This window comes from uncultured Parabacteroides sp. (genome assembly GCF_905196875.1).
In the GTDB taxonomy this organism is placed as follows: Bacteria; Bacteroidota; Bacteroidia; order Bacteroidales; family Tannerellaceae; genus Parabacteroides.
On the sequence record NZ_CAJJWO010000015.1, the window covers coordinates 1 to 85667 of the forward strand.

Here is an 85667-nt window from a genome sequence, read left to right on the forward strand (position 1 = left end):
ACTATTTTTGCACTGTGTTTTTCTCAGTCAGATTTATTCCGCTTAGTTCGTGTAGAACTATGGTTATTATCGTTTACTGTTATTTCTTCCTTTTTATTTTAATACTCCGTTGCAACTTTTAATCCGCTGAAATCATCATATAGGTATACATAAATAAAATACTGATATGAAAAGATGGATAATGTTTGTTATGGTTCTCTGGGTTGCCGCTCAGGTAAATGCGCAAGAGTTCTCCTTTATACCTAAAGCCGGACTTAATCTGGCCAATCTGAATCCTTATGGAGCTGATATGCGGCTGGGATTGAATATTGGTGTTGCCGGTGAGTATCGTTTTTCGTCGCGGTTCGCCTTTGAACCGGGATTGTATTATTCTATGCAGGGTTACCAGTATGACGATAAAGGCGTGACCTCAAAACTGAAATGCGATTATCTGAATATTCCGGTGTATGCTAAAGCTTATCTGTTTAAAGGTTTTAATGTATTTGCCGGGCCACAAGTGGGATTCAACGTAAGAGCAAATGTGAAAGACATGGTTGTTTCCGATATGCCGGGTTATCGGAAACGGATAACTGGTAGTATAAGGGAGAATGTGAATAAAGTCGATTTCTCGCTGGGAGTAGGAGCCGGTTATCTGTTGGATTGTGGCCTGATGATTTCTGCCAATTATAATATCGGTCTGACAAATATATTTAAAGATGCCGGAGGTTTGAGCGATTCGATGTACGATAATACATCCAACAACGGCGTGATACAAGTTTGTGTCGGTTGGCGTTTTGGAATGAAATAGGAACTTTATCCTTTTGTAACAACGCTGCAATCCTGCGACTTTACCTTTGTGACCAAAATCAAGAATGAAAAGAGTTATGAGAAAGTTATTTAATGTTCAGGTTATTATGATGCTGTTGTTTGCGCTGGGTATTTCAGTGACTGCTTCGGCTAAAGGAAGTAAAAAGGAAGAAAGCAGCGACTATCATGCAAAGCAGATCCTTATTGTCGGCTTGCATGATAATGTGAAATCCAATTATTTCTATAACGGAATGATTGCTGAAGAAACCGGTATGCAGGCAGATCATATAGACCGGGAATATAATAGTATTATTGCTGAGAATATCGCAGCCGCGGTGAAGGATGGTGATTGCCGGTTTATCCCGGCAACGGAAAACCTGGTGAACGGACAGGTATTGAACGAGATCAAGGTGAACGGTGAAAGCGAAGACAGTTATTCCGATCTCTCGTCTGTCCCGACCGAAGAGTTACAGAAGGTATTGAACAATGCCGGAGCCGATTATCTGTTGGTCTTGAACCAACATTACCTGAAATGGCAGGAACAACCGCTTCGTACCTTGTTCCATATAGTAAGCTATACCTTATTCGATAAAGACAAGAAGGAAATATACCGTGGAAATAATTACTTCACCTGCATGAACCTGGAGAATCCGGACAAGGTGCGTAAGATCAGCCGCAAAAGTACGTCGAAGATAGCCTCTTCGATAATCAAGACCCTGGAAAACTGAAACTCCTCTTTATAGACATACGCTTGATGAAGCCCGGCGGAAGCTTATTGCTCGTCGGGTTTTTTGTTGCAGAAAAGTAAGCGGAATGTTAATGAATATACATTCTGTTGTCATATGGCTGCAATACCGCGGCTCTACTTTTGCGGCATCAAACTATATGGAAACAAATTAAAAGAACAATTACTTATGAAGCTATTTACTAAGTTAGTTGCATTACTGGTATTATTTTGTTGTTTCTCCGGTGCAGTGAATGCACAAGGGAGCACCCAGGCCATTATTACCGGAACGGTAGTCGATGAGTTTGGCGAAACAATTATCGGTGCTACCATTCAGGTGAAAAATGAGTCGACCGGCTTTTTCACCGGTTCTATGACAAATGAGAAAGGAGAATATATCATCAAGCAGTTGCCGCTCGGATCACCTTATACGGTGACTGCCTCTTTTATCGGTTATGGCGAACAGAAGAAAACAGGTTATTCGCTGAACCAGGGCGACATGCTTCGCGTGGACTTTAAGATGCAGGAGGCATCGGTCGAGATCGAAGCGGTCGAAGTGGTGGCCAACTCATTAAAGAATACGGTACCGAAGATCGGTGCAGCTACTTCCGTTACGGCAAAAGATATTGCCAAGCTGCCGGTGAACGGGCGTAACTTTACCTCGTTGGTAGACCTTTCTCCGCTGAGTACGGGGAGTAGTCTCTCCGGCCAGTTAGCTTCTTCCACTAACTTCACGATCGACGGTATGTCGGCAAAGAATCCGACTTCGGGCGGAACGACGAACCGTAACGGCGGACCTTATGCCATTTCGATGGAAGCAGTCCGTGAGTTTGAAGTTGTAACCAATCAATATGATGTAACTTACGGACGCAGTGGAGGTGGCGCCGTCAGTACAGTGACCAAATCGGGAACGAACACCCTGACCGGAAGTGCCTTTGTGTACGGGCGTGCCGACTGGCTTTCAAGTCCTTATGATATCCGTGGTAATGACCGCGATGCCAGCTTCTCTACCTATCAGTATGGTGCTACGTTGGGCGGTCCGATCATTAAGAACCGCGCACATTTCTTCCTGGCCTGGGATCATCAGGCCGATTCCCGCCCGTTGCAGATTGCAGATATCAAAAGTGCAGCCGATGAAAAGCGTTACAATGTGACGCAATCGACGCTGGATCAGTACCTGGAAATCTCCCGTAATAAATATGGAGTAGCCAACTCGCCCCAATTCGGCTCTTTCGATAAGAAACAGGCTACCGATGCCGTATTTGCCCGTATCGACTGGCAGCTGAATGCGACCAACTTACTGACCATCCGTGACAATTATGTGAACGACCGTAACAAACAGGCATTGGGCGATAACAGTTCCATCAACCTGTATGAAGTATATGGTGATGTACATTCTATTGATAACAGTATTCTGGCTACTTTGCGTTCCGTACTGGGGCCACGTATCACCAACGAGTTGAAGTTACAGCATCTATATACATCGGAAGAGAGTACACCGAATAAGCAATTGCCTTCCGCAAATATCCCCCGTGCCATCGTGGAGCGGGTACAGTCGACGGTAGACAACAAGGATGTTTATACGACTATCCAGCTGGGTGGACAGCGTTATTCACCGGAGAACTTCTATAATAATGTATTGCACCTGGTAGATAACTTATACTATACCACCAATAAGATCAACTTCACATTCGGTGCCGATCTGATGTACACCAATATGGACTCCCGCTATGGCAGTGAAGCAAACGGTCGTTTTTACTTCACCGGAATGGATAATTTCAATGACCTGAAACCTTATCGTTATGTACGTGAGGTATATCTCGAGCCGGACCAGCGTGTAAAACAGAATATCCTGAATGCCGGAGTGTACGGCCAGTTACAGACGAAGCTCTTCCCCGGATTTGAAATGACGGCAGGACTTCGTATCGATAACGCCAATTACTTCAATAAAGGAAATTTTAACCAGACCGTATATGATGAATTGGGTCTGCGTACGGACAATGGCCTGACTACTTTCCAGGTTCAGCCCCGTCTGCAATTCACCTGGGATGTAAACGAAAAGCATACCGATATTATCCGCCTCGGTGGTGGTATCTTTGCCTCGGATATCAATAACTATGCGATGATCAATAATATGGTATTCGATGGAACCAAAGTGCTGTCGGTCGATCTGACCGGTGATCTGGTTCCGACTCCCGATTTCGAGTCTTACCGCAAAGATCCGTCTACGGCTCCCGGTGCCGACCTGTTTAATAATCCGAATATACCCAAGTTGGCCACTATCAATATGAACGGGGCTGATGCCAAAGTTCCGGTTGTCTATAAAGCAAACTTTTCTTACACCCACTTCTTTACGGATCGTCTGAAAATGGGAGTAAGCGGCTTTATGACTCTGGGACGTAATAATTATATGTACGTAGACCGGAATATGGCAGACGAACCGTTCTTCCGTTTGGCTGCCGAAGGAAACCGCGGCGTATATGTTCCTGCCGAAAGTATCAACCCGACAAACGGTTCGGCCGACTGGACACAGGGACGTAAGACGGATAAGATAGGCCGTCTACTTGAACTGAACAGTGAAGGAAAGGTGAACCAGTTCGCATTCGTTGTCGACGGAACATGGCGTTATCTGAATGACGGGGAAATCGCTTTCAGTTATACATGGAATGATACAAGAGACAATACTTCATATAATGGTAACGTAGCTAACTCGGCAACCCTCTCTAAGATGGTTGTCGACGATCCCCGCGACCTGAGCAGAATGAGTTATTCCGATAATCAGTTCCGTCATAAAGTTGTATTTTATGGTACGGCACCTACTTTCTGGGGAGTAAGTGTAGGTCTGCGTTTCTCTGGATTGGGAGGAACACGTTATTCACTGGCAGTGAACGGAAATGTGAATGGCGACTTTGTCTCTTCCAACGACCTGGCTTACATCTATGACCCGAACGATCCGGCTACTCCTCAGTATCTGCGTGAAGGTATCCAGTCTATACTCGATAACCCCGATGTGGAAGAAAGCACTAAGAAGTATATCCGTAAAAGTTTCGGTAAAGTAGCTGAACGCAACGGTGGCGTAAACGGCTTCTACGGAACGTTCGACCTGCGTATTGCAAAGAAATTCAAGATTTATAAGACACAAAATATCGAATTGTCTGTCGATATCTTTAACGTAGCCAACCTGTTCAGTAAGAACTGGGGTTCCGGGCATAACCTGGGTAAACAAAATATTTATTCGATCAAAAGCTTTGATTCCGAACAAAAGCAGTATGTTTACAATGTTAATGCAAATACCGGTGTTTCTAATCTGAATGGTAATCCTTATCAGGTACAGATTGGTCTTCGTTACGGATTCTAATACATAAAAGATAAAACAATGAAGAAAAGATTAATCTTATCCATGCTGCTTACCGCTTTCCTTTGCGGAAGCAGCGCTTTTTCCCAGACAAAAGTAATTGCCCATCGCGGCTATTGGGACTGTGAAGGTTCTGCGCAAAACTCTATCACGGCATTGAATAAGGCACACGAAGTAGGTGCTTATGGGTCGGAGTTCGATGTTTCGATCACAGCAGACGGCATACCTGTTGTCAATCACGACGACAGCATCCAGGGATTCTGCATCGAAACCTCTCTGTATGAAGAGATCAAAGACCTGAAACTGAAAAACGGGGAAACACTTCCTACTCTGGAAGACTATCTGATACAAGGCAAACAGAACAAAGGTACGCAACTGATCCTTGAAATAAAACCTCACAAAAGAGTGGTCAATGAAGACCGGGCGGTAACGGCTATTCTAGCCCTGGTACAGAAGTATCAATTGGAAGACCAGGTGGAATATATATCTTTCAGCATGAATATCTGTAAGGAGTTGATCCGTCGTGCTCCGGCTGCACAGGTGGCTTACCTGCGCGGTGAGGTTTCACCGGCCGATCTTAAAGTCCTGGGCTTTACCGGACTGGATTATCATTATAAGGTATTTGAGAAAAATCCGACCTGGATTCAGGAAGCCAAAGATGCCGGGCTGACCGTCAATGTCTGGACCGTGGATGATCCGACAGTGATGCAGTCGCTGGTGGAACAGAATGTGGATTTTATCACTACCGACAAGCCTGAAGAGCTGAAGGAGATAATCAGGAAAAACTAAAATAGGGTAACAGATTCTTACTGCAACAGGCTAGTTAGTTAATAACTAGCCTGTTTCTTGTTTTGTACATATTCAATGCTAAAAGCCTCTATTCTTATCTGCCAAAATGGTGGCTTGCTTTTATACGGAAAGGAACAGATGCAGGAAGTAGATATTCTTCTTAAGATATTTCAGTGCATCATTGATATGACGTTCTACAGTTTTCGGTGTGATATTTAACTTTTCGGCAATCTCTTTGTAGCTTAGATGTTCGTACCGGCTCATGCAGAATATCTCTTTTTGCCGGGGAGTCAGTTCGTTTACCAGCCGGTCGATATATACTTTCAAATCTTTGGCATGCAACTCTTCTTCTATATCATAGGCTTTGTCGTAGGCTGCCAGGATCGAGATTTGGTAAAATGACTCGTTGAAATTTTTCCGGTTGTTATCGAATACCAGGTTGCGGGTAATGATAAATAATAAACCTTCCAGATTCTCGTTTTCATTTACGTAGCTGCGTATGTCCCACAACTTAATAAAGACCTCCTGCACTACTTCTTCTGCAGAAGAATTATTTGTAAAATAAAGACTGCAGAATTTATACACTTTATTGCAATACCTATGGTACAAGGAGGTAAATGCCTCTTCGTCCCCATTTTTTAGTGCAATTATCAGTGCTTTATCTTCCAATATATCTTCGTTTAGTACATGTTGATTGCAAATATATAAAAGAATTAACAATAATCAAGTATCGTCTTTTAAACGAATGCTCTGGAAAGAATATGAAAAAAAACGAATTCTTCTGGGGGATAGGGAAAGAATCGGAGTATTTATAATGTAGAATCGCTTAAAAAGAGAATTACGAATGATGAATGAAGAGGAAATATTAAAGAATGTTCTGTCCGGGCGCATGACCAGGGAGGAGAGAAAGAACGTTTCCGAACAAGATATAGTGATACGCCATCTTAAAAGCCAATGGGACGATAGCAGAAATGATTCAGTCCTTGATCCGAAGGCTAAAGACCGGGTACTAGACCGTATCACGAAAAAGATACACGGACATAAATCGTTTACCGAACGTTGGGGACGATATGGTATTGCCGCTTCACTGGCATTACTTTTTTCCGTGGGTTACTGGTTGGCCGGACCGGATGAACCTGATTCGCAGATCGTGTATGTGGTGAATGCCGGACGTCAGTCAATGGAGTCGTTTTATTTGCCCGACGGTAGTCATGTTTCATTGAATGCCGGGAGTAAGTTGACTTATCCGGAGCATTTTTCAGGGAAGAACAGAGAAATATATCTTTCGGGGCAGGCCTTCTTTAAAGTACATCACGACACGGAGCATCCTTTTATTGTGAAAACGAAAAGTATGGATATAAAAGCACTGGGAACTTCTTTTGAAGTCTTCAGTGTCGACTCGACTTCTTATACTGAAATGATCCTTTCGGGTGGAGCCGTGGAAGTAAGCACCAAGAGAACCGAAGGAGAAGGGGATGTCTTTCTGGTCTTCCCGGACGAGAAGCTAGCTTACGAACTGAATGGAAAAGCAGAGATCGAGAAAGTAAATGCCAGCCAGTATTCAGCCTGGTACCGTGGGGGAAAGCCCAGCTTTAAAAATGAAAAGCTGGCGATGGTTCTTCCCCGTCTGGAAAGTTGGTACGGCATCCATATCGAATGTCCGGATGAACTGGCTGACAAGTATAGTTTTACCTTCTCCATACATAATGAATCAATCGAACTTTTATTAAATATTATATCCAACAGTTCTCCGGTATCTTACCACAGGCGAGGGGATGGATTTGTATTATATGAAAAAGAGAAAAAAGATAATGTTAAACTTAAATCGAATAGAAAATGAAAAAGAGATAGACGTAATCATGGATGTCGGAAATAGACTCCGGTAAAGAGAAAAAGGAAAAACACATTAAAATATATCTGAATATTAATATGAATAAACGAGTAGTTTTGTTGAGAGATGTGTTCTGTAAACCATTCAAAAAGCAGATCACACAATTATTTCTGATAGGTGCGATAGGGCTGATCCCTGTCTCGGCTTTCGGCCAGGCTTATCAGGTTACCATGAAAAAGAGTAATGCGCCTTTGTCGTCTGTTATCGCAGAACTGGAAAAAGGTAGCGGTTATACCTTTTTTTATAATGACGATCAGATCAACCTGAACAAGAAGATCTCTATCGATGTGACGGACGCTTCTTTAGAGACGGTATTGAATCAGTTGTTTAAGAATACGGATTATTCTTACCGGATTGTAAATAACCAGATTGTGATCTCAAAAACATCAGAGTCTTCAAGGAATACAATGGCCGGGAATACTTCACGGCAACAGAAAAGTGTAACCGTTAAAGGTATTGTAAAAGATACTCATGGAGAACCGGTGATAGGTGCCAGCGTGGTAGAGGCCGGAACAACAAACGGTACGGTTACCGACTTTAACGGTAATTTTGTCCTGACAATGTCAGGAAGAGATAAGCACGTGCTTATCTCTTATATAGGGTATGCGACGAAGAAAATAACCTTGAAAGAAGGACAGAATTCCCTGAATGTGATACTAGAAGAAGACTCCGAACTTCTGGATGAAGTAGTGGTGGTCGGTTATGGTACCCAGAAGAAGGTAAACCTGACAGGGGCGGTTGCTGCTATCAGTTCAGAAGATATCAAAGATCGCGTACAGACAAATGTACTGGCAGCTGTTCAGGGTACTGTGCCCGGTGTAACTGTTATATCCCGTCCTGGGCAAACTCCTTCCATTAACTTCCGTGGACGCGGAAACCTGGGAACATCTTCTCCTTTATATGTGATCGACGGGGCTATTGCTGATGCCGATCTGTTTTCTAATCTCGATCCGAACAGTATCGAATCGATCTCTTTCCTGAAAGATGCCGCTTCTTCTGCTATCTATGGTTCACGTGCCGCTTATGGTGTCGTATTGGTAACGACCAAGACAGGTAAGAAAGAGAAAATGAATGTTTCTTATAGTGGTTATGTGGGATTGAAGATGCCGACTTATCTGCCGGATGTGCTCGACTCATGGGATTATGCTGAGTTGCTGAACGAAGCTTTCTATAACCGTGATGCGGCAAACGGTAAAAATGCTGCTTATTCGAACGATGAGATCGCTTGGTTCAAGGATGGTTCAAGACCAGATTACTACCCGAATACGAAATGGGCAGACCTGGTACTGGACAATCCGGTGGTGACAACGCAACATTCGTTAAACTTTAGCGGGGGGAGCGACAAGGTTCGTTTCTTCTCCGGCCTGGGTTATCTGTATGACGATAAATTCATGCCCGGACAGAGCTCTCAACGCTATAACCTGGATGCCAATGTAGCTGCCGATGTAACGAAATGGCTGACATTGAAGACCGGTGTGAAGTTTATCCGCAGCACGAATAAAACAGAGCATGGTGTCGCTTCTATCGGTAATTTCCTGATGGTCCCTTCTACGATGGTTGCACAACAGTCCAACGGGGAATGGGGATCTATTGCCGGCGGTAAGGCTGCAACGCAATCGTTTATGAATGGTAACCCGCTGCGTGCCTTGAGTAAGAACAACTGGTCGAACGGTAAAACCGACAACACGATGATTGACCTCGGTTTTGACCTGAAGCCGATCGAAGGGCTGGTTATTTCCGGACAGGGTGCATTCAAAAGCTGGGAGTCGAAATCGAAGAATTATACAGCTTTACAGGAAAATGTGAAGAACTTTGAGACCGGTGCCGAAATCCCGGGAACCGGAGTATATACAAATGAAATGAATATGCTCTGGCAGAGTGAGAACCGCCAGATGTATACGTTGACTGCCCGTTACGATTGGACGAACAAAGTGCATAGTATCGGAGTTTTGGCCGGTACTTCTTACGAACATTATAATTACGAACGCCTTTATTCAAAATATAAGAACTTTGTAACAGACGACCTGAAAGATATCACAACAGGTTCGGAAGTCAGTAAAGATCAGCCGGATGTAAATTCTTACGGCGATCCGTTACGCGAATATAAGATCCTTTCTTATTTCGGACGTTTGAATTATAGCTTTAATGACCGCTATTTGTTTGAAGCGAATCTGCGTGCGGATGCTTCTTCCCGTTTCTATAAAAATAATCGTTGGGGTATCTTTCCTTCATTCTCTGCGGGATGGCGTATCAATCAGGAAAGTTTCATGAGCGATGTGAAATGGGTCGATAATTTGAAGGTACGTGCATCGTGGGGTACATTGGGTAATATTAATAATGTGGGAAACTACGATTATTTCCAGCTGTATAACAATGGTGCGGATTATAACTTTGATAACGAAGCTATAAAAGGTGTATTGGAATCGAAACCGGCAAATGAAAAGCTGGGTTGGGAAACAGTTGCACTGACCGATATCGGAGTAGACTTTGATATATTCAATGGTTTATTCAGTGTAACAGCCGATTATTACATCAAAAATACCAGCGATATCCTTTTGAGCTATAACGTTCCTCTGGAAACTGGTATTGCATCTAATCCGTCGCAGAATATCGCCAAGGTACGCAACCGTGGTTTTGAACTGGCTTTGACTCATCGTAAAACAGTAGGAGAGTTCTCTTATCAGGTAAGTGCAAATATTGCTACTAATAATAATGAGATTATGGATATGGGTGAATCGGACGATATTATTAGTAATGGTGGCGATAAGATCCGTTATATCCTGCGTAAAGGTGAGTCGATCGGTTCATTCTATGGTTTGAAAACAGATGGACTGTATACTCAGGAAGAAATCGATGCCGGACATTATTATACGTACGGACGTACTCCGAGAGCCGGTGATATCAAATACGTTCCGCAACGTGAAGGCCTCGAATGGGGGAGCGCAATCAATGGTGAAGACCGTACGATCATAGGAAAAGACGTTCCCGATTTTACTTATGGGATCAATCTGAACCTGCAATATAAGAACTTCGAATTTTCTTTATTCGGACAGGGTGTTTCCGGTACCCAGGCTGCTTTCGAGTCTGAACAGGTTTCTGCCTTTATGCTGAACTCTAATCCGCGTAAATTCCACCTGGGAAGATGGACACAGGAAAATCCGAATCCTCATGCTGTCTATCCGCGTATCTATGGAGGTCATAGCCTGGATGATTATAATCAATACTTCTCAGACTATCAGCTGTTTGATGCGGACTATTTCCGTATTAAGACAATTTCACTGGGATACCGTGTTCCTTCTAACTTAGTTTCGAAATGGGGAATGTCTTCTTTGAAATTCTTCCTGACCGGTGAGAACTTATTCACACTGCGTGCGGATCATACGATGAAAGACTTTGACCCGGAAGCTTCTTCCGGTCGCGGTATCGGTTCACTGGGGACCAAATCGGTTGCATTTGGTGTGAATGTGTCCTTCTAATTGATTTAATAACATTTAATTAAGTAAGAGTAATGGTAAATCTAAATATAAAGAAATGGACAGTTCTCGGTTTATTGACTGTCTCTTTTACAGCCTGTGATCTGGATGTGGTACCTCCTTCAGATATCTCAGTAGAAAGTTTCTGGAATACAGAGAAAGATGCATGGTACGGATTGAATGCCTGTTATGCACAAACGCCTGGCTTCGATATCTGGGACGAGATGTGTACGGATAATGCTCATAGCCATAAACCCTGGGAAGGGCCGTATGAATCCATCCAGCAAAGTGAACTGAGTACGGCGGAAGATCGTGGATATAATTTCGGAACCATTCGTATCGTGAATAACTTTTTGGAAAAAGTGGGTACCTGTGATATGGATGAAACGCTGAAAGAAAGAATGAAAGCGGAAGCTCGTTTTATCCGTGCCCAGAGTTATCTGGACCTGACAACCAAATTTGGTAAAGTTCCATTGGTGACTACGGTTATGGAATATGATGCACCGAACGTACCCCGTGATCCGGTCGATAAAGTACAGGCTTTCATTCTGGATGAATTGGCTGAGATTGCTACTGTTTTGCCGGACAAATACAATGGCGGTTATCTGCAGGAAACCGGGCGTATCACTCGTGCCGCAGCTTTGGCTATGCGTGCCCGTGCTGCATTGTATTTCGGTAATTATATGGAGGCTGAAGCGTCTGCCAAGACTGTGATAAGTGAAGGACATCACTCTTTGTTCCGCGTAACAGCATTGAACGATGCGCAAAAGAAAGAAGCTGACGAACTGGTACAGTTTATTGATTTTGAAAGCAAGGGTATCGATAAGGATAAATTTGCAAAAGGTTTGTTTAGCTATGAAACATTATGGCAGGGCAGCAATGCATCACCTTCGAATCCCGAGTATATCCTGACCCGCGAGTACATGGCTGATGATAATAACTACGACTGGGCCCGTTATACTTATATCCGTCCGAGTCAGATGGGATCGGGTTATTCGTCTTACGAACCGATGCAGGACTTGGTGGATGCTTATTGGGACATCGACGGTAAAACAGTACGTCCTTTGATATCGGTGGATACCCGTAAAAAGAATTTCGAAGAGATTACGGCTGAAGTAGCAGATCTGGATCAGGCTAGCTATATAAAGAGAGTTCCTGAAATGGATTTGAAGAAATATGCTTATATGGACGAATTCCGTAACCGCGACAGCCGCTTGTATGCCTCTATCCTGTTCCCGTTCAAGGGATGGCATGAGACAGACTTTGCCGGAGGTACATTTTATTATCGTTGGAAACCGGAAGTGGCCGGTCTGGATGGTAACGAGTCGTGGACAGGTTACAGCTATCGTAAGATGGTTGCATTAACTCCTTATTCGGATTGGACCAGTGCCGATGACTATCCAGTGATTCGTTATGCAGAGGTATTGCTGACTTTTGCTGAAGCACATGTAATGAATGTGGGTTGGGACAATGATGTTCAGATTGCTTTGAATGATCTGCGTGATCGTTGCGGTATGCCGTCAGTGCCGACTTCAATGCCATCGAAAGAGGCTGCTCTGGATTTTGTACGCAACGAACGCCGTATAGAGTTGGCCGGTGAGGGACATCGTTTCGATGATATCCGTCGTTACGGTTCTACCTATTGCCAGAAAATAATGAATACTACAACCTATGCTCCGAATGGATATAAGGTAATCGAAAAGAAATGGAATGATCGCATCCTTTTGATGCCTATACCTCAAAATGCAATGGACTTGAATCCGCTTCTGAAAAACGATCAGAATCCAGGGTATTAATATTATAGATTTAAAGTACAATGAAAAAGACTCTTTTTTTTATGTTAGTGTTGGCCCTTATTACCGGGTGTACCTGTAATAAACCAGCCGTAAACGAGCAGGTAAAAATGATTTCCATGCCGGTTCCGGAGCGTCCGGCCGGTCAGACAGATGTATTGGAACTGGCTACCGATCCTATCCCGACCGTGCGTATTGCATTTATCGGTTTAGGAATGCGTGGAAGCGGTGCGGTTTACCGCTACACTTTCCTGAACGGAGTGGAAGTGAAAGCTCTTTGTGACCTGAATGCCGACTATGTGAAAAGTGCACAGGAAACCTTGGCCAGCAAACATCTTCCGGCAGCTGATGAGTATACCGGACAAGAGGATTGGAAAAAGATTTGCGAACGGGATGATATCGACCTTGTCTATATCTGTACAGACTGGTTGAACCATACACCGATGGCGGTCTATGCAATGGAACATGGGAAACATGTAGCGGTGGAAGTTCCGGCGGCTATGTCGATCGATGAATGCTGGCAGTTGGTGAATACGGCGGAAAAGACTCGCCGCCACTGTATGATGCTGGAGAACTGTTGTTACGATTTCTTTGAAATGGCAACATTGAATATGGCCCAGCAGGGAGTATTCGGTGAAGTTATTCATGGGGAAGGTGCATATATTCACGACTTGCGTTCTCTTAATTTCTATCCGAGTGAGAAAGGTGGTTATCAGGGTATGTGGCGTTTGAAATATAATGAAGAACATACCGGTAACCCATATCCTACTCATGGTTTAGGCCCGATCTGCCAGATATTGAATATTCACCGGGGAGATAAGATGAATTACCTGGTGTCCATGTCGACGAAAGAAGTCGGGATGACTGAATATGCAAAAAATACTTTTGGAAAAGACTCCGAGGAGGCGAAGCAGACATATAAACTGGGTGATATGAATACAACCCTGATCCAGACGGAGAAAGGGAAAACGATTCTGATCCAGCATGATGTAACCAGTCCGCGTCCGTACGACCGTAAACATGTGGTAAGCGGAACCAAAGGTTTTGCTCAGAAATATCCGGTGGAAGGAATAGCGTTGGAACCGAATGCGCATGAGTTTTTGAACAAAATGCAAATGGATTCTATTATGGCTTTGTATGAACATCCTATAACCAAAGAGGTGGGTGAGAAAGCCAGAAAAGTAGGTGGTCATGGAGGTATGGACTTTATTATGGACTACCGTCTTGTTTACTGCCTGCAAAAAGGTTTGCCTTTAGATCAGGATGTGTATGACGCTGCCGAATGGTCTTGCCTGACTGAATTGACGGAGATATCCGTGAATAACGGAGGGGCACCTGTTGAAGTACCCGACTTTACCCGTGGCGCATGGAATAAGTTGAAGGGATTGCAGTTCGCAAAATAATACCAGAGGAAAAAGTAGTAAATAGGCTGTCTGAATTTGTATTCAGGTAGCCTATTTTGTGAATGGCAGTGAAACAGGTAATTACTGAAAGGTTAAAATTTGGATTTGGTAATGATTATCCTCAACTTTGATAATAGAACTGCCCGGATGGTTAAAAAAGGATAAAGGTAGAGTTGTGATTAAATTCTTATTTATATCTTTGTTGCATTCCCCTGATAAATAGGTTTTGACTGTTTCCGGATAGATTGTTTATCCGGTTGATTATGTGAAGAATAAGATTAAGAATTTATATAGAACTTTATTTTAGTATTACTTAATTTAGAATTTATGAGTAAAACAATTACCTCGTTAATTGCCGGGCTTTTGCTATCGGCTAGTGTCTCATCCCCTATGTATGCTTACTATAATGAAGGCGGACATAATATTACATTCCGTCCCACGGATGTGATGAGCAGTGATGAGATTGACAACAGTGTTAACCATTTTGAGAAAGACAAGTGGTACCAATTAGTGAATGAAGACGGCCAATTACTGGTGCAGTATCGTCATCTGTATGATAGTGATATGAGTAATGGATTGACTCTTAAGCTGGTCGATCCGGGTACTGCTCCGATCAACTATTCTTTATGGTCTATCAAGGCTTCCGATGACGGACACAGCGGTAAGAACTTCGTATTTGTTAACAAGGAAACAAATATGGAGTTGGAGTATGGTCATGTGAAGGCTTATACTCAGGAGAAAATGAATGAGACTTCGTATCCGGTCATCTCTTTTCTGGGTGGTTGTATACAAAACTGGAACTGGTATACTACAGACCGACAGGTTAGTAATTTCGACTATGCTCCTTTATATTCTTATTTCAGTAATCAGGACTCGGTTGTCGTGCTGAGAAATTCAGACTCGAATCCTTATGGAGGTGATGAAATCCTGGCCTGGAAATATTCAAAAACAGAGGCCGGCGATGATATGATAGATATTATCGATGATATTGTTAAGGTGAAGCCTGTTTTGGCCGGTTCTATAACATTGGATGCCAACGCCATTAACCAAATGGTGGATTTTCAGTATGCGAATATCTGGGGAGGAATGCCGGCTGATAAGAATGTGCAATTTGACGCAACAGTTACTCCAACAAAAGATAGCCCGTTGTTAACCAATCAATTTGTTGCGCTGGATAATGATTATTCTTATTTCCCGGAAATAAACAATGCTGATGAGTTGATGGGACTTGAATATGGGGATGCCTGGCAGTATGTGAGATTGCAGGTACCGGGAGAAAGAGATGAATATGGCGACTATGACACATATACTACCTTGTATGTGGGAACTGAATTTTATGAAAACAGCAGTAAAGATCTGAAGCTGGAACTAATGGAAGGCGACCTGGATGCAAGCAATATGCCTGTTGATATTCCAACTTTGACGGAAAAAGCATGGATTGCCCGTTCATTATTCAAATTCACTTACTATCCTTCACAGGACAGTCTGGTGATCGAGCCGATGAATGCTTCCTATAAAAATGCTGCTTCCGGTAAATGGTCGAATGCCAATTATGCATTCAACTCAACAAACAACGATATGGCGGCTATATGGAATGCCGATGGATCGAGTGCTCCGGAGCATAATGATGAATATGGTCCTGTTGTGATTCGTCTGGCTTATCTTACTGAAAATACCTCTGTGATCACTGCAAAAAATGCAGAGGTGGATGGCGGTTATGAACTGCCGGGCTCTTTACAGACCCGTTTCTTCTTCAAGAATCGTAACTTCGATTATCTGACACGTACTACACTGTCCGAAGGACTTTACTTTATTAAGAGTACCGACAACGGTAAAAATGTAGTGGCAAATTTAGCGGGACGTATGATGTTCGACGCGCCGGAAGATGATCAGAACTATGACGATATGCCGGGTACAATGTGGGTCGTTAAGCAAACAGGTTGTGGAGACAGAGCTACTGTTGCCGTTTATAACCGTGAATATGCATTCAATTATTATTGGTTTAACGAAGAAGATATGTATGAGGATCATTGGCAATTATGTGAAGAAGCTACACCTGTCTTCGAAGGTCAGTTATATAAAGATAAAGACGGTAATATATTCTTTATCGATGAAAGCTATGAAGGATTTGAAAATAAGTATTGTTATTATGGTTGTAACTGGCAATTGAGCAACTTACATACTTATAACTTTATTCCGGTTACTGACAACGAAGCATTGACCAGTAAATATCATGGATATAAACACCTTGATCCGGAGTCGTTGCTTTATACGAAGTATCGTTTGAACTATAACCTGTTTGCAAACGGTAACCTTTACCTGAATGTCGTAGACAATACCTTTATGCCGGTAGAAAGTCAGTCTACCACTTACGAACTGGAAATTGCTCCGGAAGACTTTAAAGCAACCGACTTTGAATATGGTTATGGTGTCGGTATTGCCGGTATGCCGCAATTGTCACGTACGGCTTATGTATTGAAAGTTAGCGATAAAAACCTTATAGACAACGATAAGATGTATATCGCTCTAGTGGAAGAATTCGGTAAAACAGCTTACTATCAGCCGATGAGCCGCGACGATATCGAAGCGGGTAAAGGCAAGTTGGGTGTATTCTACCTGAAAGCCGACCAGCGTAAGGATGATGAAAAATGCTATATCCTGATCGATATCTTCAATAATAAGGTGAATGATTGTAACGAGTGTCCGGATCCTGGTCCTGTTCCTACAGCTCTTCGTAATACTCCGGCTCCAGGTCCGGGTGACGATTGTGACGAGTGTGATGATTGCTACCAGTATCTCCCGAGATACTCTTATGCATTCAACGGCTGGAGACAGGCGCATTGTATAGACGGTATCGGTAAATTGAGTATTACTAAACTGGATAAAGAGGCTGAAGACCGTTCATCCGCCTTTGCTGTTGTCACCGACAACCGTCCGTTGTATATGGATCTGGGTGAAGAAGGTAAGCATATCAATATCTATCGTGCAAGAGGTGCAGGACAGGAATTTCTGTTTGAAGACTCTAACAATCAGATCATGGCTCCGCAGGTCGTAAAAGACTTCGGTTACTTGGGTATGACAGCTGAAAAGATCCAGCCGATCGGTAAGGATAGTAAAACTGCTATCTATGCAGACTATGTAACGAAATCTACTGACCGTATGCCTCAGTACCTGTTTGTTCTTCGTCCGGATTCCGTAAAAGACGGCAAATGGTGTGACGCTCACGGTTACAACCCGAATTGCGAGCACGAAGTGGATTACAACGGTTACCTGGCCGGTAGCTTCCTGATCAACCTGACAGACTCTGTTCAGGGTAGCACGAACATGTTGAACAATCCTGACGTTTACAAATGGCAGTCTTACACTCGCCTTGGTTTCGTAGAAGGTGTTCACCAGGTAGATGCAACAGGCGAATACCTGTATATCCTGAAGAACGGTAAGAAATTGGCAGACCTGAGAACTAAAGACGGCGTTCTTGATCCTCGCGACCTGTACAACGAAGCTATCTTCGAAAAGAAACCGGTAGACGGCTTGCATAAGAACTATGCATTCTCTTTGCGTTTCACAGACGACGATCATAAGGACTTCTTACTGGAATCCAACAAGGAAGGTGTATCGAGCATTGCTTCGTTCAAGGGGGCATGGGTGAAAATCCATAATGGTGTACCTGTGTTGGCTGAATACGAAGTGGATAACGGTAACCATGTGGACGATAAGGATAAGATGAAGGAACTGATCAACCAGTCTCAGATCTTCAATCTGGAAGATACCGACGATTATGCAACTTCTAACGATGAGATCTCAACATCAAGTATTAGTATAGTTGCCGGTAACGGTTCAATCATCGTTCGTAATGCCTCTGGTAAAGTTATAGCTGTTACCAATGTATTAGGCCAGCCACTTGTAAACCAGACTATCACATCCGACAATGCAACAATTCCTGTACCTCAGGGTGTCGTGATCGTCAGTGTGGAAGGAGAAAAAGCAGTTAAGGCGATCGTGAAGTAATTGTAAATACGAGTTACTAAATATCCGGGCGGTGTGTCTGTTATGCATGAATGCATGAGACACACCGCCTTTTTTGTTACCCTGTCTTTCCTGTTTATCAGCGAATTCTTATCTTCGTGCAAAATTTCAAACAAAAACTTATAATAATGAAAAGAACACTGTTGAGTCTTGCTACTGCCGCTCTGTTGCTGACTTGTGTATCCTGCGCAAACAAATCGGGCGTTACAGAGAACGTAGAGGTTGCTCTGATCCCTGTGCCACAGGAAATGACTGTCGGTTCAGACTGTTTTACCCTGACACGTAACGCCGCAATCACCCTGGATCAATCGAATGAAGAACTGAAAGGCATCGCCGCGTATCTGAATGAGAAGATCGCGCCTGCTACCGGTTTCACGCTCCCTGTGGAGAAACACGGAAAGATCGAGTTTAAACTGGTGGATGATGCCGCCCTGGGAGAGGAAGGTTATCACCTGAAAGTGAAACAAGGTGATATTCTGCTTACGGCGAATAAGCCTGCCGGGATCTTCTACGGCGTACAAACCTTGTTGCAGATGCTTCCGGCCGAGATCAAAAGCGGTACTGCACAGCCCAAAGATAAGAAATGGACAATCCCCTGTACCGAGATTACCGATAAACCCCAGTTCCCCTGGCGTGGGCTGATGCTTGACGTAAGCCGCCACTGGTTTACGAAAGAGGAAGTAATGAAGTACATCGACGAGTTGGCCGAATATAAAATGAATGTTTTCCACTGGCACCTGACCGACGACCAGGGCTGGCGTCTGGAAATTAAATCACTGCCCCGCCTGACGGAGGTAGGCGCCTGGCGTGCAGACCGTGTGGGCGACTGGTGGGGACGCGAGCGTCAGCAACCGGGTGAGGCAAGTACCTATGGCGGTTTCTATACCCAGGAAGAGGTGAAAGAGGTGTTGGCTTATGCCGCTAAACGCTTTGTACGTGTCATCCCTGAAATTGATGTACCCGGTCATGGAGTAGCCGCCCTGGTTTCTTACCCCGAACTGGCTTGTATGAAAGCCCCCGACGCACTCAATGTAGGTAATAAATTCTATGGAGAAGATGAGAACACGCTTTGCATCGGCAAGGAGTCTACGTTCGAATTTATGGACAAGGTGTTGACGGAAGTAGCCGCCCTTTTCCCGGACGAATATATTCATATCGGCGGTGACGAATGCTTCAAAGGCTTCTGGCATAAATGCCCCCGTTGCCAGGCACGCATGAAAGCGGAGAACCTGAAGAACGAAGAAGAATTGCAGAGTTACTTTATCCACCGGATGGGCGACCTGCTGAAATCGAAAGGTAAAAAGCTAGTCGGCTGGGACGAAATACTGGAAGGTGGTCTGGCACCCGATGCCAACGTGATGAGCTGGCGGGGTATGGAAGGCGGTATCAAAGCGGCTAAGGCCGGCCATCACGTTATTATGACACCTACGGAGCATTGCTATATCGACCTATACCAGGGCGAAAGTTCTGTCGAGCCGGCTACCTATTCCATCTGCCGGTTGACGGATTCATATAGCTTTAATCCGGTTCCGGAAGGCGTCCCGACTGAAATGGTGCTGGGAGGACAAGGTAATCTCTGGGCAGAAGCTGTTCCTACTTTCCGTCATGCCGAGTACATGACCTGGCCGCGCGGTTGGGCGTTGGCCGAAGTGTTGTGGAGTGGCCCTGCTAAAACGGATTGGGAAAAGTTCTGGCCCCGTGTCGATCGCCATTTCGTGCGTGCCGATCAGGCCGGTATCAATTATGCCCGCAGCATGTATAATGCGATCGTTACCCCGTATTTACAGGACGGTGTCTTGCGGGTGGAGTTGGGTAGTGAAATTGCCGGTACAGATATTTATTATACATTCGATAATACAGACCCGGATTGCTTTACCCCGAAGAATAGCGAACCGTTGAGTATACCGAAAACAGCCAGTCGCCTGCGTGTTATTACTTATCGCGACGGTAAGCCGGTCGGTAAACTGATATCCCTTACTATAAAAGAACTGGAGAAACGTGCCGAGAAGGACAAACGTACCGGACACGGTAACCTGACTGTTGACTGATAGGATTTAACCAGGTTGTTCGTAACATTTTTGTAACAACTTGGTTTTATCATTGTAACAAGACTGAAATATGTGTGAAATAGAAAAGCGCTTTCTTTGCTGCCGGAAACAGTGATGTAACATATTTTTCACCGCAACCAACAAAGTTAGGAATGAAAGTAATCAAATTTATGGCGCTTACCCTGTTGGCGCTGCTTCCCTTTCTCGCGGAAGCTCAGAACACGGAACAGTTAGATGCCCGCATCGATTCGCTTGCGGAAGAGACAGCAACGCTGGATAAGATAGTGAAGGGACTAAGTAAATTTAAAGTCTCCGCCTATATCCAGGGACAATATCAGTATGGACAGGAAGATGCTACCCTGAAGGTCGGCGATAAGAACGAACATGAAGATAAAGGCTTCAACCGTATCGGTATTCGTCGCGGTCGTCTGAAGTTCGAATACAACGACGGTATCGGTACCGGAGCCGTGCAGATCGAAGCCAACGACAAAGGTGTCAGCTTCCGCGACCTGTATATCGGTATCAAAGATCCCTGGACGAAACGCAGTCAGTTGATGGCCGGAGTCTTCAACCGTCCTTTCGGACATGAGATCGGCTACTCGACCAGTGGTTTGGAGTCGCCTGAACGTGCCACGATCATCCAGTACTTTTTTCCCGACGAACGCGATCTGGGAGCGATGCTGACCCTTCGTGCCAAGAAGGAAAGTCCGTTGGGCTTCCTCCGTCTGGATGCCGGATTGTTTGCCGGTAACAGTATCAACCGCGAAACTGATAGCCGTAAGGATTTTATCGGACGTCTGGGGGCCGATAAGGAGATCGGTAACTGGGGAAAATGGGGTGCCGGCGTATCCTATTATAATGGTGGTGTTTACAACCCGACAACAACAGCATACGAAATGGACGGCAAACGCTTCATCGAAGTGGACAAAGGTAAAACCGGTACTTACATGAAACGTGAATATATCGGTCTGGACGCCCAGTTCAGTTTCCTGAGTTCCTGGGGAACGACTACTCTGCGTGCCGAAGGCCTTTTGGGTACACAGCCCGGTATTGCTTCCAGTAGTAGAAGTCCGAACAGCGGAACACGTCCGGAAGACTTGCCCGAAAACTCTTTGTTCAAACGTCCTTTTATAGGCTATTTCTTCTATCTGGTACAGGATATCGGAACCTCTCCCTTCTCTGCCGTATTCAAATATGATGTGTACGACCCGAATACAAAGCTGAAAGGAAATGAGATCGGTGTGGAGAACACATTTACTTCCAAAACGGATTTAGCCCAGAGCACTTTCGGTATCGGTGGCCTCTACCGCTTCAACAAACATATCCGTGTACAGGCCTACTACGAATTCAACTTCAATGAAAAGAGCAACTTCGTAAAAGGTTACGAAAAAGACCGCAAAGACAATGTGCTGACGGTACGTTTGCAGTATAAGTTCTGACCGGATTACCTGAAAAGGATACATAGACTTTCAAAATAGGGTGCATGCTTTCTCCGGAGAGCATGCACTCTTTCATTATAAGGCATATACCCTTTTATCTTCACATAAATGTAATACCTGTTTCATGCTCTTGAAATACGCATGTAGTTACTTTGCAGTAAGAAATTAATTCAATAAGCGTAATGAAAAAGACAATTCTTTTGGCTGCTATGGCCGCCTGTTTGTTTACAACAAATGTATTTGCACAGAAAATCAAAGGTAGTGATACTTGCTTGCCGGTCACACAGACCGAAGCTGAAAACTTTATGAATAAGAATAAAGGAACCAAAGTAACCGTGACAGGCGGTGGTTCCGGTGTCGGTATATCCGCTCTAATGGAAGGAACGACTGATATCGCCATGTCATCCCGTAAGATGAAATTCGACGAGAAAGTCCGCCTGCAGGAAGCAAAGAAAAATACGAAAGAGGTAGTGATCGCCTATGATGCCCTGGCAGTGGTAGTCCACCCTTCCAATAAAGTAGATAATCTGACCCGCGAACAGTTGGAAGGTATCTTCACTGGAAAAATCAAGAACTGGAAAGAAGTTGGTGGAGAAGACCTGAAGATCGTAGCCTATTCGCGCGAAACCTCTTCCGGTACTTATGAGTTCTTTAAAGAAAGTGTACTGAAGAATAAGAACTATATGAACGGTATCCTGAGTATGCCTGCTACCGGAGCGATCATCCAGTCTGTAAGCCAGACAAAAGGAGCTATCGGTTATGTAGGTCTGGCCTACGTCAACAAAGATGTGAAACCGATTCATGTATCCTACGATGCCGGAAAGAGTTATACAGAACCTTCTTTTGCCAACGCAAAGAATAAGACCTATCCGATCGTTCGTCCGTTGTTCTTTTATTATGAAGTGAAAAATGAAGGCCCCGTAAAGCCTTTCATCGATTATGTATTGTCTGCCGAAGGTCAGGAAACAGTGAAAAAGGTAGGTTATATACCGGTCAAATAGTTTAGTCTTTAAAGGTTTTGCTTGGGTTATAATCTGAAAGGATCGATATTATTGCACAAAAAAGATATACCTGTGCAATAATATTGGTCCTTTTTGCGCATACATTCGTTTATTGTGCTACCTTTGCTGCGTATTTATTAATTATATCATTTTTCATGAAGACATTAACAATCGGAGATCTTAAGCCCCGCTTCCCAATTATCCAAGGTGGGATGGGCGTAGGAATTTCTCTATCCGGCCTAGCCTCGGCCGTTGCAAATGAAGGTGGGATTGGCGTTATCTCCGCAGCCGGTCTCGGACTCTTATATAAAAAACTATCACCTAATTACACGGAAGCAGGCAACTTAGGCCTGGCCGAAGAGATCCGCAAAGCCCGTGAAAAGGCAAAAGGTATCATCGGTGTGAACGTTATGGTGGCGCTTTCCGACTTTGCAGAGCAGGTAAAGACAAGTATCGCTGAAAAAGTGGATGTTATCTTTAGCGGTGCAGGATTACCATTAGATTTACCTTCTTTCCTGAAGAAAGACAGTGTAACTAAATTGGTTCCCATCGTATCGAGTGCACGTGCCGTACGCATCATCTGCGAAAAATGGATGAACAATTACAGCTATCTTCCCGATGCCGTTGTACTGGAAGGCCCTAAGGCCGGAGGTCACCTCGGTTATAAAGAAAACCAGTTGGAAGACGAGCATTTTTCACTGGAAGAGTTGCTGCCCCAGGTAGTACACGAAGTATCTCTTTTCGAAGAGAAATACAACAAGAGAATCCCGGTAATTGCAGCAGGAGGCATTTATACGGGTGAAGATATCAAACGCATGATGGATCTTGGAGCATCAGGCGTTCAATTAGGAACCCGTTTCGTCCCCACCACCGAGTGTGATGCTTCCGAAGCTTTCAAAGAAAGCTATATAAAAGCGGAAGAAAAGGATATTGAGATAATCAAGAGTCCTGTCGGTATGCCGGGACGGGCAATTCATTGCAATTTCCTTCAAAAGGTAAAGGATGGATTGAAACAGCCGAAGAGTTGTCCTTATAACTGCATCAAGACATGCGATATTTCTAAAAGCCCTTATTGCATTGTAGTGGCATTGCTCAATGCGGCTAGAGGTAACTTTGAGAATGGATACGCTTTTGCTGGCACTAATGCATGGCGAACAAACCGTATCATGTCGGTAAAAGAGACGATCAGCGAACTGATTAGCGAGTGGAAAGCGAAAGAATGATTTTATCTACTTATATGAATACAAAACCCCGGTAGGCGTAATGCTTACCGGGGTTTTATTTATTTAGTAACCTGTCCCCGTGTTCGACACGGGTAAGTGTTTATTGTTCTTTCAGCCAGTTGCTCAGTTCGGCTCCGTTCTGTGCAGCAGCTTTCACACCGGCATTGGCAGCCTTGCCGAAATACTCGAGTGCCTTCCGGTACTCTTTCTTCTTGGCGTAGGCAACACCGAGGTTGTTCCAGGCTTCCGGTGTATTGATCTTTTGCAGACGTTCGATACCGGCGTCGTTGGCACCGCGTTCTATTTCGAGGGCGGCAGTGTTCTGTTGTGCCACCGGGTCGGTCGGGTAGAGGCGTACGGCGATGTCGAATACTTCCTTGAAGGCTTCACTGTCTTTCGGATAAGTGTTGGCTACCACGAACATTTCGTTCAGGCTCAGGTATTGCGGTTTCGTCTTGATTACCTGTTTCGCTTCGTTCACGTCGAACGGACGGGCGATGTAAGCCAATGTATAGTCGATACGGCGCAGGGCAGGATAATAATCATCCAGCAACATACGGTATGTCTTGCCGCCGTTCAGAGCTTTCAACTGCGCTTTACGTTTGTTGATGTCGGATACTTCCAGCACTTTCAGGATCTCATCGCGGTTGGGCAGGTTGGATGCTTTGACTGCGTTACGCAGGCCGATCCAGTCTTCACCTTCCCAGTTCACCTTCATCAGTGATTCCGGCATGTCTTCCTTATCTTTCATGTAGGTTGCGAACGCTTTGGCACGGCTTTCCGACAATTTCATATTATATTCGTAGCCACCTTCCGGCGAAGCATATCCGGTGATATTGAACTCCGTAAACTTCAAGTTCTTGTCGTTGCGTACTTCGCTTACGATCTTGCTTACATTCTTCAGCTCGGCCGCATTGTTCTTAAAATCATGCAGCAGGACAGACTTGCCCACTTCGAAGTTGAGGTAAGCCGAATGGGTTTCGCTACGCTGTTTTACCGGTTCTGCCGGAGGAGTCACATAGCTCAGCTCGTAAGTCGGTGCAACTACCGGCGGCAGGATGCGTGACGACAGCGGAGTGATATTGCTCGCTACATCGCACGAAGCGCATCCGGTGGTATTTGCCTGCATCACCAGCGAGGCATTACGCATCCAGCTTTCGTAAGGCACGGTCAGTGTCATGGGGATAGACTCGGCCTGGTTCTTTTTATGACGGAAGATCACGGTCGGGCTCTGTTCGAACGGATCGGCACCGAAGCCCATTTCACGGTCGAGCGCTTTCATACGTTTCTTTCCGGTAATCACGAACGGGTCGAACTTCACCGTGTGTGCCTTATCGGCCGATTGAAGCACCGGAGTGACGATCACCATGTTCTGCGATTTCAATTCCATATTTGTGAGGTTGGCAGTAGTTGATAATACAACCTGGCTACCCTGTTTGTTTACTTGCAGGTCGCTGTAAGCTATACCGTCGGGGCTGACAGTCTGAGCCTGCATGCTCCCATAGGCGGAGCATAATAAAACGGTTGCTATATAGAATAACTTCTTCATTTTGCTTGCTTGATTTTAGTGGATGAAATAGATGAAGGAAAGGGATGCTTTGGTCACTCCCCAGTAATTGTGGTTGCCTGTGCGTAGTTTCGGCATGTCTTTGCCTTTGGCATATTCGTCGTAATGCATACGGGCATAACCTGCACCGATCTCGGCTTCGATTCCCCAGCGTTTGGATAATATCCATTGGTGACCGATACTTACGCCACCACCATACAAATAACCGTCATAGCGATGGTTTTCCAGTTTCTTGAACATATCGAACGGTAGCTTGAAGCCTGCCACGTCGTACTGGCCGCCCAACGCATGGACGCCGATAAATGTCCCGTTAAACTTCTCGCAAGTCCAGAAGCGTACGCCTGCATGGGCCAGCCAGTGTTTGAACTGCTTGTCGTTGTTGAACTCAAAAGGATTGTAACCTGCAGAAAGGTCCATTGTAACCTTTTTACCTAATCCCACTTCCAGACCCAGGTTGGGAGTGGCGGTAGCATCGTAAACGATATTGTTCTTTAATGCCACATGCTGTGCACCTGCATACAAAGAAAGAAATAACGTTGCACCTATTAAAAAGAATTTCTTCATGTGATATTCATTATTAGTGATACTCTTTGTTCTTAACAGCATGGTTTCGGATATTGTTTGCTCCGTTTTAAAAAAAGGGTGAAATGTTAGGGTTAATTATCAAGAAAGAAACTGCTTTTGGGATTTGTTATGTTAATGGAGAAAACGAAGGGTGGAAGTTTATTAAATGACGTAGTTCGTTAAGAACTTTGTCTTTTTCGAATGCAAATATAATAAATACAGCTGAATAGATATAACCTCTCTGATTAATTTTCATGATATGGAGGTAATAGTTTGCCCATTCTCTTCTTTTGTTGAATGAAATAATATACTGATGAGGTACCATAGGAGTTCCAAAATAAAGATTGTTTTGATAGGGTAATCACTAATTTATCCCTGATTTTAATACCTTTTCAAGGAATCTACTCTTTAATAATCAATATCCATTACAAAGTTCTTAACGAACTCAATCAAACTTCTAGAATATGGTAAATAATATATGGATATTACAGACTACCAGGAACCTGTTTTCTGTGAATGTATTGAATAAAAAAAAGTTATATAGTATGGAAAAACTCGGATTGGAGTCAGTTTCTACCGTTATAACGATCTGTACGAACAATGCTTTTTTATACATATTCAAGAGGGTAACCGACTGATCCTTTCCCTCTGTTTCTACTTTAGAAGACAAGAACTTGCCCGACTTTACAAGCGGACATAAATACTAAACAATTTATACTATCATGGCAGAAAAAACAATTCTCACTGTCGACCTGTACGATAACGTACTGACAGAAAAAGCTAACGATTACTCAGGAAAAGTAGCTATCACTGGAACGATTCACAATTCGGATATAGCAGAACGTATCGTCAAGGCACGTACCGAGTATCGTCCGGAAACGATCTTGAACATTCTCGGCATGGCCGACGAGATTAAAGTCGAGGCTATTGCGCAAGGTAAGAGTGTAGTAGATGGGGTAGGACAGTGGTTGCTCAATTTTAGCGGGCCACTGGAAGGGGAAACTCCTGTCTTCAACTCGGAAATACATAAATTCGGTGTCACCTATACGCCCGGTAAGGCGTTGTTGAATGGTTTGAAATTATTAATCCCCGGTTTCCGTAAGGCCAAGACAGGCCCTGTTATCAACGGCTTCACCGACTCGACTACCAAGTCTGTCAGCCAGGTATTGACCCCGAATGCTCCGGGTATTATCTCCGGTACAGGCTTGTTGCTGAAGGGCGATGATCCGTCGGTAGGCGTTTACTTTACGCCCGACGGGGCCAACAAGACTCCTGTTAAGGTTAGCCTGATCGTATCAAATACCACTTCGCAGATCATTATCCAGATCCCGGCACTGCCCGACGGACAATATCTGCTGAGTATCACCACGCAGGCAGGTGCCGGCTATTCGGTGATAAAAGAGCCGCGTACGTATCAGTACCCTATTCTGTTGAGTGTAGGCAGTCAACCCGGTGGTGGTGAAGATGATCGTCCGGTTATCGAATAACCCGTTATCGGGAGGAATGGGAACAACGTTATTGACACAATACTCAACACTGCTGTTCCCACCTACCTCAACACCGTTGTTCCCACCCTACTCAACAGTGGTGTTGACACCGACCTCAACAACGTTGTTGACATACCCCTTACAAATAAATGTTAAAACAATTGGATATGCATATTGAATATAAGAAATTAAGACTCAGAGCGGTATGGCTATTGGTCGCTTTCGCTTTTTTGTGTTTGCCGCAGGCTAAAGCGGAAACGGTAACAGAGGTTAATATTAATAACTATTCTGGCAATACATATGAAATTTCTACTGCCGGTGATTATAAGATAACCGGTAGTGATCAGACCTCTAAGAATATAAAAGTAAATGTTGACGGTACTGTCAATATCACTATTGAGAATGTAAATATATCGATGAATGGCTCTAATGGTGCTCCTTTCGATATTACAAAAGGTACGGTAAATTTGACGCTTAGCGGGGAGAATACGCTGGTGGTAACAGGAAATAGTAAAGCCGGATTGCGTGTAGCTCAAAATACTTCGCTGACGATTACGGAAGCGAGCAATGGGAGTTCTTTGAGGGCACAGGGACATCAAGGTTCTTATGCGTATGGAGGTGCCGGGATTGGCTCAAATAAAGGAGAAACAGCCGGAGCAATTACAATAAATGGCGGTACAATTCGGGCAGAACATGGCGATTGTGCGGCTGGTATTGGGGGAGGAGACAGTGGCTCTGCTTCTTCTATCACTATCAATGGTGGGCATATTATAGCTATAACTCATCATGCAATGTATGATCCGGCCTCTATTGGAGGAGGGGGAGGTGGTAATGGTGGAACAATTTCAATTACCGGGGGGACGGTTATTACATTGTTTGAAGGAGGAGGTATTGGTGCTATTGGACATGGGGCAGGAAAATCAACTACTTCTGTCACCATAACTGGAGGTTCTGTTTCTTATGATCCCACTATTCGATCGGTAACTCCGACTAATGGCTCAACTAATGTGGTAAAAAAAGAAATCAGTAGTTTACCTGCCAATGCAAAGATAATATCATTGACAGGAGCCGACTCTTATGCTTGTAAAGATATGCAAGCCGATGAAAATGGAAAAGCATATTTGTGGTTACCGGAGGGTTCTAATCCGGTTGTTGATAAATGTAGTGTTGATGGTAAAACGTATTATCATCAGGTAATAGAGACTACTGTTAAAAAAGATGGTAGCATATGGAATGACCATAATAAAACATTTACCGTAAAGAAGGATAATTCAGGCTCTACTATAAGTGGAACTGCGAATGTGTTTTATCTGGAAGATGGAAGTTATACTGTTTATGCCAATGGGGAAACGACTAATCAGACATTTACAGTATCGGGTTCTGCTTCACAGAGTGTTACGGTGAATTATTATACTGTAACTTATAACACCAACGATGGAACAGCTTCTTCAACGGCTAAAGTTTATCCGGCAGGAACAAATATAACGACTGAGAGTGAAGTTAACCCGAACCGCAACTACTATACTTTTAAAGGATGGGGAGAAACAAGTAGCGCAACAGTGAAAGTAGAAACTATTAGTAATATTAGTGAAGCAAAGACGCTTTATGCAATTTGGGAACCAGTAAGTTTTACAACAAAGAGCTTTGCGAGTCCTGATGCTACCTACGGAACAAGCTACGAACATACTTTTACTGCGAATGAATTATCGGATGATATAAGTAATGCCGGAGGTTTAAAAGAGTTGGCTTTGAAAGGCGTCAATACATTACCTGACGGCCTTGCCCTTTCCGGCCTTAAAGTTTCGGGAACACCATCAAAAGTAGATGAAACAGGCAAATCGCTTACCTTTATTGCAACAGCTACAAATGATGTAACAAAGGAGGTCACCATAACTTTTAAAGTCAAGAAGGCCACGCTGACGGTTACCCCGGCTGCCGGACAATCCATTTATAATGAGGAAGTCGCAACTTATGAACCTGCTTTTACTTCGACAGGAACCGTTAGTAGCGAAACAGCCGCATTTACCGGTAAGTTGGCGTGGAATTCGAGTACTAAGGTATTTTCTCTCGGTTCTCTGACTTTAAAAGATAACGGTAGCTTTAAGAAGGATAATTACGAATTGAAATTAGCTGCTGAACCGGGTACTATCGATATCAAAACAGAAGAACTATCTGCTACGCCATCCGCGTTATCCGGTGAAAACGGTTGGTGTACCGGTGATATCACCCTGAAAGCTCCCGACGGTTTTCAAATAAAAGCTAACACCCAGGCACGTGTGTCGGAAGATTGGACAACTTCTATCGTAATCACTAAAGAGGGTAGTTATGACTACTCTTATTCCCTGCTACGTGACGGACAAACAATGCCTGTTGAAAAGACCTTCCACGTTCAACTCGATAAAACTCTTCCGTCTCTGACCTTCACCACCAGCAATCTGAGCTATACGCTTACCTTTGGTGACGGTGCGAATGGTAGCGGTATTGCCAAACTGCTGGTAGATGGTCAGGAAGTAACGCTGGTAGTCGATGCAACGACTTACAGCAATGCCTCTACAGCCGGTCTTCATAAAGCCAGCGTTTTCGATAAGGCAGGCCATGAGTCGAAGGTGGAATTTACCTTGCAGGAAAAGGAAGATGATACGCCACCTTATATACCGCCTTACGAGCCGTCCGAAACTAATACTGTTTCCCTTCCGGCAGTGGAAGGTGCAATCACCGACCCGATTGCCGGAGAGTATGAGGTGGAAGCATGGGGTAGCTTCCGTTTCTATCTGACTGTGGATAAAGGATACGAGCAATCCGAACCTGTGGTGACTACTGACCGAGGTGAAACCATCACGCCGCGTAATAGTGACGGTGCTTACATCGTGAAGTATGTGCGCACCGACGTGCAGATAAGGATCGACGGTATCGTAAAGAATCCTGCCCCGGTGGCTAACGAGACAATAGTAGCCGATGGTGTGGAAGTTCGTACAGCCGACGGTTGCCTGTATATACGTGTCGCCGCCGAGGGCCAGGCTGCAGTATATAGCTTTAGCGGACGATTACTGAAACAGGCGCGTCTCCTTTCGGGAGAAACCTGCTGGCAATTCCCTTCCGGCGCTTATATTGTGGAGGTGAACGGTAAACGTTATAAAGTGATGTTATAGCATTTGAATGACCGGAGACGGGCTAAAAAGAAGAGGGGATCATTGCAAAATGATCCCCTTACTTCGTTTGATAAGTATGGTTCTTACTTTAGGCCTTGTTGATATCGCTAAGCTCTACCAGCTTGTTCACAATCGCATACACCGTGAGGGCGCTGGCACTATGTACCTGCAACTTGCGGGCGATATTCCTTCTGTGTGTAATAACGGTGTGAGTGGAGAGGAACAGACGGTCGGCGATCTCGCGGTTTGTCATGCCTTTTACCACGCAGACAACGATTTCTTTTTCGCGGGCACTCAATGTTTGTTGTTCGTCACCATCGCCGTCTTCCTCCGATTTGGCATGGAGCCGTTCCAGTTTAAGCCCGATCTCGTCGGCACTGTCGAGGATATTGATGTGGTCGTCGTAATAACGGATCAGGGAATGGTCGATAGGAGCATAGAGCATAGCCACACATTTCATATTCGGGCAACCTGTCATTTCTTTCAGGTGGGGGATCGTGAAATAGCCCGGAATAGAAGGATTGATGATAAGGATATCCGGCATATATGTCCGGAGATCCTCAGTAAGCGACTCGATAGTCGTTATTTCAGAAAACTGGATACGCAAGCCGCCTGGCAAGCGTTTCAGTATTGTTTCCAGTCCGTTGCGGACAATGGCGGAGGGTTCGGCAATAACGATTTTCAGTGTGGTGCTCATAGGGCATCAATTAATTGTTTTTTCTAAAGCTAAAATAGCGGGCATAAAGAGATAGTCTTCCACATGATTGTGGGAAGCCAGGTCTTGCTCGGTAGCGAAGATGTCGAACAGGACGCTGTTCAACAGGTTGCTTCCGGGACCGGGGTAATATTTTATCAGGATATTCTTCAGTTCCACGATCTTCATCTCTATCTGGTCGTGACGTTTGCGGAAGATCGATATATTGTATTTAGGGTCTTTCTTCCCAGCCAGCAGGCCACGAACATACGGGAAGACCACTTTTTCTTCGTATGACATGTGTTTGTTTACCTCTTCGGCATATTCGTCGAAGAAGTTCCGGATCACGAAGGCTACGTCTTTCGGGCATTCGTCGATTGCTTCCACCAGTTTCCTGCGCAGATGCGGCAGGCGGAAGTTGAGGAAGTAGTCGTGAGCGTTATGCAGATAGGTGATCAGCGCATCGATAGAAAGGCATTTATTGACATCGGTGACAGGAGCGGAAATATCTTCCGTCAGGAAGTTGACCACTGTCAGGAAGGTACAGGCATCCACACCGTTCTGGCGGCACACCTCTCCGATATTCTTTTCTCCGAACCCTAAGGCAATTCCAAAACGACTCATCACGAGGACCATCGGATAGTTCTCGCATATCAAATCGCTCATTTTATCGGTTTCCCGGTATTTTCCGTTTTTGTACATAGGCTGTTTCTTTCTTAATTGTTTTGGTGTTATTGATCGTTCAACAGTTCAAAGGTAATGCTTTTTCTCCTAATGGCTTTGGTTGTTATTAATCTTTCACGTTTGTTGGGGATGTCAGCTTCTTCATCCCATATTATTGTTCTGGAGCTAACCATTTGGCAAATCTTTTTTTCATATCTTCATGAGAAACACCTTTCCCTGCTTTCATTCGTTCTAAGGCACGATCTATCTTTCCTTTCAACTCCGGAGAAAAGTATAGAATATCGTTTTTCTGTTCCTTTTGATCCAGTAGCTGTTCGATTTCATTGATGAGATGTTCATCAAATACAGTTTTCAGGCGTTGGATAAGCTGTTGTTTGCGCTCGATTAATGTCATATCGCTCATGTTTTAAAGGTTCTGTCGCAAATATAGCAATAATAATTGATTACAATGCCGGATATTCCGGTTCATCGACGGCAACTACGGCGATGCATTCGATTTCGACCAGCCAACCGGGGCGGCATACCGGGGCACGAACGATCAGGTAAGGGATATCCGGGTGGTTGGCCTTCATATATTGTTCGACGCGGGCAAAGTCGGCGGTATCACGTATGTAGACGATTGCTTGCATAATATCGTTTAAGTCGGCTCCGGCTTCGTTCAGCAAGGCGGTGATATTTTCGATCATGCGCTCGGATTGTTTGATCACATTTCCCGGGTGGACGATCTCACCGTATCGGTCGATACTGGCGGTACCGGAAACGAATACATGGCGGCGGTCGCCGTACGTAATGGCTACGCCCCTTTCAAAAGTCACTCCGTACTCGTATGTCCGGCTCAGATGGTCGGGAGCGTATAAGTATTGGATCTGTTCCTGTCCGATACCCGATACGGCATACGTATCCATTGTGACAAATACATTTGGGTCTTGATATCTTCCTTCTATACCGGTACTGGCGATAAAGTGCGTGTTCTCCGTGAGATTTTGTGTCGCAAATACCTCCTTGCGGGCTTTTACTACGCCCGGATAGTTGACATCTACATTCTGTACGAATATCCAGGTACGGATACAATTCGCGGCCAGCGTACACTTGGCATCGGTCAGTTGCATGATGTAATCGCGGAAGATAAGCCGTGTCTGATATTCCGAGTTGGCGGCACGGTTGCAAAGGTTGGCACCGAAAAGCTGGCGGTAGCTTCCATGACGGGCCTCGAACAGATTGCTCGGAAGCACCTGCGTCTGTACACCTGTCTGGAGCCATGCCCAAAGGGCTATTTTAGTTCCGTTCATCGGAGCCTGTTGTACGATGGAAAGGGCGCAATATGGATTGGAACGTTCCTGTTCCATCAGTAAAGCGGTCTGATTGGTCACATCACTCAGGAAGTAGCGACGGAATACGGCGGTCGGGTTTCCCGGAAGCTCCTCCACGCATTGCGTATAGGCTTTTAGTAAATCCTGCAACTGGGTGGGGTAATCATCCATACAGTCTGTTTGTTCGAGGATGATGTGATATTCGATGATCCCTTTTTTTGTTTCAAAGGAAGTGATCTGTACGTTAGTCTTGTTGTATTGTCTTGTTATTAGATCCATGGTAGCCTGATATATATTTTTTGTTTCCCAAAGATACGGTATATCAGATTGAAGCCAAATTCTGGAATGTGAAAAGAAACCAAAAGCTGTGAGAAAATAATATTTGTCAGGCTTTCTTTATATCATTCAATTCAACTAATTTGTTCACAATGGCATATACAGTCAGACCGCTGGCACTGTGCACCTGCAGTTTCCGGGCAATATTCCGGCGGTGGGTGATCACGGTGTGGGTAGAAAGATACAGGCGGTTGGCGATTTCCCGGTTCGTCATACCTTTGACAACACAGACAACGATCTCTTTTTCCCTCGAACTTAATGTTTGCTGTTCTTCCTCCTCTTCCGGTTCGGGGGATGTTTCTTCTGCATTCAGCCGTTCCAGCTTATGTTTCAGTTCGTCGGGGCTGTCATAAATATTGAGCAGGTCGTCATACGGGCGGAGCATGGCTTGATCGGTTGCCATGCAGGCAATAGCCAGGCATTTCATTTCGGAGCAGCCACATTCTTCTTTCAGATGCTGTATCCCAAAATATCCGGGAAGTGAAGGGTTAATTATCAGTATTTCAGGTCGGTGCATGCGAAGGCTTTCCACAAGGCATTCAGCCGTAGCGATTTCCGTCAGCTGGATATGCAACCCCGGCAACCGTTTCAATATGGTGATCAGTCCGCAACGGATAATGGCAGAAGGTTCTGCAACGGCTATTTTTATGTTTGCGCTCATAAATCAACAGTCATTTGATTGTTTTTTCAATTGCTAGTACAGCGGGAACGAAGAGGTAATCTTCTACCCGGTTATGAGAGGACAGATCTTGTTCGGTGGCAAAGATGTCGAACAGGACACTGTTTAGCAGGTAATTGTCGGGTCCGGGATAGTATTTGAGCAGGATATTTTTGAGCTCAACGATCTTCATCTCTATCTGGTCGTGTCGTTTGCGGAAGATGCTGATATTGTATTTGGGATCTTTCACCCCTTCCTGCAGATTGCGCACATAGGGGAAGACGATTTTCTCTTCATACGACATGTGTTTATGCACCTCGTAGACATAATCGTCGAAGAATTTGGTAATCGCGAAAGCGATATCACTCGGGCAACCGGTGATCGCTTCCGTCAGTTTCCGGCGGATATGCGGCAACCGGAAGTTCAGGAAATAATCGTGTGCATTATGCAGATAGGTGATCAGTGATCCGAGGGAAAGGCATTTGTTGATCTCGTTGATTGTAGTCGAATTCTCTTCCGAAAGAAAATTGACAACGGTGAGGAATGTACAGCAATCCACTCCGTTCTGCCGGCATACATCCCCGATGTTTTTCTCCCCGAATCCCAGGTCGATACCGAAGCGACTCATTACGAGAACCATTGGATAGTTCTCGCAAATCAAGTCACTCATTTTATCAGTCTCTTTGTATTTTCCTTGTTTATACATAGTTGTTGTATTTATGGTGTTTCATTTATAAACAGGGGTATTGCGGAAGGTCTGCCGGAATAATGGCAATACATTCCGTTTCAATCAACCATCCCGGACGGCATACCGGCGCCAGTACAATCAGGTGCGGCAGATGCGGATAGTTACTGCGGATATAGCGGTCTACTTCCACATAATCGGCCGGGTCACGGAGATAGACGATTGCCTGCATGATATCATCGATGGAGGCTCCGCCTTCCTGCAGCAATGCACTGATATTTTCCATCATCCGTTCGGTCTGTTTCAGAATATCTCCGGGATGAACGATCTCTCCCCGGTTGTCGATACTGGCGGTACCGGAAAGGAATATGTGTTTACGGTCGCCATAAGAGACCGTTGTTCCCCGTTCGAACGTAACCCCGTACTCATATGTAGGGTTCAGGTGAGTAGGGGCGTAGAGGAACCGGATTTGTTCCGGTTGCAGGCCATCGACGGTATAGGCATCCATTTGTACCAAAACGTTCGGGTCGGCATGACGACCCTCTATCCCGGTACTGGATATATAATGTGTTTTCTCCGTCAGGTTCTGAGTGATGAACACTTCTTTGCGGGCTTTTACAACACCGGCGTAATTTACATCTACATTCTGCACGAAGAACCAGGTACGGATACAATCGGCAGCCAGCGTACAATGTTGTTCGGTGAGCTGCATTACGTAGTCGTTGAGCAACAGGCGGGTCTGATATTCAGAGGTGGCAGCCTTGTTGTGTGCTCCTCCGTTCCACAAATGACGGTAACCGTTGTGTGCTGCTTCGAACATCCCTGACTTATAGGTTTCTGTCGTCATGTCGGTTTGTAACCAGACCCACAAGGCGATCTTGGTTCCGTTCATCGGAGCCTGTTGTACCACTGACAGTGCGCAATAAGGATTTTCACATTCCCGTTCGATCAGCGACTCGGCCTGATTGGCTGCATCACTCAGAAAATAACGGCGGAAAACGGCTACGGCATGATCCGCCTCCTGTTTTGTAGCCGTCTCATAAGCCTTTTCCAATCTGTTTAATTGTTCAGTGAAAGGTAGGGAAGGGTCGGTAACGGAAAACATGATATGGTATTCCGTTACCCCTCCCTTGCCTTCAAAAGAACAAATTTGAGCGTTAATGGTGTTTTGTTCGTATGTTTTTGTTTTGAATGTCATTGTATAAAATTGTTTTTATATTTAATGCAATGGAGCATTAATCATCATTCCTGGGCGCCATCTTCAATCCAGCTTTCCAGCAAATCCAGTTTATCTATCTCTCCAGATAGTATGTCATTATGATAGTGAGGCGAAGCCCCTTTTATCAATACATCTATTAAATAGCTATTTTCCACATCGTTAGGCTTAACCAATGCTTTCTCGTCTTCAGATGTAATAGCTTTTACGTTTATCAATGCCGCATAACTCTTTCCTTCCGTCAGATATAAGTCGGCTGCGGCACCATTACCTGCACCATGACAATTTGTACAGGCAGTAAGGATTTCATTCTGAATGCTATTGAATATGCCTGCATTGATTGTGCCTGCATCGATCCAGATAGTATCCTCCTGTTCTGTAAAATCTGTTTTATATAAAGTTGCAATGCGTTTTCTCAGTTTGTTGATGATGCATATTTCTAGTTGATTCACTTCACTGGTGACTCCACTCAGCACCATATCCACCTTCCCGTTTTTGTCTATCACTAATCCTTTAGCCATTTGGGCATATTTTTCATTTGATGCGAATCCGGCAAGTACCAAACTGTAACCGCTCGGCCAGCTAGTGTTTCCTGTTACCTGAGCTGTTAATTTAACCGTACTGCCTTCTCTATTGACCGTACCTCCTCCTTCGTTGTATATTTTGCCATCATCACATGAAGTTATTATGACGGCAAAAAGCGTTAGGAGAAGTAGAAATGAAATAAATTTTTGTTTCATGGCAGAACTGTTAGAATGTGTATTGAAGTAAAACCGTACCAGAATGCATGGCAAGTCCGAGATCATCATTATCACGGTCAAGTTGTGTGTCATGCCCCGTACGGCCAATGAACTGATACATCGCTTGTAATTTCAGGTTACAACTGGTAATGAAATAATTGATACCGACAGCCGGTATATTCAGGAAGCCGTTTGTGTCTAAACCATTACGATTGAAGAAGTCGTAACGTGCTGTAGCCTGTAATTTTTTTGTCACGAAGTAACCGCCTTGTACATAACCACCCAAGTAGTTATAACTTTCATCGATCTTTTGTCGTTTGGTGAAACCTACATGCATATAATAGATTTCGGCACCTAGATAAAGGTGATTTTTCAACATGGCAAATTCTGCACCTGCACGGTAGTCGTTTGTACTTTCACTTTCACTTTCCACGTTCAAAGAGGTGGAGAGTCCGAACAGCATCTTATCTTCCTTCAAACGGTTCGGATTACCCTGGTTGGAAGGCATGACGCCTTTCGGCATATAAGTGACACGGCCTGCATAAAGCAGCGATGGAATATGCCAATCGTCGCTGAATGTTTTGGATGCCACGTTAACTGTGCTGCCTGTTCCGTTAAAGATACCTACTTCATAGCCGAACTTATCCTTTACCAATCCGTGAATTTCTACACCGAGGTCGAATCCCATACCGATATTCGGTGTTACGGCATTTAATGAATAAGGCAGGATTACGGATGAAGTAAGCGAAGTTGGTAATGTTGGCATTAATGTTTCTCCTAATGTCGTCAGGTAAGCGTGGGAGAACGGAGTTTTTAATTTACCGACCCGTATCGCAAAACTCTTTTTTACTTCCACATCGAACCAAGCTTGTTGAAGTATATTTCCTCCGCTTCCGGCTGCATTAATAGATAGGTTAAATGTCACCCTGTTGAATGCCTTACCCGTAAAACCTAGAATTGCATACGGAATGGAAAAACCACTGTTGTGTATGTTGTCTTGATTATAGGCAGGATCCAGTCCTTCATCATCATAGTAATTAATGTTGGCACTGGTTTGAACTAACATATAAGGTTTAAATAAGAAATCTCCTTTTTTGGTGGCGATGGAGAAACCTTCTTTTCCAGACAATGATACGACACCATTTTCTGTATCTTCTTCATATTGTGCCATTACCGTTACAGGTAAAAGCAATAACGCTGTGAGTATGATTATTAGTTGTTTCATGTCCTGTTTTCTTATTTGTTAAATATTTTATAGCGAGTTGAGAAAAGCAACTACCGCGTCACGATCTTCTTTACTCATTTTTTTGAATAGATTTTTAGAGGCTTCTCCTTCTCCGCCATGCCACATGATGGCTTCAATTAAGTTGCGAGCGCGCCCGTCATGAAGGAAATAGGTATGTCCGTTGACTTTTTCCTGAAGTCCGATACCCCATAATGGTGTCGTACGCCATTCGTTTCCGCGAGCCAACCCGCTGACATAGTTGTCGTTCAGGCCTACGCCCATGATTTCAGATCCCATATCGTGCAGAAGGTAATCGGAATAGGGATGGATTGTTTGTCCGCCGAGCCAGGGTAGCCGCGTGTTGTTGAGCAGGTTAGCACCTCCCGGCCGTGTATGCAGTGTTGTAACATGGCAAAGGTGACATTTGGCTTCATAGAATTTTTGTTCACCTTTGATTACTTGTGGGTCGTTTACATTTCTACGCGCTGGAACTCCTAAGCTATGCAGATAGAGGTCTACATCTTCCATGTCTTTGGTCGAGATATCCAGTTGATCATAAGATAATCCCATCATACTTCCCTGGTTTACTTGCGCTTGCCCTTCACATATTTCTTCGGGATAGCGGCTATTGGTAACACCCATGTCGCTCGAAAAACCAAGTTCTACAGTCAGGTCGAGATGTTGTGCTTTGTTGCCTGAAAGGCCTACACCAGTCACTCCTTTTTCTGTGATATAGTTACAACGGCCGCTGATGCCATATTCTGGATAATTACTTTTTCTGGCAAGTGCTTCTATTTCGGTTCGGTCGATTGCCATCATCTGTCCCATGCCGACATGGCGTAAAGGAATACGTACCGTGCAGAATAAATCTTCAGGAGCGATGCTGTCCTTATACCATTCTGTAATGGTATAATTGGGTTTGCACAGTTCGTAAGTTTCCCCATCAGGAAAAGAAAATGTCTGAGATTCATATTTTACAGCTAATTTTCCTTCAGGTTTGACTCCATAAATCGCTTGGTCGTGAAGTACACGTCCGTAATCACGGAAGAAGGAGCCATTGCGTCGTGAGATATAGACCAGCATGGAAGAGAAACCATATTTTCCCGATCCGCTGCTTTCCCACAATGTTGGTTTTGTTCGTCCTGCGTTACGGTGGCAGCTACCACACGAATAACCGGCATAAACAGGGCCGAGGCCACCTCCGTCACCGTTATTACTCGTACGTACGTCATCGTAAAGTCCGTCTCCATTGGTGAAACGGCTTGAGTTGGCACCTGTTACCCACTCTGCTTCTGTGTCGTATGCTATTGATGAATTGAGAAAGATAGTAGAAGTTCCAGCTGACAAAGCGTAACCTTTCGGGATCTCTATCTTATCCATATCCATCTTGCCGTCTTCTTCGCAAGCTGCGAAGGAGAACAGCAGGAACAATGAGGATGCAAACAGATAAAATCGTTTCATATTATCTTTTTATTGTTTTTCTGTACTTAATATCTTTGTAGGAAGCATGACTTCTCTATCATTCTAAAACCTTGAAGCGGCCGAAGCGAGTTGCTCTGGTTACTTCAAGGTTTATATTATTTATCGTCAGACTTTTGCTGACTTTTTACTTCGTATCTACTGTACGAGGTTTTCCATCTTTAAACAATAAGTATTCAAGTGTATGATAACCACGGATACCCTGTGCAGCTTCAATAGCTTCATCGCTAGCACCATCACTCCATTCCATATCATCCCATTTTTGATCTTTTAATACCTGTACAATGCCGTTCTGGTCTAAAGGCCAGCTATCCATGTTAGGATCTAAGTTTTCTACGCCAACCGGACCGAATAAAAATGCTTCACTCTTTTCCCATGGTTCACGTGCTGTAATCCAAGCTTCACATCCTTTTTGGAAGTTGATGTCTGAAGGAGCGTCTTTGAATGCTTGAACGGCAGCTAACAAAGCTTTGTTCTTTGTTTCCAAATCTTTATAAGTCGGCATCACAACGGCATCAGCAAACTGACTTACAACGGATGCCATTTGTTTGTCATATTTGGAATCGCTCAATTCATTTGATACAAAAGGCAGTAATTCATTTTTTAGTGTATTAGCTAACTCGTTACATGCATTCATCGCAGCAACAGATTCTTCGCTGTCGATATTGTTACGGAACGGCTGAGGGATACTCTGAATGGTCTTGGCTGCATTAAATATCAGTTCTTTGATCTTTTCGTCTAAATCTGAATCAACAGAGGCTACTAACTTAGAAAATGAATTTTCGTGAATATCTCCTTCGTCGTCGAAATCTTTGTAGGAAGCGAAAGCATTTAAATTTTCATTCACTTTCTTTACATCGTTATCATCGATCCGTCCATAATAGGTGTTACGGATAGAGAAAATGTTATTCGTATAATCGTCACGTGAGTGCCAACTATACCATGATTCAACCGCATATATTCCGCCTTCTTTATCACCTCCAGTATATTTATCATACGGATCCTTAATCTTAGCCGTACCTACTTCGTTGGCTATGTTCCACATACCATTTTGAACCATTTCTTCAATACAAGCTTTTGGACTGTTATAAGTGCCACCTGTCTGATCTTTGAATTGAGTTAGAAACGATCCTTTGCCATTGTAATCAACTGACCAATATTTGTACAAATCTGTTGCGTCCTTGTCCAATAAAAGGGCAACATTATACATATAATTTCCCCATGCACTGGCATTTTCAGCCGTATAATCTAAATCTTCCGGAGTATCTATTACATCCGGTTTTGGGTCGTCATCTGAGCACGAACTCATAGAAAATGCCATACACAGTGATAAGGCAGCCAAATAAAATAAATTTTTTTTCTTCATTTTCGTATAAATTAGTTATTTCTATTATTCTCTTTTATTTATTTAGGAACCAACCGACATAGGCGATTGCCAGACTGAACTCGTTTTCACTATTATAATTGCCGTCACCAATTTTTCGTGCAGTGTAATCAGCTTTGAAAACCAGATTTGGCAGTGCATACCAGTTAGCACCGACTGTCCACATACTGACCTTGTTTCGTAAATCCATAGTCAAATGGCCTTCGCCCTCTTCCTGTGGATTATAGTATTCGTAACGAACAAATGGATAGATCACCGGAACATTTTTGTTCTCCTTACAAATCGAGTGAAGATTAAATCCGACCTCACCACCATAACTAACAGCACGCTTGGCGATTGGTGTGGTCTTTGAGTAAGGGGAAAGTCCTGACAATTTGTTGTTAACCTCACTCAGTTTTACAGTGTTACTCAAATTACCGTAAATCATGTTTGCACGAGCTACTACATATTTGTTTTTATACTGAAAATCGGCACTATAAATACGCAAAGGAATCTTTCCGATATTGGAATAGTCTTTTTGTTTGTCAGAGTTAGAGCCTGTATTACGGCAATAATAGAATGAACCACCTACTTTTAGTCCTGGTATGCCAAGATAATTCAGGCGTGCTACATAACCTGGTGATGTGAAATTATCTGTTTCGAAAATTCCCTGTTTACCACTTGCAACCCAAGTGTTACGGTCGAATCCATTGGCGTTCAATCCAGCCACAACCAACGCTTGATAATTAAATCGTGTATAATCACGTCCGAAAGTACCGAACACCTCAATACCGGTTTCATGCCATGTAGAAGGAAGTAGAGTAGTTTCTCCTTCGGGACGGGAAGTCCCGAAAAAATTGATTGGCTCATGGTGTTCGTTTGTCAAACCGACTGGCACAATTAAATGTCCTGCACGAAAGTTGACTCCCGGATGAATAAGACGCGTGATATGAAATTGTTCAAGTGCGACTTCGCCGCCTTTTTCAATTTCTGTTTCATATTCTCCGTTTTCTGTATTTTCAATTTCATAAGCAGTACCTGTTCCACCAGCTTCAAATTCAATTTCAGCACCTAAAATCCATTTAGAATTGAATTTGTAGTCGAAAGCTAAAACGAATCGTGGGATTGAAATCGAGTTGCGATGATCTTTTGTGTTTCCGGTTCCTTTACCTGTAAAGCGATTAGTTCCATAATCCATAAAATTCGCCAAAATCTCTCCATAACCACCGAAGCGGAATTTGTCATAACCGTTAGCATAAATCTCTGCTGATTTTTCTACGGCTGTTGATGTTTCTTCATTTTGTGCGAAGGCTGTTACACAAGAGCCAAGTAGAGTGATAGCTAATAGATTTGTTAATTTTCTCATTGCCTTTTTTAATTTTTGGCAAAATTAGAGTAGTTGCGAAGTGTGTGCAATCGCGTATTGTAGGTAAAAAACGATCAATCTTACCTATTTGTAGGTATTTGAATTGATTTTTGTCACCAAATACTCATTAGTTGGTAATAATATGTACAAAAACAAAACCACTTCAATAGTATCCTTCCTATTATTATTTGTTTCTTTGTATAAAATGAGAATTCATTCAACATCTATTCTTTAAACATTCAATAACAGTCATTCTTTAATCGTTCGATAACTGTCGAATGCGTGCGTCTTTACGTGCTTTTACCTTTGTCGCATCAATTAAGTTTTACTATTAGTATAATCGTTCGGCCAAAACCCGATTTGTTGATTTTTATGTACACCTATTATTTAAGGTAAATACCCGTGAAAGGGATTTTTTATTGGTTGTCCCTTTCATATATAAAACTGAGTCATCCTGTGAAGAATGGCTCTTTTTTGTTTATCAAAGAAACCTATTTTCGCAATTATAACACATAATAGGTAGCTGAAGCCTTTCTTTTTACTATATAATAGGTATTGTGTACTCCCCTTGACACCTCTATCTTTGCAACATAGAAAAGTAACACTATTAGTATAATCGCTATATCAAAACCTTTTGCTAATTATGTAAGCATATAAGATGATTAAACGTATGTCGGAATGTTTTTATTGGTTGTTTCCGACATAAAAAAGGAACTCGCCTGTGAAGGATGGTTCCTTTTTTATTTTTTTGATGTTATTTATGAACCTTCCTGTTTGATACCTATATCAGGCGATAAGCCACAATATATCTGCCGTTTTAGTAACTATTTGTAGGGATTTTGACCGTTGGGAATACATGATGTATTTACTGATTGTTTCGCATGACATATAAATAACGTACCTTTGCATCGAAATTAAAACCGAAGAAAACAAAATAGGTATGAAGTTTGAAAACGAGAACTGGGCGCAGTTCAAAGGCGAGATTTGGAAGAGAGAGATTAATGTAAGGGATTTTATCCAGAACAACTACAAACCTTATGAAGGGGACGACACTTTCTTGAAAGACTCCTCGGACAAGACGAAGAAAGTTTGGGATAAATTGACCGAAATGTTTAAGGTAGAAAGGGAAAAGGGTGTTTACGACGCTGAAACAAAATATCCTCAAGGTATAGATACTTACGGGCCAGGTTATATTGACAAAGAAAACGAAGTAATTGTCGGCCTGCAAACCGATGCCCCTCTGAAACGTGGTATTTACCCGAAATGCGGAACACGTATGGTGGAAAACAGCCTGGAAGCTTACGGCTACAAGCTCGATCCGATGACAAAAGAAATTTTCACTAAATATAGAAAGACACATAACGAAGGCGTATTCTCCGCTTATACGGATGAAATGGTTGCCGCACGCCGTTCCGCTATTATCACCGGGCTGCCGGATGCTTACGGACGCGGACGTATCATCGGTGACTACCGCCGTGTAGCCCTTTACGGTACGGAAATCCTGATCGCTGAAAAGAAACATTATCTGAAAAGACTCGATATACAGGAACTGACCGAAGAAATCATTCAGAGCCGTGAAGAGATATCCGAACAGATCAAGGCACTGAAAGCCTTCGAAAAGATGTGTGCCGGCTATGGCTTCGATGTTACGAAACCGGCTAAGGATGCACGTGAAGCGGTTCAGTTCGTATACCTGGGGTATCTGGCTGCGGTGAAAGACCAGGACGGTGCGGCCATGTCATTGGGACGCACTTCTACTTTCCTCGACATATATATTGAAAAAGATATCCGCGAAGGCAAACTGACGGAAGAAGAGGCGCAGGAGTTGATCGACCAGTTTATTATCAAACTGCGTATCGTTCGTTTCCTTCGTACGCCGGAATATAACGACCTGTTCTCAGGCGATCCTGTTTGGGTGACAGAATCTCTGGGCGGACAGGGTGTCGATGGCCGTTCATTGGTGACGAAAACATCTTACCGTTACCTGCATACATTATATAACCTCGGCCCGGCACCGGAACCCAACTTGACGGTTCTGTGGTTCAATAACGCTCCTGAAAACTGGAAACGTTTCTGTGCGAAGGTATCCATCGATACTTCGGCTATCCAGTATGAGAATGACGACCTGATGCGTCCCGATTATGGCGACGACTATGGTATCGCCTGCTGCGTATCGCCGATGAAGATCGGTAAGCAGATGCAGTATTTCGGTGCACGAGCCAACCTGGCTAAATGTCTGTTGTATGCCATCAACGGTGGCCGTGACGAAAGATCGGGTGCACAGGTAGCTCCGAAATTCGAGCCGATCACCAGCGAATACCTGGATTACAACGAAGTGATGGAAAAATATGAGCAGATGATGCGCTGGCTGGCTAAGGTCTATGTGAACGCACTGAAGATCATCCATTACATGCACGATAAATATGCTTACGAAGCATTCGAGATGGCTTTGCATGACGGCTCTGTGGAACGTATTCGCGCCACAGGTATTGCCGGCCTTTCTATCGTGGCAGACTCGTTGGCCGCTATTCGCGATACAAAAGTAAAAGTGATCCGCGACGAACGTGGCCTGGCTGTCGATTTCGAACGCGAAGGCGATTATGTTCCTTTCGGTAACAACGACGACCGTACCGACAGTATCGCTGTCGACATCACTGAAAAGTTCATGGAATATTTGCGCCAGCACCAGACATACCGTAATGCGACTCCGACACAGTCTATCCTGACCATTACCTCCAATGTGGTATACGGAAAGAAGACGGGGGCCACTCCCGACGGTCGCGAAGGCGGTACGCCGTTTGCTCCGGGTGCCAACCCAATGAACGGACGCGATACGAAAGGGGCTATCGCTGCACTGGCATCTGTAGCCAAACTGCCTTTCCAGCATGCACACGACGGTATCTCTTATACCTTTGCCGTATCTCCTGCAACGCTGGGTAAGGAACGTGATATTCAGATCGCCAATATGGTTGGCCTGCTGGACGGTTACTTTACTCCTGACGGTGGACAGCATCTGAATGTCAACGTATTCGACAAGGAACTGTTGCTCGATGCCATGGATCATCCGGAAAACTATCCGCAGTTGACGATCCGTGTATCCGGTTATGCGGTAAACTTTGTGAAGTTGACACGCGAACAGCAGTTGGATGTAATTTCAAGAACAATCAATCACTCTTTATAAAGATTAATGAAAAGAAGCTCCGGTTCCCGTGTCTGACGCGGGAATCGGTTGGCTTTTAAGATATATGCTTACAGGGAAAATTCATTCTTTAGAAAGTTTTGGGACTGTGGATGGTCCCGGGATACGTTTTGTTGTCTTTATGCAAGGTTGTCCGCTCCGTTGCCTGTATTGTCATAACCCGGATACCTGGGACAGTAAAGGAGGTGCTAAATATCGGATGACACCGGACGAGTTGCTGGCGGAAGTGTTGCGGTACAAGAATTTCATTGCTAAGGGTGGCGTAACCGTTACCGGGGGAGAACCCTTGTTGCAGGCCGAATTCCTTACTGAGTTTTTCCGTCTTTGCCGGGAGGAAGGTATTCATACGGCATTGGATACATCCGGCTATATCTGTACCCCGAAAGCGCTGGAAGTACTTGAACAGGTCGACCTGGTATTGCTGGATATAAAAACGATCGATCCCGAATTACACCCCCGTCTGACGGCTGTAAAGCTGGATAATACATTACGTTTCCTGGATGAGTTGGAGAAGCGCGGTATTCCTGTGTGGATTCGTCACGTCATTGTTCCCGGACTGACTGATAATAATGAGGCCTTAGACAAACTTGCCGGATATATCAGTCGATATAAGGTGGTTCAGAAAGCAGAACTTCTGCCTTATCATACGATGGGCGCGTATAAATATGAAGCGCAAGGAATAGATTATAAACTAAAGGACGTAGAGCCCCTGTCTGCCGAACGTCTGGCAAATGCAAAAGAGATATTTAAGAAACATAGTATCACTGTGTGACCTTATTCAATCGGTTCCCTGTGGATTTTTACCGGTTGCCTGCGTATCTTATTGACAATACGGACACTGTCGTTTTCGATACTCGTTACGTCTCCCTGGCAGTTGGTGAAATAGATGTAATTCCCCATATCCATAAATCGGTATACCTTACAGCCATCGTGCTCAAACAGATACTCGACTTTGTAACTGGGATTGTTTTCTGGTGCCGATTTGGCGATGGGTGTTCCCGCCAGGCCACAGGCCGTGAAACCAACGATATAAGACAATAGTGCACCTACCGAAAAGATGAAAAAACTGATCCTTCTCATATTCTTTTTCTTTTAGTTTACTTTGTCTCCAAAGGTAGCGAATTTCAAATATGCCACGCTACAACCGTGTGATATTTTACCTATAATCAGGTATATTTTTATTGCCCGGAAAAACATAGCTTTGTTTCATATTGTTACTCAAATAAAAGTAAGAACGAATATGGAACAACATCATCACGACCATCATCATCACGAAATAACCTCTTTGAATAAAGCTTTTATTATAGGTATTGCCTTGAACCTGGCGTTTGTCGTTGCTGAGTTTGCGGCAGGCTTCTGGTATAATTCGCTCGGTTTATTATCGGATGCCGGGCATAACCTGGGGGATGTGGCGAGCCTGGTGCTTGCCATGCTGGCTTTCCGGCTGGCGAAGGTTCATCCTACTTGTAAATATACGTATGGATATAAGAAAAGTACCGTTCTGGTATCCCTGTTGAATGCGGTTATCTTGCTGGTGGCCGTCGGTATCATTATTGCCGAGAGTATAGGGAAGCTGCTTCATCCGCAACCGGTCGAAGGGGATGCCATTGCCTGGGTGGCCGGTATCGGAGTGGTTATAAATGCACTGACGGCCTGGCTTTTTATGAAGGATAAAGACAAGGATCTGAATGTAAAGGGAGCATACCTGCACATGGCGGCCGATGCGTTGGTTTCGATCGGTGTGGTTATCTCCGGTATCGTGATCGCTCATACGGGATGGTATATTATCGACCCGATCATCGGTCTATTGATCGCTATCGTCATTATTGTTTCCACCTGGGGATTGCTACGCGATAGTATCCGGCTTTCGTTGGATGGCGTACCTGCGGGTACGAATATCGACAAGGTGGAAGAGGTGATTCATGGAGTGAATGGAGTAGAGGGAGTACATCACCTGCATATATGGGCGATCAGTACTACCGAAACGGCCCTTACCGCACATATCTCCATCTGTAATATTTCAGAAATGGAACGTATCAAGCAGGAGATAAAACATGACCTTTTGCATGTCGGTATACAGCATGCCACACTCGAGTTTGAAACGTCCGGTATCCAGTGCGATGGGCGGTGTTGCTCAGATAAATAGCATCGGATTATAAACGTGATTTACTGATACTCAAAGATTTTGTCTATGAGCACATAAAACCTTTCGATTGGTTTTTTTGTTCTTACCTCAAATCGGCAACTTATCTTTGCATCAGTAACAAAAACAAATAGTAATAACAATTAAAATAGTAAATTCAATGGAACCTATTATCAATTCACAAGCACCCGAGTTTAAAGTACAGGCATTTCAGAATGGAAGTTTCAAAACTGTAAGCAGCGAAGATATCAAAGGCAAATGGTCTATCTTCTTCTTCTACCCGGCTGACTTTACATTTGTTTGTCCGACTGAACTGGTAGATATGGCTGACAAATATGATCAGTTCCAGGCTATGGGTGTAGAAGTTTACTCTGTAAGTACAGACTCACACTTCGTACACAAAGCATGGCATGATGCTTCTGAAACGATCCGTAAGATCAAATACCCGATGTTGGCAGACCCCACAGGTGCTCTGAGCCGTGCATTCGGTGTGATGATCGAAGAAGACGGTATGGCTTACCGCGGTACATTCCTGGTTAATCCGGAAGGAAAGATCAAACTGGCTGAAATCAATGATAACGGTATCGGCCGTAATGCAGACGAACTGCTTCGTAAAGTAGAAGCTGCTCAGTTTATCGCAGCTAACCCGAGCGAAGTTTGTCCTGCCAAGTGGAAAAAAGGTGGTGAAACACTGAAGCCGAGCATCGATCTGGTCGGCAAGATCTAAGAATAATAAACGGAGGCCGGCAACTATATTGTCGGCCTTTTTTGTCTTTGAGAGTATTTTAGTTTCATAGTAGTGAAACAACTCTCAAGTCAGGAGAAAAAAGAACAAGTATAATATAGAAGGATTTAATAATGTTAGACTCATCAATGAAAAATCAGTTATCCGGTATTTTTGCCGGACTGACGAACGAATATATGTTTGATGTTCAGGTATCCCCTGAACACGAAAGTCAGAAAGAACTTTTGGAACTTCTGAATGATTTAGCTTCCTGCTCTGATAAGATTTCCGTTCAGGTGACAGACGGCAAAGGACTGGAATTCTCTCTGTTGAAGAATGGGGAAAAGACCGGTATCAAATTCCGTGGTGTTCCTAACGGACACGAATTTACCTCCTTACTGTTAGCTATCCTGAATAGCGACGGCAAAGGAAAAAACATACCCGACGAAAGCATTTGCAACCGGGTGAAAGCTCTGAACGGTCCGATCAAACTGACAACGTATGTGTCGCTGACGTGTACGAACTGTCCCGATGTCGTACAGGCACTCAATGCAATGACTACCCTGAACCCGGAGATCAGCCATGAGATGGTGGATGGCGCGATCAATCAGGAAGAGGTGGAAGCAATGAAAGTACAAGGCGTGCCTTCTGTGTTTGCCGACGGTAAACTGCTCCACGTAGGCCGTGGCGATTTCGGTGAATTGCTGGCAAAGCTGGAAGCTCAGTATGGGGTGAAAGAAGAAGAGTTGCCGGTAGTGGAAAAGAATTACGATGTCATTATCGTAGGCGGTGGTCCTGCAGGAAGTGCGGCCGCTATTTATACGGCTCGTAAAGGTTTGAATGTAGCTGTAGTAGCCGACCGTGTAGGCGGTCAGGTGAAAGAAACGGTCGGAATAGAAAACCTTATTTCCGTTTCTCAGACAACCGGGCAGCAACTAGCTCTCGACCTGATGTCGCACATGAATGATTATCCTATCGATATCCTTGAACACCGCAGGGTGGATAAGGTAGAAGTGGTAGGAAAGGATAAAATATTGACAACCTCTACCGGCGATAAACTTATTGCTCCTGCCGTGATCGTTGCTACGGGAGCAAGCTGGCGTAAGTTGAATGTTCCCGGTGAGAGCGAATATATCGGACGCGGCGTTGCTTTTTGTCCGCATTGCGACGGTCCTTTCTATAAAGGAAAGCATGTTGCCGTTGTAGGTGGTGGAAACTCCGGTATCGAGGCGGCTATCGACCTGGCTGGTATCTGTTCGAAAGTGACTGTCCTGGAATTTGCCGATACGCTGAAAGCCGACCAGGTATTGCAGGATAAACTGTATAGCCTGTCGAATGCAGAAGTGTTCAAAAGCTCACAAACAATGGAAGTGATCGGTAACGGTACAAAGGTGACCGGTATCCGTGTCAAAGACCGTGAGACTGAGCAGGAACGTACAATCGATTTGGATGGTATCTTTGTTCAGATCGGCCTGGCTGCCAATAGCGGTCCGTTCCGCGAAGTGGTAGACACGAACCGTCCGGGCGAGATCGTGATCGACAACCATTGCCGTACCAGCGTTCCGGGTATCTATGCCGCCGGTGATGTTTCGACCGTCCCCTATAAGCAGATCATTATCTCGATGGGCGAAGGAGCAAAGGCCGCTTTGACTGCTTTCGAAGACCGGATGCGCGGAATGATTTAACGATAAGCAGGCTAAACGATTGTTTAGAAAGGTAATAGGATGTCCAATAATTAGACAACAGTGTCTAATTATTGGACATCTTTGTTTTTGTTTATAATTGGTATGGGCTTGTATATTAGCTGTTTATCGGTGTTGGCACGCTATTTGAATAATTGTTTTAATATAAATCATCAATATTTGTCAATCAATAGCATCATATCGTATAATGAAAACTATCATCCGAAACTTCCTGAGTGTACTGAGACGCTTTAAGATGGCTGCAGCCTTGAACGTTGCAGGTTTGGCTGTCGCTTTCGCAGCCTTTATCGTTATCCTGATACAGGTTAACTTCGAACGTAATTTCGACCGTTGTTATCCTACTTCCGGACGCATATTCAGGGTAGACCTGAATACGCCGGGTACATTCGGAACTATTCTGCCCCGCGGATTTATCGAAGCAATTATCCCGTCTTCCCCTCATATCGAAGCGGGTACTTTGGTGACACCCAATTTCGGTCAGGGCGGGGCTTATCTGTCGGTAGAAAAGAACGGTGAACGTTCCGGTTTTAAAGAGATCGTGACCACTTGTCACCCTACCTTGCCGAAAATGTTTGGCTTTACGATCCTCGAAGGCGATCCCGATTGTCTGAAAGATCCCGAAAAGGTAATCATCCCGGAAAGCCTGGCTATGAAATTGTTTGGTGAAGGCTCCGCGGTGGGTAAGCCTCTGCTGGCTGAAGAAACGCTCTGGACTAAAAGTGCAACCAACCTGACTGTCGGCGCCGTTTATAAGGATCTTCCGGCAAATACCCAGTTGCGTAACGTTATTTATACCGCTATCGATCCGAGTTATAATGTCGATAACTTCGAAGCCAGCAACTGGGTTTGCTATTTGTTGCTCGATGATCCCGCTACGGCCGACGATGTGGCTGACAACTTCAACAAACATTTTGATTTCAAAAAGATAGGGAAGGAAGAACAAAGCATCAGCCTCGTTCCCCTTACCGGTATTTATTACAGGAATGAGACGCAGGACGGCGGTACGTTTCGTAGCGGCAACAAAGAGGTCAGCGGACTGCTTTTCGGAATAGCCCTGCTGATCATTATCGTTGCTGCCATCAATTTTACCAATTTCAGTACGGCGCTGACACCATTACGTATCAAGAGTATCAATACCCAGAAGGTGTTGGGCAGTTCGGATGCATTGTTGCGGAGGGCTTTGTTGTCGGAGGCGGCTATTATCAGTCTGGTGGCCTGGCTGGTGAGTTTGTTTATTGTCTGGGGACTGGGTTCAACGGATGCTTTACCCTTTGTGGAGGCGAATCTGGATTTACAAGCTAACTGGCCGGTTCTCCTTCTCTCCGGTGCGGTTGCTTTGCTAACCGGCTTGATAGCCGGAGTTTATCCTTCTTATTATATCACATCCTTCCCGCCGGCCCTGGTGCTGAAAGGTAGTTTCGGATTGTCTCCTTCCGGGAAAAATTTGCGTACGGCTCTGATCGGTATCCAGTTTGTGGTGTCCATCGTTTTGATTATCGGTTCCAGCTTCGTTCGTTTGCAGAACAATTATATGCGCGGCTTCTCCCTGGGTTTCGACAAAGACCAGGTGGCGATCGTCGAACTGAACAGAACTTTGTATAATAAACACCATGAAACTTATGTCAACCGTTTGAAAGAATTCTCCGGAATAGAGGATGTAGCTTTCGCAATGGAGAAAGTGGCTGCTAAAGACGGATATAATACGAACGGAGCAAATTATAAAGGGAATGAGTTCAGCTACTTCCTTATTATGTGCTCTTCCAATTTTCTGGATGTGATGGGGATTCCTGTTCAGGAGGGACGTAATTTCTCTAAAGCGGACGAATTGTCGGACGAGATGTCCGTTATCTTTAATAAGTCGGCCCATGTAAATATGGATATGCAAGCTGGTGATTGGCTTTATGAAAAGATGGGGCGCATGATCGGTTTTTCAGATGAGGTGAAGTTCACGTCGCTTCGCAACGGGGATAATAACATCGCATTTGCCGTGGGCAACTTCGGCTATCCGATGCCTGTTTCTTACATCCGTTTTAAGGCCGGTTCCGATATTCGTGCGGGTGTGGATCATGTTCGTAACATCCTGAAAGATCTCGATCCGTCGTATCCGTTCAATATCGAGTTCTACGACCAGATATTCGATCAACTGTATCGTCAGGAAGAAAACCTTCGCAGCCTGGTGACTATTTTCAGTATTCTGGCAATCATAATCTCTCTGGTAGGCGTGTTCGGCCTGGTTGTTTTCGATACGCAATATCGACGGAAGGAGATCGGTATCCGTAAGGTACACGGTGCTACGGTCGGTGAGATACTGGCGATGTTTAATAAGGCTTACCTGAAGATTGTAGCGATCTGTTTCGTGATCGCAGCTCCGATCGCCTGGTTCGGTGTGAAGAAATGGCTGGAGAGTTTCTCTTATAAAACACCGGTTTATTGGTGGGTATTCCTGATTGCTTTGTTGATTGTGGCTGGGATAACCCTGCTGACTGTTACTTTCCAGAACTGGAAAGCGGCGAATGCGAATCCGGTGAACAGTATTAAATCGGAATAAAGATAATTCTAGGATATGTTGTAAGAAAGCTTCTAATTCATCGGATAAACAGAATGCTTTTTGTACTTTCGCCGAGACAAAAGTATTTAACTCTATAAATCTGTACATTATGTCAATGCATGAAATAGAAAGTCTGGTGGAATGTTCTGTTATGACAGTGGCGAACGCCTCTCCTGTCCCTTCGCAGGCTCGAAGTATTTGTTTCAGCCTTTATGCACTTCAGAATCAATTTGATTGTGGATATACTGTTTTGCGTGTCAAAGATGAACTGGAAAAGCTTGGTTATCTCTATCTTTTGCCGCCGGAGCAATTACCCGAACCGGAGCGAAGTTCCGCCAGTATCGATTCATCTTCCGGTCGGTGTTGTGTTACCACAGGATCGGTGTTGTGGAAGAAACTACTGGATCAGGGTATCCTTCCGGAGTCAGCAAATACGGAGCTGAAAGAACTCTACCTGATGGAATTGGCAGAAATCATTATCCCACTGGCGGCGAAGGCACTTGCCGAAGGAAATGACACCGCTGCCGATACATTGGGACTCTGGTATGCCCTTTTTCCCCTGCTGTGTATGGCGTCGGGATACGACGACGACGATCATCCCGAACAGGAGAGGATACAGGCGTTGCTCGAATTAATGGCTGTTCCCGAGGCTTTTAAAGCGGCAGAGGCGTTTTGCCGGGATATGGATTTCGATGACTTCGATGAGGATGAGATGTCTTTTCTTTCCGACTGGGGGACTCCATATAAAGAATGGAAGAAAAAGACGGATACTTCATACCCGGATTTTTGTAAACGTATGATCAACGAATCGATTGTAAAGGCTGATTTCGCAGAAGCAAATAAATATGCTTCTTACCTGAAAAACGGATCTGAATTTGACAGGGTTTTCTATCCTTGTGCGGTTGCTTTGAAGTATTACAAATGGGTGAGAGAAAGTGGAATAAAAGTTCCGCTTTTGAATGATATCCTCTCCTTGGATGAGGCGAAAGAGGGGCTTGAACAGCTGATAAACTTACCGATATCTCCTGATGAGTTGCTGGCTTGCCGAATGTGCCTGTTCTCGATTTTGTTTTTGCAAGGTGAATATGCAGCGGCAGTCAAATGGATGAATTGTACACATATCGATGCATTGACCAATATAAATCAAATCCCGGAAGAGAGTGAGAAGCAGATGGCGTATGCCCTCTTGGTTGTAAACTATTATAAGTTGCTGGATCATTCTATTCCCGATAGTTTCTCAGGAAAAGTGGAACTGATAAAACAGGAAGCACTGAAAGATATGGATATCCGTAAAACTCGCAAAGTACTCAGTGATGCAGTTTCTGCAATCCCGGAAAGTACCAAAGAATGGCAACAAGGCATTTCTTTTTGCGATCAGGTGATAGAAAAATACGATTTATAAATTAATCTGTTGCATCGTGCCTCGATGTAACGTTGCATCACCTATCGATGCAACGTTGCACTGCGTGTCGATGCAGCGTTGCATTACACCCCGATGCAGTGTTGCGTCGGGGTGTGACGCAAATTCTTTACAAACTCTTCTGCGGATAGAGTGCCTCCCACCATTCCGGTTGCTCTTTCAGGTATTTGGCGAACCAGGCGTAGATAGTGTTGTTCCATTCTGCCCGTTTCTTATAATCGAATATCTGATGATTTTGTCCGTTTACCTGGATAAAGGCAGTTTCCTTGCCGAGTAATTTCAGGGCGGTAAACATCTGGATACTTTCTCCGACAGGCACATTCGTATCGACGGAACCGTGCAGGAACAGGATCGGGGTGTTGATCTTATCGGCATGGAACAACGGACTTTGTTCCACGTAGATATCCCGGGCATTCCAGGGGTAGCTGTTAGCCGTTGCCAGCGAACTGTATGAATATCCCCAGTAACCTTCTCCCCAATAACTTGTAATGTCACTAATACCGGCATGTGAGATAGCTGCGGCGAACAGGTCCGTTTTCGTTTGCAGGTACTGTGTCATAAATCCTCCGTAAGAGGCTCCGATACAACCGATCTTCTTGGCATCGACGAAGTTATGTTCTGCACAGAACTTCTTTGTACCTTCGATGATTTCGTCACCAGTGCGTTTCCCCCAGGCATTGACGTGGCGTGCAGAGAACTCCTGTCCGAAACCGGTTGCCCCGCTGGGCTGGATGATGTAAACGATGTATCCTAAAGCAGCATATGCATGCGACGGATAACGGTTTTCCAACGAACGTTCTGTCGGGCTTGTACCGCCGTAATAGTTTACGATCAGCGGATATTTCTTTTTCGGGTCGAAATGAGGGGGCAGGTAATAACGTCCGTAGATGGTATCGCCGGCAGCAGCCTGGAAGTTCCAGTCGTGTACCTCGCCCAGTGTGACATCTTTCAATATAGTTTCCGACAGGTCTTTCAGGCAGACGGTCGTATTCTTTTTCAGATTTACAGAGTAGAGGCGTTGCGAGTTGGAAGCGCTTTCGCCGAAATAAACCAGTTCAGGAGCCGACTCAGCCAGGGTGAAATCAGAAAGGATCTCTTCTTTCAACGGAACCGGATTGATCTTTCCATTTGACGGATTGAGAACATACAGGCGGACACAATCTTTATCTTCGCCCTGGAGATAGATTTGCTTGTCGTTACTGTTCCAGGTGAAAGACTGGATGGACGGATCAAAGTCTTTGCTTACGGGAGATATTTCTTTGCTTTTCGGGTCGTAAATGAATAATTGCCCGTCGGCAGTATTGGAGGTTTGTCCCGGTGCAATCTTCAATCCGATACCGTTGAAGGCTTCTCCTGAGCCTTCGATTGCCAACAGTTTTCCGTCGGGAGAGAAACCGGCGCGACCGATAAAGGCGTCTTTCAGTAATGCCTCGGTTTGCATGGTCTGCAAATCCATGCGGTAGAGTGTGTTGATGCTGAACGGACGCTGGGTCAGGGTGCGCTCACTGCTGCTGAAGAGGATATAACGGCCGTCTTTCGATATATCGTTGAGGAGGGTGGAGTTGTATCCATAGGTCAGGCGTTCGAACAGGCCGGTCGCTAGGTCGTACTTATGAAGGAAAGAACGGTTACGCCAGCCGGGTTGACGGTCGTCGGGGACTAGTATTTCTTCCATATCCTTGTCTTTCTTCGGCCCTTCTTCTGAAACGGTGAAGATCAGGTAGTCTTCGGTCGGGGCGAACACGAACCAGCCCTCGGGCAGGTTACGGGAAAGGATGGTTTCTGTCTGGGTGGCGGGATCGACCGTTACCAGTTCTTTACCTTCCATTCCTTCTCGGGTATAATACAGGCGGTTGCTTTTAGGCATCCAATTGTAGTCGTTATTATAGCTTTCGATTACGACCTGTCCGGTGGCCCTGTCGGTAACTTGCTGGTACGACTGAGTTTTACCGCCGGGGTGGGTGGTCTGGTAAGCGGTCAGCAAATATTTACCGTTGGGCGAAAGGCTTACCGAACGGAAACGGGTTCCGTCGAATACCTCGCTGATGGTGTATCGTTTTTCCGGGTTGGTAGTGGCTGTCACCACCGCTTCGTCTTCCGTGTTGAATGTGACTTTTAGTGACTCCGCTTTATCTTTTTCAGTTAGGCATTTGATGATAACTTCATACCGATGGGGTTCGAGTGTCAATTTGATTTTTCCGTCATCAACTGTTTGCTTTTCATTATTTATATAAACTTCATAAGTCTCAGGACCTTTTATTTCTAAAATACCTTTTACATATCGGTCGCTGTTCAGATAAAAAGAGGAAAGTTCGACTTGCCAAGGATAAGAGGCTGGTATCTTTTTTTCGTAACTTTCGGTATTTAGTATTTGTGTGCTTTGACGAACATTATTGAAAGGTATAACTGTTTTCAATAACTCTTTTTCTGTATATCTTTTACTGTTAACGTCAAGGCTGTCATTCAGGAACGGCCTATTGACTTCATATGGTCCTGCATATCTGAAAGAATTGATCACCAATTCTTTAGCGTAAAGATTGCAGCATGTGCAGATAGTCGCTAGAAATAATATATTCTTTTTCATAATAAATTGAGTTTTATGAGAGACAAAGGTATTTATTTAAAATTACATGCTTACCTTCAAAGAAACGAAAAAGACTGTAATTGATTATAGTTTTTATGATATGCCGATTTTCAACCATCTTTGTTCTTTTACCCCAGATAAAATGTAACTGTTGAAATATTCAATATTTTGAATGTTTTATACAAGGATGTTTGATGAATTTTAATGTTCTATATTTCATATTTTTGCGGTGATATTTTAAAGTAGTATAAAGTGGCAAGTAAGAGATCGAGTTATTATTTTATTAATTTAAAAACAGCAAGAAAATGGACAAGAAAAATTTTATTAATGCAGTTGCAAATGAATCGGGAGAAAATAAGGAGACTGTACGTAGAGTGGTAGATGCTTCATTAGCAATTATGACGCATGTCTTAAAGGCTAAAGATGAGGTGACTTTTGTAGGTTTTGGACGACTTTATACGATAGAGCAGACTGCCCGTTTGGCTCGTAACCCACAGACTGGTACTCCGGTAATGATTACTCCCCGGACTTCAGCTCGTTTTAGACCCGGAAAGTTCTTATTGGACGATTTGAATAAAAAGTAACAACAGAGCATATTTTCGACATTGCAATGAAAGGTAGCAGAATTTATTTCAGTTACCTTTTACCGTTTTTTCTGATATCGCTGGGAGTTTCTCCGAATACATTTTTGCAATAGCGATTGAAATGCGATGCATCAGAGAATTCGAATTCTCTCATGATATCGGCAATACTTTTATCACTTGTCTTTAAGCTGTGTAATATGTGTTTGGATTTTTGTTTTATCATCCATTGATATGGACTCATTCCGAAATGAGCTTTGAATTTGCGGTTGAATGTGTTTACGTTTAATCCTGATAAGTCAACAAACTCTTTAACTCCTTTCATCTTTAGATAATTTTCCATGATGAATAATTCGAAATCATGGTTATATTTGATTATGGGTAGGAAGAACTCAATGATATCCTCATGGGGATAATAAATTCTGAATAGCATTGCTAATTCTCTTTGTTTTGTTTCATATAGTTGAGGACAGTTTATTCCATCTTGGAGATATTTCTTGATAGTATGTAGGAACTCTAATAAACGCGGTTTAATCTTAAGCTTTCCGAATTTCTCTTCAGTGTTAAGCCAACTCCCTCCGTGTTGTTTCAGTGAAACTGTGTCACAATAGTTATTGCCATCGTTACCAAATACAACGATAGCTGTTGTATTTTCTTTTGTTTCCCATGCACAGTGAGCAGAAATGGGTAACAGACATATTTCTTTTGTACGAAAAGTGGTATTAGCGAGTTCATTACATGAAATTGTGACCTCCCCGCTTAAAACGAATATTAATGTATAGGCTTTTTCGCAGGTAAATCCAGTACGTGCGCCTTTTTTACTATCGATATATTTGAATTCCACTTTTTTAGAATGAGTGCATTGCTTGCATTCTATGTTTGTATCAAGATAATTTTTACATTTCATACTCAGATTGATGTTAACTGTTTTATATTATGAAAATCTGAAATTATAAGGCCTTATGCTGAATAATAAACAATTCATAATTTAATTAGGTTTAGTTGTTTTTTATTGGATGTGGTGAGTTAATCAAACTATTTTAATGGTAAACCAGAATAAAGTTCCTGCCCCTTCTTCCGACTCCACCTTGATTTCTCCACCGAGCTTTTCTACAATGGTCTTACAGATGGAAAGTCCTAATCCCGTACCTTGCTGAAAATTGTTCAGTTTGACGAAACGGCCAAATACCGATCCTACCTTGTCCGCCGGAATGCCGCAGCCAGTATCTTGTACGTAGAAGCGTAGCATATGGCCTTCCCTCCGGTAACCGAAACGGATACTTCCCCGGGTGGTGAACTTCATGGCATTGTTTAATAGGTTGGTAATAACCTGGGTTAGGCGGTTACGCTCTGTATGGATGACGCATTGTGGCAAACGTTCTTCGAAAGAGATCTGAACCTCCGGGTATTTGTTGCGGAGTTGGCAGCTTTGTTCTATTTCCGTTAATAAGCTGTTCAGGTCTACATCCGAATAGGTGAATTCGAGAGTTCCGGCCTCTATCTTGGAGAGGTCGAGTATGTCGTTGATAAGTTGAAGCAATAGTTGGTTGTTGTTTTCAATGATCCTTGCGAACTCCTGCCGCTCTTCCAAGGTATCTTCATTGGCCAGGAGGGTGGAGAAGCCTACGATGGCATTCAGTGGGGTACGTATCTCGTGGCTCATATTAGCCAGGAAAGCCGATTTGAGGCGGTTGGCTTCTTCCGCTTTTTCACGTTCGCGTATTTCTTGTTTCATCCGCCAGTAAAAGCGGAGTCTCATGACAAGGATGGCGACTACGGCACAGATCAGTGCTATTATACTGATTATAGCCAGCTTGTTACGATCGTAGAAACTGGGTGGACGTTGGTAGTAGACGGCGTTGCCCGGATAGAGGTGGCTGTCGGTATTGTGCATTTTCAGGTGCCGATAGTTCAGGTATGTATGTGCCGTTCCTCCTGTGTGCGGCTGGATATCATGGGCAGGAGTGCCTTCGAGTATTTTTTCTAAGGTATGGATCGTTTCGTGACTGTAGTCCGATAGTGAGATGTAATGTCCTCCGGCAAAGTTACCGTCTTCCACCTGCTGGTCGGCAATGGTGAATACCGGGTAATGGGAGAAGCCGTAGACGATCCGTTGTATATTGTCGTTCAGGTAGTTTCTTTGATCCTGGAGTTGTTTGGAGAACCAGGAGTAATACAGTATGCCGGTATCTTTGTTGTAGCGGGAGATCGTGTCGAGTAATTGTTCGGTGGAGATACGGGTCGTGGTGAGAAGATGTAGTTTCAGGAAAGGGTAATGATCGGCTATGGCCTGTTCCACTTCCTGTTGGGCGCACAGGCTGATATAACGATTGTCGGATATGAATGCTATATTTTTGATTTCGGGCTGTATACGCTGCATCAGTTCGAGTGTTTCTTTGATATAGAAGGTCTGGTATAGGGCTGTTACATTATAGCCTTTCATGATCCGGTAGGCAGGGACAAGCATTTCGGGGGATATGTTCCGTGAAAGGAGGTCCTCTATGCTGGCCGGCATTAGTTCACGTGAATAGCAGATCAGGACGGGAACATCTTTCCACTCGTTGTCGAATAAGGGACGACATACCACCCATCCGGGATCACCCATAAAGACAACGACTTTGGGACGTTGGGGAAATTTCTTTAGTAAAGAGTTTCTTGTAATACCGGCTTCCTCTGTGTTTGCAATGGTCGGGACCATCAGCTCCTCCGTTTCGACTGCATATTGTGATCCCTTGAAATGCTCGTAAATGGCTTGATAGGCGCCGTTTGTCCAGGCTTCATCGAAGTTGACAGAGTTGAGAACAAGAATGTATTCCTGCTTGCCTTGATCTTTCGCGCTTACTAGTGTGAAGAGGCTGAGTAAAAGGCTTAGTATTATGACTGTTTTTCGCATAAAGCCTGTATAGATTAAAAAACCGGTTAAAGTCCTACGTCCGGAAGTAGGTCTTTAACCGGCTCTTTCTTTTTGTGTACCCTATTGAATAATTATTTCGTCTACAAACAGGTAAGCCGGATTACCCGCGCCACCATGCCATGCCGGCAACTTATCGCTTTTGATGATTACTTCCACATAGCGTGCTTTTACCGGGGCAAAAGTAATTTCCTGCGGATAGATACCATCTTTGTCGGTTTGTTTTAATGAAGGGATCACCTTGGAGGCTACTTCTTTGAAGTTCTGGCCGTCCTCGGATACCTTTACCGTTACTCCGGCTGCTCCCATGATCCAGTCGCCTTTTACGACATTAGTGTTGAAGCCTACCTTGCTGATTTCAACCGGTTGTTTCAGGTCGATCGCAGCGTCGAGGTCTTTTCCCTGGAAGCCCAGCCAGCGGCCGGTCTTATAGTTTGTGTCGCCAGTCAGACCGTCTGTCAGTTCGATACCGCCGTTGAAGTCGTATCCTTTGCTTGGAGCGACACGCAAGGTAACAGGTTTCGCTGTCGATTTGCTGAAGTTGATCTTTTCAGAGAATACGCGGCTGTTGCCGGAAGGACGTACGACAACTGCTTTTATCGTTCCGTCTTCCTTTATTTTGACAGGAGCTTCATATTTGTTGCTTGCACTGGTCGGTTCGCTGCCATCCAGTGTGTAGTAGATGTCACCCTCTCCCATTGTGGACAGCTTTACAACGATCTCACCGTTTTCCGTATCGGTGGTGAATTCGGCGTGGATGTCGAAGATGTTCTTAGCATAGTTGTAACCCAGGCGGTCGTATAATTTAGTCATACGAACCAGGCGAGGCAGGAAGCTCTGGTATTCTTTCTTGCTCGGGTCAGTCCACTGCACTTCGGCCAGGGCTGCCATACGCGGCATTACCATATATTCCACCTGTGAAAAGCTCGGGATGTATTCAGTCCACAGGTTAGCCTGTACACCGATCACATATTTCTTGTATTCGTCCGGGATACCGGCAGTCGGTTCCAATGAATAAACCCGTTCCAGCGGCAGGTAACCTCCGATTGCCAACGGTTCATTTTCTGTGTCGGTCGACTGGTAGTAATCGAAATACAAATAGGTATTTGGAGTCATGATCACATTGTGGTTCTGTTTGGCAGCTTCGATACCGCCGTCTACACCACGCCAGCTCATCACGGTTGCATTCGGAGCCAGTCCGCCTTCCAGAATTTCATCCCAACCGATGATGTGACGGCCTTTGCTTTCCACGAATTTCTCCATACGCGAGATTACATAGCTTTGCAGATATTCTTCCGCACTGTGTTTATTGTCTCCCTTGATACCTTCCGCTTTGATACGGGCCTGGCATTTCGGACAGGTTTTCCAGCGTACTTTCGGACATTCGTCACCGCCGATATGGATATATTCGGAAGGGAAGAGGTCGATCACTTCCGATAATACATCTTCCAGGAAGCCCATTGCTTTGTCGTTACCGGCACAGATCACGTCGTCGGAGATACCCCATTGTGTCCATACTTCATACGGACCGCCTGTACAACCCAAGTCCGGGTAAGCGGCCAGTGCAGCCTGCTGGTGACCAGGTAGGTCGATTTCAGGAATGATCGTGATGAAACGTTCTTTGGCGTAAGCGATTACGTCGCGGATTTCGTCCTGTGTGTAGAAACCACCGTACGGTTTGCCGTCATATTCGCCGGAGTTACGTCCGATCACAGTTTCTTTACGTTGGGAACCGATGGTAGTCAGTTCCGGATATTTCTTGATCTCGATACGCCATCCCTGATCGTCTGTCAGATGCCAATGTAGCGTATTCATATTGTGTAAAGCCAATATGTCGATAAACTTCTTGACAGAATCGGCCGGGAAAAAGTGACGCGATACATCCAGGTGCATGCCACGATAGACAAAGCGGGGATAATCGTTGATCGTCACGGCCGGAAGTTCGATGTTCATCCCTTCAGCCACTGCCGGGATCGATTTGCGCAATGTTTGTACGCCGTAGAATACGCCGGCTTCGGTAGCACCTGCCAGTTCGATACCTTCGGGAGTTACCGTCAGGCGATATCCCTCAGGGTTGGAGATGCTTTTGTCGATAGAGAGGTTGATAGGTTTAGCACTTTTGTCGGTTACTACTTTCGGTGCGTAGCCGGTTGCTTCTTTAATATAGGAAGCCAGGAACTCGCCAGCTTGTTTCAGTAAGTCATTCCCTTCCGGGTAGCTGATAGAAGTAGAAGGCGTTAAAATAAAAGGAGTCCCGTTTGTCAGGGAGACATCCTGCGGCAGGGGAATGATTTCATAATCACCGGTAGCGACTTTACCGTCGGAACAGGCTACCATTCCTGCAAAAGCTGCGAAAAGCAGCGCGTACTTGCTTAGTTTATTCATGCGTCATTAAAAGTTATAAATGATAATGTCTTTTTTAGATTGTTTTATATTCCGTCAGAGATTGCGTTCAAAGATAAGAATTTATTTCATATGTGTAATAATCAGGCAGTAAAGGACGTAAATTATTATAAATCTATCACTTTGTCTTTTTTGAAGAAGTTGCTTACTTTCTTTACGGTGCTGCATTTAGTGTAGGCGTCATGGCAATAGATCAGTACCTGTCCTTCGCGGGCTGCTTCTTCGAGCATACGAATCTTTTCCTGGTAAGAGGTGACCGGATAGGTGTCGTAGGCTGATATCCACTCAGGTGAGACGCTCGCTGCAAGGGGGATTACGTCTCCGGTAAAGACAAAAGTCTGTTCGGAAGTCGTAATGTAAGGGACCAGCTGTCCGGGCGTGTGACCATCGAAGATACGAAGTTTGATGCCGGTACATAGCTCCATATCGGTGTCGATAAGGCGTAACAGTCCTCTATCTGCAACAGCCTGCATATTTTCCATAAAATAAGAGTCTTTTTCCAGCGGGTTCGGATGCAGGAAGTTTTCCCATTGTCTGCGGCTGACCCAGTGGACGGCATTTGGAAATGACGGATATAACTCGCCGGTCTCCTTATTCTTTCGGGTGGTATAACCACAATGGTCGAAATGAAGGTGGGTGAGTACGACGTCTGTTACCTGTTCCGGAGAAATACCTTTTTTCCGTAATTCATCTTCCAGATCGGCCAGGTCGAAGAAGTTGTAATAGCTGAGTTGGCTGAGATGTTTGTCGCCTGCACCGTTGTCGACAAGGACTACTTTTTCAGGAGCCTTTGATATTAGTAGGCTTCTCATCGAGAGGATGCAACCATTCGTCTCGTTACTCGGATAACGCCGGCTCCAGGCTGTCTTCGGAATGGCTCCGAACATAGCTCCTCCATCTGCGTAAAAACATCCTGTGTCTATTATTTGTATCTCCATTTCACTTTTTTTGTGTCAAATATAAGCAAGTTTTTTCTATCTACGATACGTCGAAGCTTGATGAAATTGTGTACATTTGCGCCAAAATCTAAGCGATGCGAAAAGTTCATTTAATCTCCGTAACCGAACCTCTTGTGCTTGACCTGGCTTTGGCTATTCATGAGAAGGGATATGAAGTGAGCGTTTCCGGCGACGGTATAACAGAGGATGTAGTTGCAAGGCTTCGTGCTGCCGGTTGTACTTGTCATGGAAACGGTTGGTTTCCGGAGAGATTAATAAAGGATAGTAATTTTGTCGTTCTGGGTGCAACTGTCAAACAAGACAATCCGGAGCTGATAAAGGCAAAAGAATTAGGATTACTTATTCTCTCAATTCCTGAATTCATATTTCAGCGTACTAAAGAGAAAACACGGGTAGTTGTAGCGGGAAGCCGCGGAAAGAAATCAATTATCTCGATGATCGTTTGTGCCCTTCAGCGGCAGAAGCTAGCTTTCGATTATGCCCTGACAAGTGAAGTTCCTCTGCTGTCTAACCGGGTACGGATGAGTTATGAAGCACGCATTGCCCTGATTGAAGGTGACGAGCATGTTACTTCGGCATTGGAAAAACGTTTCCAGCTGGAGTTCTACCGTCCGCATATCGCTATACTGACCAATTTGTCGTGGACACCGGACACCGACCATCCTACGGCGGATGCCTACTACGATACCTTCCGTAACTTCACCACCCTGATCGAACGCGAAGGTAAATTGATCTATTTCGAAGGCGACCGTATTGTAAAGCAGTTGGCTGAGGAGGTACGTGAAGACATCACCGCCATTCCGTATGCAGAACATGCCGTGATCGAGAAAGACGGAGCAACCTTCTTGCAGACCCGTTACGGTGACTTTCCGATACGGATCCCCGACAGTTATTTCCTGACAAATCTGAACGCTGCCCGTCTGGCTTGCCGCCAGTTAGGTGTTAAAGATGCCGATTTTTATCGGGCGTTATCCGAATATAGTGTATCTTTGTAGCTATGATTATAGCAAAACAGAAAAGAAAAGAAAATATAGCCGAGTATTTGTTATACATGTGGCAGGTGGAAGACCTGATACGTGCCAATCATTTTGATATCGACTCTATCCGCCGTACGGTCATTTCCCAATACGACCAGCCGGATGAAGTAAAGGAAGAGATCGCTGCCTGGTATGAGGAACTAATCGAAATGATGCGTAGTGAAGGCGTAATGGAAAAGGGACACATCCAGTTAAATAAGAATGTGATTATCACCTTGACCGACCTGCATCTGCGGCTGCTTAAATCTACAAAAGAAATGATTTACGGGGCGGCCTACTATAAAACGCTCCCATATATAGTTCAGCTCCGGGCTAAATCCGGAGGAGAAGAGTTGCCTGAACTGGAAACATGCTTTAATGCGATCTATGGTTTTCTGCTTCTGCGGATGCAGGGAAAGCCGGTAAGCCCGGAAACACAGGAAGCGATCAAGCAGATCAGTTCTTTCCTGGCGCTTCTTGCCGAGAAGTATCGTGAGGATATGAACGGAGAACTGAAATTAGAAGATTAAAAACATGAAAACAATTTTAGTAACAGGTGCCAACGGACAGCTGGGTAATTCTATTCGTGTGCTGTCCGGACAATATCCGCAATACAATTTCTTGTTTACGGATGTCGATACGTTGGATATAACAGATCCGGCAGCAGTAAAAGCTGCAGTAAAAGATAATCAGGTAAACTATATTATAAATTGTGCCGCTTACACAGCGGTAGATAAGGCGGAAGATAATGAAGAGCTCTGCCGTCGATTGAACAGCTTTGCCGTATGTGTACTGGGTGAAGCGGCCCGTGAAGCCGGAGCAAAGATGATCCATGTCTCTACCGACTACGTATTCAGTGGTACGGGTTATCGTCCATACAAGGAAACCGACGGTACACGTCCGGTGTCTGTCTATGGTCGTACCAAACTGGCCGGTGAAGAAGGGTTGATGGAAGTTTGCCCTGATGCGGTAATTATCCGTACAGCCTGGCTGTATTCTGAGTTCGGAAGTAATTTTGTAAAGACAGTGCTCCGTCTGGGTAAGGAAAGGGATGAACTGGGTTTTGTGTTCGACCAAATAGGGACACCCACCTATGCCGGAGATTTGGCTGCTATGATCCTTTCCGTGGTTACTGCCGATGAGAAAGGAGCCTTTGTTCCGGGTATCTACCATTATTCGAATGAAGGTGTTTGCAGCTGGTACGACTTTACCGTGAAAATCTTGCAAATAGCCGGAATAGATTGCCGTATCCGTCCTATTGAAACAAAAGATTATCCGACAAAGGCTGTACGTCCCCCTTATAGCGTATTGAATAAAAGTAAGATAAAAGAAACATATAAAATTGTAATACCTCATTGGGAAACAAGCCTTCGTATTTGCATGAAAAAGCTAATGATATGAAATTGTTAATTTAAAATTTGAAGAACCTATCGTTTGATATAGAAAAAGTAAGACAAGGTGATTGGGCTTCCTTTCACCGACTTTTCAAGGTGCTCTATCCACGTTTGATCACTTTGGCCTCCCGGTTTGTGGATGAGTGCACGGCGGAGGATTTGGTACAGAATGTATTTTTATTTTATTGGGAGAGAAAAGAAACGATTGATATAAATGATATAAAATCTTTTTTATATAAATGTACTCAAAATAGTTGTCTGGATCATTTAAAACATCAAATGGTTGTAGAGGAATATGAACGGAAAGTACGTATTGGCGAAGCTCGTTTACTTTGGATGGAAGAACATTCTGATGAGAATGAAGTAATGAAATCTGTTATTAACCAGGATTTGCAGGATATAATTAATGAATCGATTGACAAACTCTCTCCCAAATGTGCAAAGGTTTTCCGATTATGTTATTTTGAAGATATGAGTCATAAGGCTATTGCCGATACAATGGGACTTTCTACCCGTACTGTGGAATGGCATATTCGTCAAGCTATCATATTTCTCCGAAAGGATTTACATCGCCTTTTTATACTCATCTTGTGTTTTTCAACATATAAGTAAAAAAAACGGAAAAATTTCCCCGTAGTTTTCTCTTGCTTAATCTTCGTTTATATATAAGCGATAATTTTGAGCAAGATGAATGAAGAACAAATCATAAAATATTTAAAAGGTCAGTCTACTCCAGGCGAATCAGAAAAGATAGAGAATTGGATATTGGAAGGTAAAGAGAATGCCGATATCTTTTTTGAAATCGAACGACTTTGGATGTTGAAACGCGAAGCGATTATTGTCCGTTCCAGCCGGATTGAAACAGCTTATCATCGTCTGAGCAACTTATTGCGACCGAAATCACAAAAGTATAAATTATTTGGTCCCCGCTATTGGAAGTATGCAGCGGTAGCTTTACTCGCTTTATTAATCACGATTGATATTTTTTATGATCGTACCACGATTCCTGATTCGGCAAATATGGTTGAAGTTCCTAAAGGTCAACGTGTGAACCTGGTTTTATCAGATGGAACGAAAGTATGTCTGAATTCAAATAGCCGTTTACATTATCCAGCTGTTTTTTCAGGTAAACAACGTCATGTGGAGTTGGAAGGAGAAGCTTTTTTTGAAGTCACGCACGATGAAAAATGTCCATTTGTTGTACAAGTTCCGGACATGACGATCAAAGTGTTAGGTACTACTTTCAATGTAAAAGCTTATCAGAATGAAGTCACGTATGTTACATTGGAATCAGGAAAAGTGGAAGTCCGAACAGCCGATGAGCGGGAATCAGTAATGTTAAATCCCAGTGAACAAGTTTCTTACTCAAAACAAATGGGATTGAAATTGCATCGTGTGAACGGCAATGCCTTTTATGCATGGAAATCTGGTGAAATTGCTTATGTCGATAATTCTCTTTCAGAGATAGTAAAAGATTTGGAGCGTCGTTTCGATGTTCGAATAAGAATAGAAGGACAAGGACTTGCTGAGAGAAAGTTCTCTTTACGCGTAGAGAATAATGCTACTTTATCTCAAATTCTCACTTTATTAAAAGGAACTCGCCAACTTGATTTCAACCTAAATGGCGGGCAAGTAATAATTTATAAAAACGAATTGCCTATGGAATAAAACGAATATAAATAAAGAACCGAAAATGCTCCCAACACTTCCGGTTCAGAAACGATTAATCAAATAAATTTTTAATAACCTGAATTTATTACTAACTAATCATTTACAAATGTATGGATTATATTATGAAAAGTTTGCTTCGATGTGAGAGATTTTCATCGTGGCAAAGAAAAAGTTTATCTATTATGAGATGTCTGCTCTTATTTGTTCTCTTTGGTACTCTACCAGTTTTTGCTGAAATCACATATTCGCAATCTACTCGTTTCTCATTAGATATGGAAAACACGACGGTGCAGGAAGTGCTTTCTGCTATTGAACAGAAAAGCCTGTATTATTTCACTTATAATACGGAACAGATTGATGTACATCGTAAAGTATCGGTAAGCGTAAACGATAAAAATATAAAAGATGTACTGGGACAATTATTCTATGGTGAAGATGTTAAATACGACATCGACGATAAGCATATTGTCTTGTATAAAGGTTCAAGTCGGAACATCGCTTTAATGAAATCTCAGCAAATGCGTAAGATAACAGGAACGGTTAAAGATAGCGGAGGAGAGCCTATTATCGGAGCTAATATTGTCGAAAAAGGAACGAGTAACGGCACAATTTCTGATATAAACGGACATTTTTCCCTGGAAATATCGAGTAATGGCAGCTTGCTAATTTCTTATATAGGCTATATCCAACAGAAAGTAACTCCGGGGAAAAATAATACATTAGATGTAGTCTTGGCAGAAGATACAAAAAAGCTGGATGAAGTTGTAGTTATTGGTTATGGAACACAGAAAAAATCCGATGTTTCCGGCTCTGTAACAACTGTCTCCGGTGAAAAGCTGGCAAATTTACCTACGGCAGGAGCAGCTGATGCCCTACAAGGGATGGCACCGGGGTTGTCAGTCAATTTTGGAACAGGTGCTCCGGGAAGCGATCCTACTATTACGGTACGCGGTATGACATCCTGGGGCTCAAGTAACGAGCCTCTGATAGTTATTGATGGAGTTCCTGGAGATATGTCTTTTCTGAACCCGGAAGATATTAAATCGATGACTGTTCTCAAAGATGCGGCTACAGCCGCGATTTATGGAGCGCGTGCAGCTGCTGGTGTAATTCTGATCGAAACGAATCGTGGAGGGAAACAGGAACCAAAGATCTCGGTTTCCGTCTATTTGGGAATGGATGACCTACCTAAACGAATGGAAGTTTGTAATTCAGAAGAGTTTATAAAAGTGCGTAAGATGGCTTTGACTAATGCCGGTTTACCTCAAAGCCGTTGGCCTAAATATATTGCTGCATACGGGGAAAATCCCGGTCAGTTTGCCGATACGGACTGGCAGAAGGAATACTACCGTCGAGGTCTGACTCAAAAATATAATTTAGGATATACTGCCGGGAATGAAATAATGAATGTTGCCTTGTCTGGTTTTTATTCTTCAACGGATGGTATTATTGTCGGCACAGATTCGGAAAAATTTGGTTTCCGCTTGAATTCCGATATCAAACGTGGTAAGTTCAGAATGGGTGAATCTATCAGCTACGGTCGTAAAACTACGACTCCTGAAGCTGATACCGGTTTTCCGGGTATGTACCAGACTACGAATATCGAACCTTTGGTTTCGGTTTACGATCCGGATAACGAAGGTGGTTATGGTGGAGCAATACCTGGTATGGGGATGTCGGATGCGGCAAATCCGGTTGCTTTTAATAATCTGATCAAAACAACTAAGGCAAATGATTACATCTCAGCTTCGGCTTACATCCAGTATGAACCGATAAAAGATCTGATCGTTAAATTCCAGGCAGGACGTAATATAAACTTTTATCACTATAAGTCATTTACACCAACCTATTATGTAGGAGCCAGCAAGGTAAATAAAATAGCCTCTTTATATGAAGAAAGAAGTAAGCGGACAGAAGATTTGTTGGAATTGACAGCCAATTATAATAAAACCTTTGCCGAAAAGCATAGCTTGCAGGCGTTGTTGGGTATTTCTCAGGAGGAAAACAAGTATGAAGACCAATCGGGATCTACCTCTCAGTTTGAGAACAATGATATGCAATACCTACAACACGGACAAACCAATTTTGCCGTGGGCGGAGGATATAATCGTTATGCGTTGCGTTCGGCTTTCGGTCGTGTTAGTTATAATTATGACTATCGTTATATGGCGATGATCTCGGCTCGCTATGATGGTTCTTCCCGTTTTGGAGAAGGTAATAAATGGGGATTTTTCCCATCTGCTTCTCTGGGTTGGAATATTGCGAATGAAGGATTTTGGGAGAAGATGAAAGAGACTGTATCAACCTTCAAACTGCGTTTGAGTTATGGGGCTCTCGGCAATCAATCGATTGGTAATTATAAATATATACCTCGCCTTACTTCCAATACGAACGATCTGAATTATCCTTTCGGCGGTAATGCGATCAGTATGGGATATGCTGTTATCGGTTTACCTTCCACGCATATTAAATGGGAAACAACATTATATAAAAATATTGGTATCGACCTTGGATTCTGGAACAACAAACTTGAATTCTCGGCTGAAGCTTATATCAAAAATACCAAAGATATGCTATCGTCTAAAAATATCAGTACATGCACAGGCTTTGGCAGTCTTATTGTAAATGAGGGACGCTTACGGACAACCGGTTTCGAGATGCAGGCAATCTATCATGGAAGTGTAGGGCGTAAATTCAAATATGATCTGGATCTGAACGTTTCACATTATAAAAGTGTCCTGAAAGAAATGTCGGATCCCGGTTATCTCGATGAGTATGGCCCGGCACGAACTTATGTTGGTGGTGAGATCGGTGAGTTTTGGGTGTTGAAGACCGATGGTATTTTCCAGAGTCAACAAGAAGTGGATGATTGGAATGCCCTGCATGGATCAAAAGATGCTGCCGGTAACTGGATTCCTTTACAACCGGCAGCTGCACCTGGCGATATACGTTTTATCGATCAGAACGGAGATGGAAAGCTGGATTCGAACGATAAAGTAAAAGTAGGTAGTGGCAGCCCGAAAGCAATTGTCGGCTTCAATGTAAATCTGCGTTACGGTGACTTCGACCTGGTGGCAAACTTCTATGGAAATTTCGGTGTGAAACGCTACAATTATATGAAACGTCAGCTACAGCGTATGGATAAAGTTTTCAATTATGGTAAAGATGCTTTGAATGCATGGACACCTGAAAATCCGAATACAGATATCCCACGTGCGGTTGTAGGCGATCCAAACGGAAATATCCAGACATCGGACCGTTTTGTTGAGAATGGTAATTTTCTGCGTCTGAATAATTTGCAGATAGGTTACAATATGCCGGCAAAAGTATGCAATTCTCTACATATTAGTAATCTTCGTGTATACCTTGCTGCCAATCGTTTATTCACGATCACTGGGTATAAAGGATACGATCCGGCTACTGGGGCGACGTCTAATAGCGATACCGGAACTACTTATATGGGGATAGACGATGCTTTGTATCCTTTGAGTCGTTCTTATATGATCGGTTTGAAATTTGGTTTTTAATCATTAAAGAAGAATATCATGAAATTGAAGAATATATTTATTGCCGGTCTGGCACTTAGCTTAGGTTTATCGGCTTGTACGGGTACTTTTCTGGATGAGAAAACAAACCCGAATTATCTGACTCCGGGTATATTCTGGAAATCAGAAGGGGATATAATCAAGGGACTGACAGCTGCTTATGCTTATTTACAACCTAATATGGCGTGGGGAATGCCTTTCGAACGTTATATCGTAATAGATAACTATCGGAGTGATGAATTGGATTTCCGTGCTGATGTGACTTCATGGATGAACCTGGCAATGTACAACAATACACCGAACGATGCATTGGGCTACGGTGAATGGCGCGATTTGTTTAAAGGCATTAATTATTCCAATCAGTGTATTGACAATATCCCAACCGTAGAGGGCGTATCGGAAGAGGTAAAGAACCGTTCATTGGCGGAAGCCCGTTTCTTACGTGCATACTATTATTTCAGGTTGTACCTGAACTTTGGTGAACGGTTGCCTTTATATGAACATGAACTGAAGGGTACAGATGAAGAATTCTATCCTGAGCAATCACAACCCGGAGTTATTACCGGTTTTATCGAGAAGGAATTAACTGATGTGCAGAACTACTTACCGGAACCTGGTGAATGGAAACCGGAACAGGCAGGACGGGCCACAAAATATATGGCAGCAGGGATACTTGCTAAGTATTATATGTTCCGTAATCAACAGGATAAAGCGGAGATAGAATTGAAAAAAATCATAGACAGTGGCCAATACGAGTTGATCGACAACTATGGCGATCTGTGGGATGGATTGCATAAGAACAGCAAGGAAGCTGTATTTGAAGTTCAATACTCAGGAAATATGGATGGAGGTCGCCGCGAATTTAATCGTTTGGCTATCCATCTGGCCCCCAGTGACGCTGAAGGTTATGAAGAGGCATATCCCTCTTTCTGGCTATTTGATGTCATGAAGCAGGACAAAACGGTTGACGGTAATTACAGTGATCGACTATATGCTACGATTCTTTTCGACGATCCGAAGACCAAGGCATTCTACATGGAAGAGGGAAAACAATTTAGTGATTACCATTCGAAAGATGCTATTTACTGGCATAAGTTTGTTACTTGGGATGAGTCATTGAGTCAGTATTGGGATTGGAGTGCTTTTAATATTCCGGTAATTCGCTATGCGGATGTTCTTTTGTTATATGCAGAATGTCTTAATCACCGGGGAGCAACTTCGCAGGCTATCGACTATATCAATCAGGTTCGTGCACGTGTAAATGTTACGGCTCTCCCGAAAGATATGAATAAGGAAGCTGTATTGAAACATTTGCAGGATGTGGAACGTCCTTGTGAATTGGCGCTCGAAGGTTCCCGATGGTATGATCTGGTTCGTTGGGGTATTGTAGAACAGACCTTGAAAGAACATAAGAAACCATTCGTCGATAATTATGTTGACAGTAAACATAAACTGTTACCTATTCCACACGATGAATTCCTGCTGAATCCTGGCTGGGAACAAAATCCGAATTTCTCCAAATAGAAGCTGCTTAAATAACAAACAGTCACTTTGCAGCGTTACAAGCAATCTTTTGTAACGCTGCAGGGAGATTGTGTGTAAAGACTTAATTCTATTTATTGAATCTTCACTTTATAAACATTTCTATTATGAATAATATAATAAACTATTTTTCGGTTTATTCCGCCCTCCTATTGTCTTCCTGTAATATAGGTTTGAAGAACAACGTTTTGCCGGAGGAAATAAAAAATGACCGGGATGATTTTTATAACCTGATAAATATCAAGAATGTACCCCAAACAGAGAGTGATCGCGATTTTTTTGTCTTTGCTGATCTGGGTTCGTGGACTGGGTATGCATTACCTGAAAATGAAGAGAACAAGTTGGCCGGAAGTTTTATCGGACCTTATATGATGACGGGGAGAGGATGGATTGCCCGTTCGCTTGCAGAACCGATTATCCGGGTCGACGGTGAAAAGTTTGATCTTGCCCGTAATATACAGACTTCAAAATATTATCCGGGTAAGCTTGTACAGGAATTCAGGAACGAACAATTGAGTTTTGTGACCGAACTCTGTTTTTTATCTTCCCGTACCGCACTGATTCGTTCTCGTGTAGATAATACAGGTGGGAGAGAAGTATCTGTTTCTTTACAATGGCGTGGTGGAGTTTACGAGAACAGTGCTATTTTATCGGTAGAAGAGAAAGGGATAAGGATTGCCAATAATCGGGAACAGGCATTTACATATGCTTCGTTCCCCACAGCCGAAGATGTGCGGTTGGTAGGAACAGATAGTTTACTTGTCGTTGAAAAAGAAGAATTGCGACTTTCTCCCGGTGGTAGTTTTGAAACAGCATCAACCCAAACGTTTGCGTTTGATAGGGGAGCATTGGATAAAGAGCTCGAGCAGCTAAAAGATTTGGAAGTTAATCTTGTTTTTTCTGAAAATGAAAAACGTTGGAATACTTATTTATCATCTTTGTTCGACAATGATAGCCCGTTCATGAAAGAGAATAAGTACAGGCATGTCGTAGTCAAAGCTTTGATGACGCTCATAGCTAATTGGCGTACACCATCGGGAGATATCCTGCATGACGGTACATATCCATCCTATAACGGGTTCTTCGGTATTTGGTCGTGGGACTCATGGAAACATGCGGCGGCCAATGCCTTATATAATCCGGAAGAAGCCAAGAATGAGATACGTTGTCTTTTTGATTATCAGGCGGAGAATGGAATGATTCCCGATTTTGTGAGTCGTAATAAAGAACGGATCAACTGGCGTGATACAAAGCCCCCTTTAGCTGCATGGGCTGTCAAGTGCATTTATGATGCTACCGGTGACAAGGCTTTTGTGGCGGAAATGTTCGATAAACTGTACAAGTATCATCAATGGTGGTATACCGATCGCGACCACGATAAGAATGGTATCTGTGAATATGGCTCTACTGATGGAACTCTTGTGGCGGCCTGTTGGGAAAGCGGTATGGATAACGGAGTTCGTTTCGACGATGCCGTCATGCTGAAGAATGAACCGGAAAAAGCCTGGTCGATGAATCAGGAGAACATCTGCCTTAATTCTTTCCTTTATGCCGAAAAGAACTTTTTGGCTGAAATGGCGGAGATACTAGATAAGAAAGAACTGGCATTACAACTGAATAAAGAGGCGGAAGCCCTAAAAAATCATATACAGACGAAGATGTTCGATGAAGAAACTGGCTTCTTTTATGATACCCGGTTGGGAACCGGAGAGTTCATAAAAGTGATGGGGGCTGAATGCTGGTTGCCTCTCTGGGCCGGGGTTGCTACTTCACAGCAGGCACGTAAAGTGTTGGAAAAGATGCTTGATCCGGAAAAGTTCAATTCGAAAGTTCCATTAGGTACACTGGCTGTCAGCCATCCAAGGCTACGCCCTACCCGTGGGTACTGGCGTGGTCCCGTTTGGATCGATCAGGTGTACTTCGGTGTGACAGGTTTGCGTAAATATGGTTTTAATAAAGAAGCTGATCAGCTAATAACCCAATATATCGACAATGTTCAGGGATTACTTACGGACGGACCTATACATGAAAATTATAATCCACTTACGGGTGAAACCTTGAACTGTCCGAATTTTAGCTGGTCGTCGGCTATGACTATTAGAATGTTGTTGAATAAATAAAGATACACATATATATGAGAAAACAATTATTGTTCTTTATAGGCGTGTCCGGTTTTTTGTTTGCTGCCCATGCTCAGTATGATGGGGCACCTATGGAAAAGCCTCAGGAGAAAAAAGAAGAGGTAAAAGAGTTGCGCCATGATAAATATCCTCATTCGGATAACGATTGGGAAAACTACGATGTATTACATATCAATCGTTTGCCTTCTGCCGCTACTTTCTTAGGCTATCCGACGAAGGAGCTGGCTGTTAACAATGTGAAGTCGGCCTCACCTTATTATTTGTGCCTGAATGGAACCTGGAAGTTTCATTATGTCCCGAAGGTGGCTGAACGTCCACTGGATTTTTGGAAACAGGAATTTGATATTTCCGGTTGGGCTGATATTACCGTGCCGGGAAACTGGGAACTGCAAGGTTTTGGTTATCCCTTTTATGTAGGTAGCGGCTATGGTTTCAAAAAGAATCCGCCGTTGATTCCGGCCGACAACAGTCCTGTAGGTTCTTATAAAAAGAAGTTTACTGTGCCGGCTGACTGGAAGAACCGTCAGGTCGTTCTCCATTTTGGCTCTGTGGCATCTTCTTTTTATGTTTGGGTCAATGGTAAACAGATCGGTTATTCGCAGGATTCAAAAACTCCGGCCGAATTTGATCTCTCCGACTTCCTGAATTGGGGAGGAGAAAACGAGATAGCTGTCCAGGTCTTTAAGTTCAGTGACGGGTACTATTTGGAAGATCAGGATTTCTGGCGCTTTGCCGGTATACAGCGGGATGTATATCTGTATGCCCGCCCTCAAACGCATATTCGTGATTTTGAGGTAGTGACTGACTTGGACGAGTTGTATACTGATGCTGATTTCAGCCTGTATCTTGAGCTAGGGAATAGAAATCCGGAAAAGATAAAAGGTGCTGAAATAGAGATCGATCTGCAGGAACCGGATGGTCGTAGTATTTATGCGGAACGGAAAAAACTGCAAAAAGGAAGCTCGGATATTGAATTCCACCAAAAGATCATTGCACCGCGGCTTTGGAGTGCAGAAAAGCCTAATCTGTATCGCCTACTGTTGACCTTGCGCATAAACGGAAAAGTGGAAGAAGTTGTTTCCCGCTTTATTGGTTTCCGGGAATGTGAGATGAAACATGCCCGCTTATGGGTAAACGGTAAACCTGTATATATAAAAGGAGTGAACAGGCACGAGCACGATGCCGTAACCGGACATGTTGTCGATGAAGCATCGATGATTAAATACTTGCAATTGATGAAACAATTCAATATCAATAGTGTGCGTACCTCTCATTACCCGAACGATCCGCGTTGGTACGAACTTTGCGATCTGTATGGCATTTATGTAGTAGATGAAGCGAATATCGAAAGTCATGGAATGGGATATGATCCCGATAAATGTCTGGCTAATCAGCCGGAATGGGAAAAAGCATTTGTTGATCGTACGGAACGCATGTTTGAAAGAGATAAAAACCACCCCTGTGTCATTGCCTGGTCGTTGGGTAATGAAACGGGTGAAGGCTGTAACTTTGCAATGACTTATAAATGGATACATGCTCACGACAAGTCGCATCGTCCGGTACATTCGGAGGATGGGATCAAGGGACCTTATACGGATATCTTCTGTCCGATGTATAAGAAACTGGATGTACTGATCAATTGGACCCTTTATATGCCGGACAAACCGCTTATCCTTTGCGAGTATGCACATGCGATGGGTAACAGCGTCGGTAATTTACAAGGTTACTGGGATGTGATAGAGAAATACCCGAGTCTGCAGGGTGGATTTATCTGGGACTGGGTCGATCAGGGAATCGCACAGAAAACTCCGGAGGGCCGTTTCTATTGGGCATACGGTGGAGATATGGCACCAGAAGGAACGCCAAGCAGCAAGAACTTCTGTATGAATGGATTGATCGCTGCTGACCGTACATTGAAGCCGCACATATGGGAAGTGAAGAAAGTTTACCAGAACATTGCTTTCCGGCTGGCCGATTATCACAAAGGGTTGGTCGAATTGACAAATAAATACTTTTTCACCGACCTCTCCGATTTCACGTTCGGTTGGCGTCTGGAAGGAAACGGCGAAGTATTGGCTACCGGGGTAATCGATGAAGTGGAACTGCCTGCCCAGGAGAAAGGTTTATTCAGAACTTCTTTCCCTACTATCGAACAAGAACCAGGTGTAGAGTATTATCTGAATTTCTATGCGTATCAGAAATCGGATGCCGGATTATTGAAAGCCGGTGAAGAGTTGGCTAGTGAACAAGTAAAACTGCCGTTCGGTAAGTCGGCTGTATCGGTACAGACTTCTGTTCCGTTGAAAGCAGAGGAGCATGACGGACGTATAGAAGTGACAGGAGGAAAGATGAAAGTAGCTTTCGATCTTTCTACCGGAGCTTTATGTTCTTATATGTTCGGAGGAAAAGAAATGATAAAGAAAGCTTTGCAGCCTAACTTCTGGCGCCCGTCTACGGATAACGACCTGGGGAGTGATCTGGCTAAGCGGTGTGACCCATGGCGGCATGCAGGGCGGGATGCAAAATTAATACAGACCGAAAAACAGCAGATCGCAAATGATAAATACGAACTGATATCCACTTACCGGTTACCGGAATCGGTCGATCATTCTACTTTTGTTATAAAATACCTGGTTTCAGGGGAGGGATATGTCGATGTGAATTGCCTCTTCATACCAGCCAATGACACTTTACCGTTGCTGCCTCGTTTGGGAGTAAGTCTGACATTGACCCCCGAGTATGACCAGATGGAATGGTTCGGACGCGGACCGCATGAAAACTATTGTGATCGTTATACAAGTGCATTTGTCGGGCGTTATAAAGGTAGTGTCTGGGAGCAGTATTTTCCTTACGACCGTCCGCAGGAAAACGGTAACAAGACCGAAGTCCGCTGGATGACTCTCACCAATATGCAGGGGAGCGGATTGAAAGCTGTAGGTCAACCTTACATCAGTACCAGTGCTTACTTGTTCCCGACTGACGACCTGAGTGAAGTCGATCTGAAGAAACACCAACGTCACATGTCCGATATTCATCCGAAAGACATGGTTACCTGGAATATCGACTGGAAACAAATGGGCGTAGGAGGAGACACCAGTTGGGGTGCCTATCCGCATCAACCGTATTTGATACCGGCAGTAAGGCGTAACTTCGGATTCCGTTTATATCCATTATAATTAGGTAGGGGCAGGTTTGGAATCTGCCCCTTCGTTTTGTATCTTTGCCGCGTCTTTGTAAAAACTATATTAAGAATAAGATGAGTCAATATTCAGAAGAGATTAAAAGAAGAAGAACGTTTGCTATTGTCAGCCACCCGGATGCCGGTAAGACTACGCTTACAGAAAAGCTGTTGCTGTTCGGAGGGGCTATTCATGTGGCCGGTGCCGTAAAGTCCAATAAGATTAAGAAGACGGCGACATCCGACTGGATGGAGATAGAAAAACAACGTGGAATCTCCGTTGCAACCTCTGTAATGGCTTTCGACTATGAAGATCATAAAGTAAATATCCTCGATACTCCCGGTCACCAGGACTTCGCCGAAGATACTTTCCGCACATTGACGGCCGTAGACAGTGTGATTATCGTGATCGACATTGCCAAGGGGGTGGAAGCACAGACCCGTAAACTGATGGAAGTCTGCCGTATGCGTAAGACCCCGGTGATCGTGTTTGTCAACAAGATGGACCGCGACGGTAAAGATCCTTTCGATCTTCTGGATGAGATTGAAGAAGAATTGCATATCAATGTACGCCCCTTGAGTTGGCCGATCGATATGGGACAGCGCTTCAAAGGCGTATATAATATATATGAACAGAAACTCGACCTGTATACTCCGAGTAAACAGTATGTAACGGAGAAGATCGAGTTTAACGATATCAACAGTCCGGAACTGGAAAATCATATCGGTGATACCCTGGCCGATAAACTTCGTGCCGACATCGAACTGATCGAAGGAGTTTACCCGGAGTTCGATGTAAATACGTATCTGAAAGGAGATATCGCTCCCGTGTTCTTTGGTTCTGCCTTGAATAATTTCGGTGTGAAAGAGTTGCTCGACTGCTTTGTCAAGATCGCCCCCTCGCCCCGTCCTATACAGGCTGTCGAACGTGTGGTCGATCCGGAGGAAGATAACTTTACAGGCTTTATCTTCAAGATTCATGCGAATATGGACCCGAATCACCGCAGTTGTATTGCTTTCGTGAAGATCTGTTCGGGTCGTTTCGAACGTAATGCGCCTTACAAGCATGTCCGCTTCGGTAAGCAACTGCGTTTCAGTAGCCCGACAGCGTTTATGGCTCAGAAGAAGGAGACGGTGGATGAAGCTTTTGCCGGCGATATCATCGGTCTGCCCGATACCGGAAACTTCAAGATCGGCGATACGCTTACCGGCGGTGAAGAGTTGCACTTTAAAGGATTGCCAAGCTTCTCTCCGGAAATGTTCAAATACATCGAGAACGCCGATCCGATGAAGGCTAAGCAGCTGAACAAGGGCATCGAGCAGTTGATGGACGAAGGGGTTGCACAGTTGTTTACGAACCAGTTCAACGGTCGTAAGATCATCGGTACGGTAGGACAGTTGCAGTTTGAAGTTATCCAGTACCGCTTGTTGCATGAATACGGTGCACAATGTAAATGGGAGCCGATCAGCCTCTATAAAGCCTGCTGGATCGAAAGTGAAAACCAGACAGCTTTGGAAAACTTCAAGAAACGTAAATCGCAGTATATGGCCGTCGACAAGGAAGGTCGTGATGTCTATCTGGCCGACTCCGGCTATGTATTGACGATGGCACAGCAGGACTTCCCGGATATCAAGTTCCACTTTACTTCTGAGTTCTGATAAAATTGAACAAACAAACTCATTCTATATAAGAAGAGCCGTGTCGATACTTTCAACACGGCTCTTTCCATATCTGACCATCTGCTTTTATTTATAAGGCTTTCCAATCACCAGCTTATCTCCCGACAGATCGACCTCGAACAAGTGGGGAATGCGGCGGTAATGCCCGTTTATATCCTCATGGCTGTGGACAGACATCATCCAATTACCTTCCAGCGTCTGGAACAACATTCCGTGTCCGAAGTTCTGTGGCGTGATAATCTCTTTTTCCTGAATCCAGGGACCGTCCAGTGTGCCGCTTTCCGAATAAGCCACTCCTTGTACATATATATTATAGATCCAGCTGGTCCAGATCATACCCAGGCGTCCGGTTCCTGTTGTAAAGAGATAAGGGCCGTCGGTTACTTTGTGCGGACCGATCTTTCCGTTCTCATCTTTCTCACGGCTCCACGGGGAATCGCTGGCACGGAAAAGGACTTTTCCTTCACCGATAGATCCGCTCAGATCCGGTTTCAGTTTGATCTTTTCGATCGTTCCGTTCCAGTTCTGTAACCATTCATAGCAATATACCATATAAGGTTTCCCGTCTTTGTCTATCCAGAACGTTCCGTCGAGTGTCGGTTTATCGGCCGGCAGATAGGTCGGGTCCTTCATAGGGACGTAAGGACCATCCGGCTTATCACTCACCAGGATATGTGAAGCACGTCGCTCTATCGGAGTACCGTGAACGGTATCGATCGTTATCGCCTGGTTCGTGAATGTGGCGAAGTAGTAGTATTTATCCTTGTACTGATGTAACTCTGCCGCCCAGATCATCGGATGGGGGCCCATCCACGATTGCGGATCAGTCTGTGCAACCTGAAAAGGTCCTTCCCATAATTTCAGATCTTTACTTTTCCAAAGCATACCACCGGTCCCAGTCATATAATACATGGAAGTTTTCCGGTCAGCCAGAATAGCCGGGTCACTTAACACAATAGAATCCAGTGGAATATCCTTTTTTACCAATATATTCCCTTTTCTTTGGGCCGGAAGTATAAGTGAACACGTCAGGCAAGCCAATACAATTAGGCAAAGTTTGTTCATAATAATGATATTTACAGTTAATAATACGAGTAGTCAAAACACTTATCGTTTGCAAAAATAGAAATATATTCTTACAAAGCAACTTGTATCCCCTTGTTTCTTTGCCGGTAAGCTTTCAGTACAAGACAAAGTTGCAGAGGCGACCATAATTTCCTCGGTAGGAAACGCGAATTTCCTCTGCAGGGAATTGGAGTTTCCTGCCTGGGAAATTGCAGTTTCCTACGGAGGGAACTAGAGTTTCCTAAGAAGGAAATTGTCGGGAAACTGGAGTTTCTAAACTTCTGAACTACGAGGAAACTGTAATTGGTTGATTAATAATGAATAGAATAGATACAGGATGTGCCTGTATCTATGTGTTATTTCATCCTGAAGATATGTCTGAAAAATATTTTTTACTGTCAATTATAAATACAAAAGAGAAACGTGCATTCTATGGAAATTATAATATCCTTTTTATCTCTTCTAGGCTGCTAACCGTATAAGTCGGAGTGAATTTCTGGGGAGGTAACCCTTGTGGATTGAACCAGAGTTGATCTATCCGCGATTGGTGGGCACCGATGATATCGGCTTCGAAACAGTCGCCTATCATCAGGGTTTCGTTGCGACGGGAGTTGGTGTTGATCAGGGCGAAGTCGAAAATACCTTTATGCGGCTTTTGGATACCGGCATCTTCCGACAGGATCATTCGTTTGAAGTAAGGAGCCAGTCCGGAGTTGCGGAGCTTCTTGTCTTGTACTTCGCGGAAACCGTTCGATAAGATATACATACGGTAAGAGGGGCGAAGGTATTCCAGTAATTCGATAGCACCTTCGACAAGCCGTGTCTTGGTTGTGGTGCGTTGCAGGAAATCGTTGTTGACTGCCAGCACATCCTTGGTATCTTCAATACCCATCGGGCGTAGCATATAACGGAAACGGTCGACGATAAGCGTTTGCCGGTCGATCTCTCCGGCGCGGTATTGTTTCCACAGCAATTCGTTGTGCGGCCAATAGATATCAAAGAAAGCCTCGAAGGAGGCATAATACCGGTCAAAGTGGTGATCGGTATAAATCTCTTCGAGGCATTCTTTATTATTATGGTACGTATCCCAAAGGGTATCGTCCAAATCTATAAAGAGGTTTTTGTATTTCATCATCCTACTTCGATAACCAGATATTTACCCAGGCTCCAGAATGTTTTCGGGTCTGTGATATTCAATGTCAGATTACCGTCTTCGTCTTTCACGAATTCGTAAGAACCTTCCGGATGGTTGGATTTCAGTTTTGCTTTACCGGCGAATAATGGAATTTCTTTTACTTCACGGATATCTACAGAGATAAAGTAATCCTTGTTGAAGCCGCTCTGCAATACTTTTGATTTAGAGAAAAGGCCGCCTCCGGAAAGAATCTTCTGATCTTTCAGTTCTTTGGCAGTACCGAAACAGTAGTAAGCGGTGTTGAGTGCTTTGTCCTGTTTGTTCAGTTTGTCGGACTGGGCAGCTGCTGTTGTAGCCAGGCTTTCCACATCTTCATTCAGCGAAGAAACCATTTCGTCCAGTTCCTGGATACGTACGTTCTTCTTCGCCAGGTCTTCCTGAAGGGCGACGATCATAGTTGCTTTCTGATCCAGTTCGGATGAAAGGCGGTTGATCGTTTTCTTCAGTGCGGCTGACTGGATACCGCTCTTTTTCAGTTTGTCTTCCAGCTGACTGATCGTTTCCTTATTCTTTTTCAGGGTTTCGCTGATCAGTTGCATGTTTTCTTTGATCTGTTCGCGATTGCTTTTGCTGAATTCGCCACCTGATTGCTGCTGAAGGTTCAGGTAGTTTTCAGCATCACGGATAGACTGTATGTCTGCCTCTACATCATTTAATGTAGTAAGGATTTCATTCATTTCGCTGGATGCTTTCGTATTCTCTATTTTCAAAGAATCGTTTTCAGCTTTCAACTTCTTATATTCTGCCGAGTTCTGTCCGCAGGATACCAGTAATGTTGCGCAGGTACAAACCAATAATAACTTTTTCATTTTCTTCTTGTTTTTGAATTAAACATCTTTTTCTGTCTCTTTTTCTTTTTTATCTTTCAAGCCTGCTAATACTATAACAATCTCACCTCTCGGATCGTTCACGGTAAAGTGCGCTATAACCTCTTCCAGGGTTCCACGGACAGTCTCCTCATGCAATTTGGATATTTCACGTGAGACGGAGACTTGCCGGTCGCTCCCGAAGAATTCGGCTAGTTGGGTTAGCGTCTTTACTAATCGGAAAGGTGACTCATAAAAAATGATCGTTCTGTTTTCGGTAGACAACTCCTTCAGGCGGGTCTGACGTCCTTTCTTCTGAGGGAGGAATCCTTCGAAGCAGAATTTCTCGTTGGGTAACCCCGAGTTAACCAGGGCCGGAACGAAAGCAGTGGCTCCCGGAAGGCATTCGACATCTACACCTTGTCGTACACATTCCCTGACCAGCATAAAGCCGGGATCGGAAATGGCCGGCGTACCGGCATCGGAAACAAGTGCTATGTTTTCGCCGCCTTTGATGCGGGAGGCGATTTGCTCCACGGTCTTATGTTCGTTAAACTTGTGGTGCGACTGCATCTTGTTCTGTATCTCAAAATGTTTCAGCAGAATACCGGTCGTACGTGTATCTTCAGCCAGGATCAGATCGGCCTCTTTCAATACACGGATAGCCCGGAAGGTCATATCTTCCAGGTTTCCTACGGGAGTCGGTACAACTGTTAACTTTGCCATATCTTATAGGAATCGTTTTTCAAGTAGTTTGATGAAGTCGGCTACGGCTTCATCTTCTATATTCCATTTCAGTTCGTTATTTAAATAGGTGACCGATTCCTCGTACGAATGAATATCGTTGAGGTCGGTGATCGCCTTATTCATTTTTTCTTCATTACCTCCGAACAACTCGCGACGGAAACGGAAACGGTCGTTCAGGCTGAATGCCTTACGGAAGTCGGAGAGATTTTTCTTCTCCAGTATATCACTCAGAAAAACACCTTGTTTCTCAATCACGGATTTGTGAAGCACTTCTGTAGCGGTCTTAGGTTCGACAACGGGTACTGAGGCTGGTTCGGGCTGCATGATAACAGCCGGTTCCGGCACAGTGGCTTCCGGTTGCTGATTAACCGGCTCCGGTTGAACAGGCTTCTTTTCTTCTATAATGATTTCTTTCTTTTCAATGATTACTTCGCGGACAACTTCCTTCGGTTCCTCTTCCCGGAGGGTAACGGTTTCTTCAACCGTCTCTTCCTTCGCTTCGGGTACAACAGGCATCGGTGCGGCTACCGGGGTCGGCAATGATTGGATCAATGCCTGATGAGCTTCCATCTGTTCGCGCAACATCTCGATCTGGGCTGTTTCCAGCGAATGAAGGTCATTCAGTATCTTGTGTGTCAGATTAAATGTCTGGCTAAAGAAGGATACCGGATAAACTTCTGCATCACGCATTCCGGCTATCAACGTCTCTAGTTCCTTGAGGTCAAGTAACAGATAATCTATTTTTTCTTTATTTGCCATTCCTAAATTTAATATTTATAAGACCGTGTTTACAACGCTTTTGTCTTAATTGCAACAAAAATAACTATTTCTATTCATGTAACGTGATTAATAGGTAAAAAATGTGCTGTCACTCAACAAATTCATCCGGCAAATTAACTAAATATAGCCGGTGAGTGGCACGGGTGAAGGCTGTGTAGAGCCAACGGTAGAAGTCTTCGCCCAACATTTCTTCTGTCATGTAGCCAATATCGAGGAAGACGTTCATCCATTGTCCGCCCTGGGCTTTGTGGCAGGTGATGGCGTAGGCATATTTTACCTGTACCACATTGTAGTGCGGGTCGGCCTTCATCTTTTTCATCTTACCTGCTTTGGTCGGAATATCGTCATAGTCTTCCAGTATGGTGTAGAATAATTTATCGTTAAGCTCTTTAGGGAGGGCGGGAGCGTCTGTCTGCAAGGTGTCCAGCAGGATCTTGATATCCATTTCGAGGTCGTAATCCTGAAAACGTACGGTGACATCGGCAAAGCGGAATCCGTATAGTTCGCTGGTACGCCTGACACGGAGCACCTGCACGATCTCTCCGTTGGCGATGAAGTCCATCTCTTTGCATTCGCTGGTCCAGTAGTAGTTGTTCTTAGCTACCATCAGGCGGTCGCCCGACGATAATTCTTCTTCCCTATACAGGATACGGTTGCGGATGCCGTTATTGTAGATCGTTGCCCGCTTGTTCGACCGGCAGATGATCATTGTATCTTCCAGACCGTCGCGACTGTAAGCCGACGATATCTCTTCGATCAATTCGTCGCCGTTCACTTTCCTGAAATCGGCGAATCCTTTCAGATTGAGCTTCGGATAGAACTCTACGGTGTTTTCCCGCAAGGCATTACGTAAGCGGGTGGCATTGAACAGGATACCGGAATCTTCACTTTGTCTGACTACCTGTGTCAACGTGATTTCGCTGACTGTGAGGTTATAGCCTTTCAATATCTCAGCATTCAGTGCCGGGCTTTCAGTCTGCATGACCGGCGGAAGCTGTGCCACGTCGCCCATCAGGATCAGCCGGCAGTTCTCGCCGGAGTAAACATACTGTATCAGATCGTCCAGTAAACGTCCTGTGCCGAAAAATGATGAATCCAACCCGTCGTTCGAGATCATGGAGGCTTCATCTACTATAAATAATGTATCTTTATGTAAATTGTCTGCAGGTAAAAATCCGGTCGGTTCGTTGGAGAAAGCCTTTTGCCGGTAAATCTTTTTATGTATGGTAAAGGCTTTATGACCGGAGTAATTAGAGAA

The 85667-nt window shown here is 44.1% G+C and carries 60 protein-coding genes; 33 read left to right on the forward strand and 27 right to left on the reverse strand.

The genetic code is table 11. The features are described 5' to 3' along the window. Nucleotides 1–166: 166 nt before the first annotated feature. From QZ076_RS07375 to QZ076_RS07390, 4 genes are all read left to right on the forward strand, one after another. On the forward strand, nt 167–787 hold the full coding sequence (locus QZ076_RS07375) for a porin family protein (protein WP_293711895.1): 621 nt from the start codon (nt 167–169) through the stop codon (nt 785–787). Nucleotides 788–863: 76 nt separating this feature from the next. Continuing rightward, nucleotides 864–1514, forward strand: coding sequence for a hypothetical protein (locus tag QZ076_RS07380; protein WP_293711896.1), 651 nt, complete (start codon nt 864–866; stop codon nt 1512–1514). Nucleotides 1515–1700: 186 nt separating this feature from the next. Beyond that, nucleotides 1701–4868, forward strand: a complete 3168-nt coding sequence (locus tag QZ076_RS07385; RefSeq protein WP_293711898.1) for a carboxypeptidase regulatory-like domain-containing protein — start codon at nt 1701–1703, stop codon at nt 4866–4868. A gap of 18 nt (nt 4869–4886) precedes the next feature. Next, nucleotides 4887–5654, forward strand: coding sequence for a glycerophosphodiester phosphodiesterase family protein (locus QZ076_RS07390; protein ID WP_293711899.1), 768 nt, complete (start codon nt 4887–4889; stop codon nt 5652–5654). Nucleotides 5655–5774: 120 nt separating this feature from the next. On the opposite strand, the gene QZ076_RS07395 is transcribed toward QZ076_RS07390, so the two are convergent. Further along, on the reverse strand, nt 5775–6323 hold the full coding sequence (locus QZ076_RS07395) for an RNA polymerase sigma-70 factor (RefSeq protein WP_293711900.1): 549 nt from the start codon (nt 6321–6323) through the stop codon (nt 5775–5777). 175 nt (nt 6324–6498) lie between these two features. Here QZ076_RS07395 and QZ076_RS07400 point away from each other — a divergent pair, with 175 nt between their 5' ends. The 9 genes from QZ076_RS07400 (at nt 6499) to QZ076_RS07440 (ending at nt 23951) form a co-directional block, all read left to right on the forward strand. After that, nucleotides 6499–7494, forward strand: coding sequence for a FecR domain-containing protein (locus tag QZ076_RS07400; protein ID WP_293711901.1), 996 nt, complete (start codon nt 6499–6501; stop codon nt 7492–7494). Between the two features lie 89 nt (nt 7495–7583). After that, entirely contained in the window at nt 7584–11021 is a 3438-nt protein-coding gene (locus QZ076_RS07405) for a TonB-dependent receptor (protein WP_293711902.1), read from the forward strand. Between the two features lie 32 nt (nt 11022–11053). Beyond that, entirely contained in the window at nt 11054–12814 is a 1761-nt protein-coding gene (locus QZ076_RS07410; RefSeq protein WP_293711903.1) for a RagB/SusD family nutrient uptake outer membrane protein, read from the forward strand. A gap of 20 nt (nt 12815–12834) precedes the next feature. After that, complete coding sequence (locus tag QZ076_RS07415; protein ID WP_293711904.1) at nt 12835–14214, forward strand: Gfo/Idh/MocA family oxidoreductase; 1380 nt, start codon at nt 12835–12837, stop codon at nt 14212–14214. A gap of 327 nt (nt 14215–14541) precedes the next feature. Beyond that, a complete protein-coding gene (locus tag QZ076_RS07420; RefSeq protein WP_293711905.1) occupies nt 14542–18222 on the forward strand; it encodes a DUF6383 domain-containing protein in 3681 nt (1226 codons plus the stop codon). A 146-nt stretch (nt 18223–18368) separates the two neighbouring features. Next, a complete protein-coding gene (locus QZ076_RS07425) occupies nt 18369–20288 on the forward strand; it encodes a family 20 glycosylhydrolase (RefSeq protein WP_293711906.1) in 1920 nt (639 codons plus the stop codon). A gap of 152 nt (nt 20289–20440) precedes the next feature. Beyond that, nucleotides 20441–21727 (forward strand): hypothetical protein, encoded by a 1287-nt coding sequence (locus QZ076_RS07430; protein ID WP_293711907.1) that lies wholly within the window; start codon nt 20441–20443, stop codon nt 21725–21727. A gap of 182 nt (nt 21728–21909) precedes the next feature. Then, complete coding sequence (locus tag QZ076_RS07435; RefSeq protein WP_293711909.1) at nt 21910–22728, forward strand: phosphate ABC transporter substrate-binding protein; 819 nt, start codon at nt 21910–21912, stop codon at nt 22726–22728. 155 nt (nt 22729–22883) lie between these two features. Beyond that, nucleotides 22884–23951 carry a nitronate monooxygenase gene (locus QZ076_RS07440; protein ID WP_293711910.1) on the forward strand — a complete coding sequence of 356 codons (1068 nt, stop codon included), beginning with the start codon at nt 22884–22886 and terminating at the stop codon, nt 23949–23951. Nucleotides 23952–24051: 100 nt separating this feature from the next. Here QZ076_RS07440 and QZ076_RS07445 read toward each other — a convergent pair whose 3' ends face one another. Together QZ076_RS07445 and QZ076_RS07450 are read right to left on the reverse strand one after the other, a co-directional pair. Then, nucleotides 24052–25500, reverse strand: a complete 1449-nt coding sequence (locus QZ076_RS07445) for a DUF3868 domain-containing protein (protein ID WP_293711911.1) — start codon at nt 25498–25500, stop codon at nt 24052–24054. 15 nt (nt 25501–25515) lie between these two features. Continuing rightward, nucleotides 25516–26082, reverse strand: coding sequence for a DUF3575 domain-containing protein (locus tag QZ076_RS07450; RefSeq protein ID WP_293711913.1), 567 nt, complete (start codon nt 26080–26082; stop codon nt 25516–25518). 722 nt (nt 26083–26804) lie between these two features. Between QZ076_RS07450 and QZ076_RS07455 the strand changes: the two genes are divergently transcribed. Continuing rightward, nucleotides 26805–27569, forward strand: coding sequence for a DNA-binding domain-containing protein (locus QZ076_RS07455; protein ID WP_293711914.1), 765 nt, complete (start codon nt 26805–26807; stop codon nt 27567–27569). Between the two features lie 167 nt (nt 27570–27736). After that, nucleotides 27737–30718 (forward strand): InlB B-repeat-containing protein, encoded by a 2982-nt coding sequence (locus QZ076_RS07460; RefSeq protein ID WP_293711915.1) that lies wholly within the window; start codon nt 27737–27739, stop codon nt 30716–30718. An 88-nt stretch (nt 30719–30806) separates the two neighbouring features. On the opposite strand, the gene QZ076_RS07465 is transcribed toward QZ076_RS07460, so the two are convergent. The 12 genes from QZ076_RS07465 to QZ076_RS07520 all read right to left on the reverse strand — a co-directional run bounded on the left by QZ076_RS07465 (nt 30807) and on the right by QZ076_RS07520 (nt 42474). Further along, nucleotides 30807–31415, reverse strand: coding sequence for a response regulator transcription factor (locus tag QZ076_RS07465; RefSeq protein ID WP_293711916.1), 609 nt, complete (start codon nt 31413–31415; stop codon nt 30807–30809). A gap of 6 nt (nt 31416–31421) precedes the next feature. After that, on the reverse strand, nt 31422–32114 hold the full coding sequence (locus tag QZ076_RS07470; RefSeq protein WP_293711917.1) for a hemerythrin domain-containing protein: 693 nt from the start codon (nt 32112–32114) through the stop codon (nt 31422–31424). Between the two features lie 133 nt (nt 32115–32247). Further along, complete coding sequence (locus QZ076_RS07475) at nt 32248–32490, reverse strand: hypothetical protein (protein ID WP_293711918.1); 243 nt, start codon at nt 32488–32490, stop codon at nt 32248–32250. A 49-nt stretch (nt 32491–32539) separates the two neighbouring features. Beyond that, nucleotides 32540–33685, reverse strand: coding sequence for a Rid family hydrolase (locus QZ076_RS07480; RefSeq protein WP_293711919.1), 1146 nt, complete (start codon nt 33683–33685; stop codon nt 32540–32542). Nucleotides 33686–33791: 106 nt separating this feature from the next. Next, entirely contained in the window at nt 33792–34403 is a 612-nt protein-coding gene (locus tag QZ076_RS07485) for a response regulator transcription factor (protein WP_293711920.1), read from the reverse strand. Between the two features lie 10 nt (nt 34404–34413). Next, on the reverse strand, nt 34414–35106 hold the full coding sequence (locus tag QZ076_RS07490) for a hemerythrin domain-containing protein (RefSeq protein WP_293711921.1): 693 nt from the start codon (nt 35104–35106) through the stop codon (nt 34414–34416). A 25-nt stretch (nt 35107–35131) separates the two neighbouring features. Next, the gene (locus QZ076_RS07495) at nt 35132–36283 is read right to left on the reverse strand and encodes a Rid family hydrolase (RefSeq protein WP_293711922.1); all 1152 of its coding nucleotides are present in this window, start codon (nt 36281–36283) and stop codon (nt 35132–35134) included. A 44-nt stretch (nt 36284–36327) separates the two neighbouring features. Continuing rightward, a complete protein-coding gene (locus tag QZ076_RS07500; protein WP_293711923.1) occupies nt 36328–37041 on the reverse strand; it encodes a hypothetical protein in 714 nt (237 codons plus the stop codon). A 10-nt stretch (nt 37042–37051) separates the two neighbouring features. Continuing rightward, on the reverse strand, nt 37052–38266 hold the full coding sequence (locus QZ076_RS07505; RefSeq protein WP_293711925.1) for a porin: 1215 nt from the start codon (nt 38264–38266) through the stop codon (nt 37052–37054). Between the two features lie 27 nt (nt 38267–38293). Next, nucleotides 38294–39727 (reverse strand): di-heme oxidoredictase family protein, encoded by a 1434-nt coding sequence (locus QZ076_RS07510; RefSeq protein WP_293711927.1) that lies wholly within the window; start codon nt 39725–39727, stop codon nt 38294–38296. Between the two features lie 145 nt (nt 39728–39872). Then, on the reverse strand, nt 39873–41111 hold the full coding sequence (locus tag QZ076_RS07515) for an imelysin family protein (RefSeq protein WP_293711929.1): 1239 nt from the start codon (nt 41109–41111) through the stop codon (nt 39873–39875). Between the two features lie 34 nt (nt 41112–41145). Further along, nucleotides 41146–42474: a porin gene (locus QZ076_RS07520; RefSeq protein WP_293711931.1), complete on the reverse strand. Its 1329-nt coding sequence runs from the start codon at nt 42472–42474 to the stop codon at nt 41146–41148. Between the two features lie 940 nt (nt 42475–43414). Between QZ076_RS07520 and pflB the strand changes: the two genes are divergently transcribed. Both pflB and pflA read left to right on the forward strand, forming a co-directional pair. Next, nucleotides 43415–45655, forward strand: a complete 2241-nt coding sequence (gene pflB, locus QZ076_RS07525) for a formate C-acetyltransferase (protein WP_293711933.1) — start codon at nt 43415–43417, stop codon at nt 45653–45655. A 64-nt stretch (nt 45656–45719) separates the two neighbouring features. Next, nucleotides 45720–46445 carry a pyruvate formate-lyase-activating protein gene (gene pflA, locus QZ076_RS07530; protein WP_293711935.1) on the forward strand — a complete coding sequence of 242 codons (726 nt, stop codon included), beginning with the start codon at nt 45720–45722 and terminating at the stop codon, nt 46443–46445. A 2-nt stretch (nt 46446–46447) separates the two neighbouring features. Here the strand turns inward: pflA and QZ076_RS07535 are convergent, their stop codons facing one another. Further along, on the reverse strand, nt 46448–46753 hold the full coding sequence (locus QZ076_RS07535) for a DUF4884 domain-containing protein (protein WP_293711937.1): 306 nt from the start codon (nt 46751–46753) through the stop codon (nt 46448–46450). 160 nt (nt 46754–46913) lie between these two features. Between QZ076_RS07535 and QZ076_RS07540 the strand changes: the two genes are divergently transcribed. From QZ076_RS07540 to QZ076_RS07560, 5 genes are all read left to right on the forward strand, one after another. After that, complete coding sequence (locus QZ076_RS07540) at nt 46914–47819, forward strand: cation diffusion facilitator family transporter (RefSeq protein WP_293711939.1); 906 nt, start codon at nt 46914–46916, stop codon at nt 47817–47819. A gap of 157 nt (nt 47820–47976) precedes the next feature. Further along, complete coding sequence (ahpC, locus tag QZ076_RS07545) at nt 47977–48543, forward strand: alkyl hydroperoxide reductase subunit C (RefSeq protein WP_195372512.1); 567 nt, start codon at nt 47977–47979, stop codon at nt 48541–48543. 131 nt (nt 48544–48674) lie between these two features. Beyond that, nucleotides 48675–50225, forward strand: coding sequence for an alkyl hydroperoxide reductase subunit F (gene ahpF, locus QZ076_RS07550; protein WP_293711941.1), 1551 nt, complete (start codon nt 48675–48677; stop codon nt 50223–50225). Between the two features lie 205 nt (nt 50226–50430). After that, nucleotides 50431–52791 carry an ABC transporter permease gene (locus QZ076_RS07555; protein WP_293711943.1) on the forward strand — a complete coding sequence of 787 codons (2361 nt, stop codon included), beginning with the start codon at nt 50431–50433 and terminating at the stop codon, nt 52789–52791. A gap of 109 nt (nt 52792–52900) precedes the next feature. Continuing rightward, nucleotides 52901–54193: a hypothetical protein gene (locus tag QZ076_RS07560; RefSeq protein WP_293711945.1), complete on the forward strand. Its 1293-nt coding sequence runs from the start codon at nt 52901–52903 to the stop codon at nt 54191–54193. A 127-nt stretch (nt 54194–54320) separates the two neighbouring features. Here the strand turns inward: QZ076_RS07560 and QZ076_RS07565 are convergent, their stop codons facing one another. Continuing rightward, on the reverse strand, nt 54321–56795 hold the full coding sequence (locus QZ076_RS07565) for a prolyl oligopeptidase family serine peptidase (RefSeq protein WP_293711948.1): 2475 nt from the start codon (nt 56793–56795) through the stop codon (nt 54321–54323). A 305-nt stretch (nt 56796–57100) separates the two neighbouring features. Between QZ076_RS07565 and QZ076_RS07570 the strand changes: the two genes are divergently transcribed. Then, on the forward strand, nt 57101–57379 hold the full coding sequence (locus QZ076_RS07570) for an HU family DNA-binding protein (RefSeq protein ID WP_293711951.1): 279 nt from the start codon (nt 57101–57103) through the stop codon (nt 57377–57379). 52 nt (nt 57380–57431) lie between these two features. Here the strand turns inward: QZ076_RS07570 and QZ076_RS07575 are convergent, their stop codons facing one another. From QZ076_RS07575 to QZ076_RS07590, 4 genes are all read right to left on the reverse strand, one after another. Next, a complete protein-coding gene (locus QZ076_RS07575) occupies nt 57432–58283 on the reverse strand; it encodes an AraC family transcriptional regulator (protein ID WP_293711954.1) in 852 nt (283 codons plus the stop codon). Nucleotides 58284–58406: 123 nt separating this feature from the next. Then, the gene (locus QZ076_RS07580; RefSeq protein WP_293711957.1) at nt 58407–60269 is read right to left on the reverse strand and encodes an ATP-binding protein; all 1863 of its coding nucleotides are present in this window, start codon (nt 60267–60269) and stop codon (nt 58407–58409) included. A gap of 81 nt (nt 60270–60350) precedes the next feature. Next, nucleotides 60351–62672, reverse strand: a complete 2322-nt coding sequence (locus tag QZ076_RS07585) for a glycoside hydrolase family 20 protein (protein ID WP_293711960.1) — start codon at nt 62670–62672, stop codon at nt 60351–60353. 125 nt (nt 62673–62797) lie between these two features. Further along, on the reverse strand, nt 62798–63628 hold the full coding sequence (locus QZ076_RS07590; RefSeq protein WP_293711963.1) for an MBL fold metallo-hydrolase: 831 nt from the start codon (nt 63626–63628) through the stop codon (nt 62798–62800). Nucleotides 63629–63723: 95 nt separating this feature from the next. Between QZ076_RS07590 and QZ076_RS07595 the strand changes: the two genes are divergently transcribed. From QZ076_RS07595 to QZ076_RS07640, 10 genes are all read left to right on the forward strand, one after another. Beyond that, a complete protein-coding gene (locus QZ076_RS07595) occupies nt 63724–64644 on the forward strand; it encodes a Mur ligase family protein (RefSeq protein ID WP_293711966.1) in 921 nt (306 codons plus the stop codon). Between the two features lie 2 nt (nt 64645–64646). Next, on the forward strand, nt 64647–65195 hold the full coding sequence (locus QZ076_RS07600; RefSeq protein ID WP_075558956.1) for a DUF4924 family protein: 549 nt from the start codon (nt 64647–64649) through the stop codon (nt 65193–65195). A 4-nt stretch (nt 65196–65199) separates the two neighbouring features. Next, complete coding sequence (gene rfbD, locus QZ076_RS07605; protein WP_293711971.1) at nt 65200–66066, forward strand: dTDP-4-dehydrorhamnose reductase; 867 nt, start codon at nt 65200–65202, stop codon at nt 66064–66066. A gap of 17 nt (nt 66067–66083) precedes the next feature. After that, entirely contained in the window at nt 66084–66671 is a 588-nt protein-coding gene (locus QZ076_RS07610; RefSeq protein WP_293711974.1) for an RNA polymerase sigma-70 factor, read from the forward strand. A gap of 75 nt (nt 66672–66746) precedes the next feature. Then, nucleotides 66747–67727: a FecR domain-containing protein gene (locus QZ076_RS07615; RefSeq protein WP_293711977.1), complete on the forward strand. Its 981-nt coding sequence runs from the start codon at nt 66747–66749 to the stop codon at nt 67725–67727. 113 nt (nt 67728–67840) lie between these two features. Next, nucleotides 67841–71257 carry a TonB-dependent receptor gene (locus QZ076_RS07620; RefSeq protein WP_365324972.1) on the forward strand — a complete coding sequence of 1139 codons (3417 nt, stop codon included), beginning with the start codon at nt 67841–67843 and terminating at the stop codon, nt 71255–71257. Nucleotides 71258–71275: 18 nt separating this feature from the next. Further along, entirely contained in the window at nt 71276–72799 is a 1524-nt protein-coding gene (locus QZ076_RS07625) for a RagB/SusD family nutrient uptake outer membrane protein (protein WP_293711983.1), read from the forward strand. A 125-nt stretch (nt 72800–72924) separates the two neighbouring features. Next, nucleotides 72925–74937 (forward strand): trehalase family glycosidase, encoded by a 2013-nt coding sequence (locus QZ076_RS07630; protein WP_293711986.1) that lies wholly within the window; start codon nt 72925–72927, stop codon nt 74935–74937. Between the two features lie 14 nt (nt 74938–74951). Continuing rightward, a complete protein-coding gene (locus QZ076_RS07635; protein ID WP_293711989.1) occupies nt 74952–78134 on the forward strand; it encodes a glycoside hydrolase family 2 TIM barrel-domain containing protein in 3183 nt (1060 codons plus the stop codon). 80 nt (nt 78135–78214) lie between these two features. After that, the gene (locus QZ076_RS07640; RefSeq protein ID WP_293711992.1) at nt 78215–79795 is read left to right on the forward strand and encodes a peptide chain release factor 3; all 1581 of its coding nucleotides are present in this window, start codon (nt 78215–78217) and stop codon (nt 79793–79795) included. Nucleotides 79796–79882: 87 nt separating this feature from the next. On the opposite strand, the gene QZ076_RS07645 is transcribed toward QZ076_RS07640, so the two are convergent. From QZ076_RS07645 to QZ076_RS07670, 6 genes are all read right to left on the reverse strand, one after another. After that, on the reverse strand, nt 79883–80881 hold the full coding sequence (locus tag QZ076_RS07645) for a glycoside hydrolase family 43 protein (RefSeq protein WP_293711995.1): 999 nt from the start codon (nt 80879–80881) through the stop codon (nt 79883–79885). Nucleotides 80882–81320: 439 nt separating this feature from the next. Continuing rightward, nucleotides 81321–82013: a YjjG family noncanonical pyrimidine nucleotidase gene (locus tag QZ076_RS07650; RefSeq protein ID WP_293711998.1), complete on the reverse strand. Its 693-nt coding sequence runs from the start codon at nt 82011–82013 to the stop codon at nt 81321–81323. Beyond that, nucleotides 82013–82885 (reverse strand): hypothetical protein, encoded by an 873-nt coding sequence (locus tag QZ076_RS07655; protein WP_129731911.1) that lies wholly within the window; start codon nt 82883–82885, stop codon nt 82013–82015. Before QZ076_RS07655 ends, QZ076_RS07650 begins: the two co-directional genes overlap by 1 nt. An 18-nt stretch (nt 82886–82903) precedes the next feature. Beyond that, nucleotides 82904–83608 (reverse strand): 16S rRNA (cytidine(1402)-2'-O)-methyltransferase, encoded by a 705-nt coding sequence (rsmI, locus tag QZ076_RS07660; protein WP_129731913.1) that lies wholly within the window; start codon nt 83606–83608, stop codon nt 82904–82906. 3 nt (nt 83609–83611) lie between these two features. After that, nucleotides 83612–84388 carry a hypothetical protein gene (locus QZ076_RS07665; RefSeq protein ID WP_293712003.1) on the reverse strand — a complete coding sequence of 259 codons (777 nt, stop codon included), beginning with the start codon at nt 84386–84388 and terminating at the stop codon, nt 83612–83614. A gap of 109 nt (nt 84389–84497) precedes the next feature. Further along, the coding region (locus QZ076_RS07670; protein ID WP_293712006.1) for an ATP-dependent RecD-like DNA helicase at nt 84498–85667 on the reverse strand (1170 nt) is incomplete at its 5' end.

Excerpts from the sequence above, each read along its gene's own strand:
- pflA (WP_293711935.1), top strand. The coding sequence starts at position 45,720 with ATGCTTACAGGGAAAATTCATTCTTTAGAAAGTTTTGGGACTGTGGAT.
- QZ076_RS07520 (WP_293711931.1), bottom strand. The coding sequence starts at position 42,474 with ATGAGAAAATTAACAAATCTATTAGCTATCACTCTACTTGGCTCTTGT.
- QZ076_RS07615 (WP_293711977.1), top strand. The coding sequence starts at position 66,747 with ATGAATGAAGAACAAATCATAAAATATTTAAAAGGTCAGTCTACTCCA.
- QZ076_RS07460 (WP_293711915.1), top strand. The coding sequence starts at position 27,737 with ATGCATATTGAATATAAGAAATTAAGACTCAGAGCGGTATGGCTATTG.
- QZ076_RS07420 (WP_293711905.1), top strand. The coding sequence starts at position 14,542 with ATGAGTAAAACAATTACCTCGTTAATTGCCGGGCTTTTGCTATCGGCT.
- pflB (WP_293711933.1), top strand. The coding sequence starts at position 43,415 with ATGAAGTTTGAAAACGAGAACTGGGCGCAGTTCAAAGGCGAGATTTGG.
- QZ076_RS07535 (WP_293711937.1), bottom strand. The coding sequence starts at position 46,753 with ATGAGAAGGATCAGTTTTTTCATCTTTTCGGTAGGTGCACTATTGTCT.
- QZ076_RS07580 (WP_293711957.1), bottom strand. The coding sequence starts at position 60,269 with ATGCGAAAAACAGTCATAATACTAAGCCTTTTACTCAGCCTCTTCACA.
- QZ076_RS07415 (WP_293711904.1), top strand. The coding sequence starts at position 12,835 with ATGAAAAAGACTCTTTTTTTTATGTTAGTGTTGGCCCTTATTACCGGG.
- QZ076_RS07425 (WP_293711906.1), top strand. The coding sequence starts at position 18,369 with ATGAAAAGAACACTGTTGAGTCTTGCTACTGCCGCTCTGTTGCTGACT.
- QZ076_RS07635 (WP_293711989.1), top strand. The coding sequence starts at position 74,952 with ATGAGAAAACAATTATTGTTCTTTATAGGCGTGTCCGGTTTTTTGTTT.
- rfbD (WP_293711971.1), top strand. The coding sequence starts at position 65,200 with ATGAAAACAATTTTAGTAACAGGTGCCAACGGACAGCTGGGTAATTCT.
- QZ076_RS07595 (WP_293711966.1), top strand. The coding sequence starts at position 63,724 with ATGCGAAAAGTTCATTTAATCTCCGTAACCGAACCTCTTGTGCTTGAC.
- QZ076_RS07470 (WP_293711917.1), bottom strand. The coding sequence starts at position 32,114 with ATGTACAAAAACGGAAAATACCGGGAAACCGATAAAATGAGCGATTTG.
- QZ076_RS07565 (WP_293711948.1), bottom strand. The coding sequence starts at position 56,795 with ATGAAAAAGAATATATTATTTCTAGCGACTATCTGCACATGCTGCAAT.
- QZ076_RS07640 (WP_293711992.1), top strand. The coding sequence starts at position 78,215 with ATGAGTCAATATTCAGAAGAGATTAAAAGAAGAAGAACGTTTGCTATT.
- QZ076_RS07515 (WP_293711929.1), bottom strand. The coding sequence starts at position 41,111 with ATGAAGAAAAAAAATTTATTTTATTTGGCTGCCTTATCACTGTGTATG.
- QZ076_RS07390 (WP_293711899.1), top strand. The coding sequence starts at position 4,887 with ATGAAGAAAAGATTAATCTTATCCATGCTGCTTACCGCTTTCCTTTGC.
- QZ076_RS07650 (WP_293711998.1), bottom strand. The coding sequence starts at position 82,013 with ATGAAATACAAAAACCTCTTTATAGATTTGGACGATACCCTTTGGGAT.
- QZ076_RS07510 (WP_293711927.1), bottom strand. The coding sequence starts at position 39,727 with ATGAAACGATTTTATCTGTTTGCATCCTCATTGTTCCTGCTGTTCTCC.
- QZ076_RS07400 (WP_293711901.1), top strand. The coding sequence starts at position 6,499 with ATGATGAATGAAGAGGAAATATTAAAGAATGTTCTGTCCGGGCGCATG.
- QZ076_RS07560 (WP_293711945.1), top strand. The coding sequence starts at position 52,901 with ATGTCAATGCATGAAATAGAAAGTCTGGTGGAATGTTCTGTTATGACA.
- QZ076_RS07440 (WP_293711910.1), top strand. The coding sequence starts at position 22,884 with ATGAAGACATTAACAATCGGAGATCTTAAGCCCCGCTTCCCAATTATC.
- QZ076_RS07575 (WP_293711954.1), bottom strand. The coding sequence starts at position 58,283 with ATGAAATGTAAAAATTATCTTGATACAAACATAGAATGCAAGCAATGC.
- QZ076_RS07630 (WP_293711986.1), top strand. The coding sequence starts at position 72,925 with ATGAATAATATAATAAACTATTTTTCGGTTTATTCCGCCCTCCTATTG.
- QZ076_RS07465 (WP_293711916.1), bottom strand. The coding sequence starts at position 31,415 with ATGAGCACCACACTGAAAATCGTTATTGCCGAACCCTCCGCCATTGTC.
- QZ076_RS07435 (WP_293711909.1), top strand. The coding sequence starts at position 21,910 with ATGAAAAAGACAATTCTTTTGGCTGCTATGGCCGCCTGTTTGTTTACA.
- QZ076_RS07655 (WP_129731911.1), bottom strand. The coding sequence starts at position 82,885 with ATGAAAAAGTTATTATTGGTTTGTACCTGCGCAACATTACTGGTATCC.
- QZ076_RS07405 (WP_293711902.1), top strand. The coding sequence starts at position 7,584 with ATGAATAAACGAGTAGTTTTGTTGAGAGATGTGTTCTGTAAACCATTC.
- QZ076_RS07455 (WP_293711914.1), top strand. The coding sequence starts at position 26,805 with ATGGCAGAAAAAACAATTCTCACTGTCGACCTGTACGATAACGTACTG.
- QZ076_RS07490 (WP_293711921.1), bottom strand. The coding sequence starts at position 35,106 with ATGTATAAACAAGGAAAATACAAAGAGACTGATAAAATGAGTGACTTG.
- QZ076_RS07540 (WP_293711939.1), top strand. The coding sequence starts at position 46,914 with ATGGAACAACATCATCACGACCATCATCATCACGAAATAACCTCTTTG.
- QZ076_RS07505 (WP_293711925.1), bottom strand. The coding sequence starts at position 38,266 with ATGAAACAACTAATAATCATACTCACAGCGTTATTGCTTTTACCTGTA.
- QZ076_RS07495 (WP_293711922.1), bottom strand. The coding sequence starts at position 36,283 with ATGACATTCAAAACAAAAACATACGAACAAAACACCATTAACGCTCAA.
- QZ076_RS07665 (WP_293712003.1), bottom strand. The coding sequence starts at position 84,388 with ATGGCAAATAAAGAAAAAATAGATTATCTGTTACTTGACCTCAAGGAA.
- QZ076_RS07445 (WP_293711911.1), bottom strand. The coding sequence starts at position 25,500 with ATGAAGAAGTTATTCTATATAGCAACCGTTTTATTATGCTCCGCCTAT.
- QZ076_RS07380 (WP_293711896.1), top strand. The coding sequence starts at position 864 with ATGAGAAAGTTATTTAATGTTCAGGTTATTATGATGCTGTTGTTTGCG.
- QZ076_RS07450 (WP_293711913.1), bottom strand. The coding sequence starts at position 26,082 with ATGAAGAAATTCTTTTTAATAGGTGCAACGTTATTTCTTTCTTTGTAT.
- ahpF (WP_293711941.1), top strand. The coding sequence starts at position 48,675 with ATGTTAGACTCATCAATGAAAAATCAGTTATCCGGTATTTTTGCCGGA.
- QZ076_RS07555 (WP_293711943.1), top strand. The coding sequence starts at position 50,431 with ATGAAAACTATCATCCGAAACTTCCTGAGTGTACTGAGACGCTTTAAG.
- QZ076_RS07480 (WP_293711919.1), bottom strand. The coding sequence starts at position 33,685 with ATGGATCTAATAACAAGACAATACAACAAGACTAACGTACAGATCACT.
- QZ076_RS07585 (WP_293711960.1), bottom strand. The coding sequence starts at position 62,672 with ATGAATAAACTAAGCAAGTACGCGCTGCTTTTCGCAGCTTTTGCAGGA.
- rsmI (WP_129731913.1), bottom strand. The coding sequence starts at position 83,608 with ATGGCAAAGTTAACAGTTGTACCGACTCCCGTAGGAAACCTGGAAGAT.
- ahpC (WP_195372512.1), top strand. The coding sequence starts at position 47,977 with ATGGAACCTATTATCAATTCACAAGCACCCGAGTTTAAAGTACAGGCA.
- QZ076_RS07375 (WP_293711895.1), top strand. The coding sequence starts at position 167 with ATGAAAAGATGGATAATGTTTGTTATGGTTCTCTGGGTTGCCGCTCAG.
- QZ076_RS07385 (WP_293711898.1), top strand. The coding sequence starts at position 1,701 with ATGAAGCTATTTACTAAGTTAGTTGCATTACTGGTATTATTTTGTTGT.
- QZ076_RS07620 (WP_365324972.1), top strand. The coding sequence starts at position 67,841 with ATGGATTATATTATGAAAAGTTTGCTTCGATGTGAGAGATTTTCATCG.
- QZ076_RS07625 (WP_293711983.1), top strand. The coding sequence starts at position 71,276 with ATGAAATTGAAGAATATATTTATTGCCGGTCTGGCACTTAGCTTAGGT.
- QZ076_RS07570 (WP_293711951.1), top strand. The coding sequence starts at position 57,101 with ATGGACAAGAAAAATTTTATTAATGCAGTTGCAAATGAATCGGGAGAA.
- QZ076_RS07475 (WP_293711918.1), bottom strand. The coding sequence starts at position 32,490 with ATGACATTAATCGAGCGCAAACAACAGCTTATCCAACGCCTGAAAACT.
- QZ076_RS07645 (WP_293711995.1), bottom strand. The coding sequence starts at position 80,881 with ATGAACAAACTTTGCCTAATTGTATTGGCTTGCCTGACGTGTTCACTT.
- QZ076_RS07500 (WP_293711923.1), bottom strand. The coding sequence starts at position 37,041 with ATGAAACAAAAATTTATTTCATTTCTACTTCTCCTAACGCTTTTTGCC.
- QZ076_RS07430 (WP_293711907.1), top strand. The coding sequence starts at position 20,441 with ATGAAAGTAATCAAATTTATGGCGCTTACCCTGTTGGCGCTGCTTCCC.
- QZ076_RS07590 (WP_293711963.1), bottom strand. The coding sequence starts at position 63,628 with ATGGAGATACAAATAATAGACACAGGATGTTTTTACGCAGATGGAGGA.
- QZ076_RS07485 (WP_293711920.1), bottom strand. The coding sequence starts at position 34,403 with ATGAGCGCAAACATAAAAATAGCCGTTGCAGAACCTTCTGCCATTATC.
- QZ076_RS07410 (WP_293711903.1), top strand. The coding sequence starts at position 11,054 with ATGGTAAATCTAAATATAAAGAAATGGACAGTTCTCGGTTTATTGACT.
- QZ076_RS07600 (WP_075558956.1), top strand. The coding sequence starts at position 64,647 with ATGATTATAGCAAAACAGAAAAGAAAAGAAAATATAGCCGAGTATTTG.